Raw genomic sequence first — 115,343 nt, forward strand, 5'->3', positions numbered from 1 at the left:
AAACCCCCCACACCAACCACCCCGCCCGCCGAGCCGGCCGAGCGTGGACACGCTGCGACAGCGAAGGGCGGCACGCCATCAGCGTGCCGCCCTTCGCCGGAGATCTTTCAGACGTTGAAGCCGAGCGCCCGAAGCTGGTCGCGGCCGTCGTCGGTGATCTTGTCGGGGCCCCACGGCGGGAGCCACACCCAGTTGATGCGGAAGTCGTTGACGAGGCCGCCACCGGGGCCGGAGAGCAGCGCCTGCCGGGTCTGGTCCTCGATGACGTCGGTCAGCGGGCAGGCCGCCGAGGTGAGTGTCATGTCGATGGTGACCACGTTGTCGTCGTCGACGTGGGTGCCGTAGACCAGGCCCAGGTCGACGACGTTGATGCCGAGCTCGGGGTCGACGACGTCCTTCATCGCCTCCTCGACGTCGGCGATCGACGCCTTCTTCACCGCGGCGCCACCGGCTGCCGGGGCGGAGGCGACGGCGTCGGCCGGTGCGGCGTCCACGGCGGCGTCAGCGGCGGACGGCGCGTCCGCGCTGAGAGCCGCGTCGGGCGAGGCCGAGACGCTGACGCCCGGGACCTCGACCGGTTCGCCGGCGTCGGCGGCCGCGGCCCGCTCGGTGGCCAGCCACTCCGGCACCTCTTCGCCCGCGCCGGGAGCCGCCCCGGAAGCCGGGGCGGAGGCGATGGTCCGGGCCACGTCGGCCTCCGGAGCGGATACCCCGTCCGAAGCCGGAGCCGTGTCGGTCTTGTCTGTCATGCCTTCACCTCCGGGCTCACGCCCACCTCCACGCCGGCCCGCGCGGCCGCGTCCTTGAACGCCATCCAGGGCAGCAGCGCGCATTTCACCCGGGCCGGGAACTTGGCCACCCCGGCGAAGGCGATGCCGTCGCCGAGGATCTCCTCGTCGGCCTCGACCTGGCCGCGGCTCTGCATCAGTTCGACGAAGGCGTGGTGGATCTCCGAGGCCGCGGCGGCGTCCTTGCCCTGCACCAGCTCGTGCAGCACCGACGCCGAAGCCTGACTAATGGAACATCCAACACCATCGTACGAAATTTCGTTCAAATCGTGGGATACGCGTACGGTGATCTCATCGCCACACGTCGGGTTGACGTGGTGCGCCTCCCCGTCGTAAGGATCCCGCAGGCCACGCCCGTGCGGGTTCTTGTAGTGGTCGAGGATGATCTCCTGGTAGAGACCGTCGAGCATCATCAGCCGAACACCTTCCGGACCTGGTCGAGGCCGCGCGCCAGAGCGTCGATCTCCGCCGTGGTCGTGTAGAGGTAGAACGAGGCCCGGGTCATCGCCGGGACGCTGAACCGGGAGCAGACCGGCCGGGCGCAGTGATGCCCGACCCGCACCTCGACGCCCAGAGCGTCCAGGATCTGTCCCACATCGTGCGGGTGTACCCCGTCCACACCGAACGACACCGTGCCGCCCCGGCCCTCGACCGTCTCCGGACCGAAGATCCGGACGCCGGGAACCGAGGTGAGCGCGTCCAGCGCGTACCGGGTGATGTCCTGTTCGTGCTGGTGGATCGCCTCCATGCCGAGCCCGGTCAGATAGTCGACGGCCGCGCCGAGGCCGATGGCCTCGGTGATCGGCGGCGTGCCGGCCTCGAACCGTGCCGGAGGCGCGGCGAAGGTGGTCCCGCCCATCGTGACCGTCTCGATCATCGAGCCGCCGGCCAGGAACGGCGGCATCTGCGCGAGCAGGTCGAGCCGGCCCCAGAGCACGCCGATGCCGGTCGGGCCGAGCATCTTGTGGCCGGTGAAGGCGATCAGGTCGGCGCCCAGCGACGAGACGTCGAGTGGCAGGTGCGGCACGGACTGGGAGCAGTCCAGCATGAGCAGCGCGCCGACATCACGGGCCCGGGAAGCGATCCGCGAGACGTCGTTGATCGTGCCGAGCACGTTGGACATGTGCACCAGAGAAACGATCTTGGTCCGTTCCGACACGAGATCGTCAAGGGAGGACTCGTCCAGCCGGCCGGAGTCGGTGATGCCGAACCAGCGCAGGGTCGCGCCGGTCCGCTCGCAGAGCAGCTGCCACGGCACCAGGTTCGAGTGGTGCTCCATCTCGGAGATCACCACCTCGTCGCCGGGCCCGAGCCGCAGCATCTGGCCCAGCGAGTGCGCCACCAGGTTGATCGCCTCGGTGGAGTTCTTGGTGAAGACCACCTCGTCCGGGCTCGCCGCGCCGATGAAGTTGGCGATGCGAGCCCGGGCACCCTCGTACGCCTCGGTCGACTCGGTGCCGAGCGTGTGCACGGAGCGGGACACGTTGCCGTTGTACCGCTCCTGGTGCGCACGCATGACGTCGAGCACCTGAACCGGCTTCTGCGAGGTGTTGGCGCTGTCCAGGTAGACCAGCGGGTGGCCGTTGACCTCCCGCTCGAAGATCGGAAAGTCCTTACGGACCCGCTCGACGTCGAAGCTCATCAGTTAACCCCTCAGGCCCTGACCTTGTACTTGTCGTAACCCTCGGCCTCGAGCCGCTCGCCGAGCTCCGGGCCACCCTCTTCGACGATCTTTCCGCCGACGAAGACGTGCACGAAGTCCGGCTTGATGTAGCGGAGGATCCGGGTGTAGTGGGTGATCAGCAGGAAGCCGGTCTGCCCGGTGGCGCGAACGCGGTTGACGCCCTCGGAGACGATCCGCAGCGCGTCGATGTCGAGGCCGGAGTCGGTCTCGTCGAGGATCGCGACCTTGGGCTTGAGCAGCTCGAGCTGCATGATCTCGTGGCGCTTCTTCTCACCGCCGGAGAAGCCCTCGTTCACGTTGCGCTGGGCGAAGGACGGGTCCATCTCCAGCTTCTCCATGGCGCCGCGCAGCTCGCCGGCCCACGTGCGCAGCTTGGGCGCCTCGCCGTCGATCGCGGTCTTGGCGGTGCGCAGGAAGTTCGCCACCGAGACGCCGGGCACCTCGACCGGGTACTGCATGGCCAGGAAGAGGCCGGCCCGGGCGCGCTCGTCGACGCTCAGCTCCAGCACGTCCACGCCGTCGAGGGTCACCGAACCGCCGGTGATCTCGTACTTCGGGTGGCCGGCGATCGAGTAGGCGAGGGTCGACTTGCCGGAGCCGTTGGGACCCATGATGGCGTGGGTCTCGCCGGCCTTCACGGTCAGGTCGACGCCGTTCAGGATCGGCTTCAGCTCGCCATCCGGCAGCTTCACCGAAACCTGCAGGTCGCGGATCTCCAGGGTGCTCACGGCTCTACTCCATTGCTTGATGTCGTCGAAACGTAGATGTCGCCGTCGCGGATCTCGACGGGGTAGACCGCCACCGGGTCGATGGCGGGCGGTCCGGAGGGTTCACCGGTACGCAGGTCGAACCGGGAGCCGTGCAGCCAGCACTCCAGCGTGCACCCGTCCACCTCGCCCTCGGAGAGGGCCACCGAGGCATGGCTGCACTCGTCGCGGACCGCGTAGAAGGTGTCGTCGTCGGCGTGGACGAGCGCGATCTCGACCCCGTCGACCTCCACCTGGAGGGCGGTGCCCTTCGCGACGTCCGACACCGGACCGACGTACTCGAAAGTCACTACCGGCCTGCCTCGGCAAGGCGTGCCTCGATGGCGTCGCCGAGCCGCTCGCGCAGCTCCTCGACCGGGATCTTGTTGATCAGCTCGGCGAAGAAGCCGCGGACCACCAGCTTCCGGGCCTCCCCTTCGGGGATGCCGCGGGCCATCAGATAGAACAACTGCTCGTCATCGAAGCGGCCGGTCGCGCTCGCGTGCCCGGCGCCGGCGATCTCGCCGGTCTCGATCTCCAGATTGGGTACGGAGTCCGCGCGCGCCCCGTCGGTGAGGAGCAGGTTCCGGTTGATCTCGTAGGTGTCGGTGCCGGTCGCCGCGGCCCGGATCAGCACGTCGCCGACCCAGACGGTGTGCGCCGACGAGCCCTGGAGCGCCCCGCGGTAGCCCACGTAGCTGCGGCAGTCCGGAACCGCGTGGTCGACCAGCTGCCGGTGCTCGTGGTGCTGACCGGAGTCGGCGAAGTAGAGGCCCCACAGCTCGGCGTCGCCGCCGCGGCCCGAGTACTCCACGCTGGTGAACTGCCGGACCAGGTCGCCGCCCAGGGTGACCTGGACGTGCTGGACCCGGGCGTCGGAGCCGACCCGGAACTTGACGTGCTGGGCCTGGACCGCGTCCCGGTCCCACTCGGCCAGGGTCACGAAGGTCAGCTGGGCGCTGTCGCCCACCAGGACCTCGATGTTGTCGGCCAGCGTGACCGAACCGGTCTGCTCCAGGACGATCGTCGCCTTGGCGAAGTTGCCGACCTTGACGAAGGTGCGGGCCGCCGCGGCGTCGCCGCCCTTGCCGACCAGCCGGATCACGACGGCCTCGGCGGGCTCGGCCTCGGCGGCCACCTCGATCAGGGTGACGCCGGCGGCCGACCCGTACGCGAGAGCGCTGACCCGGTCGAACGGCGTGAGCACCGACGGCACGTCGTCCGCCTCGGACACCGTCACGCCGGCGGGCAGGTCACCGAACTCGACGGAGGGAGCCGCCCCGCTCAGCTTGCTCGCGGTGACCAGGTCACGCAGCCGCTTGAGCGGGGTGAAACGCCACTCCTCCTCCAGGCCGTTGAGGGCCGGGAAGTCGGCGACGTCGAAGGAGCGCAGCACCTGCGACTTGGTGCTCGGCGGGGCGATGGCCTCGGTAGTCATTTCGTCCTTTATGTCCGCTTCGTTAGGGGTGGGAGAGCCGGCCGGGTCAGCCGACCGCCCCCTCCATCTGGAGCTCGATGAGGCGGTTCAGCTCCAGCGCGTACTCCATCGGGAGCTCCTTGGCGATCGGCTCGATGAAGCCGCGCACGATCATCGCCATCGCCTCGTCCTCGGTCAGGCCCCGGCTCATCAGGTAGAAGAGCTGGTCCTCGCTGACCTTGGAGACGGTCGCCTCGTGGCCCATGTTGACGTCGTCCTCGCGGATGTCGACGTACGGGTACGTGTCCGACCGGGAGATCGTGTCGACCAGCAGCGCGTCGCACTTGACCGTGCTCTTGGAGTGCGACGACCCCTCCAGCACCTGCACGAGACCCCGGTACGACGTGCGGCCGCCCCCACGCGCGATCGACTTGGAGACGATCGTCGAGGACGTGTACGGAGCGGCGTGCACCATCTTGGCGCCGGAGTCCTGGTGCTGGCCCTCACCGGCCATGGCGATCGAGAGCACCTCGCCCTTGGCGTGCGGGCCGGTCATGTAGACGGCCGGGTACTTCATCGTCACCTTGGAGCCGATGTTGCCGTCGATCCACTCCATGGTCGCGCCCTCCTCGCAGGTGGCGCGCTTGGTGACCAGGTTGTAGACGTTGTTCGACCAGTTCTGGATGGTCGTGTAGCGCACCCGGGCGTTCTTCTTCACGACGATCTCGACGACCGCGGAGTGCAGCGAGTCGGACGAGTAGATCGGCGCGGTGCAGCCCTCGACGTAGTGCACGTACGAGCCCTCGTCGGCGATGATCAGGGTCCGCTCGAACTGGCCCATGTTCTCCGTGTTGATCCGGAAGTAGGCCTGGAGCGGGATCTCCACGTGCACGCCCTTCGGCACGTAGATGAAGGAGCCGCCGGACCAGGTCGCGGTGTTCAGCGCGGCGAACTTGTTGTCGCCGACCGGGATCACCGTGCCGAAGTACTCCTTGAAGATGTCCTCGTGCTCCTTGAGGGCGGTGTCGGTGTCGAGGAAGACGACACCCTGCTCCTCCAGGTCCTCACGGATCTTGTGGTAGACGACCTCGGACTCGTACTGAGCGGCGACGCCGGCCACGAGGCGCTGCTTCTCCGCCTCCGGGATGCCGAGCTTGTCGTACGTCGCCTTGATGTCCTCGGGCAGGTCCTCCCAGGAGGCGGCCTGCTTCTCGGTGGAGCGGACGAAGTACTTGATGTTCTGGAAGTCGATGCCGGTCAGGTCGGCGCCCCAGTGCGGCATCGGCTTGCGGTCGAACAGCCGCAGGCCCTTGAGCCGGAGGTTCAGCATCCACTCCGGCTCGTTCTTCAGTGCGGAGATGTTGCGCACCACCGCCTCGGACAGGCCGCGCTGCGCGGAGGCGCCGGCGATGTCGGCGTCCGCCCAGCCGTACTCGTAGCGACCCAGAGCGGCGAGGTGCTCTTCCTGGGTGGCGATCTGGTCAGTCATGTATCTGTCCTAACCGTGTTTTCGGCGGAGTGCGGTAGCGGGTGCGCGTGGCGGGTGGGGATGTGCGTGGTGCACACCCCGTCGCCGTGCGCGATGGTGGCGAGGCGCTGCACGTGGGTGCCGATGAGCCGTGAGATGACTTCGGTCTCGGCGTCGCACAGCTGAGGAAACTCGGCGGCCACGTGAGCCACCGGGCAGGAATGCTGGCACAGCTGCCCACCGGACGCGATCGTGGTCGCGTTGGCAGCGTAGCCCTCGGCGGTCAGCACCTCGGCGAGTGCCTCGGCGCGGGCGATCGGATCGCCGTCCGCCGATCGCAGCGCCGCCTGGCAGCGCTCCTCGAGCGCCGCGACCTGGGCCGCCGCGAAGGCGGAGACGGCCTCCGGCCCGTGGTGCTGGGCGATCCAGCGCAGGGCCGCGGAGGCGATGCCGTCGTAGTGGTGCGGGTTCAGCTCCTCGCGGGCGGCCGCGGTGAGGGCGAACGCCTTCGCCGGGCGGCCGCGGCCACGCGGACGGTTGCTGCGGACCTCCCGGGTCTCCACCAGGTGGTCGGCGAGCATCGCGTCGAGGTGCTTGCGGATGGCCGCGGGGCTCAGGCCCAGGACGGCGCCCAGCTCGGCCGCGGTGGCCGCGCCGCGCTTCAGCAGGAGCTGCGCGACCCGGTCACGGGTGCGCCCGTCCGTCGCGCCGGCCTGCGCCGGTGCGCCGATCTGGAGCAGCACCTCGTTTTTCACTACGGCAACGTTACGTATTTCCCCGCGGGCCTGCAAACCAGGGGTCGGTGATCCACCCCACCAGCATGCGGAGCTGGGAAAACCAAGATCCACGGCAAGCGTACGATGCGCGGGGTGAAGTCCTCCAAGGTGCGCCCGGCGTCCGCTTTCCTGGCCTCCCGCCCGGTCCGATGGTGCGGATCGTCGCTGCGCGGGCTGGCGTTCGCGTCGCTGGTGGCCAACATCGGGATCATCGTCACCGGCGCGGCCGTCCGGCTCACCAAGTCCGGCCTCGGCTGCCCCACCTGGCCCCGGTGCACCGACGAGTCCTACACGACGACGCCCGAGATGGGCGTCAACGGCGTCATCGAATTCGGCAACCGGCTGCTGACCTTCGTCCTGATCGCGATCGCGGTGGCCTGCTTCCTGGGCGCGCTGGCCCGGGGCCGGCGCTCGCTGATCAGGCTGTCGGTCGCGGTGGCGCTCGGCATCCCCGGCCAGGGTGTGATCGGCGGCATCACGGTGCTCACCAACCTCAACCCGTGGGTGGTCGGCCTGCACTTCGTCCTGTCGATCGCGCTGGTCACCGGGGCGTTCGCCCTGTGGCGGCGGGTCGGCGAGGGCGACGGCGAGCCGGTTCCGCTGGTCCCGGCCCCGTTGCGGCAGCTCGCCCGGGTGCTGGCCGCGGCCGGTTTCGCGGTGATCGCGGCCGGCGTGGTGGTGACCGGCAGCGGCCCGCACTCCGGCGACCACGGCGCCAAGCGCAACGGCCTGGACCCGGAACAGATCTCCCAGGTGCACGCCGACCTGGTCTTCCTGCTGATCGGCCTGACCGTGGCGATGTGGTTCGCGCTGCGCGCGGTGGACGCTCCGGCGGCCGCGGTGCGCGCCGTCGCGGTGCTGTTCTGGGTGGAGATGGGCCAGGGGCTGATCGGCTTCGTGCAGTACTTCACGCACCTGCCGGTGGCGCTGGTCGCCGCGCACATGCTGGGTTCCGCCCTGGTGTGGACGGCGACGCTGGCGGTGGTGTGGTCGCTGCGGGCCCGGCCGGTCACCCCGGTCCCGGCCGAGCCGTCGCCGTCGACCGCGAGCGAGCCGGTCCCGGCCGCCTGACAGCGCGGCTCACGCCGTACCGGAAATGGTCGTCGAAAGAGAAAGGCCGCCCCGGAGGGCGGCCTTTCGTGATGAGCGCGAGTGGCGTCAGAGACGGGCGATGATCGCGTCGGCGAGCCGCTCAGCGGAACCGGGCGCGGTCGACAGGAAGAGCGACGGCTCGGTGAGCTCCAGCTCGACCAGCATCGGCGCCCCGTCCGGGCCGGGAATCAGGTCGACGCGGGCGTAGAGCAGCCGCTTGGACCCGCCCGGGACGACCGCGAGCACCCGCTCGGCGACCTCCAGCTCGGCCGGTGACGGCTGCCGCGGGCTGATCTCCTCGGAGTAGGGATCGACGGGCGCGCCGTTCGGCCCGGTGAGCATCGGGCCCTTCCGGATGCCGTGGCTGTAGGTCAGCTCGCCGGTCTCGTCCGGCGTGCACAGCACCGCGGTCTCGCCGGCCGTGTCCACCGCCGACAGGTACGGCTGGATCATCGCGGTCCGCCCGGCCGTGGTCAGCCGCTCGACATGTGCCGTGGCGAGATCGGCCTGACCGGGCAGGGTGTAGCGGGCGGTGTCCTGGCTGCCGGCGCTGACCGTCGGCTTGACCACCCACTGCCCCTCGGCCGGCGCGGTCCAGCTCTCGCCGGGCGCGACGAACGTGGTCGGGATGATCGGGATGCCGGCCGCCTCGAGCTCGCTCAGGTAGCGCTTGTCGGTGTTCCACGCGACGATGTCGGCCGGGTTGGCCAGATGCGGGACGGAGGCGGCCCAGGCGACGAACCGGTCGTGGCGGGCCACGTAGTCCCACGGCGAGCGGAGCACCACCAGGTCGTAGGCGGCCCAGTCGGCCACCGGGTCGTCCCAGCAGACCGCGTCGACCGCCACCCCGCGCTGACGCAGCGCGTCACGCAGGGGGTGGTCGTCGTCCCAGAGGTCGGGCATGGCCGCCGAGGTGACCAGCGCGACCCGGAAGTCGCGGATCGTCAACGGGCCATGCTCCGGCGGGACATCGAACGCCAGAGGTCGTTGCTGGGCCGCATCTGCTCCAGGAGCTCGCGCTCCCACTCGTTCTCCACCTGGACGCCGGCGTGGTCGCAGGCCTCCCGGGCGACGCCGGTGTCCGGGGCGAACTGGTCGGACCACTCACCGTCCTCGCCGACGAGGACGATGCGGGCGCCGCGCTTACCGACATACTCGATCACCGCCTTGGCGCCGCCGTGACCGGCGGCAAAGGACTTGATCTCGGAGGTCAGCGTCATTACGGAACCTTCTGCCATGCTGCGCAGCCTAAGCAGTCGGCAACCCCGCAGGGGGCACTCCAAGCCGCTTTTGTGACTCCAATTACCTGCGGGTTTCAAGAACCAGCGCATTGTTATGAGCCGATTACGCCCTAATTGTGGCCGGGCCGGGAATCCGCCCTACGAGTGACGGACAGTGACTGACACTGGCGACAATCCGGGCATCCTGTGCGACGGTCAGATCAGAGCGTCAACCGCGACGGCCATGAAGACCACCGTGAGGTACGTGATGGACAGATGGAACAGGCGCATCGGCTTCATCGCCGCGCCGGCCCGGGTCTGCCGCACCAGCCGGACCGCCTCGGCGAGGAACACCCCGCCCATCACGATCGCGGTGACCCCGTAGATCGGGCCCAGCCCGAGCGGCCAGGCGGCGAGCGAGGCGGCCACGGTGAGGACGGTGTAGACGAGGATCTCGAGGTTCACCCGTTCCATCGACCGGACCACCGGCAGCATCGGGATTCCGGCCCGCGCATAGTCGTCCTTGTACTTCACCGCGAGCGCATAGAAATGCGGCATCTGCCAAAAGAAGACAACCGCAAAAAGCGCCCATGCCATCGCCGGGATGGTGCCGGTCACCGCCGCCCAGCCGATCACCACGGGGGCCGCGCCGCACACGCCACCCCAGAACGTGTTCGCCGGGGTGCGCCGCTTCAGCCAGAGCGTGTAGACGACGTCGTAGTAGAAGATCGAGAACGCGGTCAGCGCGGTGGCCAACCAGTTGGTGAGAAGCCCCATCAGCGCGACCGAGATCACAGCGAGGGTGAGGCCGAAGATCAGCACGGCCCGCGGCGTCATCTGGTGGTTGGGCAGCGGGCGCCGCTTGGTGCGCCGCATCAGCTCGTCGATGTCGCGGTCGATGTAGCAGTTCAGCGCGCTCGCGGCGCCGCCCGCCAGACCGCCGCCGACCAGCACGGCGGCGAAGGTGACCGGGTCGGGCCACCCCCCGGCGGCCAGCATCATGGTCGGCACGGTGGTGACCAGGAGCAGCTCGACGATCTGCGGCTTGGTCAGGGCGAGGTACGCCCGGAACACCGCCATCCAGCTCCGCCGGGCCCCGGGGCGGGGCGTGCGCGCCGGGCGCTCCGCCGCGCCGGGCGTCCGTCCGCGGACAGGACGCTCGGTGATCATGCTCACGGACAGCCACCTTCCGGCTTCGGCTCAAATTCGCGGCCGTTGACCGGGTGACGACCCGGCGGCCAGCCCGGACAGCCTACGCGCAGCCGTCTCCGCTGCTCGGGGCACCCGGTACGGGTGCATGCGGTCACACCCGTTGAACCGGCATGTCCGCTCACAGCGTATGTGCCTAGGGCGTTCGCTGCGCATGCGTTTAGCCCGACTGGATAGGGTCAACTCGAAAACGGTTCCATTATTTTGCCCGAGGAGCACAACCGACGTGGCTGCCACAGATCCCGTTCTCAACTGGTCCGACCTCGACCGCAAGGCGGTGGACACCGCCCGGGTGCTGGCCATGGACGCTGTGGAGATGGCCGGCAACGGCCACCCCGGCACGGCCATGAGCCTGGCCCCGGCCGCCTACCTGCTGTTCAACCGTGTCATGCGACACGACCCGACGGACCCGGAGTGGGCGGGCCGCGACCGCTTCGTGCTCTCCTGCGGTCACTCCAGCCTCACCCTTTACGTCCAGCTCTTCCTCAGTGGTTACAGCCTGGCGCTCGACGACCTGAAGGCGCTGCGCCAGTGGGACTCACTCACCCCCGGTCACCCTGAGTACGGGCACACCCCCGGCGTCGAGGTCACCACCGGCCCGCTCGGCCAGGGCATCGGCAACGCGGTCGGGATGGCCATGTCGGCCCGCCGCCAGCGCGGCCTGCTCGACCCGGACACCGCCGCCGGTGAGTCGCTGTTCGACCACTTCGTCTACTCGATCGCCTCCGACGGCGACATCGAGGAGGGCGTCAGCCACGAGTCGAGCGCCATCGCGTCGGTGCAGAAGCTCGGCAACCTCGTGGTCATCTACGACGACAACGAGATCTCCATCGAGGACGACACCCGGATCGCCAAGAACGAGGACGTCGGCGCCCGCTACGAGGCGTACGGCTGGCACGTCCAGACGGTGAACTGGCGCGGCTCGGACCCGTACACCGAGGACGTCGAGGAGCTCTGGAACGCGATCCAGGCCGCCAAGGCGGTGACCGACAAGCCGTCGTTCATCGTCCTGAAGACGATCATCGGCTACCCCGCGCCGAAGAAGCGGAACACCGGCAAGATCCACGGCTCCGCCCTGGGCGCCGCCGAGATCACCGCCACCAAGGAGCTGCTGGGCTTCGCCGACCGGCCGTTCGCGATCGACGACGAGGTCGTCAAGCACACGCAGCAGGCCGTCGAGCGTGGCCGGGCCGCCCACGCCGAGTGGCAGAAGGCGTTCGACGCCTGGGCCGCCGGCAACGCCGAGGGCAAGGCGCTCTTCGACCGGCTCGCCACCCGGACCCTGCCGGTCGGCTGGCACAAGGCGCTGCCCGAGTTCCCGGCGGACGCCAAGGGCCTGGCCACCCGTGCCGCGTCCGGCAAGATCCTGGAGGCGCTCGCCCCGGTGCTGCCCGAGCTGTGGGGTGGCTCCGCCGACCTGGCGGAGAGCAACAACACCACCATGAAGGGCGAGCCGTCGTTCATCCCGGCGGAGTACGCGACCAAGGAGTTCCCGGGCCACGAGTACGGCCGGACGCTGCACTTCGGCATCCGCGAGCACGGCATGGGCTCGATCCTCAACGGCATCGCGGTGCACGGCGGCACCCGCCCGTACGGTGGCACCTTCCTGGTCTTCAGTGACTACATGCGCGGCGCCGTCCGGCTCTCCGCGCTGATGAAGCTGCCGGTCATCTTCGTCTGGACGCACGACTCGATCGGCATCGGCGAGGACGGCCCGACCCACCAGCCGATCGAGACGCTGACCGCGCTGCGCGCCATCGTCGGCCTCGACGTGGTCCGCCCGGCCGACGCCAACGAGACCGCCTACGCGTGGCGGGGCGCCCTGGAGCACACCGACCGGCCGACCGCGCTCGCGCTGACCCGGCAGAACGTGCCCACCATCGACCGTTCGAAGTACGCGTCGGCCGAGGGCACCCTCAAGGGCGGCTACATCCTCGCCGAGGCGTCCTCCGGCCACCCCGAGGTGATCCTGATCGCCAGTGGCTCCGAGGTGGCGATCGCGCTGACCGCCCGGGAGCGCCTGGAGGCCCAGGGCACCCCGACCCGGGTCGTCTCGATGCCCTGCCAGGAGTGGTTCTTCAAGCAGGACCTCTCCTACCAGCACCACGTGCTGCCGCACGGTGTCCGGGCCCGGGTCTCGGTCGAGGCCGGCATCCGGATGAGCTGGGACCGCATCATCGGCGACGCCGGCGAGGCCGTCAGCATCGAGCACTACGGGGCGAGCGCTCCGGCTCCGGTGCTCTTCGAGCAGTTCGGGTTCACCGCTGACAACGTCGTCGCGAAGGCCCACGCCTCCCTCGCCAAGGTCGGCAAGATCCTCGGCGAGACGACCGGCAACTGAGCTTCTACCACCTGCGACCTTCATTCAGGAGTTGAGGGAAATGACCGACAGACTTGCCGAGCTGTCCGCGCAGGGCGTGGCGGTGTGGCTCGACGACCTCTCCCGCGTGCGTCTGACCAGCGGCTCGCTGGACCGGATGCGCACCGAGCAGCACGTGGTCGGCGTGACCACGAACCCGAGCATCTTCCAGAAGGCGCTCTCCGACGCGCACGCGTACGACGAGCAGCTGCGTGACCTGGCGCTCCAGGGCGTGACGGTCGAGGAGGCGGTCCGCCTGATGACCGCCAAGGACGTGCGCTGGGCGAGCGACGTGATGCGCCCGGCGTACGACACCTCGAACGGCGTCGACGGCCGGGTGTCCATCGAGGTCGACCCGCGCAAGGCGCACGAGACCGCGTCCACCGTCGCCGAGGCGAAGACGCTGTGGTGGCTGGTCGACCGGCCCAACCTGTTCATCAAGATCCCGGCGACGCTGGCCGGCCTGCCCGCCATCACCGAGGTGCTGGCGGCGGGCATCAGCGTCAACGTCACGCTGATCTTCTCGGTCGAGCGGTACCGCGCGGTCATGGAGGCGTTCCTGGCCGGCCTGGAGCAGGCGAAGGCGAACGGCCACGACCTGTCCAAGATCGGGTCGGTCGCCTCGTTCTTCGTCTCGCGCGTGGACACCGAGGTGGACAAGCGCCTCGACAAGATCGGTTCGGACGCGGCGAAGGCGCTCAAGGGCAAGGCGGCCATCGCCAACGCCCGGCTGGCGTACGAGGCGTACACCGAGGTCTTCGGCACCGACCGCTGGAAGGCGCTGGCCGCCGCCGGCGCCCACCCGCAGCGCCCGCTCTGGGCGTCGACCGGCACGAAAAACCCGGAGTTCCTCGACACCATCTACGTCGAGGAGCTGATCGCGTTCGGCACGGTGAACACCATGCCGGAGCCGGTGATCTTCGCGTACGAGGACCACGGCACCACCCGCGGCGACACCGTGACCGGCAACGTCGCGGACGCCCACCGGGTCTTCAGCGACCTCACGGCGGCCGGCATCGACTTCGCCGACGTGTTCAAGGTCCTCGAGGACGAGGGCGTCGAGAAGTTCGAGGCGAGCTGGAACGAGCTGCTGGAGGGCGTCGCCAAGTCGCTCAAGGCGGCCGCCTCCGGCGCGAAGAACCCCAGCGACGCGGCCTGACGTTCAACGTTCGCGGCCTGTCGCGGGGTCTCCCGCGACAGGCCGCTCCGCCTTCGATGAAACTGGCAGGATGAGAACGTGGGTAATCCGCTGCGCACCGCACAGGACCGAAGGCTCCCACGGATCCCGGAGCCCTGCGCTCTGGTGATCTTCGGGGTCACCGGCGACCTGTCCCGAAAGAAACTCATCCCGGCCGTGTACGACCTGGCCAACCGTGGTCTGCTTCCCCCCGGCTTCGTGGTGGTGGGCTTCGCCCGCGCCGACTGGGGTGACGGCAGCTTCGAGTCGCTCGCCCACGCCGCCGCCAAGAAGGGCGCCCGGACCCCGTGGCGCGACGACGTCTGGCAGCGCCTCTCCGAGCGATTCCACTTCATTCCCGGCTCGTTCGACGACGACGAGGCCTTCGACCATCTCGCGAGCACACTGGACGAGCTGAAGGAGCGCAACGGCATCGCCGGCAACGCGGCCTTCTACTTCTCCATCCCGCCGGCCGCCTTCCCGCTGGTGCTCAACCAGCTCAACCGCACCGGCATGGCCGACCCGTCGAAGTCCGGCGGCTGGCGCCGGGTGGTCGTGGAGAAGCCGTTCGGCCACGACTACCAGAGCGCCGTGCAGCTCAACGAGCTCGTCGACGACGTGTTCATCCCGGAGGACGTCTTCCGGATCGACCACTACCTCGGCAAGGAGACGGTCCAGAACATCCTGGCCCTGCGCTTCGCGAACAGCCTGTTCGAGCCGGTGTGGAATTCGAAGTACGTCGACAGCGTGCAGATCACCATGGCCGAGGACGTCGGCATCGGCACCCGGGCCGCCTTCTACGACGCCTCCGGCGCCGCCCGCGACGTGCTGCAGAACCATCTGCTGCAACTGCTCGCCCTGGTCGGCATGGAGGAGCCGACGAGCTTCGACCCCCAGGAGGTACGGGCGGAGAAGCTCAAGGTCCTCCGGGCGATCAGTCTGCCGGCCGACATCAACACCGGCTCCGTCCGCGGGCAGTACCTTCCCGGCTGGGTCGCCGGCGAACGCGCCGTGGGTTATCTGGAGGAGCCGAACATCCCGGCCGACTCCACCACCGAGACGTACGCGGCGGTCCGCCTCGGCATCCAGAACCGGCGCTGGGCGGGTGTCCCGTTCTACGTCCGCGTCGGCAAGCGCATGCCGCGCCGGGTCACCGAGATCGCCATCATGTTCAAGAAGGCGCCGCACCTGCCCTTCGACCCGGCCGACGTGGAGATGCTGGGCCACAACCAGCTGGTCATCCGGGTGCAGCCGGACGAGGGCGTGGTCCTGAAGTTCGGGTCCAAGGTGCCGGGCACGTCGATGGAGGTCCGCGACATCGCGATGGACTTCCAGTACGGCGAGGCGTTCACCGAGTCCAGCCCGGAGGCGTACGAGCGCCTGGTCCTGGACGTGCTGATCGGCGACCGGACGCTGTTCCCGGACGCCGCCGAGATCGAGCAGTCCTGGCGGGTCATCGACCCCCTGGAGGCCGCCTGGGCGGGCACGAAACCGGAGCCGTACCGGGCCGGTGAGTGGGGTCCCCGGGCTTCCGACGAGATGCTGGCGCGCGAGGGCCGCACCTGGAGGCGGGCATGATCGGTTTGTGGGACACCACCGGCAACGAGGTCGTCAAGGCCCTGGCCGCGGAGCGCCGCAGCGCCGGTGGCGTGGCCTCCGGCCTGGCGCTGACCCTGGTCTCGGTGGTCGAGGAGAAGAAGGTCCGGGAGGCCGAGGCGGCGGCCACCATCGCCGCCGCCGCGCACCCCTGCCGGCTGCTCATCGTGGTCCGCTCGGACGTGGAGGGCCGCAGCCGCCTGGACGCGGAGATCGTCGTGGGCGGGCGTCTCGGCCCGGCCGAGGCGGTCGTCATGCGGATGTACGGGCGTCTCGCGCTGCACGCCGAGTCGGTCGTCATGCCGCTGCTCGCCCCGGACGTCCCGGTGGTCACCTGGTGGCACGAGGAGCCGCCGAACATGATCGCCAACGACTTCCTGGGCGTGGTCGCCGACCGCCGGATCACCGACAGCGCGCAGTCGCCCGACCCGGTGGCCGCGCTGCGGCAGCGGGCCGCCGACTACGCGCCCGGCGACACCGACCTCACCTGGACCCGGATCACGCTGTGGCGGACCCTGGTGGCCGGTGCCTTCGACAGCACCGAGGCCCGGGTCACCGGCGCGAAGATCGTGGCGCCGGACCGCGACCCCACCGCCTGGCTGATGCTCGGCTGGCTGAAGTCCCGTCTCGGCATCGAGCCGGTGCTGGAGCACACCGACCGGGCGCCCCGGATGTACTCGGTGGAGTTGCAGTGCGAGAACGGCGACTGCGTCCGGGTCACCCGTGAGGAGGGCACGGCGCTGTTCAGCCGTACCGGCCAGGAGGACCGCTACATGCCGCTGCCGAAGCGGCCCGTCGGTGACGAGCTGGCCGAGGAACTGCGGCGGCTGGACGCCGACCAGATCTACGCGGACGCGCTCGGCGCGATGGCCGGCATGTCCGGGCTGGAGCACCGCAACCCGAACCGGGTGCACGTCTGGAAGGATCCGGCGCTGGCCGCGATCGCCGGCTCCACCGCCTGATTTCAGCATCGAGGCCGCCCACCGCACCGCGGCGGGCGGCCTCTTCACAAGGAGAGACGCAATTGAGTGAGACCGTGGTCGTGGTGGTTCCGGACGCCGACATCCTGGCGTCCACGGTGGCGGCACGTCTCGCCATCAAGATCATCGACGCGCAGGCGGTGCACGGATCCGCGAGCGTGGTGCTGACCGGCGGCCGGGTCGCGGCCAAGGTGCTGCGCGCGGTCCGCGAACTGCCGGCCTCCGCCGCCATCGACTGGTCCCGGGTCGACCTGTGGTGGGGCGACGAGCGCTACCTGCCGTCCGGCGACCCGGACCGCAACGAGACCCAGGCGCGCGACGCCCTGCTGGACAAGCTGCCGCTGGATCCGGCCCGGGTGCACGCCATGCCCGCCTCCGACGGCCCGGACGGCGCCGACGCGGTCGCCGCCGCGGCCCGCTACGCGTCCGAACTGGCCGCCGCCGCGGAACCGGGCGCCGCACTCCCCCGGTTCGACGTGCTGATGCTCGGCGTCGGCGAGGACGGGCACGTGGCGTCGCTCTTCCCGGACCACCCGGTGCTCCAGCAGACCGGCGTCACGGCCGCCACCTTCGACAGCCCGAAACCGCCGCCGGTCCGGGTCACCCTCACCCTGCCCACCATCCAGAGCGCCGACGAGGTGTGGCTGATCGCGGCCGGGCCCGACAAGGCCGCCCCGATCGGCACCGTCCTCTCCGGCGGTCATCTGCCGGCGGCGAGCGCGTCCGGCGTACAGAAGACGCTCTGGCTGCTGGACCAGGCAGCGGCGGCGAACGTGCCCACCCGGGCCTGACTCCCACCCGGCGACGACGGTCCCGGGCGCGTGACGCGCCCGGGACCGTCGCTGTCAGCCTTCGCCCTTACCGCCGTCAGCCTTCCTCTCCATCGCTCTCAGCCTTCGGCTCCGGCGCTCCCGCCTTCGACTCCGGCGCTCTCGGGCTCCCATCCCGGCGCCGTCAGCTTTCGTCCCCGGTGCTGTCAGCCTGGAGTCGCCTGCGGCTTGGCGGTGACCTGCCTCGTCCCCGTCGCCGCCGGTGCGGAGGTCTCCGGACCGGTTTCCGGCGCCGACGGCGTGGAGCCGGCCGCCTTGCTCGGCGTCGCCGGGGCCGACGTGGGTGGCGACGGCGACGGATCGGCGAACGACGGCGCGGGCGACGCGGCCGGGGCGGGCGGCGACGTGCCGGGCCCGGGATCGGCGGGAAGGACCGGCGTCGGCTCGGGCGAGCCGGTGAGCAGCGTGAACCCCAGCACCACCCCGGCGGCCGCCGTCGCGACCGCGATCGCCGCCCACCATCGGCGCCGCACCGGCGTACGGGCCGTGGCCACCGTCGGCGGCGGCTCGAACCGCAGCCGTTCCGCGGTGATCTGCCCGGCCCGGGCCGTCAGCGCGCTCCGCAACCTGCGCTCCACCTCGTCGGTCACCGCTCCCCCAGTCGCTCGCGCAGGATCGACAGCGCCCGGTGCGCCGTCGACTTGACCGTGCCGCGGGAGACCCGCAGCGTGTCGGCGATCTCCCCCTCGGTGAGCTCCGACCAGTAGCGCAGCACCAGCACCTGCCGCTGCCGAACGGTGAGGCCGCGCAGCGCCCGCAGCATCTCGCGGTCGCTCTCCCCGAGCAGCGCCTCGTCCTCCGCGGCCGGGATCGCCTCCGGCGGCGGAGCGGCATAGGCGCGGGCGGTGCGGCGGCGGCGCAAGGCCGAGCGCGCCGCGTTGGTCACCCCGGTCACGAGGTACGCGTTCGGGTCCGTCACCCCGCGCAGATCCGGCCCGTGCCGCCGGTAGAGCGCCGTGAACACGTCCTGCACGACGTCCTCCGCCGTCGGCAGGTCGTCGACCATCAGCACCGCCAGCCGGACCAGGCTGAGCCGCCGACTGTGGTACAGCTCGTTGATCGCCGGAGCCCCGCCCGGGTCGCCACGGCCGGCCGCGCGCACCTCGGCGGACAGGCCCCGCAGCCAGGCGAACAGGGCGGGAAAGGGCAGGACGGAGAGCACAGGCGAACCTCGGGGTCAGACGGCGGGAACGAACGGTACCCGCCGGGTCAGCGCGACCGCGACGGCGTGACGGCCGGCTTGCCCGGCGCCCGGGTGGCGGCCGGCTTCGAGGGCGCCGGAGTGGCGGCCGGCTTCGTCGGTGCCGGGGTGGCGGCCGGCTTCTCCGGTGCCGGGGTGGCGGCCGGTTTCGACGGCGTCTTCGTCGCGGTGGCCTTTCCGGACGGCACCGGCGTCGGCTCCTCGTAGCCGGTGACCGGCGCCGGGGACGCGGTCGGATCCTGGTAGCCGGTGAACGGGGCCGGGGACGCCGTCGGATCCTGGTAGCCGGTGGACGGGGAGGCTTCCGGCGTCGTCGCCTCGCCGCTGGGGCTCGGGACCGGCTCCGCGGTGGCGCCGGGCGCCGTGGCCGCCGGGGACGGCTTCGGGCTGGGCGCGGTGTCGTCGGCGAACGCGGCGGCCGACAGCCCGCCGATCCCCAGCACGGCCGCCGCGCCGAGGGTGAGGCTCAGGCCACGGGTCGAGAAACGCATCGGGACTCTCCTGATCATCGGTGCCTTGTCGCAGGAGTAGACGCGTGGCCCGGCGAAAGGTTGGCGCCGAGACTGTGATCGCCGCCACAGTCCTAGACTTTCCGGGGTGCAACCGATGATCCGCGCCTACCGGCCCAGCGACCTCGACGCGATCTACGACATCTGCGTGCGCACCGCCGCGTCCGGTGGTGACGCGCGCGGCAGGCACAGCTCCGACCGCCTGCTCGGCGACGTCTGGGCGGTCCCCTACGTGATCCGGGAGCCGGAGCACGCGCATGTGCTCGACGACGGGACCGGCACGGCGGTCGGCTACATCCTGGGCACGGCGGACACCCCGGCGTTCGTCGAGTGGTACCGCACCGAGTGGCTGCCCGCGACCGTCGACCGGTTCGCGCCCGACGACCCGCGCGACGCCGCCCTCCTCGCGGTGCACCGCGACCCGGACCGGATGCTACGGCCGGAGTTCACGCCCTATCCGGCGCATCTGCACATCGACCTGCTGCCGGAATGGCAGGGCCGCGGCATGGGCCGTGGGCTGATGTCGGCCTTCCTGGAGGGCCTGCGCGCGGCCGGGGTCCCTGGGGTGCATCTCGGCATGGCCGCGGAGAACCACGGCGCCTACGCCTTCTACCGCCGGCTGGGCTTCCAGGACCTGGCGATGGCCGATCCGGGCGCCCGGTTCGTGGCCCGCGACACGAGCCCGCTGGCCTGAGCGGACACATCGGCCCGGCGCAGAAGAGCCGGGCTGATGAGGCGCGCCGGCCCGAGGCAAACCACCGGCCTGATGGAAGCCACCGGCCCACGGAAGCCATCGGCCCACGGAAGCCATCGGCCCCACGGAAGCCATCGGCCCACGGAAGCCATCGGCCCCACGGAAGCCATCGGCCCGACGGAAGCCATCGGGCCCTCGGAAGCCACCGGCCTGATGGAAACGACCGGGCCCTCGGAAGCCACCGGCCTGATGGAAACGACCGGCCTCACGGAAGCCACCGGCCTGATGAAAGCCATCGGGCCCTCGGAAGCCACCGGCCTGATGGAAACGACCGGCCCCACGGAAGCCACCGGCTTAATGGAAACGACCGGCCCCACGGAAGCCACCGGTCCGACGGACACGACCGGCCCGATGGAAGCCACCGGCCCGAGGGAGATTATCGGCCCGATGAGAAGCGCACCGGCCGCCCCGCTCGGCCGGTGCGCTGTCGATCATTCGCCGCGCCGCTGGCGGACCTTGGCGAGCGCCTCGGCGAGAATCGCCGCGGCGTCCTCCTCGGAGCGCCGTTCCTTCACATATGCCAGATGCGATTTGTACGGCTCGGTGCGCGACCGCCCCGGCGGGTTGGAACTGTCGAGTCCCGCGGGCTGACCGCAGCGCGGACAGTCCCAGGTCTCGGGGATCGCGGCCTCGGCCGCGAACCAGATGATGCTGTCGTGTCCGGCCGAGCAGAAATAGGTCACCTGCCGGCGCGGAGCGGGTTCGGTGCGCTCGTCGGGTCGCATCGGGCTGGACCCGACACGGCTGCCGCGGATAGCGCTGCCACTGGACACGGACGTCACTCCTGTCTCGAGGGGCCTCGAAGGTCCGTCCGGCTCGCAGCGGAGAAGAGCAAACCGGACGGTGATGACAAAAAACCGCGCGGCCGGAGAAACCGGCCGCGCGGCAGATTCTACGACTACGAGCCGCCGTCAGGCAGCCAGCTCCAATTTGAGCCAGAAGCCCAGCCCGACGATGCAGGCGAACCAGATGATTCCCACCAGAACGGTGTACCGGTCCAGGTTCTTCTCGGCGACCGAGGAGCCCGCCAGACTGGAGCTGACGCCACCACCGAACATGCTGGACATGCCGCCGCCCTTGCCCCGGTGGAGAAGGATCAGCAGAGTCAGCAAGACACTGGTGATGATCAGCAACACGATCAACGTGTAAGCGAACGCGATCGGCATCGTCGGGTTCATTCCTCTCGAAGGGCACAGCAGCGGTCCCACAATAGCGGGTGCCCGGCCGATTCATACGGCCGGGCACGCGCTATTTACTCTCAGCGTGCGACGTGCTCCGGGAAACGCACGATGGAGGCGAACTCCTCGGCGTCCAGGCTCGCGCCGCCGACCAGCGCGCCGTCCACGTCGGGCTGCGCCATGATCTGGGCGATGTTCCCCGACTTGACCGAGCCGCCGTACTGGATACGGACGACGTCGGCCACCTCGGCGCCGAACTTCTCCACGAGCCGCGCCCGGATCGCGCCACAGACCTCCTGCGCGTCGTCCGGGGTCGCGGTCTTGCCGGTGCCGATCGCCCACACCGGCTCGTACGCGATCACGATCTGCTGGAGCTGCTCGGTCTTGAGCCCCTCCAGCCCGGCGTCGACCTGGGCGAGCACGTGCTCGACCTGGTTGCCGGCCTCGCGGATGTCGAGTCCCTCGCCGACGCAGAAGATCGGAACGAGACCGGCCGCGAAGGCCGCCTTGTTCTTCGCGTTGATCAGCTCGTCGCTCTCGTTGTGGTACTCGCGGCGCTCGGAGTGCCCGATCACCACGTACGAGCAGCCCAGCTTCGCGAGGAAGGCGCCGGCGATCTCACCGGTGTACGCCCCGCCGGCGTGCGGCGACACGTCCTGCGCGCCGTACTTGATCTTCAGCTTGCCGTCCGCGATCACCGACTCGACGGTGCGCAGGTCGGTGAACGGCGGCAGGACGACCGTCTCGACGGCCTCCAGCTGCTCGGCGGTCAGGCTCGCGGCCAGCTTCTGCACCAGGAGATTCGCCTCGAAGTGGTTGAGGTTCATCTTCCAGTTGCCGGCGATGATCGGCTTACGGGTCGTCATCACTTCTCCAGTGCGGCGACGCCCGGCAGCGTCTTGCCTTCGAGGTACTCCAGGGACGCGCCCCCGCCGGTGGAGATGTGGCCGAACGCGGACTCGTCCAGGCCGAGGGTGCGGACCGCCGCCGCCGAGTCACCGCCGCCGACGACCGAGAAGCCGTCGATCTTGGTGATCGCCTCCGCCACGCCACGGGTGCCCGCGGCGAACGGGGCCAGCTCGAAGACGCCCATCGGGCCGTTCCAGAACACGGTCTTGGCACCGGCGATCGCCGACGCGAAGAGTTCCGTGGACTGGGGGCCGATGTCGAGACCGAGCCGGTCCGCCGGGATCTCCGAGGCCTCGACGACGTCGTGAGCGGCGTCCGCCGAGAACTCGGTGGCGGCCACGACGTCGACGGGCAGGACGATCCGGCCGTCCGCCTGCGCGAGAAGGTCGGCACACACGGAGACCATCTCGTCCTCGAGCAGCGACTTGCCGACCTCGTGGCCCTGGGCCTTGAGGAAGGTGAAGCACATGCCGCCACCGACCAGGAGCTTGTCCACCTTGGGCAGCAGCGCCTGGATGACCGCCAGCTTGTCCGAGACCTTCGAGCCGCCGAGCACGACGACGTAGGGCTGCTCCGGGCTCTCCGACACCTTCTTGAGGACCTCGACCTCCTTGAGGACGAGACCGCCGGCGTAGTGCGGGAGGCGGGCCGCGACGTCGAACACCGAGGCGTGCTTGCGGTGCACCGCGCCGAACGCGTCGTCGACGTAGAAGTCGGCGAACGCGGCGAGCTGATCCGCGAAGGCGCCACGCTCGGCGTCGTCCTTCGAGGTCTCGCCGGCGTTGAAGCGCAGGTTCTCCAGCAGCAGGACCTGGCCGTCCTGGAGGGACTCCACCGTCTGGGCGGCCTCCGGGCCGACGGTGTCCTCCGCGAAGACCACCGACGAGCCGAGCAACTCGGCCAGGCGCGTGGCGACCGGACGGAGCGTGAACTTCGGGTCCGGCGCGCCCTTCGGGCGGCCCAGGTGCGACATCACGATGACGCGGGCCCCCGCGTCACGCAGGGCGATCAGCGTCGGCAGCACCGCGCGGGCGCGGCCGTCGTCGCTGATGACGCCCGGGTTTGCCTTGTCGAACGGGACGTTCAGGTCGGCGCGCACCAGGACGCGCCGACCCGAGACACCCTCGCCGAGCAGGTCGTCGAGAGTCTTCATGATCAGAATCAGGCTCCGACGAGCTTGACCAGGTCGACGAGGCGGTTCGAGTAGCCCCACTCGTTGTCGTACCAGCCGACGACCTTGACCTGGTTGCCGATGACCTTGGTGAGGCCGGCGTCGAAGATGCAGGACGCCGGGTCGGTCACGATGTCGGCCGAGACGATGTCGTCCTCGGTGTAGACCAGGATGCCCTTGAGCGGGCCCTCGGCGGCGGCCTTGATCGCGGCGTTGACCTCCTCGACCGACGTCTCGCGAGCGGCGGTGAAGGTGAGGTCGGTGGCCGAGCCGGTGGGGATCGGCACCCGCAGCGCGTAGCCGTCCAGCTTGCCCTTGAGCTCCGGCAGCACCAGGCTGACGGCCTTCGCGGCGCCGGTCGAGGTCGGCACGATGTTCAGAGCGGCGGCGCGGGCGCGGCGCAGGTCCTTGTGCGGGCCGTCCTGGAGGTTCTGGTCCTGGGTGTACGCGTGGATCGTGGTCATCAGACCCTTCTCGATCCCGATCGTGTCGTTCAGGACCTTCGCCATCGGGGCGAGGCAGTTGGTGGTGCAGGACGCGTTCGAGATGATGTTGTGCTTCGAACCGTCGTACAGGTTGTCGTTGACACCGACCACGACGGTGATGTCCTCGTTCTTGGCCGGGGCCGAGATGATGACCTTCTTGGCGCCCTTGTCGAGGTGCGCCTTGGCCTTGGTGGCGTCGGTGAAGAAGCCGGTCGACTCGATCACGACGTCGGCACCCAGGTCGCCCCACGGCAGGTTGTTCGGGTCACGCTCGGCGAACGCCTTGAACGTCTTGCCACCCACGGTGATCTCGTCCGCGGTCGCCTTGACCTCGTGGCCCAGACGGCCCAGGATGCTGTCGTACTTCAGCAGGTGAGCCAGCGTGGCGTTGTCGGTCAGGTCGTTCACGCCGACGATCTCGATGTCGGCGCCGGAGGCGAGAACCGCCCGGAAGAAGTTACGACCGATACGGCCGAAGCCGTTGATGCCAACCCGGATGGTCACAGGTGGTCTCCTCGTTTCGGTCCGCCGGATTCTGCGACCGGCGGAGGGGTCTGCATGCCGACCGTATGAACGGCCGACACGTAGGCGTCCGGCCGCCACACCCAGACTTTCGGTGACGGGGGGCTCGGCCGGACTGCCGGCAGCGTCGCCGTCACCCGTGACACTATCCGAGTCCACACGTCCGCGGAGCGGCGGGGCGCGACCTGAACGTTACCTAAACGGATCACCGCGACGTTGCCTAACGACGTCATCAGCCTCACCCATCCGGCCACACCCGATAAGGACCTAAGGTCCCTCGATGGGCGTGATCGGCATCACCTGTCAGCAGGCCATCATCTCTGGTGTGACAGCGGCCTCAGTGTCCGGAATCCCGAGATCCCGGGCGCGTTTGTCGGCCAGCGCCAGCAGCCGCCGGATCCGGCCGGCGATCGCGTCCTTGGTCAGCGGGGGATCGGCCAGGGCGCCCAGCTCCTCCAGGGAGGCCTGCCGGTGCTCCAGGCGCAGCCGGCCCGCCGAGGTGAGGTGGTTGGGCGCGTCGTCGGCGAGGATCTCCAGCGCCCGGGTGACCCGGGCCGCGGCCGCGACCGCCGCACGGGCCGAGCGGCGCAGGTTCGCGTCGTCGAAGTTGGCCAGCCGGTTCGCGGTGGCGCGCACCTCGCGGCGGACCCGGCGCTCCTCCCAGGCGAGCACGCTGGAGTGGGCGCCGACCCGGGTGAGCAGGGCGGCGATCGCGTCGCCGTCCTTGATCACCACCCGGTCGACACCGCGCACCTCGCGGTCCTTGGCGGTGATGCCGATCCGGCGGGCCGCGCCACGCAGCGCGAGCGCCGCCTCCGGCCCCGGGCAGGTGATCTCCAGGGCGCTGGAGCGGCCCGGCTCGGTGAGCGAGCCGTGCGCCATGAACGCGCCCCGCCAGGCCGCCACCGAGCAGCACACGTTGCCGCTGACCACGTGCTGCGGCAGGCCCCGCACCGGGCGGCCGCGCACGTCGAGCAGGCCGGTCTGGCGGGCCAGCACCTCGCCGTCCTTGACGATCCGCACGATGTAGTGGCTGCCCTTGCGCAGGCCGCCGGACGCCAGGACGTGCACCTCGCTGGGGTAGCCGTACACGTCGGCGATCTCCCGCCGCAGCCGCCGGGCCACCGCGCCGGTGTCCAGCTCCGCCTCGACGACCACCCGGCCGGAGACGATGTGCAACCCTCCGGCGAAGCGCAGCAACGCCGCCATCTCCGCCCGGCGGCAGCAGGGCTTGGGCACGTCGACCCGGCTCAGCTCGTCCTTGACCGCTGCCGTCATCGCCATCGTGTTGTCACCTCATGCGCCGGATCTTGAACAGTGTGTGCCGCACTACGTCAGTAATCAACGAGTGGCGCCCAATACTGGCACCAGGGCGGCGCCCAATGCCTCAGGATCATGCCGTGGACTTCCGTCCGCAACGGCCACCGGCACCAGAACCAGCTCGGCGCCGAGCTCCTGGGCGGCGGCGCGGACCGGTTCCGGTTCCCCGGCCCACTTGGCGTCGGCCAGCACGGTGTCCACCCGGAGCTCGGGAAGATACCAATGCAGGGCGGCCAGGTGATCGGCGGTGGAGAGCCCGATCGTCTCCTTGTCCGGGCTGAGGTTCAGCGTGACCAGCCGGCGGGCCGGGCTCGCCACGATCGCCTCGGCCAGCCGCGGCACCAGCAGGTGCGGCAGAACGCTCGTGTACCAACTGCCGGGGCCGAAGATCAACCAGTCGGCCTCGCGGACCGCGGTGATCGCCTCGGGGCAGGCCGGCGGATCCGCCGGGTCCAGCCGGACCGCCTCCACCCGGCCCTCGGCCACCGCCACCGAGTGCTGCCCGCGCACCGTCTCGCGGGAGCCGTCGGCGTGCACCACGTCGGCCTCTATCCCGACCGCGTGCAGCGCCATCGGGAGCACCCGGCCCTGCGCGCCGACCATCTCGGCGGCGTGGTCCAGCGCGGCGACCGGGTCGCCGAGCATCTCGATCAGCCCGAGCAGCAGCAGGTTGCCCACCGTGTGCCCGGCCAGGGTGTCCTTGCTGCGGTCGGCGCGCCGCTCGATCCGCGGGCCACGGCCGGCCACGGGCTCCCGGGACGCGGCCGTCATCGCCTCGAAGCGGTGCTGCATCAGGGTCGCGGTGAGCCGGTGCGTGGGATGGTCGGCGGCCAGCGCGGCGAGCGCCTGGCGCAGGTCGCCCGGGGGCAGCAGCGCGTCCCGCTCGACGCGCAGGCGGCCGCTGGAGCCGCCGTCGTCACCGACCGTCACGATCGCGGTGATCTCCAGGTCCAGGTCCCGGGCGCTGTGCCGCAGTGCGCGCAGCGAGGCGCTCAGCCCATGTCCGCCGCCGAAGGCGACCACCCGGATCGCCGTCACTCGCGCCCCAGGTCACGGTGCGACGTGTGGGCGGACAGCCGCATCGCGCTGAGCCGGGAGGTGAGCTCCTCGGCGATCGCGACGCTGCGGTGCTTGCCCCCGGTGCACCCGATGGCGACGGTCAGATAGCGCTTGCCCTCGCGCTCGAAACCCGGGGCGGTGGCGGCGATCAGCCCCGCGTACGTCGCGACGAAGTCGGTCGCGCCCTCCTGCCCCAGGACGTAGCCGCTCACACCCTCCTCCAGGCCGGTGTGCTCGCGCAGCTCGGGCACCCAGAACGGGTTGGGCAGGAACCGCGCGTCCAGCACGTAGTCGGCGTCCGGCGGCAGGCCGTACTTGAAGCCGAAGGAGAGCACGGTGATCCGCAGCTTGCGCGAGTCCTCACCGCCGAACAGCTCCTCGACCCGGCGGCGGAGCTGGTTCACGTTCAGATGACTGGTGTCGATGATCACATCGGACTGCTCGCGGGCCTCCTCGAGCAGCTTGCGCTCGGCCGCGATGCCGTCGGCCAGCCGCCCGTCGCCCTGCAACGGGTGCGAGCGCCGCACCGACTCGAAGCGCCGGATCAGCACCTCGTCGTCGGCGTCCACGAACACCACGCGCGGCGAGAAACCGCGCTCCTTGAGCGCGCGGACCGCGCCGGTCAGATCGGTGGAGAAGGCGCGGCTGCGCACGTCCAGCACCATTGCGGTACGCCGGGCCGCTCCCCCGGCGGCGAAGGCCAGCTCGGCCATCTCCAGCATCAGGGCCTGCGGCAGGTTGTCGACCACGTAGAAGCCGACGTTCTCCAGGGCCCGCGCCACCGTGCTGCGCCCACCGCCGGAGAGCCCGGTCACCACCACCAGGTCGGTCCCGGCCTCGTCGGGCTCCAGCACCTCGTCGGATCCGAGGTCCGGCATCGCTTCGGTCACGCACGCCTCCTGCGTCTGTTTCGCGGACACAACATGGTAGGCCGGGGAGCGTTACCGCTCTCCAGTCTTCCCCGGGTCGGGTGAACGCAGGGCCGCCAGAACCGATTCCGCCGTCCGCAGGCCGATGCCGGGCACCTCGGCGATCTCCTCCGGGGTGGCCTCGGCGATGCGCTTCATCGACCCGAAGTGCCGCAGCAGCGCCTTGCGCCGCACCTCGCCCAGCCCGGCCACCTCGTCCAGCGCCGACGCCGTCATCCGCTTGGAGCGGCGCTGCCGGTGGAAGGTGATGGCGAAGCGGTGTGCCTCGTCCCGGACCCGCTGCAACAGGTAGAGCGCCTCCGACGTCCGCGGGAGGATGACCGGGAAGTCGTCGGCCGGCAGCCACACCTCCTCCAGGCGCTTGGCCAGCCCGCACAGCGCCACGTCGGTGACGCCCATCTCGGCCAGCACCGCGGCGACCGCGTTGACCTGCGGCTGGCCACCGTCGACCACGATCAGCTGAGGCGGGTAGGCGAACCTGCGCGGTTTGCCGGTCAGCGGATCGATGCCCGGAAGCTCGGCGTCGTCGTGCTGCTCGAGAGCCTTGAACCGGGCGAACCGCCGCCGCATCACCTCGCTCATCGCCGACAGGTCGTCGGTGCCGCTGCCGTCCGGGTTGCCGCGCACGATGAAGCGGCGGTACTCGCTCTTGCGCTCCAGCCCGTCCTCGAAGACCACCATCGACGCGACCACGTCGGTGCCCTGGATCTGCGACACGTCGAAGCACTCGATGCGCAGCGGCACCCCCTCCATCCCGAGAGCCTCGGCGATCTCCTCCAGCGCCCGGCTGCGGGTGGTCAGGTCGCCGGCCCGGCGCAGCTTGTGCCGTTGCAGCACCTCGGTGGCGTTGCGGGCGACGGTCTCCATGAGCGCCTTCTTGTCGCCGCGCTGGGGCACGCGCAGGCTGACCCGGCTGCCCCGGTGCGCGGACAGCCAGTCGGCGAGCGCGTCGGCGTCGTCGGGCAGGTCGGGCACCAGCAGCTCACGGGGGACGTCGGTCTCGCCGTGCTCCTCGCCGTACATCTGCGTGCAGAAGTGGTGCACCAGGTCGCCGGTGGACAGCTCCTCGACCTTCTCCACCACCCAGCCGCGCTGCCCCCGCACCCGGCCCCCGCGCACGTGGAAGACCTGCACGGCGGCCTCCAGCGGGTCGTCGGCGAAGGCCACGATGTCGGCGTCGGTGCCGTCGCCGAGGACCACGGTCTGCTTCTCCAGGGCCCGGCGCAGCGCCACCAGGTCGTCGCGCAGCCGGGCCGCGCGCTCGAACTCCAGTTCCTCGGAGGCGCGCAGCATCTCCCGCTCGACCCGCTTCAGGAACTGGTCGGTCCGCCCGGCCATGAAGTCGCAGAACTCGTCGACGATGTCGCGGTGCTCCTCGGCGCTGACCCGGCCCACGCACGGCGCCGAGCACTTGCCGATGTCGCCGAGCAGGCACGGCCGGCCGATCTGGTGGGCCCGCTTGAACACCCCGGCCGAGCAGGTCCGTGCCGGGAAGACCCGCAGCAGCAGGTCGAGCGTCTCGCGGATGGCCCAGGCGTGCGAATAGGGGCCGAAGTAGCGGACGCCCTTGCGCTTGACGCCGCGCATCACCTGCAGGCGCGGGAACTCCTCGTCGAGGGTGACGGCGAGGAACGGGTACGACTTGTCGTCGCGGTACTTCACGTTGAACCGCGGGTCGAACTCCTTGATCCAGGAGAACTCCAGCTGAAGGGCCTCGACCTCGGTGCCGACGGTCACCCAGTCCACGGCGGCGGCGGTGGTGACCATCTGCTGGGTCCGCGGGTGCAGTGTCCACACATCGGCGAAATACGAGTTCAGCCGGTTGCGCAGGCTCTTCGCCTTGCCGACGTAGACGACCCGGCCGGCCGGATCGCGGAAGCGGTAGACACCGGGAGCGTCCGGAATGGTACCCGGCGCCGGGCGGTACGTGGACGGGTCTGGCACAACTCCAACACTAGTGCCAGGGACTGACAGAATTGCCCGACCGGAGGTCCGGTGCCGCCGCCACGGCGCCGGGCCTCCGGCCTTGCGACAGGAGCCGGATCAGGCCGCGGTCACCACGTTGTCGCCGTCCACGTCGATCGCCACCGCGGCCAGCGGCTGACCGGCCGGGCCCGAGGTCGGGGCGCCGTCCTTGATCGAGAAGAGGCTGTTGTGGCACTTGCAGATGATCTGGCCGTCCTTGATCTCGGAGACCTTGCAGCCCTGGTGCGTGCACACGTTGCTGAACGCCTTGTAGGTGCCCTCGGCCGGCTGTGTGACGACCACCTCGTCCAGGATGACGCCGCTGCCGACCGCCACCTTCGAGGTCGCCACCAGCACGTTGCCGGTGCCGCCGCCGCCCGTGTCGCCACCGGCGTCGCCGCCGCCCTCGGCCGCGGCGCTGCCGGCCGGGACCGGGTTGTCACCGAAGTCGGTGCCGTTCGGGTTGGTCCCGCTGGTGCCGGCGGTCCCGCAGGCCGAGAGCACCGCGGTGGCGCCGACGGCGCCGGCGCCCATCAGGACGACGCGCCGGGTCGAGGCGGTGCCCGGTCGGTCCTGCTGGATCTCGGCGTCGGTCCCCGGCTGCACGTCAGTCATTTGTCGCCCTCCACTACCTGTTCTCTGCCGCCAATGTCACGCGGAGTCGCCCCGGGGTACGGATCAGATGCCGTGATCAGTTCAACGGTACGACGCGAGATTTTCCCGCTTTCTCCGCGTTCGCCCGACCGGTTTGCCTGGTGTCGACAAACAGCGCCGCACCCGGGAGACCTTAAAAGACCAACCGGGTGCGGTTGCTGAGAGTCGTCTAAGAAGTTCCTAAATCAGGCGGTGGCCTTCGCCCGGGACCGGGTGGCACGCGCCCGCGGGGCGGCGGTGGACCCGTTCGCCTTCGCGGCCCGGCCGGTCGCGGCCGCCGAGCCCCGCCCCTCGCCGGTGAGCCCCAGCATGTGCCGCAGGAACTGCCCGGTGTGGCTCTCCGGCACCTCGGCCAGCTCCTCCGGGGTGCCGGTGGCCAGCACCAGGCCGCCCTTGTGGCCACCCTCCGGACCCATGTCGATCAGCCAGTCCGCCGTCTTGATGACGTCCAGGTTGTGCTCGATGGTGATCACCGTGTTGCCCTTGTCGACCAGGCCGTTGAGCACGATCAGGAGCTTGCGGATGTCCTCGAAGTGCAGGCCGGTGGTCGGCTCGTCGAGCACGTAGACGGTCCGGCCGGTGGAGCGTTTCTGCAGCTCGGAGGCGAGCTTGACGCGCTGTGCCTCACCGCCGGACAGGGTGGTGGCGGGCTGGCCCAGGCGCACGTAGCCGAGGCCGACGTCGACCAGGGTCCGCAGATGCCGGTGGATCGCCGGGAGCGCCGAGAAGAACTCCGCGGCCTCCTCGATCGGCATGTTCAGCACCTCGGAGATGGTCTTGCCCTTGTAGTGCACCTCCAGGGTCTCCCGGTTGTACCGAGCGCCCTTGCACACCTCGCAGGGGACGTACACGTCCGGCAGGAAGTTCATCTCGATCTTGATGGTGCCGTCGCCGGAGCAGTTCTCGCAGCGGCCGCCCTTCACGTTGAAGGAGAACCGGCCCGGACCATACCCCCGCACCTTGGCCTCGGTGGTCTCCGCGAACAGCTTGCGGACGTGATCGAACACACCGGTGTAGGTGGCCGGGTTCGACCGGGGCGTCCGCCCGATCGGCGACTGGTCCACCCCGACGACCTTGTCGACGTGCTCCAGGCCGGTGACCCGGGTGTGCCGGCCGGGCACCTGCCGGGCCTTGTTGATCTGGTTCGCCATGACGGTGTGCAGGATGTCGTTGACCAGCGTCGACTTCCCCGAACCGCTGACCCCGGTGACCGCGATGAACTGGCCCAGCGGGAACGGCACGGTCAGGTTGCGCAGGTTGTGCTCGCGGGCGCCGTGCACCACGACCTCACGGCCGGGCGTCTGCGGCCGCCGGCCGGCCGGCAGCGGGATCGACTTCCGGCCGGACAGGTAGGCCCCGGTCGGCGACTTCTCGTTGGCCAGCAGGCCCTCGACGGTGCCGCTGTGCACGATCTGCCCGCCGTGCTCGCCGGCGCCCGGCCCGATGTCGACGATCCAGTCGGCGGTCCGGATGGTGTCCTCGTCGTGCTCCACCACGATCAGCGTGTTGCCCAGGTTGCGCAGCCGCACCAGGGTCTCGATGAGGCGGTGGTTGTCGCGCTGGTGCAGCCCGATGGACGGCTCGTCCAGCACGTACAGCACGCCGACCAGGCCGGAGCCGATCTGGGTGGCGAGCCGGATGCGCTGCGCCTCGCCGCCGGAGAGGGTCCCCGCGCCGCGGTCCAGCGACAGGTAGTCCAGGCCCACGTCGACCAGGAACCGCAGCCGGGCGTTGATCTCCTTGAGCACCCGCTCGGCGATCAGCCTCTGCCGGTCGTCCAGCTCCAGGCCGGACAGCAGCTCGGCGCACTCGCCCACGGACAGGTTGCACACCTCGGCGATGCTCTTGCCGGCCACCGTCACGGCCAGCACCTCGGGCTTGAGCCGGGCCCCGCCGCAGACCGAGCAGGGGACGTCGCGCATGTAGCCTTCGTACTTCTCGCGCGACCAGTCGCTCTCGGTGTCGTTGTGCCGCCGCTCGATCCACTGCACCACGCCCTCGAAGCCGGTGTAGTAGGAGCGCTCGCGGCCGTACTTGTTCCGGTACCGCACGTGGACCTGGTCGTCGGCGCCGTACAGCACGGTCTTCTGCACCCGGCTGGGCAGTGCCCGCCAGGGCGTGTCGAGGCTGAAGCTCTCGGCGCCGGCCAGGGCCTCCAGCAGCCGCAGGAAATACTCCTGGGTGGTGCCGCCGGCCCACGGCTGGACGGCGCCCTCGCTGAGGCTCTTCTCCACGTCCGGGATGATCAGCTCGGGGTCGACCTCCTTCTTCGTGCCGAGGCCGGAGCACTCGGGACAGGCGCCGTACGGAGCGTTGAAGGAGAAGACCCGTGGCTCCAGGTCCTCGATGGCGAGCGGGTGGTCGTTGGGGCAGGCCAGGTGCTCGGAGAAGCGGCGCTCCCGCTCCGGGTCGTCTTCCGGCAGGTCGACGAAGTCGAGCACCACGATGCCGCCGGCCAGCCCGAGCGCGGCCTCGACCGAGTCGGTGAGGCGCTGCTTGCTGGACGCCTTCACGCTGAGCCGGTCGATCACCACCTCGATGGTGTGCTTCTCCTGCTTCTTCAGCTTCGGCGGCTCGGTGAGCGGATGCACCACGCCGTCGACCCGGGCCCGCGCGTAGCCCTTGGACTGGAGCTCGGCGAACAGGTCGACGTACTCCCCCTTGCGGCCGCGGACCACCGGGGCCAGCACCATGAACCGGGTCCCCTCGGCCATGGCGAGGACCCGGTCGACGATCTGCTGCGGGGTCTGCCGGCTGATCCGCTCCTTGCAGACCGGACAGTGCGGGATGCCGGTCCGCGCGAAGAGCAGGCGCAGGTAGTCGTAGACCTCGGTGATCGTGCCCACGGTCGAGCGCGGGTTGCGCGACGTCGACTTCTGGTCGATCGAGACGGCCGGGGACAGACCCTCGATGAAGTCGACGTCCGGCTTGTCCATCTGGCCGAGGAACTGCCGCGCGTACGACGACAGGGACTCCACATAGCGCCGCTGGCCCTCGGCGAAGATCGTGTCGAAGGCGAGGCTCGACTTGCCCGAGCCGGAGAGGCCGGTGAAGACGATCATGGCGTCACGGGGCAGGTCGAGGTTGACGTCACGCAGGTTGTGTTCGCGGGCGCCACGGATTGTCAGTCGGTCGGCCACGGCCAGCCTTTCCGCATTCAGGATCGGACCCGTACAGGTGTATGAGTCGAGCAGACACTCTAGCGACGGGGTACGACAATTTTCCGCAGACGCCCGCTCACTCTTCCGAGTTAACTCTCCAGACCTCGACGCCGCCCACCAACTCCGGCTCGCCGAGGACGTCCACCAGAACAGCCCTGAGCAGCGCGCCATTCCGGCTGTCCGGCACCAGCACCACCGCGGCGGCGCGCCAGTAACCGAGGTCACCCCGGATCCGCAGGCGGTCGGCGTCGGTCAGGACCGGCGCGTAGCCGTACTCGCGGACGCTCCAGAGCAGCTCCGAGGTGTAGCGGTGCGGGGCGGACCAGGAGCCGGTGTCGTCCGACGGCGGGTTCGCCGGGCCCATGAAGTAGCCGCGCGGCGTCGCGTAGTCCAGATTGTTGAGGGCCGCCCAGCGCTGCCCGGTCCGCCCGGTCGTCACGTCCGGCAGCGGGACGGTGACCAGCGTCTTCCCCTCCGGCACGTACTGCCGCCAGATCCCCTCGGTGAGGAACGCCGGCATCGGGTCGCCCGCCACTACCGGCAACGGCTTCGGGAACAGCGGCACCAGCGCGAGGGCCATGCCGATCCAGAACCGCTTGCGGCGCTCCGGCGGGTACGACCCGATCCGGTCCGCCGCGAAGGCCAGCAGGATGCCGGCGACCGTGGCCGGCACCATGGCGAACCGGGTCACACTCACCAGGTCGATCACCGGCACGTGGCTGACCAGCGCGAACGGCAGCGGGATCACGGTCTTGAAGCCGAGCACCCGCAACTGTGGGCCGAACGACATGACCAACAGGGCGAGCCCGGCGATCGCGGTGGCCCGCAGCGCCACCGACCGCCACAGCATCACCATCGCCACGATGATCATCACGAGGCCGAACGGGCCGAAGAACGTGTTGTCCTCGGTCGCGCTCACGCTCAGCCGCCGGGTGACCACGCCCAGACCGGCCAGCGACTGCCGGGCGAAGGCGCCCAGCGAGGCCAGGTCGGTGACGTAGGCGGTCGGCTCGAACGGCTGCCCGTGATAGTTGCCACGGGCGAAGAACTGGTACCAGAGCGGGTAGCCGGTCAGCACGCCGGAGGTGAGGGCGGCCACCCCCAGCCCGGCCGTGAAACCTCGCCACACCCGCCGGGCCTCGTCCCGCGCCATCAGCGCCCAGGAGACCGCGAAGATCCCCAGAGTGAGCGCCGCGAAGAGCAGCGCCTCCTCGTTGATGAAGATCTGCAACACGATCAGCAGACCGAGAATGATCCCGCCCCGCCACACCCGGCCGGGCTCCCGCAAGCGCAGCACCTGCCACACGATGAACGGCAGCACGTAGTTGCTGACGAAGTTCACGTGCCCGTTCGCGTGCGAGACCATGGCCGGGGCGAAGCCGCACCAGACGCCACCGATCCAGGCCGCGAGCCGGCTGCGGACCAGATGCCGGCTGAGCACCCAGTACCAGGCGAAGGCCGTCCCGCCGAGACCGAGAGTGATCAGCAGGGCGACGGTCACCCCGCCGCCGAGGAAATGCGTGACCGGCGCCAGCGGCAACGCCAGCGCCAGGATGGACGTGTTCGCCATCATGTTCACACCGACCGGCACGTTGAACCGGTCCTCGAAGAACAGCGGCGCCCCGTCGAAGATCACCCGCTCGGCGTGGGCCAGCATGAACAGGAAGATCCCGTGGTCGTCGTCGTTGCCGGCGAGGACCCGCCCGTTCGGGTCGATCCACAACTGGATCACCACGAGCACGGCCAGCGCCAGGAACCCCAGCGCGATCCACAGATCGGCGAGCCGCCAGCGGGCGTCCCTCCCGCCGCCCGGGCTCGCCGCCGGCTCCGTCGCAGGTTCCGCCACGACCGCCGCCGCCCGCTCTCCGGTCATCTCATCCGCCGCACGCACCGGGCGAATTGTGCCAGAGCCGCCACCGCCCCTCCCAACGCCGCACGTCCGCCGGGTCTGTTGCGGCCGGTGGCCGGCCGGGGAGATCCGCTCGCCCGGCGCCGGGCGACGGCCCGGAGTGGGCAGCGAGATCACCGGTACGGCAGAGCTCCGCAGACGCGTACCGGAAATGGTGTCGATCTTCTGGAAGCGCGCGGGTGACCGGAGTCAGAGGCGGCGGGAGCTCGGGGGTGTCTGGGCGCGGCGCTGGCGGGCCAGGCGCACCGAGCGCCGCCCGCTCTCCACCTCGACCTCGCGGCGGAGTTTGCGCCAGCTGGCCAGGCGGCGCGGTGGCAGCGAGCCGTCGGCGAGGGCGGCCTGGACGGCGCAGCCCGGCTCCCTCTCGTGACGACAGTCGTCGAAGCGGCAGCGCCCGGCCAGGCCGGTCACGTCGGCGAAGGCACGATCCAGGCCGCCCGCGGTGTCGAGGAGGCCGACGCCCCGGATGCCCGGCGTGTCGATGACGGCGCCGCCGCCGGGCACGGTGATCAGGTTGCGGTAGGCGGTGGTGTGGCGGCCTTTGCCGTCCGCGTCGCGGACCTCCTGGACCGGCATGACGGTGGCGCCGGCCAGCGCGTTCGCCAGGGTCGACTTGCCGGCGCCGGAGCGGCCGAGAAGGGCGAGGGTGCGGCCCGGGCCGACGTGGTCGCGCAGCCGGTCGAGGCCGGTGCCCTGCCACACGCTGACCGGGACGACCGGTACGCCGGGGGCGAGCGCGCCGAGCTGGCGGGCGACGGCGCCGGGGTCGGCGCTGGTGTCGCTCTTGGTGAGCACCAGCAGCGGATCGGCCCCGGACTCCCAGGCCAGGGCGAGCAGGCGTTCGACGCGGGCGTCGTCGGGCTCCGGATGGATCGGTTCGACGACCGCGATGGTGTCCATGTTCGCGGCGAGGACCTGGCCGGAGGCGTCCTTGTCGGCGGTCCGGCGGATCAGCGTGGTCCGGCGGGGCAGCACCAGCTCGAGGGTGGTCCGCCGGTCGGGCCATCGGCGCAGCACCACCCAGTCACCGGAACAGGGCAGGGTGGCGGGGTCGCGGGCGGCGTCGAGCAGGACGCCGCCACCGAGGGTGGCCCGGGTCACTCCGGTGGCGGTCAGCACGGTGCACACGCCACGGTCGGCCCGCAGGACACGCCCGGGTTCGGAGTCGGGCCGGTCGAACCGCTGGAAGGTGGATACGAAGTGGTCGTCCCAGCCGAGCTGGGACAGGGGGTACGACATGAAAACCCTTTACGGTCTTGGGGAGGCCCCCGGGTGAAGGGACGCGGCAACGGTGAAACGCACGGTCCTCACCTCCTCCGCTGGGTTCGATCGATCAGCGCGTCTGCCACGACGGTACGGCGCTGGTCAGCGCGGCGAAAGCGAATTCCGTGGCGGCGGGCCCGGCACCGGTAAGGTCGGGCTGTGACCATGGATCCGCTGGTGTTGATGACGGACGTGGAGGACGCCACCGAGGCGCTGCTGCGTGCCGCGGGCTCGCTGACCGACGGCGAGATGGGCGCGCCGTCGCTGCTGCCGGGCTGGACGGTCGGGCACGTGCTGACCCATCTGGCGCGCAACGCGGACGCCCTGACCAACCTGTTGACCTGGGCCCGGACCGGGGTGGAGACACCGGCCTACGCGTCGCCGGAGGAGCGGACGGCGGGCATCGAGGCGGGCGCGGCCCGTCCGGTGGCCGAGCAGCTGGCGGATCTGCGGGCCGCGCACGAGCGGTTCGCCGACGCGGCGGCGGCGATGCCGGCGGCCTCCTGGACGACCCGGCTGCCGCTGGCGAAGAGCGCCGCCGCGGTTCCGTGGCTGCGGTTGTGCGAGGTGGAGGTGCACCGGGTCGACCTGGGCCGCGGCTACACCCCGGCCGACTGGCCGGACGCGTTCGCGCTGCGCCTGCTGCGGGCGATCGTCACCGATCCGCCGGCCGGCTCGCCGGACATGGTGCTGCGCCCGTTCGGCCTGGAGCACCCGTTGGTGATCGGCTCCGGTGCGGGCCCGGTCGTCGGCGGCCCGACCAGGGCGCTGGCCGCCTGGCTGATCGGCCGGGCGGACGGCGCCGATCTGACGGTCTCGCCGGACGGCGAGCTACCCGAGCCCGCGAGGTGGAGATGAGTTCCGAGTACACCGGCGACGTGGTGACCGGCGGCGAGCCGGCGGTCCGTGACCTGGGCGACGGCCTCACCCTGACCAAGGTGTCGGTCGGCCCGATGGACAACAACGCCTATCTGCTGCGGGCGGCGACCGGCGAGCAGCTGCTGATCGACGCGGCCAACGACGCCGGGACCCTGCTGGCGCTGATCGGCCCGGCCGGGCTGCGAACCGTGGTGACCACCCACCGGCACGCCGACCACTGGCAGGCGCTGGCCGAGGTGGTGAAGGCCACCGGCGCCGAGTCGCTGGCACACGCCGACGACGCCGCCGAGATCCCGGTGGTGACCCGGACGCTGCGCGACGGCGACACCGTCGAGGTCGGCGGGCACACCCTGGACGTGATCCACGTGGTGGGGCACACGCCCGGTTCGATCGTGCTGTCCTACCGGGGCGAGCATCTGTTCACCGGCGACAGCCTGTTCCCCGGAGGGCACGGGCGGACGACGAGCCCGGAGAACCACCACCAGATCATGGACCATCTGGAGGCCCGGGTGTTCGGCCGGTTCGGCGACGGCGCCTGGTTCTACCCGGGCCACGGCAAGGACTCGACGTTGGGCGCGGAACGCCCGGATCTCGAGGAGTGGCGGGCGCGCGGCTGGTGACGCGCGCCCACCCGTCACCTATCCGTGGGTGACCTTGGCGCTGTCGTCGACGTGGACGCCGGCGGCGAACTCGACGACCTGCTGCTCGCCCCAGCCCAGGCCGTCCCACACCTGGACGTACATCCAGCGGTTCTCGCCCAGCTTCACGAACAGGGCGTGACCGGTGGTCTGGTCGAGCATCTTGGTGAGCACGGCCTCGTTGCCGTTGATGGTCAGCTTCTTGCCACCGGCGATGTCCTCGCCGGGCCCGAACTCCTGGAGCTGGGCCATGATCTTGCCCTCGAAGCTGTGCGGGTCGTTGTCCGGAACGCCCGGCGGCGCGTTGGACGGCACCACGTCCGGGATGCCCTTCGGGGCGATGGTGATGCCGTACTCGTCGGCGCCCTGGAGCACCCAGCCCTCGGGGACCTTGTCCAGGGTGAAGCCCTTCGGCTGCTCGCCCTGGTAGGCGACGAGCGCGGTGGGCCCGGTCGCCGGAGAGCTGGTGGACGGCCGGTCAACCGCCTCCGGGGCGGACGGGCCGGAGGCGAGGCCGGTGCCGGCGACGATCACGGCGGCCAGGGCGGCGGCCATGAAGACGGTGCCGCCCGCGGCCTGCACGGTCCGGCGGCGGCGCAGCGCGGTCCGGCCACGGGCGAGATCGGCGGCGACCTGCTCCGGGGTCGGTTCGGCGTCCGGGCCGGCGATCCGCGCCAGCCCGTCGTGGAGGTTCATCATGTCAATTTCTCCTGATCAGAGCAGTGCCAAGGAGGGATGGGGGCCGAGCACGGCCCGGAGCCGGTCGAGTGCCCGGGCGGTCTGGCTCTTCACCGTCCCCTCGGAGCACCCGAGGGCGTCGGCGGTGTCGGCGACGTCGAGGTCGTAGAAGTAGCGGAACACCAGCGCCGCCCGCATCCGCGGTGGCAGCTCCCGCAGGGCCGCGCGCAGCCCGTCGGAGACGTCACCACCGGCGTACTCGGCGGCCGCCCGGTCCGGGACCTCGGCCATCGGCCGTTCCGTGCGCCGCCACCACCGCCGCCGCTCGTCGGTCAGCGCGTTGACCAGCGCCCTCCGGACGTAACCGTCCGGGTTGTCGGCACGCTGGAACGCCGGCCAGGCGACGTACAGCTTCGTCAGCGTGGACTGGACGAGGTCCTCGGCCAGGTGGGCGTCGCCGGCCGTGAGCAGAGTCGCCGTACGCACCAGCGCGGCCCTCCGGCTGACCACGAACTGGTGGAATTGCTCATCACGCTCGTTCTTCACACGAGCCCCTCCTTCGCTCTCACGCCTCCCTGACGGCTCGCACCTCCCTCGGGTTGCATGAGCGTCACCTCGAAGATCGATCCTCCACCGGCGCCGGGCCGGTAGTGGACATCCCCCTGGTTGGCGCGGGCCAACTCCCGGACGATGTAGAGCCCCAGACCGGTGCCGGGCACCCGGCCCGCGGTCGGTTCGGCACGGGCGAACCGGTCGAAGAGCCGGTCCCGGAACTCCGGCGGCACGCCCGGCCCCCGGTCGTGGACCTCGATCGTCACGGCCGCGGTGTCCGCCCGGGCCACGACCGCGGTGGCGCCGCCGCCGTACTTGCCGGCGTTGCTGACCAGGTTGGTCAGGATCTGGTCGAGGTGGCTCGGCTGCACCACGGCGACCAGGTCCGGCGGGCACGTCACCGGGACGTCGCCGGCGCCGGCGCCGACCCCGGCCGCCACCACCGGCGCGGCCCCCCCCCCCCGGCCCGGCGCCCCGCCCAGCCGGCCGGCGTCGAGGCTGACCAGGTCGAGAACCTCCTGGACGATGGCGGCGAGCCGCCGGGTGGTCCGGTGCACCCGGACGAGGGCGTGGTGGACGGGCTCCGGCAGGTCGTCCTCGTCGAGGATCAGGTCGAGGCCGCCGAGGATCGCCGCGAGCGGGTTGTTGATCTCGTGGCCGAGCATGCCGATCAGGTCGGCCTTGAGCTGGTTGGCGGCCTCCAGGTCGGAGGTACGGACCCGTACGGTGTCCTCCAGCGAGTCGTAGAGCAGCGCGTTGTCCAGCGAGACCGCCAGCTGCCCGGCGATCAGCTCCACCGTCTCCAGGCGGTCGGTGGAGAACACGCCGCCCTGCCGGTGGTTCTCCAGCACCAGGACGGCGACGTCGACGGCCCGGCTCGGGATGGGCATCGCCAGCAGGGAGCAGTGGTCCAGCCCGGCGAGGTACGGGTCCCGCGCGAACCGGTCGTCCCGGGTCGCGTCCGCCACCAGCAGCGGGCGGTGGGTCCGGGTCACGTACCGGACCGCGGTCGCCGGCGCCGGCCGCGGATCCCGCCTCCCCGGCTGCCGGAGCACCAGGTGCACCCGGGTGGCCCCGGTCATGGCGCTGAGCACGTCCCCGACCTGCTCCTCCAGGTCGGCCAGCGTGATGGCCGAGCTCAGCGCGCGGGAGGCCCGCAGGATCGCCATGAGGTCGATCCGGTCGGCGCCGGTCCCGTGACCGGAGTCGTTCACCCGTTCCGCGCGCAGGAACGGGTGCTCGGCCTCCATCCGTCGCAGCGGCCCCTCGGCGCCCCACCGGCGGTAGGTGTCGCGCGCCTCGGTCAGCAGCTGCCGCCCCGCGTGTTCCAGCCCCCGGTCCAGCTGGAACCGGGCCGCCCGCTGGGCGAGCACGGCCCGGTGCCAGGGCCGGCCGGCCACCTCGTGCAGGCCGGCGTCGAACTCGCGGGCCGCGCTGTCGGGATCGCCGAGCGCCCAGCACCGTTCGGCGTCGACCAGGCGCAGCAGGGGCCGGAAGTTGCGGGGCCCGTCGGCGGCCCGCCGGGCGATCCAGTCGCGGACCGTGCCGAGTTCGGCGGCGGCGCCGGTGTCGCCGGACCGTACCCGGGCGGCCAGGGCTATCCCGCGCACCACCCGGACCAGCGCCGTCGGGTAGAGCCCGCGGATCGCCTCGACGTGCTCCATCGCCTCGGCGGAACACCGGTCCAGGTCCTCGTCGTCCTGCCACATCAGCGCGACGAGAGCCCGGTTGACGTGGTGGATGGCCAGCGCCGGCGGGTAGGTGGGGCCTTCGTCCGGTCCGGCGAGCGGCTCCCCGCCGCGCAGCACCCGCGTCAGCTCCCGGTACTCGGTGAGCGACAGCGCCGCGATCCGGTTGCCGGTGCGCTCGGCGAACGCCAGTGAGGTGTCGATCTCCTCGGCGACGGTCTCCAGCGAGTCGGCGGTCTCCAGCAGTACGGCCACCAGGCGGGCCGAGAGCAGCCCGGCGACCTGGACGTCCCCGGCGGTCAGCAGTTCCTCGCGGGCGTCCTGGCCGGCCTCGGCGACGTCCTCCAGCGGTTCGAACCACTCCGCGGCCAGGAAGAGGTGCATGTACCGGGCGATCGCGGTCTCCGCCTGATAGCCGTGCTTCCGTCCGGCCTCGACGACGTACCGGCTCAACCGGTGACCGGTGCGGTAGTCGTCGAACAGGTGGATCGTCGCGGAGATCACCGCGCCAAGCGAGCCGACCACCGGCGCGCACACCCCCGCCCGCCGCCACAGCTCCACGACCTGGAGCAGCACCCACGCATGCGTCAGCGGCCCCAGCACGTACGCCGGCGCGAGCAGCCGGTTGAGGATCCGGCCCGCCGCGAGCGCCCGGGGATCGGCGGTCTCCACGGCACGGCTCAGGTCGATGGCGCAGTCCCGCAGGACGGCCGCCTCCCGCCGGACCACGGGACCGGGGTCGTCCGGGTAGTCGATGCCGAACCGGCGCAGCACGTCCGTGCCCAGCTCGTACGCCTCCCGGGTGTGTCCTCGCTGGGTCAGGCTGTTGACCTGGTTCGCGGTGGCGGCGGCGAGCGTGAGCAGGTCCGGGGACCGGCTGGTCAGCTCCCGGTACACCTCGTCGGCCTCGTCGAGCCGGCCCAGGCAGTAGAGGGTGGTGTGCCGGTCCACGGTGACGGCGTCCCGGTCTCCGCCCACCGGGGCCAGGAGCCGCTCGGCGGCGTCGAGCAGCTCGATGGCGACCGCGTGGTTGGTCATCTGGATCGTCCGCCGGGCGGCGCCGTGCAGCAGGGCGGCGGCGGCCCGCCGCTCGTCCGGTGTGTCCACCAGGTCCACCACCGGCAGGTACTGCTCGGCCGCCTCCTGCCGGTACCGCTCGTGCCGGGACAGCCGCCGGGCCATGTCCCGTTGGAGCCGGTCCCGGTCGCCGGGCGCCAGGCAGTCCCGGGCGGCCTGCCGCACCAGGTCGTGCCGGAAGCGGACGGCTCCGTCGGCGAGCAGGATCAGGCCCTCGGTGACCGCCGGGGCCAGTAGCCCGGCCAGCTCCGGCTCGGGCGTCCCGGTCGCGGTGGCCAGGAAGCCGGTGCCGACGTCCCCGCCGAGACAGGCGAGCGCCGCCAGGATCCGGCGTGTCCCGTCCGCCTGATCCGCCATCCGGGCCGCCAGCAGCTGCGGGACCCGGTGGCAGCGGACGAAGTCGCGGATCGCGTCCGGCTCCCACCACCAGCCGTCCGCGACCGGGCGCAGCAGGCCCTCGGCGCGGAGGGCGTTGAGCACCTCGACCGTCGCGAACGGATTGCCGGCGGCGGTCGCCTCGATCAGCTCGGCCGGCGCGGACGCGACCGCCGGGGGTATCCGAAGCACGGCGCCGACCAGCCGGGCGGACCCCTCACGATCCAGCCCGCCGACCCGGATCACCGGCTCCGTCGCACCGTCGCGCTGCCAGCGGTCGAGCAGCTGCGCGAGCGGCCGCTCCTCGTCCCGGTAGGTGGCGACCAGCAGCAGCCCGGGGATCGGCCCGGCGTTCACGATCGCTTCCAGGACCCGGTGCGACCCGGTGGTGGCCCATTGGAGATCGTCGAGGACGATCACGATCCGGTGCCCGGCGGCGAGGGCCCGGATCAGGGCGACGGCGGTGGCCGCCATCCGGCCCGGGGCGGTCGAGGGGTCGGACGCGGACGGCCCGCCCGGCGCGCCGAGCAGATCGGCCATCTCCGGGACCGCGGTGGACGCGACCACGGCGTTGGGACCGAGCGCCTCGGCGATCCGCGCACGGTCCGCCGCCACCTCGGGTTCGGGTTCGGCGAGGACGAGACGGATCAGGGTTCGCAGTGCCCGGGAGATGGCGCCGCTTCTCGTACCGGTCCGGAACTCCTCGAACCGCCCGACGGCGAACCAGCCGCCGCGTGCCGTGACCGCCGGCCGCAGGCTGCGGGCGAGGGCGCTCTTGCCGATCCCGGACGGCCCGGTGATCAGCACGAGCCGGCCGCCCTCGGTGAGCGCCCGGTCCAGCGCCGCGGTCAGCGCGTGCACCTCCCGGTCCCGGCCGATGAGGGCGGCCGGCGGCACGAAGTGGGCCGGGAAGTCCCGCTCGCCCAGCGGCCAGCCACCGTCGGGATCGTCCCGGCAACGGGTCAGATCGTGGAGCAGCCCCTCGGCGCTCTGGTAGCGGTTCGCCGGGTCCTTCTCCAGCAGGCGCATGATGATCTCGCGGAGCCGCGGTGGCGGCCCGGTGGGCGCCGGCGGCGGCTCCACCAGGGTCTCGCGGACCAGCTCCAGAGCGTCGTCGCCGGTGAACGGCGGCTCGCCCACCGCCAGGGCGTAGAGGGTGGCGCCCAGACCGTAGAGGTCGGCGCGGGGATCCACCGCGCGGCGGATCCGCCCGGTCTGCTCCGGGGCGAGGAAGCCGAGCGTGCCGACCGGACCGCCCACCTCGTCGGCCTCCGCCGCTCCGGCCAGCGCCAGGTCGTAGTCGACGAGCAGCGCCGGCCCGTGCGGGGGCAGGACGACGTTGGCCGGCGTGACGTCGCGATGGATCACCCCGGCGCGGTGCACGGCGGCGAGGGTCGCCGCCAGGCTTCGACCGATGTCGAGAAGCTCGGGTACGGGCACCGGCGCCCGAACCGGGGAAGCCGCGTCGTCCTCCAGCACGAGCAACCGGCGCGACTGGTGGCCGGCGAGCCGGGGTACCCCGGGTACGCCGGCGAGGCGGCTCAGCACGGCCCGTTCCCGCTCGACGCGCCGGGTGGCGCCGAGGCCGGTGGCCCGTTTGCAGATCAGGGTGGAGCCGTCGCGGGTGCTCCGGCGGAGCACTTGGGTCCGTTCGCTGTGATATAAGACGACATCACCCACCACCATGTTGTCTCATTGCCGGGACATCGGTGGTGGCTCTTCCCGAAGAACCAACGGCTGCCTGGATACGCTGGGCCTACCCCGCGACGACCGGAGGTGGCCGATGCCCCTGTTCCCGCAGCCGAATCAGCCGCCCGAGTGGCCGCAGCAGCAGCCCGGCTTCCCCGGATGGCTCGAGGAGCGGCTCTTCGAACAGCGGATCGTGATGCTGCGCGGCCGGCTCACCGGCGAGACCGCGACCGGGACCGCGGCCGCCCTGCTGACGCTCGACTCGGCCGGGCCGGAGGCGATCCAACTGCACGTGGCCGCCCCGGGTGGGGAGCTGAGCGCGGCGCTCGCGGTGATCGACGTGATCGACTCGCTGTCGGCTCCGGTGCACGCCCTGGTCACCTCGGAGGCGGGCGGGGCGGTGCTGGCGGTCCTGGCGGCGTCGGATCAGCGGGCGGCGTACCGGCACGCCCGGTTCAAACTCGCCGAGCCGCGGGCCGCCGGGGTCACCGGCACGGCCGACGAGGTGGCCGCCGCGGCCGGGCAGCACCTGCGTGAGCTGGAGGAGGTGGTGGTCCGGCTGGCCGAGATCACCGGGAAGCCGCGCAGCCGGATCGAGGACGACCTGTCCGCCGGCCGCAGCCTGAGCGCCGCCGAGGCCCTCGAGTACGGCCTGATCGACGAGGTGATCGCGCCCAAGAAGAACGGGCCCCGGTGATCACCGGGGCCCGTTCTCGACAGCTACTTCAGGAAGCGACCTTCACGCCCATGGAACGGGCGGTGCCGGACACGATCTTGATCGCGGCGTCGAGGTCGTTCGCGTTGAGGTCGACCAGCTTGCGCTCGGCGATCTCCTTGACCTGCTCGGCACTGAGCGTGCCGACGGTCGTGGTGAGCGGGTTGGCGGCGCCGGACTGAATGCCCAGGGTCTTCCGGATGAGGAAGCTGGTCGGCGGCGTCTTGTAGGCCAGCGTGTGGCTGCGGTCCTCGTAGACCGACACGATGACCGGGATGATCTCGCCCCGGTTCTTCGCGGTGGCCTCGTCGTACTCGACCTTGACGGCACGCATGTTGGCGCCGGTCGGGCCGAGCATCTTACCGAGGTCGACCATCGCGGCGTTACCCGCCTCAAGCGCGAGGGTTACCTCATGAGTCTTCTTCTTGGGCGGCATTGAGTAGGGCTCCTTTGGGTGAGCTGCACGGGCCGAAACAAACGCAGCTCGCCAGCATCAACGACACACGACAACCCCGAGACAGTACTTGACCGCCGTGGTTGGCACCAAATTGAGGTCTCGGGGAACGTCCCCCAGTGTATCCCGCCTGACCTCAGTACTTGTCGCAGGGGCAGTCGGCCATGAGCGAGCGCACCGAGTCGACGTAATCCGGATTGGGCAGCGTCTTGCTCTTCGCCGCCGCGTCCACCGTGCCGTAACCCGCGTTGTAGCCGGAGACGACCACGTTCAGCAGACACCAACTGGAGTGGCTCTTGCACTTCGAGGGGCTCAGGTCGTAGCTCTCCTTGAAGTACCTGTCCCCGAAGTACCGGGTCAGCCAGGCCAGGTAGTTCGCCCCGGCGTACGCGTTGTCCTGGTGGTTCCCGGTCGCGTCGTAGGCCAGGCCGAACCGCTGGTTCATGTGATCCAGGGTGTCCGGCATCACCTGCATGAGACCGAACCCACCGTCACAGTTCTTGATCGCGCTCTGCCAGCCGCTCTCCTGCCAGGACACCGCCTTGACCAGGGTGAAGTTGAGCTTCAGCTGGGGCGCCTCGGTGCGCCAGTAGATCCGCCCCGACGCCTTCTTCAGCGCCGTCTTGGCCTTGGCCTTGGAGATGTTCTTCCCCACGTAGTCGAAACAGTCCGGAACCTGACTCCAGTCCGTCTGGGCCGGGCTCGGGCTCGCCGTCGGCTTCTTCGAGGCCTTCGTCTTCGACGGCGCCGGGGACGGCGTCGTCGGTTCCGGCTCCGGCTCCTGCGTCGTCTCCTCGACCGTCGGCTCCACCGAGACCGGCGGCGGCGCTCCCACCGGCTCCTTCTCGCCGGCGCTGGCCAGTCCGCAGCCCGCCGTCACGATCAGTGCCGTGACCGCCGCCGCCATGGTGATGCGGTTCTTCATCGATGTCGACCTTCCCCCGTGATACATCGATGAAGGACGTTAACAGTGATCAGATGATCTCGGGAGACTGAAAAACGGACAGAAGACCACAAGATTCGGGTCTTGACCCCGTGTCACTATCGGCAACCTGAGCCGGGAACAATGGACGTCATGCAGACCCGCACCGACCTACGCAACGTCGCCATCATCGCTCACGTCGACCATGGCAAAACCACCCTGGTCGACGCCATGCTGCGCCAGGGCAGCCAGTCCCACGCGCGTGGCGAGATGGCCGACCGCGTCATGGACTCCATGGACCTGGAGCGGGAAAAGGGCATCACCATTCTCGCCAAGAACACGGCGATCAGCTACCAGCCCGCCGAGGGCGCCCCGGTCACCATCAACATCATCGACACGCCCGGCCACGCCGACTTCGGCGGTGAGGTCGAGCGCGGCCTGACCATGGTCGACGGCGTCGCCCTGCTGGTGGACGCCTCCGAGGGCCCGCTGCCGCAGACCCGCTTCGTGCTGCGCAAGGCGCTGGCGGCCAAGCTGCCGATCATTCTGATCATCAACAAGGTGGACCGGCCGGACGCGCGGATCAAGGAGGTCGTCGACGAGACGTACGAGCTGTTCCTCGACCTCGACGCCAACGAGTCGCAGATCGACTTCCCGATCGTCTACGCCTGCGCCCGGGACGGCATCGCCTCGCTGACCCAGCCGAAGGACGGCACCGTCCCGGAGGACTCGACCGACCTCGAGGTGCTGTTCAGCACCATCCTGGAGACCATCCCGGCCCCGAAGTACGACGAGGGCGCGCCCCTGCAGGCGCACGTCGTCAACCTCGACGCCTCGCCGTTCCTCGGCCGTCTCGCCCTCTGCCGCGTGCACCAGGGCACCATCCGCAAGGGCCAGACCGTCGCCTGGTGCAAGACCGACGGCACGATCAGCAACGTCCGCATCTCCGAGCTGCTGATCACCGAGGGCCTGGAGCGCAAGCCCGCCGAGAGCGCCGGCCCCGGCGACATCATGGCGGTGGCCGGCATCACCGACATCATGATCGGTGAGACCCTCGCCGACGCCGAGGACCCGCGGCCGCTGCCGCTGATCCAGGTCGACGAGCCGGCCATCTCGATGGTCATCGGCACCAACACCTCCCCGATGGTCGGCAAGGTCAAGGGCGCGAAGGTCACCGCCCGCATGGTCAAGGACCGGCTCGACAAGGAGCTGATCGGCAACGTGTCGCTCCGCGTCCTGCCGACCGACCGCCCCGACGCGTGGGAGGTCCAGGGCCGTGGCGAGCTGGCGCTGGCCATCCTGGTCGAGCAGATGCGCCGCGAACAGTACGAACTGACCGTCGGCAAGCCGCAGGTGGTCACCAAGACCATCGACGGCAAGGTGCACGAGCCGGTCGAGCGCCTGACGATCGACGCCCCCGACGAGTACATGGGCGCCATCACCCAGCTGCTGTCCACCCGCAAGGGCCGGATGGAGGAGCTGATCAACCACGGCACCGGCTGGCTCCGCATGGAGTGGCTGGTCCCGGCGCGTGGCCTGATCGGCTTCCGGACCGAGTTCCTCACCGAGACCCGCGGCACCGGCATCATGCACCACCTGTTCGAGGCCTACGAGCCGTGGTTCGGCGAGCTGCGGACCCGCCAGAACGGCTCCCTCGTGGCCGACCGGGCCGGTGTGGTGACCGCGTTCGCCATGACCAACCTCCAGGAGCGCGGCCAGCTCTTCGTCGAGCCGACCACCGAGGTGTACGAGGGCATGATCGTCGGCGAGAACTCGCGCCAGGACGACATGGACGTCAACATCACCAAGGAGAAGAAGCTCACCAACATGCGCTCGTCGACCGCCGACGAGACCGAGAAGCTGATCCCGCCGCGCAAGCTGTCCCTGGAGCAGGCCCTCGAGTTCTGCCGCGAGGACGAGTGCGTCGAGGTCACCCCGGCCGCGGTCCGCATCCGCAAGGTCGTCCTCGACCAGACGACCCGCGGTCGCGCCGCGGCTCGCCGCAAGCACCAGCAGTGAGATGAGGCCCGCCCTCCGTCGGAGGGCGGGCCTTCTCCGGTTCTCCGGACGGCAGAACGCGGGGTCCTCGATCGAGGACCCCGCGTTCTTCGTCGGTGGATCAGCGCTCGGCGGTGATCAGTTCCCGTTTCTTGTCGCGGGAGGATTTGGCCAGGCTGGCGACCGTGGCGACGGCCAGGGTGCCGAGGATGACCAGCAGGGAGAGCCAGATCGGGATCTCCGGGGCCCAGTGGAAGGGCTGGCCACCGTGCAGGAACGGCAGGCTGTTCGTGTGCAGGGCCTCGAGGACCAGCTTCACGCCGATGAAGGCGAGCACCACGGCGAGACCGATGTTGAGGTAGACGAGACGCTCGAGCAGGCCGCCGAGCAGGAAGAACAGCTGGCGCAGGCCCATCAGCGCGAACACGTTCGCGGTGAAGACGAGGTACGGCTCCTTCGTGATGCCGAAGATCGCCGGGATCGAGTCGAGTGCGAAGATCAGGTCGGTGGTGCCGATCGCGATCATCACGATGAGCATCGGGGTGAACAGCCGCTTGCCGGCCTCGGTGACGATGCTGAACCGGCCGTCGCCGAAGGACGAGGAGAGCGGCAGCGCCCGCTTCGCCCAGCGGATCAGGATGTTCTCCTTGAAGTCGTCCTCGTCGTTCTCCCCACCCTTGACCAGCGTGATCGCGGTGTAGACGAGGAACGCGCCGAAGATGTAGAAGACCCAGGAGAACTGCGAGATCAGGGCGGCGCCGGCGGCGATGAACGCGCCACGCATGACGAGCGCCAGCACGATGCCGATCAGCAGCACCTTCTGTTGCAGGTGCCGCGGGACCGCGAAGCGGGCCATGATGATCACGAAGACGAACAGGTTGTCGACGCTCAGCGAATACTCGGTGAGCCAGCCGGTGTAGAACTCACCGGCCGCCTGCCCGCCCGCGGCCAGCCAGACCCCGATGCCGAAGAGCACGGCGAGGCCGACGTAGAACGCGACCCAGCCCCCCGCTTCCTTCATGCTGGGCTCGTGTGGCCGGCGGCCGATGATGAGCAGATCGACGGCTAGCACCGCGATGAGGGCGACCAGGGTGGCGACCCAGACCCAGGCGGAAACGTTCAACGAGGACCTCCGGCAGACACGGGTCGTCGCTGCGCCCACCCATGATCCGAGCGAGAACAGCGACGTGCGACTGTCGGAGGTCTCTTCCGCCACGAACCAGGCACGGTCCGTGACCACCGGCCCCGGGTCCGCCCGCAAGAGGCGTTCCGTGTTGACGAGACCGGAGCGGGGGAATACTCCCCTCCCACAGCAGCCATTGTTGCGCATCCGAGGCGCAATCGGCACACCGGGAGGACAGGGAGTGGCACAGCTCGCGGCCAAACCACTCAACCAGGCTGTTCTGGCGTCCGCCGACTCCGTCGCTGGCCCGGGGCGCCCATTTCCTCTCAGACTACGCCCTGACCTGCGAAATCAAACCCCTTCCCAGTACGCCGTGGGCACTCCCGCCGCTCGGCTCAGCCGAGCTCGTGCCGGTATCGGGCCCGGCGCCCGTGCTCCCCGGAATCCGAGCCGGCGGTAGAGCGCGGCGGCCGGGTTGCCGACGCCGGCGCAAAGCCATGCCTCGCCCGCCCCCGCGCCGGTCATCCGCCGCGGCGACTCCCGGATCAGGGCTATTTCACCCCCGCCGCGTCCATGCCGCGCAGTTCCTTCTTCAGGTCGTGGATCTCGTCGCGGATCCGGGCGGCCAGCTCGAACTGCAACTCCCGGGCCGCACCCAGCATCTGCTCGTTGAGGTCCTGGATGAGCTGGGCCAGCTCGGCCCGGGCCATACCGGCGCGCGCCGGAGCGGCCGCCGCCTTGCCCTTCGAGCGGGTCTCCGGGACGGGCGCCTTGCCCCGGGACATCTGCCGGCCCGCGCCACCGACCATCGGCGCGCCGACCGCCTCGTCGGTGTCCTCGGCCTCGCGGTAGATGTCGTCCAGGATGTCGTGGATCTTCTTCCGCAGCGCCTGCGGCTTGATCCCGTTGGCCTCGTTGTGGGCGATCTGCTTGGCCCGGCGCCGCTCGGTCTCCTCGATGGCGTCCCGCATCGACGGAGTGATCTTGTCGGCATACATGTGGACCTCGCCGGAGACGTTCCGTGCGGCCCGGCCGATGGTCTGGATCAGGGACCGGCCACTGCGCAGGAAGCCCTCCTTGTCGGCGTCGAGGATGGCGACCAGCGACACCTCGGGCAGGTCGAGGCCCTCCCGGAGCAGGTTGATGCCGACCAGCACGTCGTAGTCGCCCTTGCGCAGTTCCTTGAGCAGCTCGACCCGGCGCAGCGTGTCGACCTCGGAGTGCAGGTAGCGGACGCGGATCCCGTTCTCCAGGAGATAGTCGGTGAGGTCCTCGGCCATCTTCTTGGTGAGGGTGGTGACCAGGACCCGCTCGTCCTTCTCGGTCCGCAGTTTGATCTCGTGCATCAGGTCGTCGATCTGGCCCTTGGTGGGCTTCACCACGACGTGCGGGTCGACCAGGCCGGTGGGGCGGATCACCTGCTCGACGAACTCGCCCTGGGCCTGCTCCATCTCCCAGTTGCCGGGGGTGGCGGAGAGGAACACCATCTGGCCGACGCGCTCGAGGAACTCGTCGAACCGCAGCGGCCGGTTGTCGGCGGCGCTGGGCAGGCGGAAGCCGTGCTCGATGAGGATCCGCTTCCGCGAGGCGTCGCCCTCGTACATCCCGCCGATCTGCGGGATCGTCACGTGCGACTCGTCGATGACGGTGACGAAGTCGTCGGGGAAGTAGTCCAGCAGGGTGTAGGCGGGCTCCCCGAACGTCCGGCCGTCCATGTGCATCGAGTAGTTCTCGATGCCGTTGCAGAACCCGACCTGCCGCATCATCTCGAGGTCGTAGGTGGTCCGCATCCGCAGCCGCTGCGCCTCGAGCAGCTTGCCCTGCCGCTCGAACTCGGCGAGCCGCTCCGCCAACTCGGCCTCGATGTCGCGGGTCGCCCGCTCCATCCGCTCCGGGCCGGCGCCGTAGTGCGTGGCCGGGAAGATGATCAGCTCGTCGACCTCGCGGATCACGTCGCCGGTGAGCGGGTGCAGGTAGTAGAGCTTCTCCACCTCGTCGCCGAACAGCTCGATCCGGACGGCGAGTTCCTCGTAGGCCGGGATGATCTCCAGGGTGTCGCCCCGGACCCGGAACGTGCCACGCTGGAAGGCCATGTCGTTGCGGGTGTACTGGATGTCGACCAGCTTGCGCAGCAGCTTGTCCCGGTCGATCTCCTCACCGACCTTGACCCGGGCGGCCATGTCGACATATTCCTGCGGGGTGCCGAGGCCGTAGATGGCGCTGACCGTCGCGACCACGATCGTGTCCCGCCGGGTCAGCAGGGAACGGGTGGCCGAGTGGCGCAGCCGCTCCACCTCCTCGTTGATCGAGGAGTCCTTCTCGATGTAGGTGTCGGTCTGGGCGATGTACGCCTCGGGCTGGTAGTAGTCGTAGTAGCTGACGAAATACTCCACCGCGTTGTTCGGCAGCAGCTCGCGGAACTCCTTGGCGAGCTGGGCGCAGAGCGTCTTGTTGGGCGCCAGCACCAGGGCCGGCCGCTGGAGCCGCTCGATGAGCCAGGCCGTGGTCGCGCTCTTACCGGTGCCGGTGGCGCCGAGCAGGACGGTGTGCCGGTCGCCGCGCCGGACCCGCCGCTCCAGGTCGTCGATCGCGGCCGGCTGGTCACCGGCGGGCTGGTAGTCGCTGACGACCTCGAACCGGCCGTCGAGTCGTGGGATGTCTAGCGCCATGCCCATCACCGTACGTCGGGGGTGTGACAAGTTCTCGAAGCGGCGTGCTGAGGGTGCACATTCGGCCCCACCGCACGGCATTGTCCGGATTTCCGGCGCTGCCTACGCTGGGCCGGTAGGCCGCTCGCGGCGGCCGCCGGCAGCGCGCGGGTCCCCACACGGCCCGCCGCACCGCACCGTGGTCGATGCGCCCCGGACGCCCTGGCGAGCGCACCCGCGGTGGGTCGTTCACCGCACGACCCGGCCGCCGCGAGGGCCCCTTCCCGTGCCGGTCTCAGTCGGTGCCGGGCTGCCAGCCGGTCGCCTCGGCCCAGTCGTCGGCCGCCCGGGCCTCCTGCTCGAGCCGGTCCCGGCTGCCGCGCACGTGCGACTGCTTCGCCGCGGCGTAGGCGTCCCGGGCCTCCGGCACGGCCCGCAGGTGGTCGCGCGTCAGCAGGGCGAACCGCCAGCCGGGCGACCCGGTGACGCGGACGTGCAGGTCGACCCGGTAGCCCGGGTCGGCACAACCGTGCATCCGCTTCGGCCAGGTGCGGCCGGGGATCCCGTAGGCATGGTCGGACCAGTCGCCGGCCCGCGCCGGGAAGCCCAGGTCGGCGAGTGTTCCGGCGAGCGCGTCGGCCTCGCCGAGGGTGCGCACGCCGATCATCAGATCGATGACGTCCTGGGCGGGCAGGCCGGGCACCGCGGTCGATCCGATGTGATGGATCCCGACATCGTCACCGAGCCCGTGCCGGAGCCGGGCGACGAGCCGGGCGGCGGCACGCGGCCACTCCGGATCCGAGGGCAGCACGCGCGGGCCGGGACTCCTCGGGGCGGAACGCCGCAGCCGCAGGTTGCGCTCGAACTCGACCAGCCGCTCCTGCCACACCCGGTCCACCCGGGCGTGCAGCCGGTCCAGGTCGGTGTCGTTGTCCAGGACGACGTCGGCGACGGCCCGGCGGTGGTCGTCGTCGGTCTGCGCGTCGATGCGGGCGGCGGCTTCCGCCGCGGTCATGCCACGCAGGCGGGTGAGACGGTCGAGACGCACGTCACGGTCCGCGGTGACGACGATCACCAGGTGGTACGTGGGAGCCAGCCCCACCTCGGCCAGCAGCGGCACGTCGTTGACCACCACGGCGTCGGCCCCCGCCGCACGGGTCATCTCGACGGTCCGCTGCCGCACCCGGGGGTGGATGATCTGCTCCAGACGGCGGCGGGCCTGCTCGTCACCGAACACCGCGGCGCCCAGGGCCGGGCGGTCCAGCTCGCCGTCGGGGGTGAGCACACCCGGCCCGAACGCGGCGACGATCTCGGCCAGCCCTTCGGTGCCGGGCTGGACCACCTCCCGGGAGAGCAGGTCGGCGTCGATGATCACCGCACCCCGTTCGGCGAGCCGGCTGGCGACCGCACTCTTACCGGCACCGATACCACCCGTGAGCCCGACTCTCAGCATGGGATCAAGTATCGGCGATGGGTCCGGCCGCCGCGCCGGGGAGGCGGACCCCGTTCGCGAACGGCGAAAGGCCGCCCCGACCGGAGTCGGGACGGCCTTTGGGTACTACCGGCTGACTCGCGTCAGTTTCAGCTCTTGCCGCCGGCCAGCTTCTCGCGCAGAGCGGCGAGAGCCTCGTCGGTGGCCAGGGTGCCCGCGGGCTCCTCGGCGGAGCGCGCCGGGGCCGACGAGCTCGTCGAGGACGACGACGTGGTCACGCCACCGGCCGGAGCCGGGTTGAGCGCGGCCTCGGCGTCGGCGTCGCGGGACGCCTGCACCTGCTTGGTGTGGGCCTCCCAGCGCTCGCGGGCGTCGGCGTACTGCTTCTCCCACGTCTCGCGCTGCTTCTCGTAGCCCTCGAGCCACTCGCCCGTCTCCGGGTCGAAGCCCTCCGGGTAGATGTAGTTGCCCTCGGCGTCGTACGTCGCGGCCATGCCGTAGAGGGTCGGGTCGAAGTGCTCCTCGCCCTCGACGAAGCCCTCGTTGGCCTGCTTGAGCGACAGCGAGATCCGGCGGCGCTCCAGGTCGATGTCGATGACCTTGACCAGGACGTCCGAACCGACCTGCACGACCTGCTCGGGCAGCTCGACGTGACGCTCGGCCAGCTCGGAGATGTGCACCAGGCCCTCGATGCCGTCGTCCACGCGGACGAAGGCGCCGAACGGAACGAGCTTGGTGACCTTACCCGGGACGATCTGGTTGATCGCGTGGGTCCGGGCGAACTGACGCCACGGGTCCTCCTGGGTCGCCTTCAGCGACAGCGAGACGCGCTCGCGGTCCAGGTCGACGTCGAGCACCTCGACCTCGACCTCCTGGCCGACCTCGACGACCTCGGACGGGTGGTCGATGTGCTTCCAGGAGAGCTCGGAGACGTGCACCAGGCCGTCCACGCCGCCCAGGTCCACGAAGGCGCCGAAGTTGACGATGGAGGACACGACGCCCTTGCGGACCTGGCCCTTCTGCAGCTTGTTGAGGAACTCGGTGCGAACCTCGGACTGCGTCTGCTCGAGCCAGGCGCGGCGGGACAGGACCACGTTGTTGCGGTTCTTGTCCAGCTCGATGATCTTCGCCTCGAGCTCACGGCCGACGTACGGCTGCAGGTCACGGACACGGCGCATCTCGACCAGGGAGGCCGGGAGGAAGCCGCGGAGGCCGATGTCGAGGATGAGACCACCCTTGACGACCTCGATGACCGAACCACGGACGACGCCGTCGTCTTCCTTGATCTTCTCGATGGTGCCCCACGCGCGCTCGTACTGAGCACGCTTCTTCGAGAGGATCAGGCGACCCTCCTTGTCCTCCTTGGTGAGGACGAGGGCTTCGATGTGGTCACCGACCGACACCACTTCCGCGGGGTCCACGTCATGCTTGATCGACAACTCGCGCGAGGGGATGACGCCCTCGGTCTTGTAGCCGATGTCGAGCAGGACCTCGTCCCGATCGACCTTGACGACGGTGCCTTCGACAATGTCGCCGTCGTTGAAGTACTTGATGGTCTCGTCGATGGCCGCGAGGAATGCTTCCTCGGATCCGAGATCGTCGACGGTGACCTTGTTGGCGCTCGAGGTGGCCTCGATGCTGCTCGTCATGTGGACAGTTGCTCCGAACGGAATGGATTCGTGGTGTCTCTCGCGCTCCACGGAACTGCCGCCGGAAGCGACACGAACGAGCGAGACGACCCAACCGTTGAAGCAGTCTGATCATTACAGTCGATCATGCCGAGACCGGCGACCACGGAGCCTGCTCCCTGCCGAGGCACACGATCCGCGAGCGCATCGACTAGCTTACCGTGCGCATTACCACAGGTTGCAAGCCCTCCTGAGGAGCGCGGCACATTGTTGGGCCGGAACCCGTCAGCATGCCCTATATGGGCTGAATCGGTACGGTGGACACGCCTGCCGTACCGTTGCCGGGTGACCTCGCACCACTCGAACGAGACCCCCACCGAAGCCGAGGCGCGCCGCGGCAACCGGGCCTGGTGGGACATCGACGCCGATGACTACCAGGAGGAGCACGGCGCCTTCCTGGGCGACGTGGACTTCGTCTGGTGCCCCGAGCGGCTGCGCGAGGCCGACGCACGGCTGCTCGGCGCCGTACCGGGGAAGAAGATCCTGGAACTCGGCGCCGGCGCCGCGGCAGCCAGCCGGTGGCTGCGCCGCGAGGGCGCCCATCCGGTCGCCATGGACCTCTCCGGGGGCATGCTGCGGCACGCGCGCGAGGCCGAGGACCGCACCGGGGTACGCGTGCCGCTCGTCCAGGCCGACGCGATGGCGCTGCCGTTCGCCGCGGACTCGTTCGACATCGTGTGCACGGCGTTCGGGGCGATCCCGTTCGTGGCCGACTCCGGCGCGGCCATGCGCGAGGTGGCCCGGGTGCTGCGGCCCGGCGGCAGCTGGGTGTTCTCGGTCACCCACCCGATGCGGTGGATCTTCTGGGACGAGCCGGGCGAGGACGGGCTGGTGGCCCGGAACTCGTACTTCGACCGCTCCCCCTATGTCGAACGCGACGACGACGGGACGGTCACCTACCTGGAGCAGCACCGCACCCTGGGCGACCGGGTGCGCGAGCTGGTGGCGGCCGGGTTCGTGCTGCGCGACCTGATCGAGTCGGAGTGGCCGGCCGGTCACGAGCAGGAGTGGGGTCAGTGGAGCCCACTGCGCGGCCGGCTGTTCCCGGGAACCGCGATCTTCGTCTGCGACCTCCCGAAACACTGACCCGCCGGCCGGCTCCCAGCGCTGCCTCAACCACCCCCGAACAGCCCCCGCGCTGGACGTGAGCGCTGTCTCGAGCACGCCGGAACAGCGCCGAGAGCCGGCCGGGTGATTTGCCGCGCCGCGGGGGTACTCGGCGGATATGGGCAACGAGGGAAAGAACCTGAAAAAGGGTGACAAGGTGTCGTGGCGGAGTCACGGAGAGAACGTCCACGGCACCGTCCAGCAGAAGATCACCAAACGGACCGAGAGCGCCGGGCGGACCGTGGCGGCGTCGGCGGAGGAGCCGCAGTACAAGGTGCGCAGCGACAAGACCGGGCGTGAGGCGGTGCACAAGCCGGGGGCGTTACGCCATGACTGACACCGAGGTGTACGCCGCATTCCGTGACGCGGTGAACATGACCGCCGGCGAGCTGCGGACGTGGCTGGAAACCGAGGATTCGAAAGCGGCCGGCCAGAGGTCGTCGCCGGGCGCCGAGTCGGTCGGGCACCACTCCGGCCGGAAGATCGTCGGGATCCTCGGCAAGAAGAAGACCGAACTGACCGAGGCCGACGAGCAGCACATGCGCAAGGTCGTCGGCTACGTCCATCGGCACACGGCCCAACGCCCCGACGGTGACGTGGCCGACAGCCGGTGGCGGCACTCACTGATGAACTGGGGCCACGACCCGCTCAAGAAGTGACCGCCGGCACGATCCGGCGGTCCCGCCGATCAACGATCGCCGTCCGAAGCTGCCGGTGGCACGAGCGAGCGACCGCCCGCCGGAGGCCGACGGCGGCATGGGCGAGCGACCACACGCCGGAGCCTGACGGTGGCGCAAGCGAGCGACCACACGCCGGAGGCCGACGGTAGCGCGACCGAGCGACCAGCCGTCCGAGGCTGACGGCGTCACGGGCAAGCGACCACACGCCGGAGGCCGACGGTGGTGCGAGCGACCGCCCGTCGGACGCTTAGGGCGGCACGGGCGAGCGAACGGCGGTCAGGATTCGGCGGGCGCGCGGCGGGCGTCCAGGACGCCGGCCAGGCGGGTGAGGGCGGCGGGGACCGGCCGGTAGTAGACCCAGGTGCCGCGGCGGGAGCAGTCGACCAGTCCGGCCTCCCGGAGGATCCGCAGATGGTGCGAGATGGTGGGGCCGGTGAGCGGGAACGCGGCGCTGAGGTCGCAGACGCAGATCTCCCCGTCCGCGGCCGAGGCGATCATCGACAAGAGGCGCAGCCGGACCGGGTCGCCCAGCGCCTTGAACGGGCCGGCGAGGTGCCCGGCCTGGTCCTCGTCCAGCGCTCCGCCCCCGAGCGCCGGGCCGATCGGTGCGAGGTCAGCGCCGGGGTCGGCGTCGGCCTCCATCGGCATCGATCGGATCGGCATCGGACCAGGGTGTCAGAACGGGGCAAACTGCGGCCCGGATGCCACCCGGACGGGTGCTCCGGTCACCCACCCGGGCGTCACCGCCTACCCCAATCCCATCGATGAGCCAGCTGGCGGAAGGCCCGGCGAGCATGAACCCCGGCTCGAAGGGCCGATCCGCGAGAGAGATCCGGCTTGCAGAGAGCCCCACTCACGAGACAAACCCCACCCGACCGAAACCCCACCCACAAAAGAAGTCCGGCCCGGGAAGAGCCCACCAGGAGACAAGCCGCACCCGACCAAACCCCACCCGCGAGACAAGCCCGGCCCGAGGGAGGGCCGAGGCGAGGGAGGGCCGAGGCGAGGGAGGGCCGAGGCGAGGGAGGGCCGGGGCGAGGGAGGGCCGGGGCGAGGGAGGGCCGGGGCGAGGGAAGCCCAGCCCAAGGAAAGCCCGCGGCGAGGGAAGGCCGGCCCGAGGGAAGGCCGGGCTGGGCTACGTCAGTGGTCGGCGCCGTTCCAGTCGCGGCCTGCGCCGATGGAGACCTCCAGAGGCACGGAGAGGGGGTAGGCGGCGCCCATTTCGCGGCGGACCAGGTCCTCGAGGGGTTCGCGTTCGCCGGGGGCGATCTCGAAGACGAGTTCGTCGTGGACCTGCAGGAGCATGCGGGAGGCGAGGCCGCTGTCCTTGAGGGCCTCGTCGACGTGCAGCATCGCGATCTTGATGATGTCGGCGGCGGAGCCCTGGATGGGGGCGTTGAGGGCCATCCGTTCGGCCATCTCGCGCCGCTGGCGGTTGTCGCTGCTCAGGTCGGGCAGGTAGCGCCGGCGGCCGAGGATGGTGGCGGTGTAGCCGTCCTTCCCGGCGCGCTGGACGACGGCCTGGAGGTAGTCGCGGACGCCGCCGAACCGTTCGAAATACTCCGTCATCAGGGTGCGCGCCTCCTCGGTGGAGATGCTCAGCTGATTGGAGAGGCCGAAGGCGCTCAGCCCGTACGCCAGGCCATAGTTCATGGCTTTGATCTTGCGTCGCTGGTCGGGGGTGACCTCGCCGAGGCCGACGTGGAAGACCGACGAGGCGGTGGCGGCGTGGAAGTCGGCGCCGGAGTTGAACGCGGCGATCAGCGCGTCGTCGCCGGACAGGTGCGCCATGATCCGCATTTCGATCTGGCTGTAGTCGGCGGTCATCAGCTGGTCGAAGCCGGGGCCGACGACGAAGGCGCGGCGGATGCGCCGGCCCTCCTCGGTGCGGATCGGGATGTTCTGCAGGTTGGGGTCGGTCGACGAGAGCCGGCCGGTGGCGGCGACGGTCTGGTTGAAGGTGGTGTGGATGCGGCCGTCGTCGGAGACCGATTTGAGCAGGCCGTCGACGGTCGACTTGAGCTTGGCGACGTCGCGGTGGCGCAGCAGGTGGGCCAGCAGGGGGTCGCCGGTCTGCTCGAACAGGTTGGTGAGCGCGTCGGCGTCGGTGGTGTACCCCGACTTGATCTTCTTGGTCTTCGGCAGGTTGCGCTCGACGAAGAGGATCTCCTGGAGCTGCTTGGGCGAGCCGAGGTTGAACTCGCGGCCGACGACCTCGTGCGCGGCCTGCTGGGCGGCCTTCACCTCGGCGGCGAAGTGCGACTCCAGCTCGGACAGGTAGTCGGTGTCGGCGGCGATGCCACGCCGTTCCATCTCGGCGAGGACGACCGACAGGGGCTGTTCGACGTCGGCGAGCAGCCGGACCGACTCGCCGCCGTCGCGGGACAGCTCGGCGGTGAGGACCTCGGCGAGGTCGAGGGTGGCCCGGGCGCGCAGCATCACCGCCTGCTCGGCGGTGTGGTCGTCGGTCGTCTCGAAGGAGAGGGCGAGCTGGCCGTCGGACGGCTCCTCGACGCGCAGCTCCCGCTTGAGGTAGCGCAGGGCGAGGTCGTTCAGGTCGTACGCCCGCTGGTCGGGTTTGGCCAGGTAGGCGGCGAGGGCGGTGTCGGTGGTGACGCCGGCGAGCTGCCAGCCGTGTGCGTGGAAGGCGAGCAGCGCCGGTTTCGCGTCGTGGATCACCTTGGGCCGGGACGGCTCGGCCAGCCAGGCGGCGACGGCGCGTTCGTCGTCCTCGTCGAGGGTGGCCGGGTCGAACCAGGCGGCGGGACCGCCCGCGGTGGCCACGGCCACGCCGGTGAGCCGGCCGGCGCCGCGGCCGAACGTGCCGGTGACGGCGACGCCGACCGGGGCGGTGCCGGCGTGCTCACGCAGCCACGCGGCGACGCCACCGGAGCGCAGCACGGACGCGTCGATGTCGAAGCCGGCCTCGGCCTCCGGCTCGACGGCCTCCAGGTACGAATACAGCCGCTCGCGCAGCACCCGGAACTCGAGGGCGTCGAAGACCTGGTGCACCGCCTCGCGATCCCAGCCCTCCCACCGCACGTCGGCCGGGGTCAGCGGCAGCTCCAGGTCGCAGACCAGGGCGTTGAGGTCGTAGTTGCGCATCACGTCGGCGAGGTGGGCGCGCAGGTTGTCGCCGACCTTCCCCTTGATCTTGTCGACGTTGGCGACGATGCCGTCGAGGCCGCCGTACTCCTTGATCCACTTGGCGGCGGTCTTGTCGCCCACGCCGGGCACACCGGTCAGGTTGTCGCTGGACTCGCCGACCAGGGCGGCCTTGTCGCGGTACCGGGAGGGGGGTACGAAGTACTTCGTCTCGATGGCCTCGGGTGTCATCCGCCACACGTCGGAGACGCCGCGGACCGGGTACAGGATGGTGACGTGGTCGCCGGCGAGCTGGAAGGCGTCCCGGTCACCGGTGGAGATGATCACCTCCATGCCGGCGGCGCGGCCCTGGGTGGCCAGGGTGCCGATGATGTCGTCGGCCTCGTAGCCGGGCTTCTCCACGACCGGGATGCGCAGCGCCTCCAGCACCTCCTTGATCAGGCTGACCTGACCCAGGAACGGCTTCGGCGTCTCCGAGCGGCCGGCTTTGTACTCCGCATACTTCTCGGTGCGGAAGGAGACGCGGGAGACGTCGAAGGCGACCACGATGTGGGTCGGCTTCTCGTCGCGCAGCATGTTGATGAGCATCGACGTGAAGCCGAACACGGCGTTGGTCGGCTGACCGGTGTGGGTGCTGAAATTCTCCACGGGCAGCGCGAAGAAGGCCCGGTAGGCCAGCGAGTGGCCGTCGAGCAGCAGCAGTCGGGGGGTCTGGGCGTCGTCGCTCACGTCCCAGAACTCTAGTCGCCGGGTCTGACAAGTTTCCGCGCGCACCGCGGGGCGGCCACCCGGTGAGGGTGACCGCCCCGCGGCACGGCTGCGTCAGGCGACGCCGAGGTACGCCTCCTTGACCGCCGGGTCGTGCAGGAGGTCCTGACCGGTGCCCTCCTTGACGATCCGGCCGGTCTCCAGCACGTACCCGCGGTGGGCGCGGGCCAGCGCCTGCTGCGCGTTCTGCTCCACCAGCAGCACCGTGGTGCCCTGCTGGTTGATCTCCACGATGATGTCGAAGATCTGCTGGATGATCATCGGGGCGAGGCCCATCGACGGCTCGTCCAGCAGCAGCAGCTTCGGCCGGGACATCAGCGCGCGGCCGACCGCGAGCATCTGCTGCTCACCGCCGGACATCGTGCCGCTGATCTGCTTCTGCCGCTCCTCCAGCCGGGGGAACAGCTCGAACACCCGCTTCAGGTCGGCGGCGACACCGGCCCGGTCCTTGCGGGTGTAGGCGCCCATGTCCAGGTTCTCCAGCACCGTCATGCCGGGGAACACGCCACGGCCCTCGGGCGACTGGCAGATGCCCAGCGGCACCCGCAGGTCGGCGCGCATCGTGGTGATGTCCTTGCCGGCGAACCGGATCTTGCCGGACGCCAGCGGGTTCAGCCCCGAGATGGCCCGCATCGTGGTCGTCTTGCCGGCGCCGTTCGCGCCGATCAGGGCCACGATCTCGCCCTCTTCGACGTGGATGCTCAGGCCGTGCAGCGCCTCGATCCGCCCGTACCGCAGAGTGATGTCGTCGAGCTCAAGAAGCATCTGCGGTCTCCCCCAGGTACGCGGCGATCACCTTCGGGTTCTCCCGGACCTCGGCCGGGGTGCCCTCGGCGATCTTCTTGCCGAACTCCAGCACCACGATCCGGTCGGTCACACCCATCACCAGGCGCATGTCGTGCTCGATCAGCAGCACCGTGTAGCCCAGATCCCGGATCCGCCTGATCAGGTTCATCAGGTCTTCCTTCTCCGCCGGGTTGAAGCCGGCGGCCGGCTCGTCCAGGCAGAGCAGCTTCGGCTCGGTGGCCAGAGCCCGGGCGATCTCCAGGCGCCGCTGGTCACCGTACGGCAGGTTGCGCGCCAGCTCGTTGGCCCGGCCGTGGATGCCGACGAACTTCAGCAGCTCCAGCGCCTTGCGCTCGCCGGCCCGCTCCTCCAGCGTGTGCCGCGAGATGCCGAAGATCTTCGCCGACGTACGGCTGATCTCCTGCCACATCCGCACGATGCCGTTGGAGGAGGTGACCTGCGGCAGCTCCTCCTCCTTCGGGCGCACCCGGTAGAGCCGGAACAGCGCACCCGGAACACTGGTGAAGTGCTGCGAGTCGGCACCGACCATGACGTTCTCGAGCGCCGTCATCTCCGGGAACAACCGGATGTTCTGGAACGTCCGGGCGATGCCCATCCGGTTGATCGCGTGCGGCCGCTTGCCGGTGATCGTCTGCCCGTCGAACGCGACCCGGCCCTCGGTCGGCTTGTAGACGCCCGTCATCACGTTGAAGCAGGTCGTCTTGCCGGCGCCGTTCGGGCCGATCAGGCCGAGGATCTCACCCTTGTTGATGCTGAAGCTCACGTCGTTGAGCGCCACCACACCGCCGAATCGCAGCGTCACGTGGTCGACGTCGAGCAGCACCTCGGTGTTCTCAGACACCTACGGCCACCTCCTCCTGACGGTCCTTCAACTCGCGCGCCCGCCGCCGGCTCGGGATCAGGCCCTGCGGACGGATCAGCATGACCAGCACCAGCGCCAGGCCGAACACCAGGAACCGCCACTCCGAGAACTCCCGGAACCGCTCCGGCAGGTACGCCAGCAGCACGGCACCCAGCGCCACACCGGCCATGTTGCCCGAACCACCGACCACGACCATCGCCACGAACAGAATCGACAGCTGAGCGTTGAACTGGTTCGGCTCGATGAACCCGTTCCGGCTGGCGTACAGCAGCCCGGACAGGGCGCCCAGGGCCGCGCCGATCGCGAACGCCCACAGCTTGAACTTGAACGGGTACACGCCCATCACCGCGGCCGCGTCCTCGTCCTCACGGACCGCCAGCCACGCCCGGCCCACCCGGCTGTTCTCCAGCCGCCGCACCAGCCACACGATCAGCAGCACGGTCGTCAGCGCCAGCCAGTACCACGGCTTCGCGTCGATCAGGCCGAACACGTTGTTGTCCGGCGACGGCTTGCCCTGCGGGCCCGGGATCGCGGCGATACCGGCCGGACCGCCGGACCACTCGACGTTGCGGACCACGATGCGGATGATCTCGCCGAAGCCCAGCGTCACGATCGCCAGATAGTCACCGCGAAGCCGCAGCGTGGGGCCACCGAGCAGGACACCGGAGATCATCGCGAGGCACAGCGCGATCGGGATGCAGATCGCCCAGGCGACCGCCCACTCCTCCGACAGACCGAACTGGGCCTGCAGCGACTTCACCACCGGCGACTGCGTCGACCCGAAAAGCGCCACGCTGTACGCGCCGACCGCGAAGAAGCCGACATAACCGAGGTCCAGCAGACCGGCCAGACCGATGACGACGTTCAACCCGATCGCGATCAGCACATAGACCGCGCAGGTGAACAGCACACCCGCCCAGTTGTTGCCGTTCGCGATGTAGTCGGTCCGCAGCCACGTCAAACCGGGAATGCCCAGGTAGGGCAGGTAGTACAGGAAGATCACGAAAGCGATGAACGCCAGCGACCGCTGCCACTTCGGCAGACCGGCCCACCGCTCGCCGAACTTGGCGCGCAGACCGCCGATGCCGTACTTCGACGTTGCCGTATCCGTCGTCATGCCCGGGCCCTCCCCAGCGACTCACCCAGCAGACCGGTCGGACGGAACAGCAGCACGACCACCAGCACCGTGAACGCCGCCACATCCTCCCAGCTCGACGTCAGCAGCGTGGCCGCGTACACCTCGACGACACCGAGCAGCAGGCCACCGAGCAGTGCGCCGCGCAGGTTACCGATGCCACCGAGTACCGCCGCCGTGAACGCCTTCAGACCCAACAGGAAGCCCACGTTGAACCGGGTGTTGCCGTACCGGACGTTGTAGAGCAGCGCGGCGGCCCCCGCCAGAAGACCACCGAGCAGGAAGATCAGCAGGATCACCCGGTCCTTGTTGACGCCCATCAGCGCCGCCGTGTCCGGGTTCTGCGCCACCGCACGCACGCCACGACCGTACCGGGTGCGGTTGATGAACACGTCCAGGAGGATCATCATCACCAGCGCCGACACGATCGTCAGCAGCTGCGTGTTGGTCACCTCGGTGTTCCCGATCGTGAACAGGATCTCCCGCTCCACGATCGTCGGCATGCCCTTGATCAGCCGGCCCTGCCACAGGCCGAACGCCTCGGACAGCACCAGCGACAGACCGATCGCCGTGATCAGGAAGATCAGCGGCGGCGCGTTCATCCGCCGCAGCCGCCGATAAGCGATCAGCTCCACGCCCACCGCCGTCGCGCCGGACGCCAGCGCACCGGCCACCAGGCCGGCCAGCAGGAACAGGATCATCATTCCGACACTCGGGTTGCTTGTGGCCCCGAGCGCGGTCCAGGTCCCCAGGACCGCGAAAGTACCCACCATGAAGACTTCCGAGTGGGCGAAGTTGATCAGCTTCAAGACGCCGTAGACCAGGGTGTAGCCCAGCGCGACAAGAGCGTAGATAGCGCCCTTGGACAAGCCGTCCACCGTGTGCTGGCCCAGGTGCCCGAAGAGTTCATCGAAGTTCACATAAACCCCTTTGCACCAGATACGGCCGGAGGCAACAGCCTCCGGCCGTATCAGAGCTGGACTCAGCTGAGCTTGATCTCCGACAGCGGCTCGATCGCGCCGCCGGCCTTGACCTCGTACGACCAGATGACGACCTTGGACTTGTCCACGTCGCCGGTCTCGTCGAACTTCAGGTACTTCGAGACGCCCTGCTTGTCGTAAGCGTCCACCCACGCGAGCAGGTCGGCACGGCTCTTCTTGCCCGCCGAGTAACCCTCGAGCAGGATCTTCGCGCCGTCGTAGCCCTCAGCACCGTACGAACCCGGAGCCTGGCCGTACTCCTTCTGGTAGTCGGCCGAGAAGGTGCCACCCGCCTCAGCGGCCGGCAGACACGGGCAGGTCACGATCGCGCCGACCGCGGCCTCACCGGCACCCGACGGGAAACCGGGGTCGTACAGACCGTCGAAGCCGAGGAACTTCGCCGTCACACCGGCCGCACGGGCCTGCTTGAGCAGCGGAGCCGCCTCGTTGGTGTAACCGCCGTACGCGATCAGGTCCGCGCCCGACGACTTGATCTTCGAAATGGTCGCGTCGAAGTTCTGCTGGTCCGTCTGCACCTTGTCGGAGTTGACGACCAGGGAACCCAGACCGGTCTTCACCTCGCCGATGATGCCCACACCGTAGGTCTGGCCATCGTCGATCAGGAAGACCTTCTGCGACTTCAGAGTGTTCTTGATGTAGGTGACCGCGGCGGCCGCCTGGGTCGAGTCGTTACCCACCACCCGGTGGAACGACTTGTTACCCGCCTTGGTCAGCTCGGCGGCGGTCGCCGACGGGCTCACCATCACGAGACCGGCGGCCTCGTAGATCGGCATGGTCGCCTTCGACTCACCGGAGAAGTGACCACCGATCACCGAGGTGAACGACTGGTCCTGCGCCACCTGGTTCGCGATCGGCGTCGCCTGGTCGGCGTTGCCCTGCGTGTCGAACTCCTGCAGGGTCACCTGGCAGTCGGGGTTCGCCGCGTTGTGCTGCTTCACGGCCATCTTCGCGCCGTTCAGCGACGGCAGCACCAGACCCGCGTTCGGACCGGTGAAAGCGCCGAAGATCGCAATCTTGCCGCAGGACGATCCGGACGCGTCAGTCGTCCCGGACCCGCCGGAGTCCTGACAACCTGCCGCGGCCAGCATCGCGGTGGCGAGGCCGACCGCACCCAGGGCCCGTACATAGTTACGCCTCAAGGCTTATGACCTTTCATCCCGGTGCAGGGAAGCGTCACCGGGCCGAGCCGACAACACGCTCACGCGTCACCGCCCCCGACACCCGAAAACCGCAAGCCCCTGCGCACTGCTCGTGATGGCGCAGCGTAGCGGGCTGGGAATTCCTTAAGAAGACGTAGCGGGCCTGCATGCCAAACCGTTACAGAGCGCTGCCCAAAAGTCCGACCGATCAGGCCCGGTACAGGCCTTCTCAATCATCAACACCGTTACGCTCCGATGTCCGCCGTGTAAACACGGCCAGTAACACCGTCATCAGCCACCAACACCGACCGGCCACCACCCACCGCCGCCGCCAAAGCCACCTCCGGCCGCGCACCCACCACCACCGGCGGCTCCACCCGCCCCCACGAGACACCACCGTCGGAGGACACCCACAGGGCGTACCCCACACCGTCACCCGCCGAGACCACCAGACGCGAACCCGCGACCACCACCGAGTGAACCCCCGACCAGGCACTCGGCCGCCACGAACCGAACGAACCCACCGGCCGCCACCGGCCCGACTCCAGCCGCCACACACCGAACACCGGACCCCGGAACCCCACCGCCACCGGCACGCCATCGACCAGCGCCACTCTATGCAACTCCTCGTATTCCGAGGAATCACCCTCAGCGACCAGGCGCTCCCACGACACCCCATCCACCGACCGCCAACCACACACATCCCGATCGATCCGGCCCGCCGGCAGACAACCACCCACCACCAACCAGCCCGAACCCACCCCCACACCGTCGAACGCCCACGTCTCCCCCGACACGTCCGACGCCAGACCGGCGACACGCTCCCGCAACGCGAACCGCGACGCATCACCCGACCACCACACCGCCGCACCCGACATCCGATTCCCCGAAATCAGGAAACCACCGTCACCCGCGTCCAACCGCGACACATTCATCGCCTGCGGACCGCCGTACAACTCGAACGGCGCCGGCAACTCCCGCAACACCCCATCCGCCGCCCGCAACCACGACGCCGTACGCGGATTCGCATGCGCGCCCCCACGCTTCCAGCCCACCGCCGCCAGACGGCCCGCCCGGCACGCCCCCATCACCAGCACACTGCGCTCGCCGTAATAACTCCGCGGCGCCACCGGAACCACCGACCACGACCGGCCGTCGACACTCGACCACACCGCCGGACGCGTCTCCCCCGCCGCATCCCGCACCGCACCCACCACGAACCAACCGTCCCCGCACCACACCGCCTCCCGCACCACCGGCACACCCCCAGAAGACGGCAGAGCCGCCTCCTGCCAGCCGAACGGCACAGGAGACGGCTCCGGAACAGCACCCGCGGAACAGCCCACCAGTAGAAGCGACAACACCCCCGCCAGCAACCTGCCCACACGTCTCATCTCGGCGGATCAGCCTCCGCCTGCTGCTCGGCCAGAATCCGGTCAGCCACCTCACGCATCGTCATCCGATGATCCATCGCCGTCCGCTGAATCCACTTGAACGCCTGCGGCTCCGTCATCGCGTACTTCGTCATCAGCTCACCCTTGGCCCGCTCCACCGACTTCCGCGTCTCCAGACGCTCCGTCAGCCCCGCGACCTCCGACTCCAACGCCGAGATCTCCGAATACCGCGACAACGCGATCTCGATCGCCGGCACCAGATCCGACTTCTGAAACGGCTTCACCAGGTACGCCATCGCACCCGCCGCCCGCGCCCGCTCCACCAGATCACGCTGACTGAACGCCGTCAGAATCACCACCGGCGCGATCCGCCCACCCGCGATCCGCTCCGCCGCCGCCAGACCGTCCATGATCGGCATCTTGATGTCGAGGATCACCAGATCCGGCTTCAGGTCCTCGGCCAGGCGCACGGCGGTCTCACCGTCGCCCGCCTCCCCGACCACGTCATAGCCCTCCTCGACGAGCATCTCGGCGAGGTCCAGTCGGATGAGGGCCTCGTCCTCGGCGATGAGCACCCGCTTGCGCTCGGCACCAGCCTGCGTGTCGGCCACGGAAACCCCTACCCCCAGAACGTCGATGTCGCGACACCCGGGTATCTGGGTGTCGCCGCCCTAAGCCTAGTGGGTAGGCTGTCGAGTGCTCGGGTTGGCGTGACCTAACTTGCGCCCGCCTGATGATGCTCGTCCGCGTAGCCCAACGGCAGAGGCAATGCTCTCAAACAGCATCAAGTGTGGGTTCGAATCCCACCGCGGACACCAATAAACGAGCCGACCATCACGGGGAGGCGCGGAATCCACTCCCCTCATCTGCGCATTGCCGCGCTCGAGATGCATGCCGCTGGAGTTCCTTTTTCGGAGATTCACCGGAAACTGGGGCTGTCCCGTAATACGGTCGCGTGCTGGCTCTACAGCAAACGCGCGCGGACGTCGCAGATCGATCGGCGTTGCTGGCGATGTGACCACCCGCCGCGGAGACCCGACGACGTCGCGTCATATTGCTACCTCCTGGGCCAGTACCTGGGAGACGGCCATCTCCTGACAACCCAGCGCGTCCCGCTGCTGACGGTCGCGTGCGACAACCGGTACCTCGGACTGATTCATGAAGTGACCCACGCCATGACGGCCTGCGGTGTGCGCACCGTCGGCTATCAGGAAAAGCCGGGCTGCATCAGCGTTCGCGCACATTGGACGCACTGGCCCTGCCTTCTCCCGCAACACGGCCCGGGAGCCAAACACCGGCGGGAGATCGTCCTCACCGATTGGCAGAGGGAATTCGTCGGCGAACATCCGGGGCGCCTCGTCCGCGGGCTGTTCCATTCCGACGGCAGCCGATTCATCAACCGGGTAATCGCCCGGGGAAGGCCGTATCGGTACCCACGTTACAACTTCGTTAATGAATCCGTGGACATCATGCGGATCTGCCAGGAGGCGCTCGACCGGCTCGGGATCGAGTGGCGGATGGCGCGGCGCAACACTCTCTCGGTGGCCCGGCGGGGCGCGGTGGCGCGGCTGGACGAGTTCGTCGGGCCCAAGTGGTGACGTCGCTTACGCCGTACCATCTGATGGTTTTGATCTTGGTCTGAATCTTCCGAACGCCGGGTCGTGGGGTGCGCCGGATGCTGTCATGGCAGGGACAGCTTCAGCGCGGGAGGCCTCATGTTGTGGTCCGGTTCTTCGCCTTCGACCGTCGAGCGCAAGAGCATATGGCGCTGGTTGATGGTCGCGGGCGCGGTGTGGTTGGCGATCGGCTGGACGATGTTGCGGCTGGATCCGGTGAGTGTGGCGGCGGTGGCGGGTCCGGTGGTGTTGTTCGGCGCGCTGTGTGAGCTGGTCCGGGCGCTGGCGGGGACGCGGATGTGGTGGTTGAACGCGGGTCTGGCGGCGTTGTTCACGGTGACGGCCGGCTTGTTGGCGACGCTTCCGTTCTGGTCGTTCATGACGGCGGCGGCGCTGGTGGGCTGGTATCTGATGGTGCGCGGCGTGTTGGACATCGCGGTGGGGGTGATGACCCGGGGTTCGGATCGGGTGTGGAGCCTGCTGGTGGTGGTGGGCGTGCTGGAGACGGGGCTGGGGTTCTTCGCGGCGAGCCCGTTCGCGCGGTCGGCGCGTCTGGTGATGGTGGTGCTGGGTGCGCTGGGTGTGTTGCGTGCGGTGGCGGAGTTGGTGACGGCGTTGCGGTTGCGTGAGGTGGCCGGGCCGCGGCGGGATGTGCTGAGGTGGCCGGCTGAGCCGGATGCCGCGTCGCGGGGTTATGCGGCGGGTGTGTCGGATGTGGAGGATGCGCCGCGGCCGGTGGCGCGGCATCGGGCGCGGCCGGGTGGTTCGGCGGTGACGGCGGTGCCGGTGGGGGTGTTCGGCGGGCGGTCGGGGGAGGGTTTTCCGGACCGGATGGTGCGGACGACCGCTGATCTGGACGCGATCCTGGTGGAGGCGGGGGTGTCGCGGCCGGAGTCGGAGGGCTCCGAGTAGGGGGGTTCAGCCGCCGATGCGGCGGAGGAGTCCTTCTTGGACGGCGCTGGCGATGTGGCGTCCGTCGCGGGTGAACATGCTGCCGTTGGCGAGGCCGCGGGCGCCGCTGGCGTTGGGGCTGGCGCTGTCGTAGAGGAACCATTCGTCGGCGCGGAAGGGCCGGTGGAACCAGAGGGCGTGGTCGAGGCTGGCGCCGATGACGCCGCCGGGGCCCCAGACTTCGCCGTGGGTGGAGAGGACGGCGTCGAGCAGGCTCATGTCGCTGGCGTAGGTGAGGGCGCAGGCGTGGATGAGCGGGTCGTCGGGGAGTTTGCCGTCGAGGCGCATCCAGACGCGTTGCTGGGGTTGGATGTCGCGGTCGCCGGGTGGGACCCAGCCGGGGACGCCGACGTAGCGGACGTCGACGGAGCGTGGTGAGTTCTTGAACATGGCCATCCGCTCGGGGTATTTCTCGGCCCAGTGCAGGATGGTGGGGACGTCTTCGGGTGGGGGGACGTCGTCGGGTGCGGGGGTGTGGTGGTCGAGGCCTTCTTCGGGGATCTGGAAGGAGGCGGACATGAAGAAGATGGTTTTGCCGTGTTGTCTGGCGGTGGAGCGGCGGACGGAGAAGCTGCGGCCGTCGCGGATGTTCTCGACGTGGAAGGTGATGGGTTCGGTGGGGTCGCCGGCGCGGACGAAGTAGCCGTGGAGGCTGTGGACGTGCCGGGTGGGGTCGACGGTGCGGCCGGCGGCGACCAGCGCCTGTCCGGCGACTTGGCCGCCGAACACGCGCTGGGCTCCGGTTTGTGGGCTTTCGCCCTGGAAGGTGGCCGCGTCGACCCGCTTGAGGTCGAGGAGCTCGAGGAGCTGGTCGACGGCGGCCTGTCCCTGGATCAAGGTCACACCTTGGCGGCGTCGACGAGCGAGCCGATCTGGTGGACGCGGAGGGTGTTGGTGGAGCCGGGGGCGTTGGGCGGGGAGCCGGCCACGACGACGACGTAGTCGCCGGGCTTGGCCAGGCCCATGCTGAGCATCTTGGCGTCGACCTGGCGGAACATGTCGTCGGTGTGTTCGACGAAGTCGGTGAGGAAGGTTTCGACGCCCCAGCTGAGGGCGAGGGTGTTGCGGACCTCGGACACCGGGGTGAAGGCGTAGAGCGGCAGGTCGCAGTGCAGGCGGGCGAGGCGCTTGACGGTGTCGCCGGTCTGGGAGAAGGCGACGAGGGCCTTGGCGCCGATGTTGCGGGCGATCTGGCTGGCGGCGACGGTGAGGGCGCCGCCGTGGGTGCGCGGGTCGTGCTGGAGGCGCGGGACGCCCATGGCGCCGGCTTCGGTGGTGGTGACGATCTTCGCCATGGTGCTGACGGTGAGGACCGGGTATTTGCCGACCGAGGTCTCGCCGGAGAGCATGACGGCGTCGGTGCCGTCGAGGACGGCGTTGGCGACGTCGGAGGCCTCGGCGCGGGTGGGCCGCGAGTTCTCGATCATGGAGTCGAGCATCTGGGTGGCGACGATGACCGGTTTGGCGTTCTCGCGGCAGAGCTGGACGGCGCGCTTCTGGACCAGGGGGACCTGGTCGAGGGGGAGTTCGACGCCGAGGTCGCCGCGGGCGACCATGACGCCGTCGAAGGCGAGGACGATGGCTTCGAGGTGGTCGACGGCCTCGGGCTTCTCGACCTTGGCGATGACGGGGACGCGGCGGCCCTCCTCGTCCATGATCTTGTGGACGAGGTCGATGTCCTCGGGGGCGCGGACGAAGGAGAGGGCGACGAGGTCGACGCCGAGGCCGAGGGCGAAGCGGAGGTCCTCTTCGTCCTTGTCGCTGAGGGCGGGGACGCTGACGGCGACGTTGGGGAGGCTGACGCCCTTGTTGTTGCTGACCGGGCCGCCTTCGGTGACGAGGCAGTGGATGTCCTCGCCGTCGACGCCGGTGACCTCGATGGCGACCTTGCCGTCGTCGATGAGGAGGCGGTCGCCGACCTTGACCTCGTGCGGGAGTTTCTTGTAGGTGCAGCTGACGCGCTCTTTGGTGCCGAGGATCTCGTCGCTGGTGATGACGACGCGGTCGCCGGTCTCCCAGCGGTGCGGGCCGTCGGCGAACTTGCCGAGGCGGATCTTGGGGCCCTGGAGGTCGGCGAGGATGGCGACCGGGCGATCGGCCTGCTCGGCGGCGGCGCGGACCAGCTCGTACATCTCCCGGTGGTTTTCCCGGGTGTCGTGGCTGAAGTTCATCCGGGCCACGTTCATGCCCGCTTCCACCAGGCCGAGCATGCGCTCGGGTGACTTGGTGGCGGGGCCCATCGTGCAGACGATCTTTGCGCGGCGTGTCACGGCCATCAGGCTAATCCTTCTTTCGGGGTGGCCAGGCGGCCGACCCCCGTCATCGGCATGAACTGCGGGTGTCGACGGCGAGGTCAACCCGCTGTGGGCGGGTGCGCTGCGTCGTCCGCGGGCTTCAGCGACCGCCGGTTCAGCCTAGCGGTCGGCTTCGGGTGGTCGTCGGCACATGCCACAACCCCCTTGAGGGGTACGGGGCGCGCGTACCGTGGGCTGGGAAGACGACCTTGACGACAGTCATGCTCGTCGATGCCGGACGGGGTTGCGGCACCGGTTCGGGCGCGCCGGTCGCCCGAAAACCGCTCTTTGATCGACGTGCGCCATTGTGTCGACGGCCGGGCCGGGCATTAACGGCCGTTTTGGCCGGGGCGGCGAAAAGGCCCGCCACCGGTGTCGGTGACGGGCCTTTTCGGCGATTCGCTGTCAGGCGGACAACGGCTGCGAATCGGCGCGGACCGGGGCGGGCAACTCCCCGGCGGCACCGAGATAGGAGTGGATGGCCGCGGCGGCGGCGCGTCCCTCGGCGATCGCCCAGACGATGAGCGAGGCGCCCTTGTGCATGTCGCCGGCGACGAAGACGCCCTCGGCGGCGGTCTGCCAGCCCTGGTCGGCGTCGAGGACGTTGCGCCGGTTGCGGCTGATGCCGAACTGGGCGAGCAGCGGCTGGTCCTCGGTGCCCTCGAAGCCGATGGCGAGCAGGACGAGGTCGGCGCGCAGTTCCCGTTCGGTGCCGGGGGCGACGACGACGGTGCGGACGCCGTCGACGCGCTGGACGCTGACGTCGGCGATGCGCACCGCGACGAGGTTGCCGTCGGCGTCACCGACGAACTCCTGCACGGCGACGCCGAAGACCCGGTCGCCGCCCTCCTCGTGGGCGGCGTAGTTGCGCAGGATCAGCGGCCAGGTGGGCCACGGGTCCTTGACGCCGGCCCGGATGTCGGGCGGCAGCGGGTACTGGTCGAGCTGGGTGATCGACGCGGCGCCCTGGCGGTGGGCGACGCCGAGGCAGTCGGCGCCGGTGTCGCCGCCGCCGATGATGATGACGTGCTTGCCGTGCGCGTCGATCGGGGTGGAGTCCTGGAGGCCGGCGACGACCCGGTTGGCCGGAACGAGGTGTTCCATGGCCAGGTGCACGCCCTTCAGCCCCCGGCCGGGGGTCTCCGGGGTGTCGCGGCCGGCCAGGGCGCCGGCGGCGAGCAGCACGGCGTCGTAGCGTTCGCGCAGGTCGTCGGCGGTGATGTCGGTGCCGACGTCGACGCCGGTCTGGAACTCGACGCCCTCGGCGGACATCTGGGCGAGCCGCGCGTCGATGACGTGCTTCTCGATCTTGAAGTCCGGGATGCCGTAGCGGAGCAGGCCGCCGATGCGGTCGTCGCGCTCGTAGACGGTGACCGCGTGGCCGGCGCGGGCCAGCTGCTGGGCGGCGGCCAGGCCGGCCGGGCCGGAGCCGACGACCGCGACCGACTTGCCGGAGGCGGCCGGAGCCGGCTGCGGCCGGACGAAGCCGAGGTCGAACGCGTGGTTGGCGATCTCCACCTCGACCTGCTTGATGGTCACCGGGTCGTCGGCGATGCCGAGCACGCAGGCCGCCTCGCACGGCGCCGGGCAGAGCCGGCCGGTGAACTCGGGGAAGTTGTTGGTGGCGTGCAGCGAGTCGGCCGCGGCCTCCCACTGCTGGGTACGGACGAGGTCGTTCCAGTCCGGAATGCGGTTGCCCAGCGGGCAGCCGTCGTGGCAGAACGGGATGCCGCAGTCCATGCAACGGGTGGCCTGGTCGCGGATGAGTTCCTCGCCGGCGGGCGGGTAGACCTCTTTGTAGTCCAGGATGCGCACCGGCACCGGGCGGCGCTTCGGGAGCTGCCGCTGGTAGCGGAGGAAACCGTTAGGGTCAGGCACTGGTAACCCCCATGACCGCCTCGTCAACGTTGCGACCGGCGGCTTCGGCGGTCTTGATCAGTTCCATGACGCGCTTGTAGTCGCGCGGGACCACGGCGGTGAACCGCTCGACGGCGTTCGCCCAGTCCTTGAGCAGGCGCCCGGCGACGGCCGAGTCGGTCTCGGCGTGGTGCTTCTCGACGAGCGAGCGCAGCAGGTCGCGTTCGCCGTCGGTGAGCGGCGCGAGGTCGACGAGTTCCGGGTTGACCAGGTTCTGGTCGAGGTCGAGCAGGAACGCCTTGCCGCCGCTCATGCCGGCCGCGAAGTTGCGGCCGGTGGGGCCGAGCACGACCACGACACCGCCGGTCATGTACTCGCAGCCGTGGTCGCCGACGCCCTCGACGACCGCGTGGCCGCCGGAGTTGCGGACCGCGAACCGTTCGCCGACGCGGCCGCGCAGGAACAGTTCGCCGCTGGTGGCGCCGTACAGCAGGGTGTTGCCGGCGATGGTGTTCTCCTCCGCCGTGAACGGCGCGTCCTCGGCGGGGCGCACGATGACGCGGCCGCCGGAGAGGCCCTTGGCGACGTAGTCGTTGCTGTCGCCGATGAGCCGCAGGGTGACGCCGCGCGGCAGGAAGGCGCCGAACGAGTTGCCGCCGGTGCCGCGCAGGGTGAAGGAGATGGTGTCGTCGGGCAGGCCGTTGCCGCCGAAGCGGCGGCTGACCTCGCCGCCCAGCATGGCGCCGACGCTGCGCTGGTCGTTGCGGGTGGGCAGGTCGGCGTGGACCGGCAGGCCGTCGGTCAGGGCCGGCTGGGCCAGGGCGATGAGCTGGTTGTCCAGCGCCTGGTCGAGGCCGTGGTCCTGGGCGACGACGCCGCGGCGGGCGGCGCCCTCGGGCAGCTCCGGAACGTACAGGACCGGGGCCAGGTCGAGGCCCTTGGCCTTCCAGTGGTCGACGGCCTGGACCACGTTGAGGACCTCGGCGTGGCCGATGGCCTCGTCGATGCTGCGGAAGCCCAGCTCGGCCAGGATCTCGCGGACCTCTTCGGCGAGGAACATGAAGAAGTTCTCGACGAACTCCGGCTTGCCGGTGTAGCGCTCGCGCAGCACCGGGTTCTGGGTGGCGATGCCGACCGGGCAGGTGTCCAGGTGGCAGACGCGCATCATGATGCAGCCGGAGACGATCAGCGGAGCGGTCGCGAAACCGAACTCCTCGGCGCCGAGCAGCGCGGCGACGACCACGTCGCGGCCGGTCTTGAGCTGGCCGTCGACCTGCACGGTGACGCGGTCGCGGAGCTTGTTGAGCAGCAGCGTCTGCTGTGCCTCGGCCAGGCCCAGCTCCCACGGGGTGCCGGCGTGCTTGAGCGAGTTCAGCGGGGACGCGCCGGTGCCGCCGTCGTGGCCGGAGATCAGGATGACGTCGGCCTTGAGCTTGGCCACACCGGCGGCGACCGTGCCGACGCCGATCTCGCTGACCAGCTTGACGTGCACCCGCGACATCGGGTTGACCATCTTGAGGTCGTGGACCAGCTGGGCCAGGTCCTCGATGGAGTAGATGTCGTGGTGCGGCGGCGGTGAGATGAGGCCGACGCCCGGGGTGGCGTGCCGGGTCTTGGCGATCCACGGCCACACCTTGTTGCCGGGCAGCTGGCCGCCCTCGCCGGGCTTCGCGCCCTGCGCCATCTTGATCTGCAGGTCGTCGGCGTTGACCAGGTACTCGCTCGTCACACCGAACCGGCCGGAGGCGATCTGCTTGATCGCGGAACGGCGCTCCGGGTCGTAGAGGCGCTCGACGTCCTCGCCGCCCTCGCCGGTGTTCGACTTGGCGCCGAGCCGGTTCATGGCGACGGCCAGGGTCTCGTGCGACTCGGCGGAGATGGAGCCGTAGCTCATCGCGCCGGTGGAGAACCGCTTGACGATCTCGGCGGCCGGCTCGACCTCGTCGATCGGGACCGGGGTGCGGTCGGACGCGAAGCGGAACAGGCCACGCAGGTGACCGGCCGCGGCGGACAGCTCGTCGACCTTCTCGGTGTAGCGCTTGAAGACGTCGTACTGCTTGCTGCGGGTGGCGTGCTGGAGCAGGAAGACGGTCTCCGGGTTGAACAGGTGCAGTTCACCCTCGCGGCGCCACTGGTGCTCGCCGCCGACCTCGAGACGCCGGTGCGCCCGCTCGGCCCGGTTCGCCGGGTACGCCTTGTCGTGGCGGGCCTTGACCTCCTGGTGGATGCCGTCGAGGCCGACGCCGCCGATCCGGCCGGAGGTGCCGGCGAAGTAGCGCTGGAGCAGCTTGTTGTCCAGGCCGACGGCCTCGAACACCTGGGCGCCGCAGTACGACGACACGGTCGAGATGCCCATCTTGGACATGATCTTCAGGACGCCCTTGCCGAGCGCCTTGACGTAGTTGCGGACCGCCTTGCGCGGGTCGACGCCGACCAGGCCGCCGGTGGCGATCAGGTCGTCGACGCTCTCGAACGCCAGGTACGGGTTGACCGCGGCCGCGCCGTAGCCGATCAGCACGGCGGCGTGGTGCACCTCGCGGCAGTCGCCGGACTCGACGACCAGCGCCACCTGGGTACGCGTCTGCTCGCGCACCAGGTGCTGGTGGACCGCGGCGGTGAGCAGCAGCGACGGGATCGGCGCCAGGTCGGCGTTGGAGTCGCGGTCGGACAGCACGAGGATGCGCACGCCGTCCTCGATGGCCTCCGACACGTGCCGGCAGATCTGGGTGAGCCGGGCCTTGATGCCGGCCGCCCCGTCGCGCAGCGGGTACAGCCCGGAGACCCGGACCGCCTTGAAGCCGGGCAGGTCGCCGTCCTCGTCGATGGACAGGATCTTGGCGAGCTCGTCGTTGTCGATCACCGGGTACGGCAGGACGATCTGCCGGCAGCTGGCCGGGCCCGGGTCCAGCAGGTTCGCCTCCGGGCCGATGGTCGACGACAGGCTGGTCACCAGCTCCTCGCGGATGGCGTCCAGCGGCGGGTTCGTCACCTGGGCGAACAGCTGGTGGAAGTAGTCGAACAGCAGGCGCGGCCGGGTGGACAGCGGCGAGATCGGGGTGTCGGTGCCCATCGAGCCCAGCGGCTCGGCGCCGGTCCGCGCCATCGGCGCGACCAGGATCTTGAGCTCTTCCTCGGTGTAGCCGAACACCTGCTGGCGGCGGGTGACCGAGTCGTGGGTGTAGATGACGTGCTCGCGGGCGGGCAGGTCCGCCAGCTCGATCAGGCCGGCGTGCAGCCAGTCCGCGTACGGTTCGGCGGAGGCCAGCTCGGCCTTGATCTCGGCGTCGTGGACGATGCGGCCGGCCGCGGTGTCGACCAGGAACATCTTGCCCGGCTGGAGGCGGCCCTTGGCGACGACCTGCTGCGGCTCGAAGTCGATGACACCGGCCTCGGAACCCAGCACGACCAGGCCGTCGGCGGTGTGCCACCAGCGGCCCGGGCGCAGGCCGTTGCGGTCCAGGACGGCGCCGATGACGGTGCCGTCGGTGAACGCCACGGCGGCCGGGCCGTCCCACGGCTCCATCAGGCTCGCGTGGAAGCGGTAGAAGGCGCGGCGGGCCGGATCCATGTCCGGGTCGTTCTCCCACGCCTCGGGGATCATCATGAGCACCGAGTGCGGCAGGCTGCGGCCGGCCAGGTGCAGCAGCTCGAGGACCTCGTCGAAGCTGGCCGAGTCGGACGCCTCGGGCGAGTTGATCGGGAACAGCCGCTTGATGTTGCCCGGGATCCGCGGCGACGACAGCAGCGCCTCGCGGGCCGCCATCCAGTTCTTGTTGCCGCGGATCGTGTTGATCTCACCGTTGTGGGCGATCAGCCGGTACGGGTGCGCCAGCGGCCACGACGGGAACGTGTTGGTGGAGAACCGGGAGTGCACCAGCGCGATCGCGCTGTCCACCCGGTCGTCGGACAGCTCCGGGAAGAACGCCGGCAGCTGCTCCGGGGTGAGCATGCCCTTGTAGGTGACGGTCCGCGAGGACAGCGACGGGAAGTACGCCGGGACTCCGCGCTGGGAGGTCTCCCGCTCGGCCTGCTTGCGGATGCAGAACGCCACCCGGTCCAGCTCCAGCCCGGACAGCTGCTCGCCGGCGGGGCCGGCGGGCGCGTCGACGAGCCGGTGCGCGGCCAGGAACACCTGGCGGATCGCGGGGCGGGCGTCCTCGGCGGTGGCGCCCAGGTCGGACGGGTCGACCGGCACGTCCCGCCAGCCGAGCACCTCGCCGCCCTCGACGAGCACGTACTTCTCGAAGACCTTGATCGCACGGGCCGCATCGTCGGGGTCCGTGGGCAGGAAGACGAGACCGGTCGCGTAGTGACCGGCGGGCGGCAGCTCGAAGCCGGCGATCGCGCGGTAGTAGGCGTCCGGAACCTGGATCATGATGCCGGCGCCGTCACCGGTGTTCTGCTCGGCGCCGCGGGCGCCCCGGTGATCGAGCCGGATCAGCGCGGACAGACCCTTGGCCACCACATCGTGGGAGCGACGGCCGTGAATGTCGGCAACAAATGCGACACCACAGGCGTCTCGCTCCGACTGAGGGTCATAAAGCCCCTGGGGGTGCGGATATGCCACCGGGCCTCCTGTCGTCACTGGTGTTTCCATCTGAGGTCGGGACGACGTCGGCCCTGCAAAGTCTCTTGAGTCTACGTTAAGAGCCTCTGATCTCCGCCAGATGCGGATTGATCACACCTCGTACCGATCCTGCGCACCGATCGGCGGACGAACTGAATAGCACAGCAGGTGCATCGACCGGTAGTCTCGCGCGATGGCGCCAGTGGATTCCGGCCTCTTCGACCGACTCGAGCGGTTCTACGACGCTTTGCCCCGCCCCTGGGCGCGGGTCGAGGAGATCGGCACGCTGGTTCTCTTCGTCCGCGACGGTGAGGGCTGGCCCTACTATGCCCGCCCGGCGCGGGGTTCGCACACCCCTTCGGCAGCCGACCTCACCGCGGTCCGGCGCCGCCAGCGTGAGCTGGGGTTGCCGGAGACCTTCGAGTGGGTCCACGAGACCACGCCCGACCTGCTCGCGGTGGCCCGCTCGGCCGGGCTCGACGTGCTGCTCGCGCCGCTGCTGGTGCTCGATCCGGCGGCCCTGGTGCCGGACCTGCCGCTGCGCGGCGCCACCGCCCGGCTGCTCGATCCCGCCGCGCCCACGTTCGCTGCCGACCTGGGCGCCTCCCGGGCGGTGGCCCGGCTCGGCTTCGCCGCCCCGGCCTACCAGGCGCCCCTGGAGTCGGCGGAGAACGCGCTGCTCATCGAGGGTGCCGGCCCGGCCGAACGGGACGCCGCGGAGCCGCCCACCGCGGCGGCGGTGCGGCACGCCCGGGAGCTGGCCGCCACCGGCGACTTCGTGACGGTCGTGGCCGAGACGCCGGAGGAGGGCATCGTGGCGACCGCGACCAGCCAGCGCCGCGGGGACGTCGCCGAGATCGTCGGGGTGGCGACCCTGCCGTCGGCGCGGCGCCGCGGCTACGCCTCCCAGCTCACGGCCCTCCTCGCCGGGCGGCTGCTGGCCGGCGGGACGGACCTGGTGTTCCTCTCCGCGGGCGACGACGACGTGGCGCGGCTCTACACCAGGGTCGGTTTCCGGCGGGTCGGCACGGCCTGCATCGGCGAACCGGCCGCCGCGCCTCTCTGACGGTCAGCGCGAATCCCTCACACTTCCCACCATCTGGTACGCGGTAAGCAGTCTTGGCATGATCACCACTTACCGCGTGGAGCCTCCTGACCGCTCCGGGCCCAGGGAAACGACTGTTTCCAACAGATCACAGGGAATGTGAGATCTTCCACCTCCCGCGTCCTGCCATCTGAGCGTGCGACCCCGGCCGGCTCCGCGCGCCGGGCCCGGCCGGCTGTCAGTGCTGTCGGCGGCGCTGAAACAGCACTGACAGCCGGCCGCACCCACCGCTTCACGCCGGCGGGCGCGTCACGGCCGGGACCCGGCAGTGGCTCGCGGTGCGCCGCGAAACGGCGGGAAATGTGTTCGGGAACGCTCATACGCGTACCGGGAATAGGGGTTTCCCAGAAAGGGAGAGAAATCCCTCAGTCCGGTGGCGTCCAATCGGTGACCGGATCCAGATGGCGGCCCAGCATTCGCGGGCGCATGTGATTGAGCGCGGCGTCGCGGGCGCGCAGCGCGAGCCGGCCGCGGGCCTGGACCACCGCGGACATCCGCCGGTTCTGCCGGACCACCGTGGTGGTGCGCGGGCGGCGCACCCGGCTGTAGGACTCGACGGCCGCGATCAGCTCCCCGCCCGGCCCGGCCGTGGCGGTCAGCGAACGCAGCGTCGCCACGTCCTCGAACGCCAGGCACGCGCCCTGACCCAGATGGTGCGGCATCGCGTGGGCGGCGTCACCGATCAGCACCACCCCACCGGCGCCCGCGGCGAAACCGTAGGAGCGCGGCAACGGCCGCAGCTCCCGGACGCCCTGCGGAACCAGATCCTCCGGCCGGGTCGCGTCCAGCAGCGCGCCGACCGGCTCGTGCCAGCCGGCGAACCAGCGGCGCAACAGGGCCAGCTGAGTGGCCGGCGACTCGGGACGCGCCGCACCGGCGGCCGTCGCCACCCAGTAGACACCGCCCCGGCCGGCGGCGCGGTCACCGAGCGGGATCGCCACGAACCGGTAGCCGGCGCCGAGCGTCTCCCCGCCCAGGCTGCGGTCACCGTCCAGCCGCGGCACCCGGAACCCGGGGATGACCGCCTGCCAGGCGGCGAACCCGGAACCGACGGCCACCGCCTCGGGCGCCACCGCGGCACGGACCCGGCTGTCGATGCCGTCCGCACCGACCAGCAGATCCGCCTCGACCATGGTGCGGCCGTCGCCGACCGCGGGCCGCTGCCGCCGGCCCACCCGGACCGTGGTCGCCTCGAAACCGGTCCGGATCTCGGCGTCCCCGAGACCCGCGACCAGCGCGTCGAACAGATCCTCCAGGTGCACGACCGCCGGGGCCGGGCCGGCGCCCGGCCGGGACCGGGGCGCGACCAGCCACTGCCCGTCCGGGCGGCGCACGCCGCCGTCCGGCAGCGGCGACGCGATCGCGGTCCAGCCGCCGTCCGGATCCAGCGCCTCCAGAGCCCGCAGGCCGGTCGGCCAGAGCACCACGGCGGCCGGCGGCGCGGCCACCCGCTCCGCGCGTTCCAGCACGGTCACCCGCCAGCCGGACCTCGACAGCGCGCCCGCGGCGGCCAGGCCGGCCATCCCGGCGCCCACCACCACGGCCGTACGCATGAGGGTCAGCTCTCGTCGGACGAGGGGGTGTCGCCGGCCGTCGCCGACACCGCGTCGTTCTGCTCCACGGGCGGCAGGATGTGGGTGCGCTGGTACACCTCGAACCGCTCCCGGCTGACCACCTGGTAGGCGATCGGCATCTTGCGGGCGGCGTCCTTCGCGTCGCCGGACACGTCCACCTGCGAGACGTCGCTCGCCGGCGCCTCGGACGGCTCGGGGGCGGTCTCCGGGGCGTCGATCGGCACCACGTACTCGCGGGGGCCCTTCACCACGAGGAAGTAGATCAGCGCGCCGGCGAAGACGGCGACCGAGACGAACACGTTGAGACGGACGCCGAAGAAGGAGTTCGCCTCGTCGACGCGCAGCATCTCGATCCACAGGCGGCCGGCGGTGTAGGCCATCACGTACAGCGCGAAGGCCCGGCCACGGCCGAACTTGAACTTGCGGTCCAGCAGCCAGACCAGGGCGGCGACACCCAGGTTCCAGATCACCTCGTACGCGAACGTCGGGTGGTAGAGGTCCGGCTTCGTCACCGGCTCGCCGTCGATCACCGTGGCGTGGCCCGGGTTCGCCGAGTCCATCTCGTGCACCTCGAGGCCCCACGGCAGGGTGGTGACCTTCCCGTACAGCTCGTTGTTGAACCAGTTGCCGAACCGGCCGATCGCCTGCGCCACCGGCAGCGCGGGCGCGAGGGCGTCGGCGAACACGCTCAGCGGCAGGCCGATCTGGCGCGACGCGATCCAGGCGCCCACCGCGCCACCGGCGACCGCGCCCCAGATGCCGAGACCGCCCTCCCAGATATAGAGGGCCCGGATCGGGTCGCCGCCGGCGCCGAAATACTCCTGCGGGGAGGTGATCAGGTGGTAGATCCGGGCGCCGACGATGCCGAACGGCACCGCCCAGACCACCATGTCCAGCGAGGTCCACGGCGCCACCCCCCGGTGGCGCAGCCGCTGCTCCATCAACAGGGTCGCGACGACCATGCCGGCGATGATGCAGAGCGCGTACGCCCGGATCGGGAACCCGAGAAGGTGCCACACCGACTCGGTGGGACTGGGGATGGCGGCGATGTTCACGGGTGCACACGCTACCGCTGGAGAACCGATATGGGATGCCCAGGGCACCGGCTATTTCCGGCCGGTGCCCTGTTCGCTCAGCGGTCCCGGACCCCGTCGGCCAGTTCGGCGCTCAGGGCACGCAGATCACGCAGACCGGCGGCCCGGTCGGGCGCCTCCAGCACGCACCGGATCAGGGCGCTGCCCACGATCACGCCGTCGGCGAAGGCGGCCACCTCGGCGGCCTGCCTGCCGTTGCCGACGCCCAGGCCGACACCGACCGGCATCTCCGGGTCGATCGACCGGATCCGGGCGACCAGCTCGGGCGCCTGCGAGGACACCGCCTTGCGGGCGCCGGTGACGCCCATCAGCGCGGTGGCGTAGACGAAGCCCCGGCAGTTCTCCAGGGTCATCGCGATCCGCTCGTCGGTCGACGACGGCGCCACCAGGAACGTCCGGTCGATCCGGTGGGCGTCGGACGCGGCGATCCACTCGGCCGCCTCGTCCGGGATCAGGTCCGGCGTGATCAGACCGGTGGCCCCGGCCGCGGCCAGATCCCGGGCGAACGCGTCGACACCGTACTTCTCGATCGGGTTCCAGTAGGTCATCAGCACGACCGTGGCGCCCGCGGACGCCACCGCCTCGATGATCTTCAAGGTGTCCCGGGTGCGGACGCCGTTGGCGAGCGCGATGTCGCTGGCCCGCTGGATGACCGGGCCGTCCATCACCGGGTCCGAGTACGGCAGCTCGACCTCGATCACGTCGCAGCCGGCCTCGTGCATCGCGATCATCTGCTCGATGCTGTGCTCGACCGTCGGGAACCCGGCCGGCATGCAGCCGACCAGCACCGAGCGGTTCTCCGCCTTCGCCTTCGCGAACGTCTGCGCGATACTCACGTGTTCTCCCCCGGTACGACCGTCTCCACCTGGTCCAGCAGGCCGAAGTAGGCGCCGGCGGTGTGCACGTCCTTGTCGCCGCGACCGGACAGGTTCACCACGATCGTCGGGGTCCGGCCGAGTTCCTCGCGCAACCGCGGGGCGATCTTCGCGGCGCCGGCCAGGGCGTGCGAGCTCTCGATCGCCGGGATGATCCCCTCGGTACGGCAGAGCAGCTGGAACGCGCTCATGGCCTCGGCGTCGGTGACCGGCTCGTAGACCGCCCGGCCGGTGTCGTGCAGCCAGGCGTGCTCCGGGCCGACACCCGGGTAGTCCAGGCCCGCCGAGATCGAATGCGACTCGATGGTCTGGCCGTCGTCGTCCTGCAGCAGGTAGGTGCGGTTGCCGTGCAGCACGCCGACCGACCCACCGGTGATCGACGCCGCGTGCCGGCCGGTCTCCACCCCGTCGCCGCCGGCCTCGAAGCCGTACAGCCGGACACTCTCGTCGGGCACGAAGGCGTGGAAGATGCCGATCGCGTTCGACCCGCCGCCCACGCAGGCGGCCACCGCGTCCGGCAGCCGGCCGAGCTGCTCCAGGCACTGGGCCCGGGCCTCGACGCCGATGCCGCCCACGAAGTCGCGCACCAGCTCCGGGAACGGGTGCGGCCCGGCCGCCGTCCCGAGCAGGTAGTGGGTGGTCTCGACGGTGGAGACCCAGTCGCGCAGCGCCTCGTTGAGCGCGTCCTTCAGGGTGCGGGAGCCGTTGGTCACCGGGATCACGGTCGCGCCCAGCATCCGCATCCGGGCCACGTTCAGCGCCTGCCGCTGGGTGTCGGTCTCGCCCATGTAGACGACGCACTCCAGGTCCAGCAGGGCGGCCGCGGTCGCGCTGGCCACGCCGTGCTGGCCGGCGCCGGTCTCGGCGATCACCCGGGGCTTGCCCATCCGCTTGGCGAGCAGCGCCTGGCCCAGCACGTTGCGCACCTTGTGCGCGCCGGTGTGGTTCAGGTCCTCCCGCTTCAGCAGGATCTCCGCGCCCAGCGCCTCGGACAGCCGGGGCGCCCGGTACAGCAGCGACGGCACGGCCGCGTAGTTGAGCAGCAGATCCTGGAAGCGGGCCTGGAACTCCGGGTCCCGCTTCGCCGACCGGTACGCCGCGTCCAGCTCGTCCAGCGCCTTGATCAGCGCCTCGGGCACGAACCGTCCGCCGAACCGGCCGAAGTGCCCGGCCAGGTCCGGCAGGCTCGGCGCGCTCACCGCACCGGCCTCGGGGTCGCCGGGTGGTTGCCGGCGTTGACCAGCTCGGCCACCGCGTCGCGCGGCGACTTCTGCGTCACCAGACCCTCACCGACCAGCACCGCGTCGGCGCCGGCCGACGCGTACCGGATCAGGTCGTGCGGGCCGCGCACCCCGGACTCGGCGATCTTCACGACGTTCTGCGGAAGTCCGGGCGCGATGCGCTCGAACACCGACCGGTCCACCTGGAGGGTGCGCAGGTCCCGGGCGTTGACGCCGATGACCTTCGCGTTCGCCTCCAGCGCCCGATCCGCCTCCTCCTCGTTGTGCACCTCGACGAGGGCCGTCATGCCCAGCGACTCGATGCGCTCGAGGAGGCCGACCAGAACGTTCTGCTCCAGTGCGGCGACGATCAGCAGGACCAGGTCGGCGCCGTGCGCGCGGGCCTCGTGCACCTGGTAGCTGGAGACCACGAAGTCCTTGCGCAGGACCGGGATCCGGACCGCGGCACGAACCGCGGCGAGGTCGTCGAGCGAGCCCCCGAACCAGCGGCCCTCGGTGAGGACGCTGATGCAGCGGGCGCCGCCGGCCGCGTACTCCCCGGCCAGCTCGGCCGGGTCGGGGATGTCGGCGAGCGCGCCCTTGGACGGCGACGCCCGCTTCACCTCGGCGATCACCGCCACTCCGGGCTTGCGCAACGCCGCGTACGCGTCGATCGCGGGCGGCGCCGCCGCCGCGAGCTCGCGCACCCTCTCCAGGGGCATCGCCGCCTGCCGCGCCGCCACGTCCTCCCGGACGCCGGCGAGGATCTCCTCGAGCACGTTCTGCGAAGCCGCTCCGCGAGCGGGTCCGCCACCGCCCGCTTCCGCCTGATCGGATGTCACCTAATGACTCCCCTCTCCGGGTGTCTTCGGCCTGATGCTAGGAGGTGACAGGGTGTGACGGCCTCCTGGGGGTATGGCGCGCCTCACGGAATGGACTGCGGCATAATGCCAGGCTGCCCGGCGCCGATGTCTCATCCCTCACATGGTGACGCCGCTCGCGCCCCGCTGTGCTGGGGCACTTCCACCGTTCGGCCGATGCCACTCCGCGTTGACACGGGTGTCACCGTGCGGAAATAGGACTCGGCCATCATGTGACTCGGGCAGACTTGTCCCGGCGCCGTCAGGACGCCGTCAGCCAGCCGGACGATTGATGCGGAGTCGACCCATGGCCACCGACATGCTGAACCAGCCGATGAATTTCGCCGCCGTCTCACGGGTCCTGGTGTCCGTCGCGGCCGAGGTCGCCACCGGGGTGCAGCGCGCCGTCGTCGGATCGGACAACGTGCGGACCGCGCGCGACAACGCGTGGGACGCCATCCAGGCCGACCGGGCCCGGGCCGCCGCCCGCGCGGAGACCGCCCGCGCGGTCGCCGCCATGATCGCCACCCGTCCGGCCGCCCGGCCCCGCCGCGCCCGCTCGCTCGCCGTCTGACCCGACTCTTCCGGGGGACCTCTTACGGGTGATCCGGGCCGCGCGCGGTCGGGTCGTCCCCCCGGTCGAGGGCGTCCCACAGTTCCCGGGTTCCGTCCACCGACTCCGCGGCGGTGGGCGCGGTGCGCTCGTACCGGGCGGACATGGCCGGCCAGAGATGGCCGTGACGCGCCGCCAGCAGGCCGCCCACCGCGACGGCCGCGCCGCCCAGCAGGCACAGCACCGGCCAGATCGAGCCGGCCGCCCCGGCCGCGCCGGGATCGAGCGTGACCCGGGCCAGCACGGCGCCCGCCACGATCCCCGCCGCGGCGCCGATCAGCAGCACCCCGAGCAGCCGCCGGGCCACGCCGCGGGTGGCCAGCAGCGCGCCCGTCCCGGCGAGCGCCACCACGGCCAGACCGATCAGCCAGGGCTCCACGTCGGCGCCGGTCTGCTCGGCCCGCAGGTCGGACAGGCCCGGCCGCCGCTCCACCTGGACCGCCCACACCCGGGTGGCCGCGTAGAGCGCGAGACCGGCCCCGGCCAGGCAGGAGACGACCGCGACCAGCGGACCCTTGCGGCTCATCGGGCGGCGCGCAGGGTTTCGGCCGAGGCTATGGCGGCCAGCACGGCGGCGGCCTTGTTGCGGGTCTCCTGCTCCTCGGCGGCCGGGTCGGAGTCGGCCACGATGCCGGCGCCGGCCCCCACGTACGCCACCCCGTCCTTGATCAGCGCGGTCCGGATGGCGATGGCCATGTCCATGTCACCGGCGAAGCCGAAGTAGCCCACCGTCCCGCCGTAGAGGCCGCGCCGGGTCGGCTCCAGGCTCTCGATGATCTCCATGGCCCGGACCTTCGGCGCCCCGGACAGGGTGCCGGCCGGGAACGTGGCGGCCAGCGCGTCGAACGCCGACCGGTCCTCGCGCAGCCGCCCGACCACGGTCGACACGATGTGCATGACGTGGCTGTACCGCTCGATCCGGGCGAACTCCGGCACCTCGACGCTGCCCGGCTCGCAGACCCGGCCCAGGTCGTTGCGGCCCAGGTCGACCAGCATCACGTGCTCGGACCGTTCCTTCGGGTCGGCCAGCAGCTCGGCGGCGAGCGCCGCGTCCTGCTCGGGGGTGGCGCCGCGCCAGCGGGTGCCGGCGATCGGGTGCAGCAGCGCCGTCCGGTTGGCGCTGACCTTGAGATGCGCCTCCGGCGACGAGCCGACGATGTCGAAGTCGTCGAAGCGCAGCAGGTACATGTACGGGCTCGGGTTGGTGGCCCGCAGCACCCGGTAGACGTCCAGCGGGTCGGCGTCGGTGGGCCGCTCGAACCGCTGCGCCACCACGATCTGGAAGCACTCGCCGGCCCGGATCGCCTCCTTGGCCTCCTCGACCGCCTTCTGGTACTCCCCCGGAAGGGTCCGGCTGACCGGCTCCCCGGCCGGGCGGCGCTCGACCGTCGACACCATCGGCGGCGTGGGCCGCGACAGCGCGGTGGTCATCGCGTCCAGCCGGCCGACGGCCTGGTGGTAGGCCGCCCGCCGGGCCGCGTCGTCGGCGTCCTCCGGCAGCACCGCGTTGGCCACCAGCAGCGCCGAGCCCTCGTGGTGGTCCAGCACCACCAGGTCGGTGGCCAGCATCATGCCGAGCTCGGGCAGCCGCAGGTCGTCGGCCGCGGTGGACGGCAGCCGCTCGAACCGGCGGACCAGGTCGTAGCCGAGGTAGCCGACCATGCCCCCGGTCAGCGGCGGCAGGGCCTCGTCGGCGGCCGGGCCGCCGGTCAGCGCGGCCACCGTCTCGCGCAGGGCCACGACCGGATCACCCCCCAGAGGTACGCCGTCCGGAGGCGAACCGAGCCACTCCGCCTGCCCGTAGCGCTCGACCAGGGTGGCCGCGCTGCGCACCCCGACGAACGAGTACCGGGACCAGGCCAGGCCCTGCTCCGCCGACTCGAGCAGGAAGGTGCCCGGGCCGCCGGCCAGCTTGCGGTAGACGCCCACCGGGGTCTCGCCGTCGGCCAGCAGCTTGCGGGTGACCGGGACGACCCGGCGCCTCGTGGCGACGAACGCCGCCTCGTCGGGGACGGTCGCTCCGCTGGTCACTGTGCCTCCAACAGGTCGTCGGTGAAGCAGGTGTGGGTGCCGGTGTGGCAGGCGGCGCCGGTCTGCACGACGGTGACCAGCAGCGCGTCGCCGTCGCAGTCCAGCGAGACCCGTTTGACGTGCTGGTGGTGACCGGAGGTGGCGCCCTTCACCCAGTACTCCCCGCGGCTGCGCGACCAGTAGGTGGCGCGGCCGGTGGTCAGCGTGCGGCGCAGCGCCTCGTCGTCCATCCAGGCGAGCATGAGCACGTCGCCGGTGCCGTGTTCCTGCACGATCGCCGCGACGAGACCGTCGGGCGTGCGCTTGAGGCGGGCGGCGATCGCCGGGTCGAGGATGGTCTCAGCTTCGGGCACGGACTGGATTCTCCCCCATCGCCTCCGCAAGCCGTAACGACCCGCTGCGGGGCCCACGATCCGGTAACCGGGGATGTGCGGGACGATCCGGGGCGGTACCGTCGCCCAGAGCGCCCGCCCTGCACCACCAGCGGCATGCGGCAATCCCGGCGGGCGCCGCCTCGCGACGGGAGTGGTGAACCCCAATGGAGCCGACGTCCAGCCACGACAACACGCGGCCCTCGCCCGGGCTCGCCCGGTTCTGGCAGGTCCGTCCGGATACGGATGATCCGGAGCCGCCCATCGCACCGCCCGAGCCGCTGGAGACGCCCGCCGACCTGCTCGCCGGGTCGAAGCTCGGCACCTTCCGCAGCCGGCCCATCCCCCCGCTGGCGCCGATCGCCTCGGCGGGCAGCCCGGCGGACCCGTTCGGACTGAACCGCGCGGCCGCCCGGAGCGGGTCCACCGGCGGCCGTCCGACGCCCGGTCCACCGGCCCGGGAAAGGCACGGCGATCCTGATCACTCAGTGCCTTCGGACGACGAGCCGGAGGCTCCGCAGGACGTAAAGTCCTCCGAACCCGAGGGCGTCGGGGGCTTCGGCCTCGGCGGGCGTGCCGGGAGGTTCCTCTTCGGCGACCGGGACGGCGACGATCCCGCGACGGTGGCGGCGGAGGACGGCGACGAGGAGCCCGAGGCCTCCCCGGACGGCCCGGAGCCGGCCGGCGAGGCGACGGCGGACGCCGACGCCGATCAGGACGCCGCCGAGGTGGCGGAACCCAGCGACGAGAACGGACGTGAGGACATGAACGGACGGGCAGGGGCGCCCGGCTACGCGCCGGCCGGCGACGCGGCCGCGGACGCGGCGGCCGAGGCGACCGAGGAGACGCCGGGCCAGATCCCGGCGGAGCCGCAGCGGCCCGCCGCCGGCTGGGCCAGCGTCCCCGGCGCCACGCAGCCGGTCACGCCGGTCCCGGACGGGCCGGTCTCCGGCGCCCCGGTGTCGCCGGCCTACGCGCCGAACCCGTACACGGTCGCCGACTTCACCCCGGACCACCCGGCCGGCACCCTGCATCCGGTCTCCGGCCAGCCGGGCGGCCCGGAGGGCCAGAACGCCGAGCCGGCCGACCCGGCGGTGCCCGCCCCGGTGTCGCCGGCGCAGGTGCAGATCCCGGCCACCCGGCCGCCGGCCGAGGACACCTCCGGCTACGCGGACCTGCCGCCGGCAACCGAGGGCGGCTTCGGGTTCGTCCCGTCCGGCTACAGCCTGGGCCGGCAGCCGGAGGCGTACGGCGTGGCCTCGGTCACCCCGGCCGCTCCCGCCGCTCCCGATTTCCCGTCCTTCCCCGGCGGTGACGCCCTGGGCGGCCTCACGGTGAGCATCCCGGGCCTGCGCGCCCGGGAGGAGGCGGTCGAGGAGCAGATCCCGTCGGCTCGCCGCTCGGCCAGCCTGGAGGACGTGGAGCCGGTGCGCCGCGCGGGCCGCCGGGCCCGTGAGGAGGAGGCGGAGGAGCCGGCCGCGGAACCGGCCGCCGAGGAGCCGCAGCCGGTGATCGGCCGGACCATCTGGGACGAGGACGCGGCCCGGCACTTCCGGGCGGCGTGGCACGAGGTGAAGGCCGAGTTCGTCGACGACCCGGAGCGGGCCCTGACCCGGGCGCACGACCTGCTCACCGACGCGGTCAACGAACTGACCGAGGTGCTGCTCGCCGAGCGCGACGAGCTCGACCCGCTGCGCGGCACCGGCACGCCGGACACCGAGAGCATGCGGATGGCGATGCGCGGCTACCGGGAATTCCTGGACCGGATCCTGTCCCTGTGACGGGAATCGCGGAAGAGTAGTGGGCCCTGCCACCCGCGGCACCGGGTGGCAGGGCAGAGGCCGGGCTCCCGCGGCCTGACGGCGGCAGAAGGTTGGGCCGCGGGAGCCCGCCTCGATCAGGGGGTCCTCAGGCGGCGCTGTCGCAGCAGCGGCGGCAGAGGACCGGGTGCAGCAGGTGTGCCAGGTCGTGCCGGTCGGTGACCGGGCGCGGGAAGGCGAGGCGGGCGCTGCGGCCGCCCATGCGGACCAGGAAGCCGTAACGGTCCAGCCGTACCACCTTGGGCTCGTCGCCGGGGCGGGCGGCCGCACCCAGCTGACGGCGGACGTAGTCGCTCATCTCGGCCATGTGGTGATCGGCCAGGTCGGCGATCAGGTCGAACTCGACGGTCCGCAGCGGGTCCGGGGTGGCCTCGGCGTAGTCGTCCGGGTCGATCTCGACGAGCTTGTCGTTGCGCTCGTGACGGACCTCGGCGACCTCCATCCGGTAGAGGCTCTGACCGTCGCCGATGTCCAGCAGGTCGCCGCAGGCGTCGGTTTCCGCGTAGTCCAGGGCCGCGGCCCGGGCGTCGTCGCCGGACAGTTTCGCGGCCCAGCCGGAGACCCAGATCCGGCCCAGCGAGGGCGAGGAGGCCATCGGCGGAACGTCCCGGATGTCCAGTACCAGGGCGGTGTCGTCGTTGCCCTCCTGTGGGCGCAGAGCGCCGGCGAGGGTACCCTCGCTAGGCACTAGCAGAAGCACGCGTCCCTGTGCATCGGTGACGTGCCGGACCGGAGTCGGGCCGGGACGGCAGGCGATGTGGGCGACGGCGGGCAGGTGACCGGCGGCGAGCGTGCGCGCGATCTCGGCGGGACTGGGTTGCATGACGAGCACCTCCGGGCACCGGTTAGGCTTACCTAAGTTAGGCAAGGCTTACCGTAACAGGAGATCGCAGTTGAACAACTCTCGACCCAAAGCCAAGCTCTCCCGAGCTCTCGGCATCCCTCTGACGCGTAAGTGCGTCAAGTACTTCGAGCGGCGCCCGTTCCCGCCGGGCGTGCACGGCCGTGGCCGGCGTAAGAGCTCGGACTACCAGGTCCGGCTGCTCGAGAAGCAGCGCCTGCGCCACCAGTACAACATCAGCGAGGTCCAGATGCGGGCCGCGTACGACGCCGCCCACAAGGCCGAGGGCAAGACCGGCGAGACGATGGTCACGCTGCTCGAGCGCCGCCTGGACGCGACGGTGTTCCGCGCCGGTTTCACCCGGACCATCTACCAGGCCCGCCAGCTGGTCGTGCACGGTCACTTCACCGTGGACGGCAAGAAGGTGGACCGCCCCGGCTACAAGCTCAAGCCGGGTCAGGTCATCGAGGTCAAGGAGACCAGCCGCTCCAAGCCGCCGTTCCAGATCGCGGCGACCGGCACCCACATCGACGGCCCGACCGCGCCGTACCTGTCGACCGTTCTCGAGGAGCTGCGCACCACGGTGATCCGTGCCCCGCAGCGCTCCGAGGTCCCGGTGCTCTGCGACGAGCAGCTGGTCGTCGAGTACTACGCCCGATAAGCAACAGGCTCTTGAATCGCTGAAATGGCGGGCCTCTCGCCGCGGCTGCGCGAACCGTGCAGCCGCGGCGGGCGACGCGCTCATCTCACCGGCGCACCACGAAAGCCGGTCAGCGTGTTTGTTCCAACCAGCTGGCGTAGAGCTTGGCGTAGATCGAATCCTCCTCGGTGAGGAGGACGGAGTGCGGGCCGCGTTGCACGACGCGGCCCGCATCCACCACGATGACCTCGTCGGCGGCCTGAGCCGTCGACAATCGATGCGCGATGGCGACCGTGGTCCGGCCCCGGGTCACCAGTTCGAGCGCGTGCTGCAAACGGACCTCGGTGGCCGGGTCGACGGCGCTGGTCGCCTCGTCCAGCACCAGCAGGTCGGGGTCCGCGACGTACGCCCGGACCAGCGCGACGAGCTGGCGCTCCCCGACGCTGAGCGCCTCCCCGCGCTCCCCCACCGGGGTGTCGAGCCCGGCCGGCAGGCCGGCGAGCCAGTCCCCCAGCCCCAGTTCCGTGAAAGCCTCCCGCAGCTGCCCGTCGGTGAGCGCGGGCTCGGCGAACCGGATGTTCTCGGCGATCGTCGCGTCGAACAGGAACCCGTCCTGGGGCACCATCACCACCCGCGACCGCAGCGACGAGAACCGCACCGCGGTCAACGGCACCCCGGAGAGCAGGACCGTGCCCTCGGCCGGGTCCATCAACCGGGTGAGCAGCTTGGCGAAGGTGGTCTTGCCGCTGCCGGTCTCGCCGACCACCGCGTACTTGCGCCGCGCCCCCAGTTCCAGGTCCACGCCGGAGAGCACGATCGGGCCGCCCGGATAGCGGAACGACACGTCCCGGAAGCGCACCGACAGCGGGCCGGCGGGCAGCTCCACGCCCTCGTCGTCGGGGTCCGCCACGTCCGGGTCGACGTCCAGCACGTCCAGGATGCGCCGCCAGCCGGCCACCGCGTTCTGCGCCTCGTTGAGCTGCTCGGTGGCGATCTGCACCGGCTGGATGAAGAGCGTCACCAGGAACAGGAACGCTGTGAGCCGGCCGACCGTCAGGTCACCGGCCACCCCGAGCAGGGTGCCGACGACGACCACCCCGGACAGGGCCAGGCCGGCGCCGATCTCCCCGCTGGAGAAGCTGGTGACGCTGGTGCGCATGGCCCGCTGCTGGGCGGTCCGCAGATCGTCCACGGCCGTGTCGATGCGCCTCCCGGTGCGCCCGGCCACCCCGAACGAGCGGATCACCGTGGCGCCCACCACGCTCTCCGCGACGGCGCCGAGCAGCACGCCGTTGCGCTCGCGGACCGTCCGGTAGACCGACGCCAACCGCCTCTGGAACAGCCGGATCACCGCCACGGCCGGGCCGAAGGCGAGCAGCACCACCAGGGTGAGCTGCCACGAGTACGCGAACATCACCACCGAGGAGACGATCAGCTGACCGCTGGCGAGCATCAGCTGCACGCCGCCGGTCTGCAGGAACACCGAGATCTGGTCCACGTCGCCGGTGACCCGGGAGACCATCGAACCGCGCCGCTCGGACTGCTGGTGCAGCATCGACAGGTCATGGATGTGCCGGAAGGTCCGCGACCGCAGCCCGCCCAGCGCCGTCTCGCTGACCGTGAACAGCCGCCGGGTCATCAGGAAGCCGCAGAACGTCGACACGGCCAGCACCATCAGGGTGATCGACACGTAGCCCAGCACGATCCGGGTGTCCGGGCCGGACGGGCCGTTGATGCCGTGGTCGATGCACTGCTGCACGGCGACCGGCACCGACACCCGGCCGGCCATCTGGAGCACCGCCAGCGCGATCGTGCCGGCCAGCCCGGTCCGCAGCTCCGGCGACAGCGCCAGCCCGCGCCGCAGGGTGGAGAAAGTCCCGACGTCGCTCATGCCGTCACCTCCGCTTCGCTCCGGCGCCGACATGAGTTCAGAACCGAGCCCGATGGTTCGCTCGCAAGCTCGCTCACTTGTCCGCCTTCTCGTACGCCGTGACCAGTTCCCGGTACCCCTCCTGGGTGGCCATCAGCTCCTGGTGCGTGCCGGTCGCCACGACCCGGCCCTGATGCAGGTAGACCACCTCGTCGGCGAGCGCGATGCTGGCCCGCCGGTACGCCACCACCAGCAGCGACGTCCCCGCCGCACGCAGCGCGCCGAGGATGGCCGCCTCCACCCGCGGGTCGACCGCGCTGGTGGCGTCGTCGAGCACCAGCAGCCGGGGCCGCCCGGCCAGCGCCCGGGCCAGGGTGAGCCGCTGCCGCTGCCCGCCGGACAGCGAGGTGCCGCGCTCGCCGACCGCGGTGTCCAGCCGCTCCGGCAGCCCGCCGGTGAACCGTTCGGCCTGGGCCAGCCGCAGCGCCGCCCACACGTCGTCGTCGCCGATGCCGGGCCGGTCCAGCGACACGTTGCCGCGGACCGTGTCGTCGAACACGAACGGGATCTGCGGCACCAGCGCGCTCGCCCCGGCCAGCGCCGCCGCCGACAGGTCGGGCAGTTTCACCCGGTCGAGGGACACGTTGCCGGAATCCGGGTCGACCAGGCGCAACGCCAGCGCGGCGATCGTGGACTTGCCGGAGCCGGTCGCGCCGACCAGGGCCACCGTCCGGCCCGCCGGTACGGTGAAACTCACCTCGGACAGCACCGGCGGCCCGCCCGCGTACCGGTAACCGACCCGGTCGAACCGCAGCTCGGCCGGGCCGTCGCCGGGCAGCTCGCCCTCGCCGTACCGGAGATCGCCCTCCGCCGACAGCACCGCCTGGACCCGGTCCCATCCGGCCACGCTGCGCGGCAGCTCGCCGATCACCCACCCGATCGCGCGCACCGGGAACGCCAGCACCGTGAACAGGAAGGCCACGCTGATCACCTCGGACACGGTGACCGCGCCGGTCTGCAACCGCCAGGTGCCGAGCACCAGCACGGCCAGGGTGCCGACGCTGGGCAGGCTCTCCATCAGCGGGTCGAAGACGCCGCGCAGCCGGCCGACCGCGACCAGGGCGTCGCGCAGCTCGGTGACGAAGACGGCGAACCGGCGCGACTCGTCGGCCTCCCGGCCCATCGTCTTGACCACCAGGGCGCCGTCGAAGCTCTCGTGCGCCACAGTGGCGACCTTGGCCCGCATCCGCTGGGCGTGGATCTGCCGCGGCGACATCCGCCGCGAGTAGAAGAAATTCAGCGCGAACAGCGCCGGGAACAGCGCGACACCGACCATGGCCAGCACCCAGTCGGTGGCGAACAGCGTGATCATCGCGCCGAGCAGCATCACGATCGTGCCGACCGCGAACGGCAGCGGCGCGATCGGCGCGAACGCCGCCTCGACGTCGGAGCCGGCGTTGGACAGCAGCGAGCCGGTGGCGTGCCGCTGATGCCACTCCGGCGGCAGCGACAGATAGCGGCGGGTCACCGCCCGCCGGTACCGCGCCTGCAGCCGGAACTGCATGAACCCGGCCCCGAGCCGGCGGGCGAAGATGCTCGCCACCCGCAGCCCGCTGATCCCCAGCAGGGCCGCGACGGCCAGCGCGAGGCCCGCGGCGCTCACCCGGTGTGCGGCGAAGGCGGGCGCCACGACATGGCCGATCAGAAAGCCGACGACGTACGAGTTGGCGACGATGAGAAGTCCGAAGAGGCTGCTGCCCAGCGAGCTGACGACGAAGAGCCGTGGCTCCGCCCGGATCGCTTTCCCGAGCACCCGCAGTCCCCGTCCCAGCACGTCGTTGCCGGTACCGCTGCTCAATGTCCTACCTGACTGGTAAGTGTTCGCCGGCGCGACCGGCCTTACCCGTCCATCCTGCCGCCCACACCGGCCGTTTACAGTGTGGCCACAATTACACCGTCTGCCTCCGCAGCCACCCGGACACCGGGCGGCGACCACGCGACCGGCCGGTTAAGCTCCCCGCCGCATGATCATCTATGAAAGGGCTCCCATGCGGCGTACGCTGCTTCCGACCGTGCTCGCGGCGCTGGTCCTGGCCGGTTGCGGCACCGGCCCGTCCCCGGCCGCCTCGGTGAACGACTCCTCGTCCGCGGCCCCCACCGCCTCGTCCCCGTCCACCGCCACGTCACCGGCCGGGCCGTCCGTGCTGCTCGGCGACTACGACGCCGGGCGGGACGCCGAGGACGACATCGTCAAGGCCCTCGCCGCGGCCGGGAAGTCCGGGCGCAACGTGATCGTCGATTTCGGGGCCGACTGGTGCCTGGACTGCCGGGTGCTCACCAAGCTGTCCGCCGACCCGGCGGTGAACGCCAAGCTGGTCGCCGGCTTCGAGGTGGTCAGCGTCGACGTCGGCGAGTTCGACCGCAACCTGGACGTGGCCGACCGGGTCGGCGTGGACCTGGAGAGCAGCGGCATCCCGGCACTCGTGGTGCTCACCCCGGCCGGCAAGGTGAAGGTGGCCACCAACGACGGTTCGTTCGCGTCAGCCCGCTCGATGGCCGCGGCCGACGTCGACGCGTTCCTGACGCGGTGGGCGCCGGCCGCGAAGTGAGGGCCCTCGCCGCGGTGCTCGCGATCCTGACGCTGAGCGCCTGTTCCGCCTCACCGGCGCCGGTGCCCGAGATGGCCGGCCGCTACGAGGGCGGAGGCGTCACCGTGGAACTCGCCGTACGCGCCGGCCTGCTCACCGCCACCTTCACCCCGCCCGACGGCTTCCACCTGTACAGCATGGACCTCCCGGCCGGGGGCGTGGACGGCATCGGCTTCCCCACCGTGGCGCGGCCCGGCGGCGCGCTGACCCCCACCGGGCCGGTCACCGCCGACCGGGCGGTCACCGAGCTGCGACCCGCCGGCCTCGGCCTCGTGGTGCCGGTCTATCCCGACGGGCCGGTCACGCTCACCGTGCCGGTCCGGGCCGGAGCGGGCGATCAGCACGAGGTGACCGTCGGATACGCCGCGTGCAGTGCGGGTTCCTGTCTCCCGCCGGTCACCGGGGAGCAGGTCGTTCTGCATACCATCGACCGATGACCAACTATGCCCGCGCCGAGCGGGCGGCGCTCGCCGACCTGCTGTCGAGTGAGGGACCGGACGCGCCGACGCTCTGCACCGGCTGGACCACCCGGGACCTGGCCGCGCACATCGTGGTCCGGGACCGGCGGCCGGATTCCGCGGCGGGGCTGCTGATCCGCCCGCTGGCCGGGTACGGGGAGCGGGTGCGCCTGGCCCGCGCCGCCCTGCCGTACCCGGAACTGATCGCCCAGCTGCGCACCCCGCCGGTGTGGAGCCCGGTGAGCAACCCGCTGGTCGATCCGCTGGCCAACACCATGGAGATGTTCATCCACCACGAGGACGTCCGGCGCGGCGGCGGCACGTGGCAGCCCCGCACCCTGGACCGGGAGCTGGAGGCCGCTCTCTGGCGCAACGTCCGGCTGATCGCCAAGGCCGGGTTGCGCCGTCTCGGTGTCACCGCCGCGATCGAGCCGGCCGGGTTCCCGGCGGTCCGTGACAGCGCGGACCCGCAGGTCCGGGTCGCCGGTGACGTCGGCGAGCTGGCGGTGTTCTTCTTCGGCCGGCAGCGGGCCGCCCGGGTCACCGTCGACGGCCCGCCCGAGGTGGCGGAACGGCTCCGGACCGCCCGCCTGGGCATCTGAGCGGCCCATCGGAGGCGCCGGGAATTGGCTCGATCGACAGGCCGGTCCGGTCCTAGGTTCAAGCCCATGTCCCCTCGCTCCAACCTGTCCGTCGCCCAGGGCGCGGCGCTCTCCGTCGGTGCCGTCCTGGGCACCGGGCTGATCTCGCTGCCGGCGCTCGCCGCCGAGGCCGCCGGCCCCGCCTCGCTCGTCGCCTGGCTCGTCCTGATCGTCCTGTCCGCCCCGCTGGCCTGGACCTTCGCGGCGCTCGGCGCCCGCTACCCGGACGGCGGCGGGGTGTCCACCTACGCCCAGATGGCGTTCGGCCGGCGGGTGGCGGCCGCGGTCGGCTGGTGCTTCTACTTCGCCGTCCCGCTCGGCGCGCCGGTCGCGGTCGGTTTCACCGGCGGGTACGTCTCCGGCGTCCTGGGCGGCGGCCGGTTCACCGAACTGGCCGCCTTCCTGGCGATCGTCGGTACGGCGTACGCGATGAACTGGTTCGGTCTGCGCGTCTCCGGCCGGGTCCAGCTGGCCCTGTCGATCTGCCTGACCACCCTGCTGGTGGTCACCGTGGTGGCCGCCCTGCCGCACGCCGACCTCGCGAATCTGACCCCGTTCACCCCGCACGGCTGGACCGGGATCGGCGCCGCCGCGGCCCTGCTGGTGTGGGGTTTCGCCGGTTGGGAGGCGCTGTCCTCACTGTCCGGGGAGTACCGGAACCCGCGCCGCGACGTGCCCCGCGCCACCCTGATCGCGGTCGCCGTGGTCGGTGTCCTCTATCTGGCCGTCGCCACGGTCAGTGTGCTGGCCCTGGGCCCGGCGCTGGCCGGCAGCCGGGCGCCGCTGGCCGACCTGCTCGCGATCGGCCTGGGCGGCCCGGTCCGGATCGTCACCGCGATCGTGGCGGTGGTGCTCACCCTCGGGGCGGTCAACGCGTACTTCGCCGGCGCGAGCCGTCTCGGCGCGGCGCTGGCGGCCGAGGGCGCCCTGCCGGCCCGGGTGTTCGGCACCCAGCGCCGGTCGCTGACCCTCATTCTCCTGGGCAGCATCGTGGCCGTCCTGCTGCCGCTCGACCTGCACACCGCCGCCCTGCTGGTGACCGGCTGCTTCACGCTGGTGTACGTGATCGGCACGGCGGCCGCGTTGCGCCTGCTGCCGGCCGGCGGGTCGCGGGTGGTGGCCGGGATCGCGTTCGTGGCGGTCGGCGGGCTGCTCTGGCTCAACGGGTGGCCGGCGCTGTTCAGCCTGGTGATCGCCGGTGGCGCGGTGCTCCATCAGGCGGTCAGCGGCCGCGGCCGGGCCTCCTCGGTGAGCCCGGAGACGGTTCGCGAGGAGTCCTCGGCGTAGGCGGGGTCAGATCCGGCGGGCGCTGAGGGTGTCCCGGTCGATGAACGAGCCGGCGCCGACCGGGGCGGTGCACGCGTACGCCCCGGCGATGACCGCCCGGTCCATGCAGTCGTCGTCGCCGGCGCCGGACAGCCAGGCGGACAGGAACGCCGCCGCGAACGCGTCGCCGGCGCCGTTGGTGTCCACGATCGGCGCGCCGGGGTCGGCCGCGTCCCGGTGCGTCACGCCGTCCCGGGTGTACAGGTCGGCACCCTTGCCGCCGTTGGTCACCACGACCCTGGTGGCCACGCCCTCTGTCAGGATCCGCTCGGCGGCGCCGTCGGCGAGCTGCACGCCGCTCACGAAGACGATGTCGGCGCCGAGCGCGAAGTCCCGGTGGTGCGGGTTCTCGCCGTCCCAGTCGTGCAGGTCGGTGGAGATCGACACACCGGCTTCACGCAGCGGGGGCAGCAGGTGCCGGGCGTAGTCCATGATCGTCACGTGGACGTGCCGGACGTCCGCCGGCAGCGGCCGGTAGTACTCCACCGGCAGGCGGTATCCGGGGACGTCGCGCCCGTCGTACAGCGACAGCCGCCGGCCGTCCGGGCTCATCAGGTTGACCGCCCGGCGGGTGCCGGCCGGGGCGGGCGCGGCGCGCAGACCGATGCCCCATTCCGCGAAGGCCGCCCGGACCCGGCCGCCCGGCTCGTCGTCACCGACCGTGTCGATCACCGAGACCCGTTCACCGAGCGCCCGCAACGCCAGCGCCACACATGTTCCGGTGTGTGAGACGTGATCGAGGATGGGTCCCTGCGGCCGCGCCGAGTCCGCGCCGAGCACGGGCAGGTCCGCCACCGGCACCACGGTGTCGATGCCGGTACCGCCGATCACCAGGAATGTCATGGCGGCAAACCTAATGCGAGATGTGCGGTGCTCTGGACCCGGCCCGTCCGCTGACTAGGATGAGAGCGATTGTTACAGACTCTTCCGGTGATGCCGTGCGCCCATTACTGTGCGGTAACACTCACGTTACCTACCCCCCGTTCAGGTTGAAGGCGGCGCCCGATGGCTCTCGAGGTTCCCTACCGGTCGATCCCGGACATGCTCTTCCAGCGCGTGGCCAAGACCCCCGACGCTCAGGCCCTGGCCGGGCCGAACGCGACGGACACCGGCGCCGAGTGGCTGACCTGGCGGCAGGTGGGCGAGCGGGTCAAGGCGATCGGCGCCGGCCTGCGTGAGCTCGGTGTCGGCCTGGAGGACCGGGTCGCGATCCTGTCCAACACCCGGCTCGAGTGGATCCTCGCCGACCTGGGCATCAACGTGGCCGGCGCGGCCGCCACCACGGTCTACCCGACCACCGAGCCGGAGGACACCGCGTTCATCGTGTCCGACTCGGGCTCGAAGGTCCTGATCGCGGAGAACGCGAAGCAGGCCCTGAAGATCTCCGGCACGGAGACCGCCATCACCAAGGTGGTGCTGATCGACGGCCCGGCCGACGCCGGCGCCACCCCGCCGCAGATCACGCTCGCCGACCTGGAGCAGCTCGGCGCCGAGGCGCTGACCCGCGAGCCCAGCCTCATCGACGACGTGGTCGCCCAGCTCGGCCCGGACACCCTGGCCACCCTGATCTACACCTCCGGCACCACCGGCCGCCCCAAGGGCGTCGAGCTGCTGCACCGCGGCTGGACATGGGAGGGCGTCGCGCAGGAGAGCCTCGGCCTGTTCTCCCCGACCGACCTGCACTACCTGTGGCTGCCGATGTCGCACGCGTTCGGCAAGACGCTGCTCTGCGGCATCCTGCACGTCGGCGTCCCGACCTACGTCGACGGCCGCGTGGACCGGCTGATCGACCTGCTCGCGGTGATCAAGCCGACCCTGATGTGCGCCCCGCCGCGCATCTACGAGAAGGTCTACAACAAGACCGTCACGAGCGGCCTCTCCGGCAGTGGCCTGAAGCCGAAGATCTTCAGCTGGGCGGTCGCCACCGGCAAGAAGCGGGTGGCCCTCCAGCAGGCCGGCAAGCCGATCCCGGCGGGCCTGGCGTTCCAGTACTCGATCGCCGAGAAGCTGGTCTTCTCCAAGCTCCAGGCCAAGCTCGGCGGCAACATCAAGGTCCTGGTCAGTGGTTCGGCGGCGCTCAGCCGCGACATCTCCGAGTTCTTCGCGGCGGCCAACCTCCAGATCCTGGAGGGCTACGGCATGACCGAGGCCTGCGCCGCCAACTTCGTGAACCGCCGCGGCAAGCTCAAGATCGGTTCGGTCGGCCAGCCGCTCGGCGACCTCGAGGTCCGCATCGACAGCGACGGCGAGGTGCTGCTGCGCGGCGCCCCGGTGATGCGCGGCTACCACAACCTGCCGGAGGCCACCGCCGAGGCGTTCACCGAGGACGGCTTCCTGCGCACCGGCGACATCGGCGAGATCGACGCCGACGGCTACCTCAAGATCACCGACCGGAAGAAGGACCTGGTCAAGACGTCGGGCGGCAAGTTCATCGCCCCGTCCGCGATCGAGGGCTCGTTCAAGGCGGTCTGCCCGTACACCTCGCAGGCGGTCGTCATCGGCCAGAACCGCAACTTCGTCACCATGCTGATCGCCCTCGACGAGGAAGCTATCACCACGTGGGCGGCGTCCGGCCCGCTGGCCGGCAAGACCTACGCCGAGATCGTCGCCGCGCCGGAGACGATCGCCCTGGTCGAGGGCTACATCCAGGAGCTCAACGGCAAGCTCAACCGCTGGGAGACGATCAAGAAGTTCACCCTCCTCCCGCGCGACCTGAGCATCGAGGCGGGCGAGGTCACCCCGTCCATGAAGATCAAGCGCCGCAGCGTCGAGGCCAACTTCTCCGACGAGATCGACAAGATGTACGCGGGCACTCTCGCCCAGATCTGACCCGACCTCAGCGACGGCCGGCGGTCCATCAGGGCCTGCCGGCCGTCGTTCGTTTCCCACCCCCTTCCCGGTACGGCGTACGCCGCCCCGCCGAACCCCGCCCGTCCCGCGGCACCACGCGACCACCTGCCGTACCCCAGCCCGTGCCGCGCCCGCCGGGCGTAGATCGGTGGTCCCGCCCGACCGGGCGGCTGACACCGCACGCCCCGGGGTCCCGCCGGCTCGCAGAGACATCTCAAACCCGCCGAGACAGCGATGAGCGCCAGTCGGCAAGATCGGGAGCGCGTCTAGGCTGGCGGCCATGAGCGATGCCGTGAGAACACGAGCCCAGCGCAAGGCCGACACCCTCGCCCGCCTCGCGGCCCCGGTGGTGGACGCCTGGGTGGCGACCGACGGACCGTATCTCGTGCCGCTCACCCTCGCCTGGCACGAGGACCGGATCGTCCTGGCCACGGATCGGGAGTCGCCGACCGCCCGCAGCCTGATCGCCACCGGCAAGGCGCGTGTCGGGCTCGGCCCCACCCGTGACGTCATCATGATCGACGCCGTGCTGGACCGCTGGGTTCCGGTCTCCGAGGCGCCCGGGATCGGCGAGGCCTACGCCGGGCAGAACGACTGGGATCCGCGCACGGCCGGCCCGTCGTACATCTTCCTGGTCCTGCGCCCGGACCGCGTCCAGGCTTGGCGCGAGGTCGACGAGATCCGCGGCCGCACCCTGATGCGCGACGGCGCCTGGCTGATCTGACCGGCCGCCTCAAACCCTCGAAACGATCCCGCCGAACACGCCGGCTGTCTCGAGCGCTTCGAGACAGCCGCCAGGACCGGCCGGGCGGGATCGACCACAGTGCACAGCCGCCGGAGAACGGACCGGCCGGAACGCCGGTCAGCCGGTGGGCGCGCCGCGGCCTCGACCCGGCAGGTGATCGCGCGCGGCTGGACCACCGAGCTCAGCCCGGCGGGCGCGGCACAGGCGGGGGACGGCAGATGCTCGCGTGGCGCCGGCGGGACGGCCGGGATGCGGCGGGGCGGCGCAGCCCGTACCGGAAACGGGTGTGAAGAAGCGCGACCAGCCGCGGAGACCGAGTGGGCCGGCCGGGGTCAGGCGATGACGGCGGGGGTGCGCCAGGACGGGCCGGTGGCGTGGTCGAGGTCGTGGCGGACGGAGGCGATGCGGCGGACGGCTTCGACCAGGTCGTCGGCCGGGAGGGTGAAGGGTAGGCGCAGGAAGCGTTCGAGGGTGCCGTCGAGGCCGAAGCGGGGGCCGGGCGCCAAGCGGACGCCGACGTCCTCGGCGGCGCGGGAGAGGGCGCTGGAGATGGGGCCGTCGAGTTCGGCCCAGAGGGTGACGCCGCCGGTGGGGGTGACGAAACGCCATTCGGGGAGGCGGTCGCGGAGTTCGGCGATCAGGGCGTCGCGGCGGAACCGCAGCTGGGCCCGGCGCGCCGCGACGATCTCCGCGGAGAGGCGGAGCAACTGTACGGCGACGAGCTGCTCCAGAACCGGGCTGGCCATGTCGACGCCGACCCGGATGGCGGCCAGCCGCTGCACGACCGGGGCGGACGCGCGCACCCAGCCGATCCGCAGGCCACCCCAGTACGCCTTGCTCATGCCGCCGATCGAGGTGACCCGGGAGTGCCGGTCGAAGACGGCGACCGGCGGCGGCATCGGCTCCCCGTCGAGGGGAAGGTCCACGAACGACTCGTCGACGATCAGTTCGGTGCCGGTGGCGTGTGCCGTGGCGACGAGGCGTTCGCGCAGGGAGGCCGGCATCAGGTGGCCGGTGGGGTTGTGGAATTCGGGGATCACGTAGGTCATCCGCGGCCGGGTCTGGCGCAGCGCCCCGAGCAGCATCTCGCCGTCCCATCCGGCTTCGATGTCGATGCCGTGGGTGCTGATCCGGGCGCGGCGGGCGGCGAGGGCGGCCAGCGCGTTCGGGTAGGTGGGCGTCTCGACGAGGACCGGCGCCCCGACCGGCACGGACAGGCGCAACACCAGGTCGAGGGCCTGCTGGGTGCCGCTGGTGACGAGGATCTGCTCGGCCGAGGTGGGCACGCCGCGGGCCGAGTACGCCTCGGCGACGGCGGCCCGCAACTCGGGCAGCCCGGTCGGGTGGTAGCCGGCGCTGCCCAGGTAGCGGGGCAGTTCGTCGGCGGCGGCGCGGGCGGCCGGCACCAGCTCGACCGGTGCCGCGGAGGCCGCCACCCCGAGGTCGATCATGTCGAGGTCGTCGTCGGGCGTCCACAGGCCGGAGGTGGCCACCCGGTGGCCGTGCGGCAGGGTGGTCCAGCTTCCGGCGCCGCGCCGGCTGGTGAGGTGGCCGGTCTCGCGGAGGTTCCGGTACGCCGCGGACACGGTGGTGCGGCTGACTCCGAGTGCCTCGGCCAGCTCCCGTTCGGCGGGCAGCCGGACGCCGAGCGCGAGCCGCCCGTCGGACAGCAGCCCGCGGACGGCGGCGGCCAGGGCGGCGTAGTCGGGGCTGCGGCGGCGGCCCGGCAGTGCGTGCCACCGGCCGAGCAGGCGGGCCAATTGGTCTCCACGTACCGACGTCGTCATAGCCACCTCCGATGAATTGGCACTTTAGCACCGGGCGATTGGCATGAAGAGTGGCTGTCATGAGCCTGCTGCGCCGTGTGCCACAACTGTTCGCCGGTCTCGTCCTCTACGGCGCCAGCATGGCCCTCATGGTGGAGTCGGGCCTCGGCCTCAACCCGTGGGACGTCTTCCACCAGGGGGTCTCCGAGGTCACCGGGATCAGTTTCGGCTGGGTGGTGCTGCTGACCGGCATCCCGGTGCTGCTGCTGTGGATCCCGCTGCGGCAGCGGCCCGGGTTCGGCACGGTGGCCAATCTGGTCGTGGTCGGCTTCGCGGCGGACGCGGCCCTCGCGCTGCTGCCGTCCGCCGCCACGATGCCGGGCCGGGTCGGCTATCTGGTCGGCGGGATCCTGTTGAACGGGTTCGCGACCGGCCTCTACATCGGCAGCCGGATGGGGCCGGGGCCGCGCGACGGGCTGATGACGGGGCTGGCCGGGCGGTTCCCGCGGGTGTCGCTGCGGGTGGTCCGTACCGGGATCGAACTGACCGTGCTGGGCGCCGGTTTCCTGTTGGGTGGGACGGTCGGGGTGGGCACGATCGCGTACGCGCTGGCGATCGGCCCGCTGGTGCACCTGTTCCTGCCGTTGCTGACCGCCCGGCGACCGGCCGGCAGTGATCTTCCGGACACATTCGCTTCCGGGTACGCCGACGGCACGGCATCATTGCGGCATGGGGGCCGGTGACTGGAACTGGAACGACGCTTGGATCTTCGTCGCCGCGGTCATCGCCGAGCGCCTCGAGCGTGACCGGGCACTGCACGCGGCGCTGCCGGTGACCGGGGCGACGCTGGCCGACCTGCTGGCCGCGGCGGATTTCCTGCACCACAGCGTGCCCACCCGCGAGGATCTCGAGGAGTCGATCCGCCGCCTGGCCGGGGCCGGGCTGATCACCGTGGACGACGACGTGTTCGAGATCGCCCCGGCCGGTGAGCAGCTCTGGCGGACCCGGCCGTTCAGCGGCCTGTCGTCGGCCGTGATGACGTTGCACGCGCAGCTCAACCGCGCGGCCCGGCCCGGCTGGACCGAGTGGACGCTGGACGAGCAGGCCTACAACGCGGCCGTCCGGGAGTACAGCCTCCGGCTGGCCGACGGCCGCTAGCTAGCGGACCGGGTTGCCGGCCGCCCGCAGGCTGTCCTTGACCTCGCCGATGCTGAGGTCGCCGAAGTGGAAGACACTCGCCGCGAGCACCGCGTCGGCGCCCGCCTCGACGGCCGGCGGGAAGTGCTCGACCGCCCCGGCCCCGCCGCTGGCGATCACCGGGATGTCCACCACCTTCCGGACCGCCCGGATCAGCTCCAGGTCGAAGCCGGCCTTGGTGCCGTCGGCGTCCATCGAGTTGAGCAGGATCTCCCCGGCGCCCAGCTCGGCCACCCGCGCGGCCCACTCGATCGCGTCGAGCCCGGCGCTGCGGCGGCCGCCGTGCGTGGTGACCTCCCAGCCGCTCGGCTGCCCGCCGGAACGGCGCACGTCCAGCGACAGCACCAGCACCTGGTTGCCGAACCGCTCGGCGATCTCGGAGATGAGCGCGGGACGGGCGATGGCCGCCGTGTTGACCCCGACCTTGTCGGCGCCGGCGCGCAGCAGCACGTCCACATTCTCCGGGGAGCGGACGCCGCCGCCCACGGTGAGCGGGATGAAGACCGTCTCGGCGGTGCGCCGGACCACGTCGAGCATGGTGCCCCGGTCGTCGGAGGAGGCGGTCACGTCGAGGAAGGTCAGCTCGTCGGCGCCGGCCGCGTCGTAGGCGGCGGCCAGCTCGACCGGGTCGCCGGCGTCACGCAGGTCGACGAAGTTGACACCCTTCACCACCCGGCCGGCGTCCACGTCCAGGCAGGGGATCACTCGTACCGCGACCGTCATGCCACCACCCTAACCATCTCCGGTTTCCGCGCCGGGCGGGACCTGACCAGTCCCACAAGCACGCCGCTGACCACCAGCGCGCCACCGGCGACGTCGGTGCCGTGGATCCGCTCGCCGAGGAACAGCGCGGCCGAGGCGATGCCGAAGAACGGGACGAGCATGGAGAACGGGGCCACGGTCGAGGCGCCGTACCGCCGCATCAGGTAGCCCCAGCCGGCGAACCCGCCCAGGGTGGAGATCAGTGCGATGTAGAGCACCGCCAGCACCGCCTCGGTGTCGACGGCACGCAGCGCGGCCAGGTCGGCGGCCGGGCCGTCGACCAGCAGGGTGAGGATGATCAGCGGGCCGGTGGCCAGGGCGCTCACCCAGACCATGAAGCGCAGCGTGTCCGGCGGGGACGCTTTGCGGGTGGCGACGTTGGACACGCCCCAGGCCGCGGCCGCGCCGATGACGAGCAGGAAGGCGGGCAGGTTGGCGGTCATCCGGGTGGCCACCACGGCGACTCCGGCGAGCGCCACCGCCAGCCCGGCGAGCTGCACCGGGCGCGGGCGCTCCCGCAGGAACAGCGTGGCGAAGAGCATCGTGAAGATCGCCTGGCTCTGCAGGACCAGCGAGCTGAGGCCGGCCGGCATCCCGGCGTGCATCCCGATGAAGAGCAGGCTGAACTTGACCACGCCGAGGACCAGGGCGACCGTGACGAGCCAGCGCCACGGCACCTGCGGGCGGCCGACCAGCAGCAGCGCCGGGAAGGCGGCCAGGCCGAAGCGCAGGGCGGAGAAGAGCAGCGGCGGGAAGTGCTCCAGCCCGGCGTCGATGGCGACGAAGTTGAATCCCCAGACGGCCGCCACGGCGACGGCGAGGGCGAGGTCACGCGGTCTCATGAGGCCCAGCCTCACCCGGCCGGAACGTTAAGCACCAGCAAAATAAGCTACACCGTCGATGTAGCATCGCTACATGATTGACGTGGGGAGGCTCCGGGCGCTGCACGCGGTGGCCAGCTACGGCACGGTTCTCGCCGCCGGCCACGCGCTGCACTGCACCCCGTCGGCGGTCTCCCAGCAACTCGCCAAGCTGGAGCGGGAGACCGGCGCCACACTGGTCGAGAAGGACGGGCGGCGGCTGCGGCTCACCGAGGCCGGCCGGGTCCTCGCCGATCACGCCGAGCGTGTGCTGACCAGCCTGGACGAGGCGGAGACGGCGCTCGCCGCGCACCGCGACACGGTCACCGGGCGGCTCACCATGACGGCCTTCGCGACCGCCTGCCGGGCGCTCATGCCGCACGCCCTGCGCCGTCTGGCCACCGATCATCCGCAGTTGACCACCGGGCTGATCGAGGTGAATCCGCACGAGGGGCTCGACCTGCTGCGCCGCGGCCACGTCGACCTCGCGGTGCTGGACGACTGGCCGGAGGTGGCGCTGCGCTACCCGGACGGGGTCTCGAAGATCACACTCGGGGAGGATCACGCCGACCTGGTCGTGCCGCGTGATCATCGCCTGGCCGGGACCATCGATGTGGAGGAAGCTCGTCACGAGCGCTGGATCGGCGTCCGGGCGGGCGACGTCTGCTACGAGTACCTGATCCGGCGATTACCCGGAGTGGTGCCGGATTTCCAGGTGGGCGAGTTCGAGACGCAGTTGACGCTGATCGCCGCCGGGCTCGGAGTCGGCCTCATCCCACGGCTGGCACGCTCTTCCCTGCCGGAAGACGTCCGAATCGTCCGAATAAATCAGACACCTACCCGCCGCGTGGTTCTCGCCTGGCGGGACTCCTCAGCGGCCCGGCCCGCCATCCGGGCCGCCGAACAGGCACTACGTGAAGCTTGGAAGATCAACCGAGAACGGCAAGAGCTTCTCGTACGGTGAACGCGCCCGCATAGAGCGCCTTGCCCGCGATGACCCCCTCCACCCCGACCGGCTCCAGGGTGGCCAGCGCCCGCAGGTCGTCCAGGGTGGAGACGCCGCCACTGGCGATGACCGGCTTGTCGGTGGCGGCACACACCTCGCGCAGCAGATCCAGGTTCGGGCCGCGCATGGTGCCGTCCTTGGTGATGTCGGTGACGACGTACCGGGACGCGCCCGCCTTGTCCAGCCGGGCCAGCACCTCGTACAGGTCGCCGCCGTCCCGGGTCCAGCCGCGCGCCGACAGGGTCCGCCCGCGCACGTCCAGGCCGATCGCCACGCGGTCGCCGTACTCGCCGCAGATCCGGTCGCACCACTCCGGGTCCTCCAGCGCGGCGGTGCCGATGTTGACCCGCTGGGCGCCGGTGGCCAGCGCCCGGGTCAGCGACGCGTCGTCGCGGATGCCGCCGGACAGCTCCACCTTGACGTCGAGGCGGCGCACCACGTCGGCGAGCAGGCCGGCGTTGGAGCCACGGCCGAACGCCGCGTCCAGGTCGACCAGGTGGATCCACTCGGCGCCGTCGTTCTGCCAGGCCAGCGCGGCTTCGAGCGGGTCACCGTAGGCGGTCTCCGAGCCGGCGGCGCCCTGCACCAGGCGGACGGCCTGGCCGTCGGCGACGTCGACGGCGGGCAGCAGTTGGAGGGTCATGTTTCTCCTGACGAAAGCTAAGACCGGCGGCCGAGCACCACGACGACGAGGGCCGGCACGGCGAGAACGAGCATGGCGGTGAGGATGATGCGCAGTGGCAGGTCCGGGATGAGCGTCCAGACGGCGGCGACGGCCAGCAGCGTGACGACCACGATGCCGATCCGCTGCCGGCGGCTGCGGTGATACAGCCGCCCGTCCCGGCCGAACCTCGGTTTCAGACTCTTCAGAAAGGTGCGGCGCCGCTCCCGGCGGGCCACCCGGCGGGCACGGACCGCCTTCTCCCGCTCCTGAACGGCGAGCCGCTCGGCCCGGCGCCGGGCACGTTCCTTGCTCAAAGCGTCGCGACCCAGTTGCTCAGCAGCAGGTAACCGGAGTCGGCCGACTTCTCCGGGTGGAACTGGGCGGCGCTGAGCGCGCCCGCCTCCACCACGGCCACGAACGGCCGATCATGCGACGCGGTGGTCACCCGGGCATCGCTCAACAGATCAAGATCTTGAGCGGCGTACGAATGGACGAAGTAGAACCGTGCCCCCGCCGGAAGGCCGTCCAGCAGCCGTGAGCCCTCCGCGACGTCGACCGTGTTCCAGCCCATGTGCGGGATCCGCTGCGCGGACAGCTTCGTGACCGAACCGGGCAGTAGGCCCAGCCCCTTGGTCTCGACGCCGTGCTCCACCCCCGACTCGAAGAGGATCTGCATGCCGACGCAGATGCCCAGCACCGGTTTTCCGGCCGCCACCCGCTCGGCGATCACCGGCCGGGCGTTCAGCGCCTCGATCCCGGCCATGCAGGCGGCATAGGCCCCCACGCCGGGCACCACGAGACCGTCCGCCTCGGCGGCGGCCGCCAGGTCGCCGGTGACCGTCACGTCCACCCCGGTACGGGCGACCGCCCGCTCCGCCGACCGCAGGTTCCCCGAGCCGTAGTCGAGGACGACCACACTCTTCGCCATCACGCCTCCCCCGAGGGCCACCAGGCGAACCCGCCGGCGACCGCGAGCACCGCCAGCACCGCGGTGATCCCGATGCTGAACCGGGTCGCCCCCGACTTGACCAGCTGGATCACGCCGCCGATCAGGATCCCGGCGAGCGCGAACAGCACCAGCGAGATCACAGCACCCCCTTGGTGGAGGGCAGCGAGCCGGCGTTGCGGGGGTCGATCTCGACGGCCTCCCGCAGCGCCCGGGAGAACGCCTTGAACTGGGCCTCCACGACGTGGTGCGCGTCCGGGTGGCCGCCCGGACGGCAGGCGCGGAGCACGTCCACGTGCAGGGTCACCTTGGCGGCGTGGCCGAACGCCTCGAAGATGTGCCGCGTCATGCTGGTCGCGTAGACCGGCCCGATGTACGGCGTGAGCAGCGGCTCGTCGTGCACCACGTAGGGCCGGCCGGACAGGTCCACGGCGGCCCGGACCAGCACCTCGTCCATCGGGATGGTGGCCGATCCGTACCGCCGGATGCCCCGTTTGTCGCCGAGCGCCTTGGCGAACGCCTCGCCGAGGGCGATGGCGGTGTCCTCCATGGTGTGGTGCGAGTCGATCTCCAGGTCGCCCTCGCAGCGGACCGTGAGGTCGAACCCGCCGTGCTTGGCGAGCTGGTTGAGCATGTGGTCGTAGAAGCCGACCCCGGTGTTCAGGTCGCCCTTGCCGGTGCCGTCGAGGTCGATCTCGATCAGCACCTTGGTCTCGTTGGTCACACGGTCGATACGGGCAGTCCGGCTCACGAAAGGATCTCCTCGGCGGCGTTCAGGAAAGCGGTGGTCTCGGATTCGGTGCCGGCGGTGACCCGCAGCCACCCGGCCAGGCCGACGTCCCGGATCAGCACGCCCCGGTCCAGGAAGGCCTGCCAGTCGGCCTTCTGATCGGCGGAGACGGCGAAGAGCACGAAGTTGGCGTCCGAGTCGGCCACCTTCACCCCCCGGGCCCGCAGGACCGACACGATCCGGTCGCGCTGCTCCTTGATGGCCTCCACGGTGGCCAGCAGCGACGCCCGGTGCACCACGGCGGCCCGCGCGGCCGCCTGGCTGATCGCCGACAGGTGGTAGGGCAGGCGCACCAGCTGCACGGCGTCGACCACGGCCGGGTCGGCGGCCAGATAGCCCAGCCGCCCGCCGGCGAACCCGAACGCCTTGCTCATCGTCCGGCTCACCACCAGGCGCGGGTGGTGCGGCAGCAGGGTCAGTGCGCTCGCCGTGCCGGGCCGGGAGAACTCGGTGTACGCCTCGTCGACGATCACCATGCCGCGGGCCGCGCCCAGCACCGCGTCGATCACGGCCGGGTCGAGCGCGGTGCCGGTCGGGTTGTTCGGCGAGCAGACGAACACCAGATCCGGGTCGTGCTTCTCGATCTCGGCGACCGCCGCTTCCGGGCGCAGGCCGAAGTCCGGGTCGCGCAGCGCCCCGATCCACCGGGTGCCGGTGCCCTGTGCCAGCAGCGGGTGCATCGAATAGGACGGCCCGAAGCCGAGCGCGCTGCGCCCCGGGCCGCCGAAGGCCTGGAGCAGCTGCTGCTGCACCTCGTTCGACCCGTTCGCGGCCCACACGTTCGCCGTGGTCAGGCCGTGGCCCAGATAGCCGGCCAGCTCGTTGCGCAGGGCGATCGCGTCCCGGTCCGGGTAGCGGTTGAGGTCACGCAGCTCGGCCTGCACGGCCTTGCCGATCGCCTCGACCACGTCGTCCGGCACCGGGTACGAGTTCTCGTTCGTGTTCAACTGCACCGCGACGTCGAGCTGGGGGGCGCCGTACGGCGACGTGCCCCGCAGATCGTCCCGGATCGGCAGATCGTCGATGGTCGTCACTTCGCGAACCTCGCCGTCACCGCGTCACCGTGGGCGGGCAGGTCCTCGGCGTTGGCCAGGGCGACGACGTGCCCGGCCACGTCGCGCAGGGCCTCCTCGGTGTACTCCACGACGTGGATGCCCCGCAGGAACGACTGCACCGACAGCCCCGACGAGTGCCGCGCGCACCCGGCGGTCGGCAGCACGTGGTTGGACCCGGCCGCGTAGTCGCCCAGCGACACCGGCGCATACGCCCCCACGAAGATCGCGCCGGCGTTCCGGACCCGCATGGCCCACTCGCGCGCGTCCCTCGTCTGGATCTCCAGGTGCTCCGCCGCGTACTCGTCGACCACCCGCAGGCCCTGCTCCAGGTCGTCGACCAGCACCACACCGGACTGCTCGCCGGTCAGCGACGTGCGCACCCGCTCCTGGTGCCTGGTGGCCGCCACCTGCTTCTCCAGCTCGATCTCGACCGCGTCGGCCAGCTCCGGCGACGGGGTGACGAGGACCGAAGCGGCCAGCGGGTCGTGCTCGGCCTGGCTGATCAGGTCGGCCGCGACGTGCCGCGGGTCGGCCGTGTCGTCGGCCAGGATGGCGATCTCGGTGGGGCCGGCCTCCGCGTCGATGCCGACGGTGCCCTGGAGCAGCCGCTTCGCCGCGGTCACCCAGATGTTGCCCGGCCCGGTGATCACGTCGACCGGCGCACAGCGGTCGCCCTCGTCAACCCCGTCGGAGCCGTAGCCCAGCATCGCGATCGCCTGCGCGCCGCCGACGGCGTAGACCTCGGTGACGCCGAGCAGCGCGCACGCGGCCAGCACCCGCGCGTCGGGCAGGCCGTTGTTGGCGGCCTGCGGCGGCGACGTCACCACCAGGCCCTCGACGCCGGCCTCCTGGGCGGGCACCACGTTCATCACCACGGTCGACGGGTAGACGGCCAGACCGCCCGGCACGTAGAGGCCCACCCGGCGCACCGGCAGCCAGCGCTCGGTCACCGTGCCGCCGTCCACCACCTGGGTCGTGACGTCGGCGCGGCGCTGGTCGGCGTGCACCTTCCGGGTCCGCCGGATCACCTCGACGAGCGCGGCCCGCACCTCCGGGTCGAGCGTCTCGGCGGCCGCGGCGATCGCCTCGGCCGGCACCCGCAGGCGCTCCAGGGTGACGCCGTCGAACCGCTCGGTCGCCTCCCGGATCGCGCTGAAACCATGCTCATGGACCGCCTCGACGAGCGGGCGAATCCTCTCGACGGCCACGGAGACGTCGAGCTGGGCACGGGGCAGCAGACCGCGCGGGTCACGGCGGGAGCCGCGCAGGTCGATCCGATTCAGCACGTCACCCAGTCTAGGCGGCCACCCAACGGGGTTTCCCGCGGCGACTCCCCAGGCCCAGGCGTTGAGACACCCGCACGCCGCGGCGGGTTGACCATGGTCGGGCGGGGACTAGGCTGAACGCGTGAGCGATCGGCTGCCGGTCTTCCCGCTGAGCACGGTGCTCTTCCCCGGTCTGGTCTTGCCCCTGCACATCTTCGAGGAGCGATACCGCACCCTCGTGCGCGAGCTGGTGGCCGCGTCGGAGGAGACACCGCACGAGTTCGGCGTGGTCACCCTCCGCCACGGCAGCGAGGTCGCCGAGGACGGCGACTCCCCCCAGACGCCGGTCACCGCCACCGACGTCTACGAGGTCGGCTGCACCGCCGAGCTACGCCACGTCACCGAGCTTCCGGACGGCCGCTTCGACATCATGACCGTCGGCCGCCGCCGGTTCACCGTCCTCAGCGTCGAGCAGGGCGCCGAACCCTATCTGACCGCCCACGTCCGCTGGCTCCCCGACGAGGAGCAGCCGAGCGACACCGCCACGCTGCTGGCCCCGCGGGTGCTCACCGCGTTCCGCGCGTACCTCGAGTTGCTGCGCCCCAACAGCGAGACCCTCGAGCAGGTGCCCGACGACGCGACCGTCCTCTCCCACCTGGTCGCCGCCACCGCCCAGCTCACCGTCGACGAGCGCCAGATGCTGCTGGCGATGCCGGACACCGCCAGCCGCCTGCGCGCCGAGCTGCGCATACTCAACCGCGAGGCCGGTCTGCTGGCGCGGGTCCGGGCCGTCCCGGTCCCACTCTCCGACCTGGCCCGGCCGGCAAGCCCCAACTGACCTCTCTTGTACGGGCTACGCCAACCCGCCGTACCAGACCCGCGAGCCCTTGCCGGGTACCGACCGTGCCGCGCCCGCCGGGCGTGAGTGGTCGGCTGGCCTCAAAGCTGTCCCCGCCCCCGAACAGCCCTATGAGCCACCCGCAGAATCCAGCCGGCCCAGAGCCGTCACACGGCGCGTGAAACAGCCCTCAGGGCCGGCCGTCCACGCCGCGTGAGGCGGCTCTCAGGGCCGGCCGTGATGGATCCGGTCAGGCGGGAGGGTGCGGCTCCCGGTGGGGATGCTCGCCGCCGTCGGTGATCCGTTCGCCCGGCGCGGTGCCGTTGGCCGCCGCCGATTCGGGATCGGCCACCAGTTCGTACCCGGGCGCCGCGGCGTCGTGGCCGTCCACAGAGGGCGGCTCGTAGGCGTGGTTCGGCCCCCACCCGGGCTGCGCGCCCGGATGGTCCAGGTCGGGGTCGTTGGACCACCCGGCCAGCAGGGTGAGCAGGATCGCCGCCACGAAGGCCGGGATCAGGGTCGGCCCGAGCGACTGCACCTCCGGCGGCGCGAGGTAGGTCGCGCCGAGCTGCGCGGTCGCCTTCCACTCCTCGTACGCGCCGCGCCCGAGCAGCTCGCCGACCGAGGGCGCCACCCAGTGGCCAGCCACCAGGGTGCCGACGACCACCCCGCCGAGGAGGTACGGACCCCGGTCCCGCCGCAGGATCAGCCACGCCGCGAGCGTGACGAGCACCCCGAAGCCCAGCCCGAGCAGGGTCATCCAGCCGTCGGCCGCGACGTACCGCTCGGACATGTCGTAGGCCTGCGCCTTCCCGGCGCCGGTGAGGACCACCGGAACGGTGGGGGTGAGCCACGCCCAGAGCAGCCCGAGGAGCACCCCGAGCACCGCGATCGTCCCGGCGGCGCCGGCCGCGACGGCCAGCGACCGCCGCCACGGGCGCCGGCTGCCCTCGTTCAGCCGCCACATCTGCTGCCAGGCCGCGACGGGCCGCGACTCGGCCTCCGGTGTGGATGGTCGGGACGGCCCGGCCGGCTGTTCACTCGGGTACACCTTGCGATCCTTCCAGATCAGCCGGCACGGTCAGGCGACGGCCGACGGACCGAGGATCATCTTGAGGTCGGCGCGCAGGGCCGGCGTCGCCGCGACCCGCACCCCGCCCAGCCGCATGATCGTGGTCCGGCTGCCGTTCTGGAGATGGACGTGCACCTCGGTGTCGCCCGGGTGGCTCACCAGGATCTCCTTGAGTTCGTCGACCAGCGGTGGCGTGCACCGGGTGATCGGCATCGTCAGGGTGACCGGCTTGGTGTCCGGGTTGTGGGTGATGTCCGGGATCGACATGTCCATCGCCATGATCCGGGCGGCGCCGTCACGGCGTTCGATCCGGCCCTTGACCACCACGATGGCGTCCTCGGCGATGTACTGGCCGACCAGCTCGTACGTGTTCGGGAAGAACAGCGCCTCGACGCCACCGGCCAGGTCCTCCAGCGTGGCCGACGCCCATGACCGGCCCTGCTTGGTGATCCGCCGCTGGACTCCGGTGAGGATGCCGGCGAGCGTGACGACCTGGCCGTCCGGGACCGAGCCCTCCTCGTTGAGCGCCGCGATGCTGGTGTCCGCCGAGTTCTGCAGCAGGACCTCGAGCCCGGCGAGCGGGTGGTCGGAGACATACAGCCCCAGCATCTCCCGCTCGAAGGCCAGCTTGTCCCGCTTGTCCCACTCGCTGTCGCCGATCGGGGGCATGGTGACCGCGGCCGACCCACCGGCGCCGGCGTCGTCGCCGAACGCGCCGAACAGGTCGAACTGCCCGGCCGCCTCGTTGCGCTTGACGTCGGCGTAGGCGTCGATGGCCTCGGCGTGCACGGCGAGCAGGCTCTTGCGGCTGTGCCCCATCGAGTCGAAGGCGCCGGCCTTGATCAGGGACTCGATGGTCCGCTTGTTGCAGGCCACCGCGTCGACCTTGGACAGGAAGTCGTAGAAGTCGCCGTACTCGCCCTTCTCCTTGCGGCAGCGGACGATCGCCTCGACCACGTTGGCGCCGACGTTGCGGACCGCGCCGAGACCGAACCGGATGTCGGTGCCGACCGGGGTGAACGGCCCGGCGGACTGGTTGACGTCCGGCGGCAGGACCTGGATGCCCATGCGGCGGCACTCCGCCAGGTACATGGCCATCTTGTCCTTGTCGTCGCCGACGCTGGTCAGCAGACCGGCCATGTACTCGGCCGGGTAGTGCGCCTTGAGGTAGGCCGTCCAGTAGGAGACCAGCCCGTATGCCGCGGAGTGCGCCTTGTTGAACGCGTAGCCGGCGAACGGGACCAGGACGTCCCACACGGCCTGGATCGCCTCGTCGGAGTAGCCGTGCTCGCGGCACCCGTCCCGGAAGGGACCGAACTCCTTGTCGAGGATCTCCTTCTTCTTCTTACCCATGGCCCGGCGGAGCAGGT

General features: G+C 71.0%; 103 protein-coding genes, 1 tRNA gene and 1 pseudogene (1 of these 105 only partly in view). 32 read left to right on the top strand and 73 right to left on the bottom strand.

What is annotated here, in order from left to right; all coding sequences use genetic code 11:
* Window positions 1–107: 107 nt before the first annotated feature.
* From J5X75_RS06200 to J5X75_RS06235, 8 genes are all read right to left on the bottom strand, one after another.
* The gene (locus J5X75_RS06200) at window positions 108–494 is read right to left on the bottom strand and encodes a metal-sulfur cluster assembly factor (RefSeq protein WP_208466499.1); all 387 of its coding nucleotides are present in this window, start codon (window positions 492–494) and stop codon (window positions 108–110) included.
* A 251-nt stretch (window positions 495–745) separates the two neighbouring features.
* Entirely contained in the window at window positions 746–1,201 is a 456-nt protein-coding gene (gene sufU, locus J5X75_RS06205; protein ID WP_208466315.1) for a Fe-S cluster assembly sulfur transfer protein SufU, read from the bottom strand.
* Window positions 1,201–2,430, bottom strand: a complete 1,230-nt coding sequence (locus J5X75_RS06210) for a cysteine desulfurase (RefSeq protein ID WP_208466316.1) — start codon at window positions 2,428–2,430, stop codon at window positions 1,201–1,203. Before J5X75_RS06210 ends, sufU begins: the two co-directional genes overlap by 1 nt.
* A gap of 11 nt (window positions 2,431–2,441) precedes the next feature.
* Entirely contained in the window at window positions 2,442–3,200 is a 759-nt protein-coding gene (gene sufC, locus J5X75_RS06215) for a Fe-S cluster assembly ATPase SufC (protein WP_208466317.1), read from the bottom strand.
* Window positions 3,197–3,529, bottom strand: a complete 333-nt coding sequence (locus J5X75_RS06220; protein WP_208466318.1) for a Rieske (2Fe-2S) protein — start codon at window positions 3,527–3,529, stop codon at window positions 3,197–3,199. Before J5X75_RS06220 ends, sufC begins: the two co-directional genes overlap by 4 nt.
* Window positions 3,529–4,656, bottom strand: coding sequence for a Fe-S cluster assembly protein SufD (gene sufD / locus J5X75_RS06225; protein WP_208466319.1), 1,128 nt, complete (start codon window positions 4,654–4,656; stop codon window positions 3,529–3,531). Before sufD ends, J5X75_RS06220 begins: the two co-directional genes overlap by 1 nt.
* Before the next feature lie 46 nt (window positions 4,657–4,702).
* On the bottom strand, window positions 4,703–6,124 hold the full coding sequence (sufB, locus tag J5X75_RS06230) for a Fe-S cluster assembly protein SufB (RefSeq protein ID WP_208466320.1): 1,422 nt from the start codon (window positions 6,122–6,124) through the stop codon (window positions 4,703–4,705).
* Entirely contained in the window at window positions 6,121–6,876 is a 756-nt protein-coding gene (locus J5X75_RS06235) for a helix-turn-helix transcriptional regulator (protein WP_372450849.1), read from the bottom strand. The genes sufB and J5X75_RS06235 overlap by 4 nt, the downstream gene beginning before the upstream one ends.
* An 87-nt stretch (window positions 6,877–6,963) precedes the next feature.
* Between J5X75_RS06235 and J5X75_RS06240 the strand changes: the two genes are divergently transcribed.
* Window positions 6,964–7,950, top strand: coding sequence for a COX15/CtaA family protein (locus J5X75_RS06240; RefSeq protein WP_208466322.1), 987 nt, complete (start codon window positions 6,964–6,966; stop codon window positions 7,948–7,950).
* A gap of 87 nt (window positions 7,951–8,037) precedes the next feature.
* On the opposite strand, the gene J5X75_RS06245 is transcribed toward J5X75_RS06240, so the two are convergent.
* The 3 genes from J5X75_RS06245 to J5X75_RS06255 form a co-directional block, all read right to left on the bottom strand.
* Window positions 8,038–8,919 (bottom strand): DcsG N-terminal domain-containing protein, encoded by an 882-nt coding sequence (locus J5X75_RS06245; RefSeq protein ID WP_208466323.1) that lies wholly within the window; start codon window positions 8,917–8,919, stop codon window positions 8,038–8,040.
* Window positions 8,916–9,209, bottom strand: coding sequence for a hypothetical protein (locus J5X75_RS06250; RefSeq protein ID WP_183217587.1), 294 nt, complete (start codon window positions 9,207–9,209; stop codon window positions 8,916–8,918). The genes J5X75_RS06245 and J5X75_RS06250 overlap by 4 nt, the downstream gene beginning before the upstream one ends.
* Before the next feature lie 198 nt (window positions 9,210–9,407).
* Window positions 9,408–10,367 carry a heme o synthase gene (locus J5X75_RS06255; RefSeq protein WP_208466324.1) on the bottom strand — a complete coding sequence of 320 codons (960 nt, stop codon included), beginning with the start codon at window positions 10,365–10,367 and terminating at the stop codon, window positions 9,408–9,410.
* A gap of 187 nt (window positions 10,368–10,554) precedes the next feature.
* On the opposite strand from J5X75_RS06255, the gene tkt reads away from it, so the two are divergent.
* The 5 genes from tkt to pgl all read left to right on the top strand — a co-directional run bounded on the left by tkt (window position 10,555) and on the right by pgl (window position 17,303).
* Window positions 10,555–12,741, top strand: a complete 2,187-nt coding sequence (tkt, locus tag J5X75_RS06260) for a transketolase (RefSeq protein ID WP_208466325.1) — start codon at window positions 10,555–10,557, stop codon at window positions 12,739–12,741.
* Window positions 12,742–12,781: 40 nt separating this feature from the next.
* Window positions 12,782–13,918, top strand: a complete 1,137-nt coding sequence (tal, locus tag J5X75_RS06265; protein ID WP_208466326.1) for a transaldolase — start codon at window positions 12,782–12,784, stop codon at window positions 13,916–13,918.
* Between the two features lie 78 nt (window positions 13,919–13,996).
* Window positions 13,997–15,514, top strand: coding sequence for a glucose-6-phosphate dehydrogenase (zwf, locus tag J5X75_RS06270; RefSeq protein ID WP_208466327.1), 1,518 nt, complete (start codon window positions 13,997–13,999; stop codon window positions 15,512–15,514).
* Window positions 15,511–16,494, top strand: coding sequence for a glucose-6-phosphate dehydrogenase assembly protein OpcA (locus J5X75_RS06275; protein WP_208466328.1), 984 nt, complete (start codon window positions 15,511–15,513; stop codon window positions 16,492–16,494). Before zwf ends, J5X75_RS06275 begins: the two co-directional genes overlap by 4 nt.
* Window positions 16,495–16,556: 62 nt before the next feature.
* Entirely contained in the window at window positions 16,557–17,303 is a 747-nt protein-coding gene (gene pgl / locus J5X75_RS06280; RefSeq protein WP_208466329.1) for a 6-phosphogluconolactonase, read from the top strand.
* Window positions 17,304–17,488: 185 nt separating this feature from the next.
* Here the strand turns inward: pgl and J5X75_RS06285 are convergent, their stop codons facing one another.
* From J5X75_RS06285 to J5X75_RS06295, 3 genes are read right to left on the bottom strand one after another with little or no spacing between them, the layout of a single operon-like run.
* Window positions 17,489–17,932 carry a hypothetical protein gene (locus J5X75_RS06285; RefSeq protein WP_208466330.1) on the bottom strand — a complete coding sequence of 148 codons (444 nt, stop codon included), beginning with the start codon at window positions 17,930–17,932 and terminating at the stop codon, window positions 17,489–17,491.
* The gene (locus tag J5X75_RS06290; RefSeq protein WP_307797951.1) at window positions 17,929–18,504 is read right to left on the bottom strand and encodes an RNA polymerase sigma factor; all 576 of its coding nucleotides are present in this window, start codon (window positions 18,502–18,504) and stop codon (window positions 17,929–17,931) included. The genes J5X75_RS06285 and J5X75_RS06290 overlap by 4 nt, the downstream gene beginning before the upstream one ends.
* A 47-nt stretch (window positions 18,505–18,551) precedes the next feature.
* The gene (locus tag J5X75_RS06295) at window positions 18,552–19,034 is read right to left on the bottom strand and encodes a hypothetical protein (RefSeq protein ID WP_208466331.1); all 483 of its coding nucleotides are present in this window, start codon (window positions 19,032–19,034) and stop codon (window positions 18,552–18,554) included.
* A gap of 115 nt (window positions 19,035–19,149) precedes the next feature.
* Here J5X75_RS06295 and J5X75_RS06300 point away from each other — a divergent pair, with 115 nt between their 5' ends.
* Entirely contained in the window at window positions 19,150–19,746 is a 597-nt protein-coding gene (locus J5X75_RS06300; RefSeq protein ID WP_208466501.1) for a GNAT family N-acetyltransferase, read from the top strand.
* A 491-nt stretch (window positions 19,747–20,237) separates the two neighbouring features.
* Here the strand turns inward: J5X75_RS06300 and J5X75_RS06305 are convergent, their stop codons facing one another.
* The 13 genes from J5X75_RS06305 to rsgA all read right to left on the bottom strand — a co-directional run bounded on the left by J5X75_RS06305 (window position 20,238) and on the right by rsgA (window position 36,307).
* Window positions 20,238–20,579, bottom strand: a complete 342-nt coding sequence (locus J5X75_RS06305) for an RNA polymerase-binding protein RbpA (RefSeq protein WP_208466332.1) — start codon at window positions 20,577–20,579, stop codon at window positions 20,238–20,240.
* A 138-nt stretch (window positions 20,580–20,717) separates the two neighbouring features.
* Window positions 20,718–20,972 (bottom strand): preprotein translocase subunit SecG, encoded by a 255-nt coding sequence (secG, locus tag J5X75_RS06310; protein WP_183217566.1) that lies wholly within the window; start codon window positions 20,970–20,972, stop codon window positions 20,718–20,720.
* Between the two features lie 92 nt (window positions 20,973–21,064).
* Entirely contained in the window at window positions 21,065–21,850 is a 786-nt protein-coding gene (gene tpiA, locus J5X75_RS06315; protein WP_208466333.1) for a triose-phosphate isomerase, read from the bottom strand.
* A complete protein-coding gene (locus tag J5X75_RS06320; RefSeq protein WP_208466502.1) occupies window positions 21,850–23,052 on the bottom strand; it encodes a phosphoglycerate kinase in 1,203 nt (400 codons plus the stop codon). Before J5X75_RS06320 ends, tpiA begins: the two co-directional genes overlap by 1 nt.
* A gap of 2 nt (window positions 23,053–23,054) precedes the next feature.
* Entirely contained in the window at window positions 23,055–24,053 is a 999-nt protein-coding gene (gene gap, locus J5X75_RS06325; protein ID WP_208466334.1) for a type I glyceraldehyde-3-phosphate dehydrogenase, read from the bottom strand.
* A gap of 321 nt (window positions 24,054–24,374) precedes the next feature.
* Window positions 24,375–25,355: a DNA-binding protein WhiA gene (gene whiA / locus J5X75_RS06330; RefSeq protein WP_183217560.1), complete on the bottom strand. Its 981-nt coding sequence runs from the start codon at window positions 25,353–25,355 to the stop codon at window positions 24,375–24,377.
* 57 nt (window positions 25,356–25,412) lie between these two features.
* A complete protein-coding gene (locus J5X75_RS06335) occupies window positions 25,413–26,429 on the bottom strand; it encodes a gluconeogenesis factor YvcK family protein (protein ID WP_208466335.1) in 1,017 nt (338 codons plus the stop codon).
* Entirely contained in the window at window positions 26,426–27,328 is a 903-nt protein-coding gene (gene rapZ, locus J5X75_RS06340) for an RNase adapter RapZ (protein WP_183218345.1), read from the bottom strand. The genes J5X75_RS06335 and rapZ overlap by 4 nt, the downstream gene beginning before the upstream one ends.
* 63 nt (window positions 27,329–27,391) lie before the next feature.
* The gene (gene uvrC, locus J5X75_RS06345) at window positions 27,392–29,323 is read right to left on the bottom strand and encodes an excinuclease ABC subunit UvrC (protein WP_208466336.1); all 1,932 of its coding nucleotides are present in this window, start codon (window positions 29,321–29,323) and stop codon (window positions 27,392–27,394) included.
* Between the two features lie 99 nt (window positions 29,324–29,422).
* A complete protein-coding gene (locus J5X75_RS06350; protein WP_208466337.1) occupies window positions 29,423–29,959 on the bottom strand; it encodes a Rieske (2Fe-2S) protein in 537 nt (178 codons plus the stop codon).
* Between the two features lie 224 nt (window positions 29,960–30,183).
* Entirely contained in the window at window positions 30,184–33,138 is a 2,955-nt protein-coding gene (gene uvrA, locus J5X75_RS06355) for an excinuclease ABC subunit UvrA (protein ID WP_208466338.1), read from the bottom strand.
* 97 nt (window positions 33,139–33,235) lie between these two features.
* A complete protein-coding gene (locus J5X75_RS06360) occupies window positions 33,236–35,050 on the bottom strand; it encodes a hypothetical protein (protein ID WP_307797952.1) in 1,815 nt (604 codons plus the stop codon).
* A 207-nt stretch (window positions 35,051–35,257) separates the two neighbouring features.
* Window positions 35,258–36,307: a ribosome small subunit-dependent GTPase A gene (gene rsgA / locus J5X75_RS06365; protein WP_208466339.1), complete on the bottom strand. Its 1,050-nt coding sequence runs from the start codon at window positions 36,305–36,307 to the stop codon at window positions 35,258–35,260.
* A gap of 183 nt (window positions 36,308–36,490) precedes the next feature.
* Between rsgA and J5X75_RS06370 the strand changes: the two genes are divergently transcribed.
* Both J5X75_RS06370 and J5X75_RS06375 read left to right on the top strand, forming a co-directional pair.
* A complete protein-coding gene (locus J5X75_RS06370; protein ID WP_208466340.1) occupies window positions 36,491–37,189 on the top strand; it encodes a maleylpyruvate isomerase family mycothiol-dependent enzyme in 699 nt (232 codons plus the stop codon).
* Window positions 37,186–37,830, top strand: a complete 645-nt coding sequence (locus tag J5X75_RS06375) for an MBL fold metallo-hydrolase (RefSeq protein ID WP_208466341.1) — start codon at window positions 37,186–37,188, stop codon at window positions 37,828–37,830. The genes J5X75_RS06370 and J5X75_RS06375 overlap by 4 nt, the downstream gene beginning before the upstream one ends.
* Before the next feature lie 18 nt (window positions 37,831–37,848).
* Here J5X75_RS06375 and J5X75_RS06380 read toward each other — a convergent pair whose 3' ends face one another.
* The 3 genes from J5X75_RS06380 to J5X75_RS06390 are packed head-to-tail and all read right to left on the bottom strand — an operon-like array spanning window position 37,849 to window position 43,859.
* Window positions 37,849–38,547 (bottom strand): hypothetical protein, encoded by a 699-nt coding sequence (locus J5X75_RS06380; protein WP_208466342.1) that lies wholly within the window; start codon window positions 38,545–38,547, stop codon window positions 37,849–37,851.
* 15 nt (window positions 38,548–38,562) lie between these two features.
* Window positions 38,563–39,072: a SigE family RNA polymerase sigma factor gene (locus J5X75_RS06385; protein WP_208466343.1), complete on the bottom strand. Its 510-nt coding sequence runs from the start codon at window positions 39,070–39,072 to the stop codon at window positions 38,563–38,565.
* Window positions 39,069–43,859 (bottom strand): sensor histidine kinase, encoded by a 4,791-nt coding sequence (locus J5X75_RS06390; RefSeq protein ID WP_307797953.1) that lies wholly within the window; start codon window positions 43,857–43,859, stop codon window positions 39,069–39,071. The genes J5X75_RS06385 and J5X75_RS06390 overlap by 4 nt, the downstream gene beginning before the upstream one ends.
* A 142-nt stretch (window positions 43,860–44,001) precedes the next feature.
* On the opposite strand from J5X75_RS06390, the gene J5X75_RS06395 reads away from it, so the two are divergent.
* On the top strand, window positions 44,002–44,604 hold the full coding sequence (locus tag J5X75_RS06395; RefSeq protein WP_208466345.1) for a ClpP family protease: 603 nt from the start codon (window positions 44,002–44,004) through the stop codon (window positions 44,602–44,604).
* Between the two features lie 28 nt (window positions 44,605–44,632).
* Here J5X75_RS06395 and J5X75_RS06400 read toward each other — a convergent pair whose 3' ends face one another.
* Together J5X75_RS06400 and J5X75_RS06405 are read right to left on the bottom strand one after the other, a co-directional pair.
* A complete protein-coding gene (locus J5X75_RS06400) occupies window positions 44,633–45,058 on the bottom strand; it encodes an uL11 family ribosomal protein (protein WP_208466346.1) in 426 nt (141 codons plus the stop codon).
* A gap of 154 nt (window positions 45,059–45,212) precedes the next feature.
* Window positions 45,213–46,001, bottom strand: a complete 789-nt coding sequence (locus J5X75_RS06405; RefSeq protein WP_208466347.1) for a lytic transglycosylase domain-containing protein — start codon at window positions 45,999–46,001, stop codon at window positions 45,213–45,215.
* Window positions 46,002–46,151: 150 nt separating this feature from the next.
* On the opposite strand from J5X75_RS06405, the gene typA reads away from it, so the two are divergent.
* Complete coding sequence (typA, locus tag J5X75_RS06410) at window positions 46,152–48,017, top strand: translational GTPase TypA (protein ID WP_208466348.1); 1,866 nt, start codon at window positions 46,152–46,154, stop codon at window positions 48,015–48,017.
* A gap of 100 nt (window positions 48,018–48,117) precedes the next feature.
* Here the strand turns inward: typA and J5X75_RS06415 are convergent, their stop codons facing one another.
* From J5X75_RS06415 to rpsA, 4 genes are all read right to left on the bottom strand, one after another.
* On the bottom strand, window positions 48,118–49,119 hold the full coding sequence (locus tag J5X75_RS06415; RefSeq protein WP_208466349.1) for a TerC family protein: 1,002 nt from the start codon (window positions 49,117–49,119) through the stop codon (window positions 48,118–48,120).
* A 551-nt stretch (window positions 49,120–49,670) separates the two neighbouring features.
* The gene (uvrB, locus tag J5X75_RS06420; RefSeq protein ID WP_208466350.1) at window positions 49,671–51,788 is read right to left on the bottom strand and encodes an excinuclease ABC subunit UvrB; all 2,118 of its coding nucleotides are present in this window, start codon (window positions 51,786–51,788) and stop codon (window positions 49,671–49,673) included.
* Between the two features lie 274 nt (window positions 51,789–52,062).
* Entirely contained in the window at window positions 52,063–53,220 is a 1,158-nt protein-coding gene (gene coaE / locus J5X75_RS06425) for a dephospho-CoA kinase (protein ID WP_208466351.1), read from the bottom strand.
* 128 nt (window positions 53,221–53,348) lie between these two features.
* Window positions 53,349–54,848 (bottom strand): 30S ribosomal protein S1, encoded by a 1,500-nt coding sequence (gene rpsA, locus J5X75_RS06430; RefSeq protein ID WP_208466352.1) that lies wholly within the window; start codon window positions 54,846–54,848, stop codon window positions 53,349–53,351.
* A 324-nt stretch (window positions 54,849–55,172) separates the two neighbouring features.
* On the opposite strand from rpsA, the gene J5X75_RS06435 reads away from it, so the two are divergent.
* The 3 genes from J5X75_RS06435 to J5X75_RS06445 all read left to right on the top strand — a co-directional run bounded on the left by J5X75_RS06435 (window position 55,173) and on the right by J5X75_RS06445 (window position 56,653).
* The gene (locus J5X75_RS06435; RefSeq protein WP_208466353.1) at window positions 55,173–55,973 is read left to right on the top strand and encodes a class I SAM-dependent methyltransferase; all 801 of its coding nucleotides are present in this window, start codon (window positions 55,173–55,175) and stop codon (window positions 55,971–55,973) included.
* Between the two features lie 178 nt (window positions 55,974–56,151).
* The gene (locus J5X75_RS06440) at window positions 56,152–56,331 is read left to right on the top strand and encodes a hypervirulence associated TUDOR domain-containing protein (RefSeq protein ID WP_307797954.1); all 180 of its coding nucleotides are present in this window, start codon (window positions 56,152–56,154) and stop codon (window positions 56,329–56,331) included.
* Window positions 56,324–56,653 (top strand): DUF3140 domain-containing protein, encoded by a 330-nt coding sequence (locus J5X75_RS06445; protein ID WP_208466355.1) that lies wholly within the window; start codon window positions 56,324–56,326, stop codon window positions 56,651–56,653. Before J5X75_RS06440 ends, J5X75_RS06445 begins: the two co-directional genes overlap by 8 nt.
* Window positions 56,654–56,950: 297 nt before the next feature.
* On the opposite strand, the gene J5X75_RS06450 is transcribed toward J5X75_RS06445, so the two are convergent.
* The 9 genes from J5X75_RS06450 to J5X75_RS06490 all read right to left on the bottom strand — a co-directional run bounded on the left by J5X75_RS06450 (window position 56,951) and on the right by J5X75_RS06490 (window position 67,496).
* Entirely contained in the window at window positions 56,951–57,337 is a 387-nt protein-coding gene (locus J5X75_RS06450; RefSeq protein ID WP_307797955.1) for an ArsR/SmtB family transcription factor, read from the bottom strand.
* Window positions 57,338–57,814: 477 nt separating this feature from the next.
* Complete coding sequence (polA, locus tag J5X75_RS06455) at window positions 57,815–60,508, bottom strand: DNA polymerase I (protein ID WP_208466356.1); 2,694 nt, start codon at window positions 60,506–60,508, stop codon at window positions 57,815–57,817.
* Window positions 60,509–60,601: 93 nt separating this feature from the next.
* Entirely contained in the window at window positions 60,602–61,312 is a 711-nt protein-coding gene (locus J5X75_RS06460; protein ID WP_208466357.1) for an ABC transporter ATP-binding protein, read from the bottom strand.
* Window positions 61,302–62,195: an ABC transporter ATP-binding protein gene (locus tag J5X75_RS06465; protein WP_208466358.1), complete on the bottom strand. Its 894-nt coding sequence runs from the start codon at window positions 62,193–62,195 to the stop codon at window positions 61,302–61,304. The genes J5X75_RS06460 and J5X75_RS06465 overlap by 11 nt, the downstream gene beginning before the upstream one ends.
* Window positions 62,188–63,333: a branched-chain amino acid ABC transporter permease gene (locus J5X75_RS06470; RefSeq protein WP_183217517.1), complete on the bottom strand. Its 1,146-nt coding sequence runs from the start codon at window positions 63,331–63,333 to the stop codon at window positions 62,188–62,190. The genes J5X75_RS06465 and J5X75_RS06470 overlap by 8 nt, the downstream gene beginning before the upstream one ends.
* The gene (locus J5X75_RS06475; protein WP_208466359.1) at window positions 63,330–64,271 is read right to left on the bottom strand and encodes a branched-chain amino acid ABC transporter permease; all 942 of its coding nucleotides are present in this window, start codon (window positions 64,269–64,271) and stop codon (window positions 63,330–63,332) included. Before J5X75_RS06475 ends, J5X75_RS06470 begins: the two co-directional genes overlap by 4 nt.
* A gap of 62 nt (window positions 64,272–64,333) precedes the next feature.
* Window positions 64,334–65,491, bottom strand: a complete 1,158-nt coding sequence (locus tag J5X75_RS06480) for a branched-chain amino acid ABC transporter substrate-binding protein (protein WP_208466360.1) — start codon at window positions 65,489–65,491, stop codon at window positions 64,334–64,336.
* Between the two features lie 245 nt (window positions 65,492–65,736).
* Window positions 65,737–66,747, bottom strand: coding sequence for a hypothetical protein (locus J5X75_RS06485; protein WP_208466361.1), 1,011 nt, complete (start codon window positions 66,745–66,747; stop codon window positions 65,737–65,739).
* Window positions 66,748–66,881: 134 nt separating this feature from the next.
* Entirely contained in the window at window positions 66,882–67,496 is a 615-nt protein-coding gene (locus tag J5X75_RS06490) for an ANTAR domain-containing response regulator (RefSeq protein WP_204296434.1), read from the bottom strand.
* A gap of 131 nt (window positions 67,497–67,627) precedes the next feature.
* Between J5X75_RS06490 and J5X75_RS06495 the strand changes: the two genes are divergently transcribed.
* From J5X75_RS06495 to J5X75_RS06505, 4 genes and pseudogenes are all read left to right on the top strand, one after another.
* A tRNA-Leu gene (locus tag J5X75_RS06495) sits at window positions 67,628–67,703 on the top strand.
* A pseudogene (locus J5X75_RS45875) lies at window positions 67,674–67,838 on the top strand (hypothetical protein); the annotation flags it as partial. The gene J5X75_RS06495 and the pseudogene J5X75_RS45875, both read left to right, overlap by 30 nt.
* 165 nt (window positions 67,839–68,003) lie before the next feature.
* Window positions 68,004–68,483, top strand: coding sequence for a hypothetical protein (locus tag J5X75_RS43990; protein WP_504739688.1), 480 nt, complete (start codon window positions 68,004–68,006; stop codon window positions 68,481–68,483).
* Window positions 68,484–68,660: 177 nt separating this feature from the next.
* On the top strand, window positions 68,661–69,413 hold the full coding sequence (locus J5X75_RS06505; RefSeq protein WP_208466363.1) for a hypothetical protein: 753 nt from the start codon (window positions 68,661–68,663) through the stop codon (window positions 69,411–69,413).
* A gap of 6 nt (window positions 69,414–69,419) precedes the next feature.
* On the opposite strand, the gene J5X75_RS06510 is transcribed toward J5X75_RS06505, so the two are convergent.
* The 4 genes from J5X75_RS06510 to gltB form a co-directional block, all read right to left on the bottom strand.
* Window positions 69,420–70,289 (bottom strand): acyl-CoA thioesterase, encoded by an 870-nt coding sequence (locus J5X75_RS06510; protein ID WP_208466364.1) that lies wholly within the window; start codon window positions 70,287–70,289, stop codon window positions 69,420–69,422.
* 2 nt (window positions 70,290–70,291) lie between these two features.
* Window positions 70,292–71,728: a pyruvate kinase gene (gene pyk, locus J5X75_RS06515; protein WP_208466365.1), complete on the bottom strand. Its 1,437-nt coding sequence runs from the start codon at window positions 71,726–71,728 to the stop codon at window positions 70,292–70,294.
* Window positions 71,729–72,151: 423 nt separating this feature from the next.
* Window positions 72,152–73,624, bottom strand: a complete 1,473-nt coding sequence (locus J5X75_RS06520) for a glutamate synthase subunit beta (RefSeq protein ID WP_208466366.1) — start codon at window positions 73,622–73,624, stop codon at window positions 72,152–72,154.
* The gene (gene gltB / locus J5X75_RS06525) at window positions 73,617–78,200 is read right to left on the bottom strand and encodes a glutamate synthase large subunit (RefSeq protein WP_208466367.1); all 4,584 of its coding nucleotides are present in this window, start codon (window positions 78,198–78,200) and stop codon (window positions 73,617–73,619) included. Before gltB ends, J5X75_RS06520 begins: the two co-directional genes overlap by 8 nt.
* Before the next feature lie 163 nt (window positions 78,201–78,363).
* Here gltB and J5X75_RS06530 point away from each other — a divergent pair, with 163 nt between their 5' ends.
* A complete protein-coding gene (locus tag J5X75_RS06530; protein ID WP_208466368.1) occupies window positions 78,364–79,236 on the top strand; it encodes a GNAT family N-acetyltransferase in 873 nt (290 codons plus the stop codon).
* A gap of 404 nt (window positions 79,237–79,640) precedes the next feature.
* Here the strand turns inward: J5X75_RS06530 and J5X75_RS06535 are convergent, their stop codons facing one another.
* The 5 genes from J5X75_RS06535 to trpC all read right to left on the bottom strand — a co-directional run bounded on the left by J5X75_RS06535 (window position 79,641) and on the right by trpC (window position 84,817).
* The gene (locus J5X75_RS06535) at window positions 79,641–80,828 is read right to left on the bottom strand and encodes an FAD-dependent oxidoreductase (protein WP_208466369.1); all 1,188 of its coding nucleotides are present in this window, start codon (window positions 80,826–80,828) and stop codon (window positions 79,641–79,643) included.
* 5 nt (window positions 80,829–80,833) lie between these two features.
* Window positions 80,834–81,904, bottom strand: a complete 1,071-nt coding sequence (gene lgt / locus J5X75_RS06540; protein WP_208466370.1) for a prolipoprotein diacylglyceryl transferase — start codon at window positions 81,902–81,904, stop codon at window positions 80,834–80,836.
* Window positions 81,905–81,981: 77 nt separating this feature from the next.
* Entirely contained in the window at window positions 81,982–82,779 is a 798-nt protein-coding gene (gene trpA / locus J5X75_RS06545) for a tryptophan synthase subunit alpha (RefSeq protein ID WP_208466371.1), read from the bottom strand.
* Window positions 82,776–84,017: a tryptophan synthase subunit beta gene (gene trpB, locus J5X75_RS06550; RefSeq protein ID WP_208466372.1), complete on the bottom strand. Its 1,242-nt coding sequence runs from the start codon at window positions 84,015–84,017 to the stop codon at window positions 82,776–82,778. The genes trpA and trpB overlap by 4 nt, the downstream gene beginning before the upstream one ends.
* Complete coding sequence (gene trpC, locus J5X75_RS06555) at window positions 84,014–84,817, bottom strand: indole-3-glycerol phosphate synthase TrpC (protein WP_208466505.1); 804 nt, start codon at window positions 84,815–84,817, stop codon at window positions 84,014–84,016. The genes trpB and trpC overlap by 4 nt, the downstream gene beginning before the upstream one ends.
* Before the next feature lie 388 nt (window positions 84,818–85,205).
* Here trpC and J5X75_RS06560 point away from each other — a divergent pair, with 388 nt between their 5' ends.
* Window positions 85,206–85,472, top strand: a complete 267-nt coding sequence (locus J5X75_RS06560; RefSeq protein ID WP_208466373.1) for a hypothetical protein — start codon at window positions 85,206–85,208, stop codon at window positions 85,470–85,472.
* A gap of 22 nt (window positions 85,473–85,494) precedes the next feature.
* Here J5X75_RS06560 and J5X75_RS06565 read toward each other — a convergent pair whose 3' ends face one another.
* Genes J5X75_RS06565 through hisI form a run of 3 tightly spaced genes read right to left on the bottom strand, consistent with a single transcriptional unit; the run spans window position 85,495 to window position 87,895 of the window.
* Window positions 85,495–86,037, bottom strand: a complete 543-nt coding sequence (locus tag J5X75_RS06565) for a Trp biosynthesis-associated membrane protein (protein ID WP_208466374.1) — start codon at window positions 86,035–86,037, stop codon at window positions 85,495–85,497.
* A complete protein-coding gene (locus J5X75_RS06570) occupies window positions 86,034–87,542 on the bottom strand; it encodes an anthranilate synthase component I (RefSeq protein WP_208466375.1) in 1,509 nt (502 codons plus the stop codon). The genes J5X75_RS06565 and J5X75_RS06570 overlap by 4 nt, the downstream gene beginning before the upstream one ends.
* Complete coding sequence (hisI, locus tag J5X75_RS06575) at window positions 87,539–87,895, bottom strand: phosphoribosyl-AMP cyclohydrolase (RefSeq protein ID WP_208466376.1); 357 nt, start codon at window positions 87,893–87,895, stop codon at window positions 87,539–87,541. The genes J5X75_RS06570 and hisI overlap by 4 nt, the downstream gene beginning before the upstream one ends.
* A 185-nt stretch (window positions 87,896–88,080) precedes the next feature.
* Between hisI and J5X75_RS06580 the strand changes: the two genes are divergently transcribed.
* Entirely contained in the window at window positions 88,081–89,694 is a 1,614-nt protein-coding gene (locus tag J5X75_RS06580) for a hypothetical protein (protein ID WP_208466377.1), read from the top strand.
* 127 nt (window positions 89,695–89,821) lie between these two features.
* Here J5X75_RS06580 and J5X75_RS06585 read toward each other — a convergent pair whose 3' ends face one another.
* A complete protein-coding gene (locus tag J5X75_RS06585) occupies window positions 89,822–90,556 on the bottom strand; it encodes a DUF2470 domain-containing protein (protein ID WP_208466378.1) in 735 nt (244 codons plus the stop codon).
* Window positions 90,557–90,626: 70 nt separating this feature from the next.
* Between J5X75_RS06585 and rpsD the strand changes: the two genes are divergently transcribed.
* Window positions 90,627–91,235, top strand: coding sequence for a 30S ribosomal protein S4 (rpsD, locus tag J5X75_RS06590; RefSeq protein WP_183217478.1), 609 nt, complete (start codon window positions 90,627–90,629; stop codon window positions 91,233–91,235).
* Window positions 91,236–91,344: 109 nt separating this feature from the next.
* On the opposite strand, the gene J5X75_RS06595 is transcribed toward rpsD, so the two are convergent.
* Both J5X75_RS06595 and J5X75_RS06600 read right to left on the bottom strand, forming a co-directional pair.
* Complete coding sequence (locus J5X75_RS06595; RefSeq protein ID WP_208466379.1) at window positions 91,345–93,105, bottom strand: ABC transporter ATP-binding protein; 1,761 nt, start codon at window positions 93,103–93,105, stop codon at window positions 91,345–91,347.
* A gap of 73 nt (window positions 93,106–93,178) precedes the next feature.
* Complete coding sequence (locus tag J5X75_RS06600) at window positions 93,179–94,942, bottom strand: ABC transporter ATP-binding protein (RefSeq protein WP_238487403.1); 1,764 nt, start codon at window positions 94,940–94,942, stop codon at window positions 93,179–93,181.
* Window positions 94,943–95,108: 166 nt separating this feature from the next.
* Between J5X75_RS06600 and J5X75_RS06605 the strand changes: the two genes are divergently transcribed.
* From J5X75_RS06605 to J5X75_RS06620, 4 genes are all read left to right on the top strand, one after another.
* The gene (locus tag J5X75_RS06605) at window positions 95,109–95,693 is read left to right on the top strand and encodes a thioredoxin family protein (protein ID WP_208466380.1); all 585 of its coding nucleotides are present in this window, start codon (window positions 95,109–95,111) and stop codon (window positions 95,691–95,693) included.
* Between the two features lie 14 nt (window positions 95,694–95,707).
* Window positions 95,708–96,169: a protein-disulfide reductase DsbD domain-containing protein gene (locus tag J5X75_RS43995; protein WP_208466381.1), complete on the top strand. Its 462-nt coding sequence runs from the start codon at window positions 95,708–95,710 to the stop codon at window positions 96,167–96,169.
* Window positions 96,166–96,792 carry a TIGR03085 family metal-binding protein gene (locus J5X75_RS06615; protein WP_208466382.1) on the top strand — a complete coding sequence of 209 codons (627 nt, stop codon included), beginning with the start codon at window positions 96,166–96,168 and terminating at the stop codon, window positions 96,790–96,792. The genes J5X75_RS43995 and J5X75_RS06615 overlap by 4 nt, the downstream gene beginning before the upstream one ends.
* A gap of 66 nt (window positions 96,793–96,858) precedes the next feature.
* A complete protein-coding gene (locus tag J5X75_RS06620; RefSeq protein WP_208466383.1) occupies window positions 96,859–98,118 on the top strand; it encodes an APC family permease in 1,260 nt (419 codons plus the stop codon).
* Window positions 98,119–98,124: 6 nt separating this feature from the next.
* Here the strand turns inward: J5X75_RS06620 and J5X75_RS06625 are convergent, their stop codons facing one another.
* Entirely contained in the window at window positions 98,125–99,000 is an 876-nt protein-coding gene (locus J5X75_RS06625; RefSeq protein ID WP_208466384.1) for a carbohydrate kinase family protein, read from the bottom strand.
* Between the two features lie 162 nt (window positions 99,001–99,162).
* On the opposite strand from J5X75_RS06625, the gene J5X75_RS06630 reads away from it, so the two are divergent.
* Together J5X75_RS06630 and J5X75_RS06635 are read left to right on the top strand one after the other, a co-directional pair.
* Window positions 99,163–100,986: an AMP-dependent synthetase/ligase gene (locus J5X75_RS06630; protein WP_208466385.1), complete on the top strand. Its 1,824-nt coding sequence runs from the start codon at window positions 99,163–99,165 to the stop codon at window positions 100,984–100,986.
* Between the two features lie 301 nt (window positions 100,987–101,287).
* Window positions 101,288–101,731 (top strand): pyridoxamine 5'-phosphate oxidase family protein, encoded by a 444-nt coding sequence (locus J5X75_RS06635; RefSeq protein WP_208466386.1) that lies wholly within the window; start codon window positions 101,288–101,290, stop codon window positions 101,729–101,731.
* A gap of 353 nt (window positions 101,732–102,084) precedes the next feature.
* Here the strand turns inward: J5X75_RS06635 and yczR are convergent, their stop codons facing one another.
* Window positions 102,085–103,539: a MocR-like transcription factor YczR gene (gene yczR / locus J5X75_RS06640; protein ID WP_208466387.1), complete on the bottom strand. Its 1,455-nt coding sequence runs from the start codon at window positions 103,537–103,539 to the stop codon at window positions 102,085–102,087.
* A 59-nt stretch (window positions 103,540–103,598) separates the two neighbouring features.
* On the opposite strand from yczR, the gene yczE reads away from it, so the two are divergent.
* Both yczE and J5X75_RS06650 read left to right on the top strand, forming a co-directional pair.
* Window positions 103,599–104,261, top strand: a complete 663-nt coding sequence (yczE, locus tag J5X75_RS06645; RefSeq protein ID WP_238487404.1) for a membrane protein YczE — start codon at window positions 103,599–103,601, stop codon at window positions 104,259–104,261.
* Window positions 104,248–104,676, top strand: coding sequence for a hypothetical protein (locus J5X75_RS06650; RefSeq protein ID WP_208466388.1), 429 nt, complete (start codon window positions 104,248–104,250; stop codon window positions 104,674–104,676). Before yczE ends, J5X75_RS06650 begins: the two co-directional genes overlap by 14 nt.
* On the opposite strand, the gene hisF is transcribed toward J5X75_RS06650, so the two are convergent.
* Both hisF and J5X75_RS06660 read right to left on the bottom strand, forming a co-directional pair.
* The gene (hisF, locus tag J5X75_RS06655) at window positions 104,677–105,438 is read right to left on the bottom strand and encodes an imidazole glycerol phosphate synthase subunit HisF (RefSeq protein ID WP_208466389.1); all 762 of its coding nucleotides are present in this window, start codon (window positions 105,436–105,438) and stop codon (window positions 104,677–104,679) included. It abuts the gene before it with no gap.
* The gene (locus J5X75_RS06660) at window positions 105,435–106,319 is read right to left on the bottom strand and encodes an EamA family transporter (protein WP_208466390.1); all 885 of its coding nucleotides are present in this window, start codon (window positions 106,317–106,319) and stop codon (window positions 105,435–105,437) included. Before J5X75_RS06660 ends, hisF begins: the two co-directional genes overlap by 4 nt.
* A gap of 73 nt (window positions 106,320–106,392) precedes the next feature.
* Between J5X75_RS06660 and J5X75_RS06665 the strand changes: the two genes are divergently transcribed.
* A complete protein-coding gene (locus tag J5X75_RS06665; RefSeq protein ID WP_208466391.1) occupies window positions 106,393–107,301 on the top strand; it encodes a LysR family transcriptional regulator in 909 nt (302 codons plus the stop codon).
* Here the strand turns inward: J5X75_RS06665 and priA are convergent.
* From priA to hisD, 7 genes are read right to left on the bottom strand one after another with little or no spacing between them, the layout of a single operon-like run.
* Window positions 107,267–107,986, bottom strand: coding sequence for a bifunctional 1-(5-phosphoribosyl)-5-((5-phosphoribosylamino)methylideneamino)imidazole-4-carboxamide isomerase/phosphoribosylanthranilate isomerase PriA (gene priA / locus J5X75_RS06670; protein ID WP_208466392.1), 720 nt, complete (start codon window positions 107,984–107,986; stop codon window positions 107,267–107,269). The two genes, J5X75_RS06665 and priA, sit on opposite strands and share 35 nt — an antisense overlap.
* Before the next feature lie 17 nt (window positions 107,987–108,003).
* Entirely contained in the window at window positions 108,004–108,321 is a 318-nt protein-coding gene (locus J5X75_RS06675) for a hypothetical protein (protein WP_208466393.1), read from the bottom strand.
* Window positions 108,318–108,935 (bottom strand): imidazole glycerol phosphate synthase subunit HisH, encoded by a 618-nt coding sequence (hisH, locus tag J5X75_RS06680; RefSeq protein WP_208466394.1) that lies wholly within the window; start codon window positions 108,933–108,935, stop codon window positions 108,318–108,320. The genes J5X75_RS06675 and hisH overlap by 4 nt, the downstream gene beginning before the upstream one ends.
* Window positions 108,935–109,096, bottom strand: coding sequence for a CG2302 family histidine operon protein (locus tag J5X75_RS06685; RefSeq protein WP_183217447.1), 162 nt, complete (start codon window positions 109,094–109,096; stop codon window positions 108,935–108,937). The genes hisH and J5X75_RS06685 overlap by 1 nt, the downstream gene beginning before the upstream one ends.
* The gene (hisB, locus tag J5X75_RS06690) at window positions 109,093–109,704 is read right to left on the bottom strand and encodes an imidazoleglycerol-phosphate dehydratase HisB (RefSeq protein WP_183217445.1); all 612 of its coding nucleotides are present in this window, start codon (window positions 109,702–109,704) and stop codon (window positions 109,093–109,095) included. Before hisB ends, J5X75_RS06685 begins: the two co-directional genes overlap by 4 nt.
* Window positions 109,701–110,777, bottom strand: coding sequence for a histidinol-phosphate transaminase (locus J5X75_RS06695; protein ID WP_208466395.1), 1,077 nt, complete (start codon window positions 110,775–110,777; stop codon window positions 109,701–109,703). Before J5X75_RS06695 ends, hisB begins: the two co-directional genes overlap by 4 nt.
* The gene (hisD, locus tag J5X75_RS06700; protein WP_208466396.1) at window positions 110,774–112,084 is read right to left on the bottom strand and encodes a histidinol dehydrogenase; all 1,311 of its coding nucleotides are present in this window, start codon (window positions 112,082–112,084) and stop codon (window positions 110,774–110,776) included. The genes J5X75_RS06695 and hisD overlap by 4 nt, the downstream gene beginning before the upstream one ends.
* Before the next feature lie 121 nt (window positions 112,085–112,205).
* On the opposite strand from hisD, the gene J5X75_RS06705 reads away from it, so the two are divergent.
* On the top strand, window positions 112,206–112,901 hold the full coding sequence (locus J5X75_RS06705; protein WP_208466397.1) for an LON peptidase substrate-binding domain-containing protein: 696 nt from the start codon (window positions 112,206–112,208) through the stop codon (window positions 112,899–112,901).
* Between the two features lie 250 nt (window positions 112,902–113,151).
* Here the strand turns inward: J5X75_RS06705 and J5X75_RS06710 are convergent, their stop codons facing one another.
* Both J5X75_RS06710 and dnaE read right to left on the bottom strand, forming a co-directional pair.
* Complete coding sequence (locus J5X75_RS06710; RefSeq protein WP_307797957.1) at window positions 113,152–113,952, bottom strand: DUF2567 domain-containing protein; 801 nt, start codon at window positions 113,950–113,952, stop codon at window positions 113,152–113,154.
* A gap of 30 nt (window positions 113,953–113,982) precedes the next feature.
* Window positions 113,983–115,343: the final stretch of a DNA polymerase III subunit alpha gene (dnaE, locus tag J5X75_RS06715; protein WP_208466398.1), read on the bottom strand. The gene runs 2,176 nt beyond the window's last position; only the last 1,361 of its 3,537 coding nucleotides appear in the window; its start codon lies off the right edge, out of view; it ends in the stop codon at window positions 113,983–113,985.

Origin of the sequence: Actinoplanes flavus (genome assembly GCF_017592555.1) — a bacterium.
GTDB classification, from domain to species: Bacteria; Actinomycetota; Actinomycetes; order Mycobacteriales; family Micromonosporaceae; genus Actinoplanes; species Actinoplanes flavus.

Coding starts and splice junctions, on each gene's coding strand:
- sufU (WP_208466315.1), bottom strand. CDS start 1,201: ATGATGCTCGACGGTCTCTACCAGGAGATCATCCTCGACCACTACAAG.
- J5X75_RS06210 (WP_208466316.1), bottom strand. CDS start 2,430: ATGAGCTTCGACGTCGAGCGGGTCCGTAAGGACTTTCCGATCTTCGAG.
- sufD (WP_208466319.1), bottom strand. CDS start 4,656: ATGACTACCGAGGCCATCGCCCCGCCGAGCACCAAGTCGCAGGTGCTG.
- sufB (WP_208466320.1), bottom strand. CDS start 6,124: ATGACTGACCAGATCGCCACCCAGGAAGAGCACCTCGCCGCTCTGGGT.
- J5X75_RS06240 (WP_208466322.1), top strand. CDS start 6,964: ATGCGCGGGGTGAAGTCCTCCAAGGTGCGCCCGGCGTCCGCTTTCCTG.
- J5X75_RS06250 (WP_183217587.1), bottom strand. CDS start 9,209: ATGGCAGAAGGTTCCGTAATGACGCTGACCTCCGAGATCAAGTCCTTT.
- tkt (WP_208466325.1), top strand. CDS start 10,555: ATGCGTTTAGCCCGACTGGATAGGGTCAACTCGAAAACGGTTCCATTA.
- tal (WP_208466326.1), top strand. CDS start 12,782: ATGACCGACAGACTTGCCGAGCTGTCCGCGCAGGGCGTGGCGGTGTGG.
- J5X75_RS06275 (WP_208466328.1), top strand. CDS start 15,511: ATGATCGGTTTGTGGGACACCACCGGCAACGAGGTCGTCAAGGCCCTG.
- J5X75_RS06295 (WP_208466331.1), bottom strand. CDS start 19,034: ATGCGTTTCTCGACCCGTGGCCTGAGCCTCACCCTCGGCGCGGCGGCC.
- J5X75_RS06300 (WP_208466501.1), top strand. CDS start 19,150: ATGATCCGCGCCTACCGGCCCAGCGACCTCGACGCGATCTACGACATC.
- secG (WP_183217566.1), bottom strand. CDS start 20,972: ATGCCGATCGCGTTCGCTTACACGTTGATCGTGTTGCTGATCATCACC.
- tpiA (WP_208466333.1), bottom strand. CDS start 21,850: ATGACGACCCGTAAGCCGATCATCGCCGGCAACTGGAAGATGAACCTC.
- whiA (WP_183217560.1), bottom strand. CDS start 25,355: ATGGCGATGACGGCAGCGGTCAAGGACGAGCTGAGCCGGGTCGACGTG.
- rapZ (WP_183218345.1), bottom strand. CDS start 27,328: ATGCCGGACCTCGGATCCGACGAGGTGCTGGAGCCCGACGAGGCCGGG.
- J5X75_RS06350 (WP_208466337.1), bottom strand. CDS start 29,959: ATGACTGACGTGCAGCCGGGGACCGACGCCGAGATCCAGCAGGACCGA.
- rsgA (WP_208466339.1), bottom strand. CDS start 36,307: ATGTCGTACCCCCTGTCCCAGCTCGGCTGGGACGACCACTTCGTATCC.
- J5X75_RS06375 (WP_208466341.1), top strand. CDS start 37,186: ATGAGTTCCGAGTACACCGGCGACGTGGTGACCGGCGGCGAGCCGGCG.
- J5X75_RS06380 (WP_208466342.1), bottom strand. CDS start 38,547: ATGATGAACCTCCACGACGGGCTGGCGCGGATCGCCGGCCCGGACGCC.
- J5X75_RS06395 (WP_208466345.1), top strand. CDS start 44,002: ATGCCCCTGTTCCCGCAGCCGAATCAGCCGCCCGAGTGGCCGCAGCAG.
- J5X75_RS06400 (WP_208466346.1), bottom strand. CDS start 45,058: ATGCCGCCCAAGAAGAAGACTCATGAGGTAACCCTCGCGCTTGAGGCG.
- J5X75_RS06405 (WP_208466347.1), bottom strand. CDS start 46,001: ATGAAGAACCGCATCACCATGGCGGCGGCGGTCACGGCACTGATCGTG.
- typA (WP_208466348.1), top strand. CDS start 46,152: ATGCAGACCCGCACCGACCTACGCAACGTCGCCATCATCGCTCACGTC.
- uvrB (WP_208466350.1), bottom strand. CDS start 51,788: ATGGCGCTAGACATCCCACGACTCGACGGCCGGTTCGAGGTCGTCAGC.
- coaE (WP_208466351.1), bottom strand. CDS start 53,220: ATGCTGAGAGTCGGGCTCACGGGTGGTATCGGTGCCGGTAAGAGTGCG.
- rpsA (WP_208466352.1), bottom strand. CDS start 54,848: ATGACGAGCAGCATCGAGGCCACCTCGAGCGCCAACAAGGTCACCGTC.
- J5X75_RS06445 (WP_208466355.1), top strand. CDS start 56,324: ATGACTGACACCGAGGTGTACGCCGCATTCCGTGACGCGGTGAACATG.
- J5X75_RS06450 (WP_307797955.1), bottom strand. CDS start 57,337: ATGCCGATCCGATCGATGCCGATGGAGGCCGACGCCGACCCCGGCGCT.
- J5X75_RS06460 (WP_208466357.1), bottom strand. CDS start 61,312: ATGCTTCTTGAGCTCGACGACATCACTCTGCGGTACGGGCGGATCGAG.
- J5X75_RS06470 (WP_183217517.1), bottom strand. CDS start 63,333: ATGACGACGGATACGGCAACGTCGAAGTACGGCATCGGCGGTCTGCGC.
- J5X75_RS06505 (WP_208466363.1), top strand. CDS start 68,661: ATGGTCGCGGGCGCGGTGTGGTTGGCGATCGGCTGGACGATGTTGCGG.
- pyk (WP_208466365.1), bottom strand. CDS start 71,728: ATGGCCGTGACACGCCGCGCAAAGATCGTCTGCACGATGGGCCCCGCC.
- gltB (WP_208466367.1), bottom strand. CDS start 78,200: ATGGAAACACCAGTGACGACAGGAGGCCCGGTGGCATATCCGCACCCC.
- J5X75_RS06530 (WP_208466368.1), top strand. CDS start 78,364: ATGGCGCCAGTGGATTCCGGCCTCTTCGACCGACTCGAGCGGTTCTAC.
- J5X75_RS06535 (WP_208466369.1), bottom strand. CDS start 80,828: ATGCGTACGGCCGTGGTGGTGGGCGCCGGGATGGCCGGCCTGGCCGCC.
- J5X75_RS06560 (WP_208466373.1), top strand. CDS start 85,206: ATGGCCACCGACATGCTGAACCAGCCGATGAATTTCGCCGCCGTCTCA.
- J5X75_RS06565 (WP_208466374.1), bottom strand. CDS start 86,037: ATGAGCCGCAAGGGTCCGCTGGTCGCGGTCGTCTCCTGCCTGGCCGGG.
- J5X75_RS06580 (WP_208466377.1), top strand. CDS start 88,081: ATGGAGCCGACGTCCAGCCACGACAACACGCGGCCCTCGCCCGGGCTC.
- J5X75_RS06585 (WP_208466378.1), bottom strand. CDS start 90,556: ATGCAACCCAGTCCCGCCGAGATCGCGCGCACGCTCGCCGCCGGTCAC.
- J5X75_RS06595 (WP_208466379.1), bottom strand. CDS start 93,105: ATGAGCGACGTCGGGACTTTCTCCACCCTGCGGCGCGGGCTGGCGCTG.
- J5X75_RS06605 (WP_208466380.1), top strand. CDS start 95,109: ATGATCATCTATGAAAGGGCTCCCATGCGGCGTACGCTGCTTCCGACC.
- J5X75_RS06615 (WP_208466382.1), top strand. CDS start 96,166: ATGACCAACTATGCCCGCGCCGAGCGGGCGGCGCTCGCCGACCTGCTG.
- J5X75_RS06620 (WP_208466383.1), top strand. CDS start 96,859: ATGTCCCCTCGCTCCAACCTGTCCGTCGCCCAGGGCGCGGCGCTCTCC.
- J5X75_RS06625 (WP_208466384.1), bottom strand. CDS start 99,000: ATGACATTCCTGGTGATCGGCGGTACCGGCATCGACACCGTGGTGCCG.
- J5X75_RS06630 (WP_208466385.1), top strand. CDS start 99,163: ATGGCTCTCGAGGTTCCCTACCGGTCGATCCCGGACATGCTCTTCCAG.
- J5X75_RS06635 (WP_208466386.1), top strand. CDS start 101,288: ATGAGCGATGCCGTGAGAACACGAGCCCAGCGCAAGGCCGACACCCTC.
- yczR (WP_208466387.1), bottom strand. CDS start 103,539: ATGACGACGTCGGTACGTGGAGACCAATTGGCCCGCCTGCTCGGCCGG.
- yczE (WP_238487404.1), top strand. CDS start 103,599: ATGAGCCTGCTGCGCCGTGTGCCACAACTGTTCGCCGGTCTCGTCCTC.
- J5X75_RS06650 (WP_208466388.1), top strand. CDS start 104,248: ATGGGGGCCGGTGACTGGAACTGGAACGACGCTTGGATCTTCGTCGCC.
- hisF (WP_208466389.1), bottom strand. CDS start 105,438: ATGACGGTCGCGGTACGAGTGATCCCCTGCCTGGACGTGGACGCCGGC.
- J5X75_RS06660 (WP_208466390.1), bottom strand. CDS start 106,319: ATGAGACCGCGTGACCTCGCCCTCGCCGTCGCCGTGGCGGCCGTCTGG.
- J5X75_RS06665 (WP_208466391.1), top strand. CDS start 106,393: ATGATTGACGTGGGGAGGCTCCGGGCGCTGCACGCGGTGGCCAGCTAC.
- priA (WP_208466392.1), bottom strand. CDS start 107,986: ATGACCCTCCAACTGCTGCCCGCCGTCGACGTCGCCGACGGCCAGGCC.
- hisH (WP_208466394.1), bottom strand. CDS start 108,935: ATGGCGAAGAGTGTGGTCGTCCTCGACTACGGCTCGGGGAACCTGCGG.